The sequence below is a fragment of the Mycobacterium sp. 20KCMC460 genome (assembly GCF_022179425.1).
Lineage (GTDB): Bacteria > Actinomycetota > Actinomycetes > Mycobacteriales > Mycobacteriaceae > Mycobacterium > Mycobacterium kiyosense.
Genome location: NZ_AP025524.1, coordinates 2797172 through 2912514 on the forward strand (window position 1 = coordinate 2797172; position 115343 = coordinate 2912514).

81 protein-coding genes, 3 pseudogenes and 1 riboswitch (2 of these 85 running past the window's edge) are annotated in these 115343 nt (G+C 66.2%); of the genes and pseudogenes, 42 read left to right on the plus strand and 42 right to left on the minus strand.

All coding sequences use genetic code 11. From position 1 onward, the window contains the following. The 8 genes and pseudogenes from scpA to MKCMC460_RS13215 form a co-directional block, all read left to right on the plus strand. Positions 1-770: the 3' portion of a methylmalonyl-CoA mutase gene (gene scpA / locus MKCMC460_RS13180; RefSeq protein WP_236975678.1), read on the plus strand. It extends 1483 nt beyond the left edge of the window; 770 of the gene's 2253 nt are visible here — the last part of the coding sequence; its start codon lies off the left edge, out of view; it ends in the stop codon at positions 768-770. A gap of 111 nt (positions 771-881) precedes the next feature. Beyond that, positions 882-1864 (plus strand): annotated as a pseudogene (gene meaB, locus MKCMC460_RS13185) (methylmalonyl Co-A mutase-associated GTPase MeaB). A 52-nt stretch (positions 1865-1916) separates the two neighbouring features. Continuing rightward, positions 1917-3203, plus strand: a complete 1287-nt coding sequence (locus MKCMC460_RS13190) for a serine hydrolase domain-containing protein (protein ID WP_236975671.1) — start codon at positions 1917-1919, stop codon at positions 3201-3203. Between the two features lie 317 nt (positions 3204-3520). After that, positions 3521-5191, plus strand: coding sequence for a hypothetical protein (locus MKCMC460_RS13195; protein WP_236975668.1), 1671 nt, complete (start codon positions 3521-3523; stop codon positions 5189-5191). Between the two features lie 56 nt (positions 5192-5247). Next, a complete protein-coding gene (locus MKCMC460_RS13200; RefSeq protein WP_238305832.1) occupies positions 5248-6714 on the plus strand; it encodes a DUF2029 domain-containing protein in 1467 nt (488 codons plus the stop codon). 207 nt (positions 6715-6921) lie between these two features. Then, a complete protein-coding gene (locus tag MKCMC460_RS13205) occupies positions 6922-8844 on the plus strand; it encodes a hypothetical protein (RefSeq protein ID WP_238305834.1) in 1923 nt (640 codons plus the stop codon). A 183-nt stretch (positions 8845-9027) separates the two neighbouring features. Next, the gene (locus tag MKCMC460_RS13210) at positions 9028-9807 is read left to right on the plus strand and encodes an SDR family oxidoreductase (protein WP_236975658.1); all 780 of its coding nucleotides are present in this window, start codon (positions 9028-9030) and stop codon (positions 9805-9807) included. Positions 9808-9815: 8 nt separating this feature from the next. Further along, positions 9816-10568 (plus strand): SDR family NAD(P)-dependent oxidoreductase, encoded by a 753-nt coding sequence (locus tag MKCMC460_RS13215; protein ID WP_238305836.1) that lies wholly within the window; start codon positions 9816-9818, stop codon positions 10566-10568. 30 nt (positions 10569-10598) lie between these two features. Here MKCMC460_RS13215 and MKCMC460_RS13220 read toward each other — a convergent pair whose 3' ends face one another. From MKCMC460_RS13220 to rfbH, 4 genes are all read right to left on the minus strand, one after another. After that, positions 10599-12047, minus strand: coding sequence for a hypothetical protein (locus tag MKCMC460_RS13220; RefSeq protein ID WP_238305837.1), 1449 nt, complete (start codon positions 12045-12047; stop codon positions 10599-10601). A gap of 19 nt (positions 12048-12066) precedes the next feature. Next, a complete protein-coding gene (locus tag MKCMC460_RS13225; RefSeq protein ID WP_236975644.1) occupies positions 12067-12474 on the minus strand; it encodes a GtrA family protein in 408 nt (135 codons plus the stop codon). Positions 12475-12554: 80 nt separating this feature from the next. Continuing rightward, entirely contained in the window at positions 12555-13571 is a 1017-nt protein-coding gene (gene rfbG / locus MKCMC460_RS13230; protein ID WP_238305839.1) for a CDP-glucose 4,6-dehydratase, read from the minus strand. Between the two features lie 2 nt (positions 13572-13573). Further along, positions 13574-14941: a lipopolysaccharide biosynthesis protein RfbH gene (gene rfbH, locus MKCMC460_RS13235; protein ID WP_255731307.1), complete on the minus strand. Its 1368-nt coding sequence runs from the start codon at positions 14939-14941 to the stop codon at positions 13574-13576. 153 nt (positions 14942-15094) lie between these two features. On the opposite strand from rfbH, the gene rfbF reads away from it, so the two are divergent. The 5 genes from rfbF to MKCMC460_RS13260 all read left to right on the plus strand — a co-directional run bounded on the left by rfbF (position 15095) and on the right by MKCMC460_RS13260 (position 20835). Further along, positions 15095-15871 carry a glucose-1-phosphate cytidylyltransferase gene (gene rfbF, locus MKCMC460_RS13240; protein WP_236975640.1) on the plus strand — a complete coding sequence of 259 codons (777 nt, stop codon included), beginning with the start codon at positions 15095-15097 and terminating at the stop codon, positions 15869-15871. Between the two features lie 8 nt (positions 15872-15879). Next, positions 15880-16812 carry a glycosyltransferase family 2 protein gene (locus MKCMC460_RS13245; RefSeq protein ID WP_236975637.1) on the plus strand — a complete coding sequence of 311 codons (933 nt, stop codon included), beginning with the start codon at positions 15880-15882 and terminating at the stop codon, positions 16810-16812. Next, positions 16809-18644: a thiamine pyrophosphate-binding protein gene (locus MKCMC460_RS13250; protein WP_238305841.1), complete on the plus strand. Its 1836-nt coding sequence runs from the start codon at positions 16809-16811 to the stop codon at positions 18642-18644. Before MKCMC460_RS13245 ends, MKCMC460_RS13250 begins: the two co-directional genes overlap by 4 nt. A 102-nt stretch (positions 18645-18746) precedes the next feature. Then, positions 18747-19856, plus strand: a complete 1110-nt coding sequence (locus MKCMC460_RS13255) for an N-acetylneuraminate synthase family protein (RefSeq protein ID WP_238305843.1) — start codon at positions 18747-18749, stop codon at positions 19854-19856. Positions 19857-20169: 313 nt separating this feature from the next. Beyond that, positions 20170-20835, plus strand: a complete 666-nt coding sequence (locus tag MKCMC460_RS13260) for a methyltransferase domain-containing protein (RefSeq protein ID WP_236975622.1) — start codon at positions 20170-20172, stop codon at positions 20833-20835. An 18-nt stretch (positions 20836-20853) separates the two neighbouring features. On the opposite strand, the gene MKCMC460_RS13265 is transcribed toward MKCMC460_RS13260, so the two are convergent. The 8 genes from MKCMC460_RS13265 to MKCMC460_RS13300 all read right to left on the minus strand — a co-directional run bounded on the left by MKCMC460_RS13265 (position 20854) and on the right by MKCMC460_RS13300 (position 28693). Next, complete coding sequence (locus MKCMC460_RS13265) at positions 20854-21777, minus strand: NAD(P)-dependent oxidoreductase (RefSeq protein WP_236975620.1); 924 nt, start codon at positions 21775-21777, stop codon at positions 20854-20856. Positions 21778-21798: 21 nt separating this feature from the next. Further along, positions 21799-22533 carry a glycosyltransferase family 2 protein gene (locus MKCMC460_RS13270; protein ID WP_255735912.1) on the minus strand — a complete coding sequence of 245 codons (735 nt, stop codon included), beginning with the start codon at positions 22531-22533 and terminating at the stop codon, positions 21799-21801. Beyond that, positions 22533-23234 (minus strand): FkbM family methyltransferase, encoded by a 702-nt coding sequence (locus MKCMC460_RS13275; protein ID WP_236984193.1) that lies wholly within the window; start codon positions 23232-23234, stop codon positions 22533-22535. The genes MKCMC460_RS13270 and MKCMC460_RS13275 overlap by 1 nt, the downstream gene beginning before the upstream one ends. A 53-nt stretch (positions 23235-23287) precedes the next feature. Continuing rightward, a complete protein-coding gene (locus MKCMC460_RS13280; protein WP_236975617.1) occupies positions 23288-24256 on the minus strand; it encodes a GDP-L-fucose synthase in 969 nt (322 codons plus the stop codon). After that, the gene (gmd, locus tag MKCMC460_RS13285) at positions 24253-25275 is read right to left on the minus strand and encodes a GDP-mannose 4,6-dehydratase (protein WP_236975615.1); all 1023 of its coding nucleotides are present in this window, start codon (positions 25273-25275) and stop codon (positions 24253-24255) included. The genes MKCMC460_RS13280 and gmd overlap by 4 nt, the downstream gene beginning before the upstream one ends. A 196-nt stretch (positions 25276-25471) precedes the next feature. Next, a complete protein-coding gene (locus MKCMC460_RS13290; RefSeq protein ID WP_236975605.1) occupies positions 25472-26026 on the minus strand; it encodes a hypothetical protein in 555 nt (184 codons plus the stop codon). A gap of 812 nt (positions 26027-26838) precedes the next feature. Next, positions 26839-27804, minus strand: a complete 966-nt coding sequence (locus MKCMC460_RS13295; RefSeq protein WP_255730605.1) for a glycosyltransferase family 2 protein — start codon at positions 27802-27804, stop codon at positions 26839-26841. A gap of 127 nt (positions 27805-27931) precedes the next feature. Then, entirely contained in the window at positions 27932-28693 is a 762-nt protein-coding gene (locus MKCMC460_RS13300; RefSeq protein ID WP_236975603.1) for a GAP family protein, read from the minus strand. Positions 28694-28944: 251 nt separating this feature from the next. On the opposite strand from MKCMC460_RS13300, the gene MKCMC460_RS13305 reads away from it, so the two are divergent. Further along, the gene (locus MKCMC460_RS13305; RefSeq protein WP_236975601.1) at positions 28945-30702 is read left to right on the plus strand and encodes an AMP-binding protein; all 1758 of its coding nucleotides are present in this window, start codon (positions 28945-28947) and stop codon (positions 30700-30702) included. 19 nt (positions 30703-30721) lie between these two features. On the opposite strand, the gene MKCMC460_RS13310 is transcribed toward MKCMC460_RS13305, so the two are convergent. Further along, the gene (locus MKCMC460_RS13310; protein WP_236975599.1) at positions 30722-33007 is read right to left on the minus strand and encodes an acyltransferase family protein; all 2286 of its coding nucleotides are present in this window, start codon (positions 33005-33007) and stop codon (positions 30722-30724) included. Positions 33008-33095: 88 nt separating this feature from the next. Further along, the gene (locus MKCMC460_RS13315; protein ID WP_238305845.1) at positions 33096-36626 is read right to left on the minus strand and encodes an RND family transporter; all 3531 of its coding nucleotides are present in this window, start codon (positions 36624-36626) and stop codon (positions 33096-33098) included. Between the two features lie 293 nt (positions 36627-36919). Between MKCMC460_RS13315 and MKCMC460_RS13320 the strand changes: the two genes are divergently transcribed. After that, positions 36920-37705, plus strand: coding sequence for a phthiotriol/phenolphthiotriol dimycocerosates methyltransferase (locus MKCMC460_RS13320; protein ID WP_370653124.1), 786 nt, complete (start codon positions 36920-36922; stop codon positions 37703-37705). A gap of 27 nt (positions 37706-37732) precedes the next feature. Here the strand turns inward: MKCMC460_RS13320 and MKCMC460_RS13325 are convergent, their stop codons facing one another. From MKCMC460_RS13325 to MKCMC460_RS13345, 5 genes are all read right to left on the minus strand, one after another. Beyond that, positions 37733-38977, minus strand: a complete 1245-nt coding sequence (locus tag MKCMC460_RS13325; RefSeq protein WP_238305847.1) for a glycosyltransferase — start codon at positions 38975-38977, stop codon at positions 37733-37735. A 6-nt stretch (positions 38978-38983) separates the two neighbouring features. Then, on the minus strand, positions 38984-45262 hold the full coding sequence (pks2, locus tag MKCMC460_RS13330; RefSeq protein WP_264892337.1) for a sulfolipid-1 biosynthesis phthioceranic/hydroxyphthioceranic acid synthase: 6279 nt from the start codon (positions 45260-45262) through the stop codon (positions 38984-38986). A gap of 609 nt (positions 45263-45871) precedes the next feature. Continuing rightward, positions 45872-47278 carry a condensation domain-containing protein gene (locus tag MKCMC460_RS13335; protein WP_236975557.1) on the minus strand — a complete coding sequence of 469 codons (1407 nt, stop codon included), beginning with the start codon at positions 47276-47278 and terminating at the stop codon, positions 45872-45874. A gap of 94 nt (positions 47279-47372) precedes the next feature. Further along, the gene (pks2, locus tag MKCMC460_RS13340) at positions 47373-53660 is read right to left on the minus strand and encodes a type I polyketide synthase (protein WP_255735915.1); all 6288 of its coding nucleotides are present in this window, start codon (positions 53658-53660) and stop codon (positions 47373-47375) included. A 610-nt stretch (positions 53661-54270) separates the two neighbouring features. Further along, positions 54271-54501 carry a hypothetical protein gene (locus tag MKCMC460_RS13345; RefSeq protein ID WP_236975553.1) on the minus strand — a complete coding sequence of 77 codons (231 nt, stop codon included), beginning with the start codon at positions 54499-54501 and terminating at the stop codon, positions 54271-54273. A gap of 180 nt (positions 54502-54681) precedes the next feature. On the opposite strand from MKCMC460_RS13345, the gene MKCMC460_RS13350 reads away from it, so the two are divergent. Further along, entirely contained in the window at positions 54682-56436 is a 1755-nt protein-coding gene (locus tag MKCMC460_RS13350; protein WP_238305851.1) for an AMP-binding protein, read from the plus strand. Between the two features lie 4 nt (positions 56437-56440). Here the strand turns inward: MKCMC460_RS13350 and MKCMC460_RS13355 are convergent, their stop codons facing one another. Beyond that, complete coding sequence (locus MKCMC460_RS13355; RefSeq protein ID WP_236975551.1) at positions 56441-56809, minus strand: STAS/SEC14 domain-containing protein; 369 nt, start codon at positions 56807-56809, stop codon at positions 56441-56443. A gap of 72 nt (positions 56810-56881) precedes the next feature. Here MKCMC460_RS13355 and MKCMC460_RS13360 point away from each other — a divergent pair, with 72 nt between their 5' ends. The 5 genes from MKCMC460_RS13360 to MKCMC460_RS13380 all read left to right on the plus strand — a co-directional run bounded on the left by MKCMC460_RS13360 (position 56882) and on the right by MKCMC460_RS13380 (position 64419). Further along, complete coding sequence (locus MKCMC460_RS13360) at positions 56882-57478, plus strand: carboxymuconolactone decarboxylase family protein (protein ID WP_236975549.1); 597 nt, start codon at positions 56882-56884, stop codon at positions 57476-57478. 238 nt (positions 57479-57716) lie between these two features. Continuing rightward, the gene (locus MKCMC460_RS13365; RefSeq protein ID WP_236975547.1) at positions 57717-58835 is read left to right on the plus strand and encodes a nitronate monooxygenase family protein; all 1119 of its coding nucleotides are present in this window, start codon (positions 57717-57719) and stop codon (positions 58833-58835) included. 164 nt (positions 58836-58999) lie between these two features. Beyond that, positions 59000-59170, plus strand: a riboswitch (M-box (ykoK) riboswitch). Between the two features lie 279 nt (positions 59171-59449). Further along, entirely contained in the window at positions 59450-59683 is a 234-nt protein-coding gene (locus tag MKCMC460_RS13370) for an Rv1535 family protein (RefSeq protein ID WP_236975544.1), read from the plus strand. Between the two features lie 304 nt (positions 59684-59987). Beyond that, positions 59988-63134, plus strand: a complete 3147-nt coding sequence (gene ileS / locus MKCMC460_RS13375) for an isoleucine--tRNA ligase (protein WP_236975542.1) — start codon at positions 59988-59990, stop codon at positions 63132-63134. Positions 63135-63204: 70 nt separating this feature from the next. Further along, complete coding sequence (locus tag MKCMC460_RS13380) at positions 63205-64419, plus strand: peptidoglycan DD-metalloendopeptidase family protein (protein WP_370653125.1); 1215 nt, start codon at positions 63205-63207, stop codon at positions 64417-64419. Here MKCMC460_RS13380 and MKCMC460_RS13385 read toward each other — a convergent pair. Continuing rightward, on the minus strand, positions 64409-65374 hold the full coding sequence (locus MKCMC460_RS13385) for a hypothetical protein (RefSeq protein WP_236975530.1): 966 nt from the start codon (positions 65372-65374) through the stop codon (positions 64409-64411). The two genes, MKCMC460_RS13380 and MKCMC460_RS13385, sit on opposite strands and share 11 nt — an antisense overlap. A gap of 123 nt (positions 65375-65497) precedes the next feature. On the opposite strand from MKCMC460_RS13385, the gene MKCMC460_RS13390 reads away from it, so the two are divergent. Together MKCMC460_RS13390 and MKCMC460_RS13395 are read left to right on the plus strand one after the other, a co-directional pair. Beyond that, the gene (locus tag MKCMC460_RS13390) at positions 65498-66451 is read left to right on the plus strand and encodes a dTDP-glucose 4,6-dehydratase (protein WP_236975528.1); all 954 of its coding nucleotides are present in this window, start codon (positions 65498-65500) and stop codon (positions 66449-66451) included. Between the two features lie 54 nt (positions 66452-66505). After that, on the plus strand, positions 66506-67903 hold the full coding sequence (locus MKCMC460_RS13395; protein WP_236984190.1) for a DNA polymerase IV: 1398 nt from the start codon (positions 66506-66508) through the stop codon (positions 67901-67903). On the opposite strand, the gene MKCMC460_RS13400 is transcribed toward MKCMC460_RS13395, so the two are convergent. Further along, positions 67868-68806, minus strand: a complete 939-nt coding sequence (locus MKCMC460_RS13400) for an asparaginase (RefSeq protein ID WP_236975526.1) — start codon at positions 68804-68806, stop codon at positions 67868-67870. The genes MKCMC460_RS13395 and MKCMC460_RS13400 overlap by 36 nt on opposite strands. A gap of 59 nt (positions 68807-68865) precedes the next feature. On the opposite strand from MKCMC460_RS13400, the gene lspA reads away from it, so the two are divergent. Together lspA and MKCMC460_RS13410 are read left to right on the plus strand one after the other, a co-directional pair. After that, positions 68866-69525: a signal peptidase II gene (gene lspA, locus MKCMC460_RS13405; RefSeq protein WP_236975524.1), complete on the plus strand. Its 660-nt coding sequence runs from the start codon at positions 68866-68868 to the stop codon at positions 69523-69525. Beyond that, complete coding sequence (locus MKCMC460_RS13410; RefSeq protein ID WP_236975522.1) at positions 69525-70451, plus strand: RluA family pseudouridine synthase; 927 nt, start codon at positions 69525-69527, stop codon at positions 70449-70451. Before lspA ends, MKCMC460_RS13410 begins: the two co-directional genes overlap by 1 nt. Here the strand turns inward: MKCMC460_RS13410 and MKCMC460_RS13415 are convergent. The 3 genes from MKCMC460_RS13415 to MKCMC460_RS13425 form a co-directional block, all read right to left on the minus strand. Then, entirely contained in the window at positions 70434-71207 is a 774-nt protein-coding gene (locus MKCMC460_RS13415) for a class I SAM-dependent methyltransferase (protein ID WP_238305853.1), read from the minus strand. The two genes, MKCMC460_RS13410 and MKCMC460_RS13415, sit on opposite strands and share 18 nt — an antisense overlap. Then, positions 71204-71962 (minus strand): class I SAM-dependent methyltransferase, encoded by a 759-nt coding sequence (locus MKCMC460_RS13420; protein WP_236975520.1) that lies wholly within the window; start codon positions 71960-71962, stop codon positions 71204-71206. The genes MKCMC460_RS13415 and MKCMC460_RS13420 overlap by 4 nt, the downstream gene beginning before the upstream one ends. Positions 71963-72163: 201 nt before the next feature. Beyond that, entirely contained in the window at positions 72164-72799 is a 636-nt protein-coding gene (locus tag MKCMC460_RS13425; RefSeq protein WP_236975518.1) for an MliC family protein, read from the minus strand. 181 nt (positions 72800-72980) lie between these two features. Between MKCMC460_RS13425 and MKCMC460_RS13430 the strand changes: the two genes are divergently transcribed. Both MKCMC460_RS13430 and MKCMC460_RS13435 read left to right on the plus strand, forming a co-directional pair. Next, on the plus strand, positions 72981-73997 hold the full coding sequence (locus MKCMC460_RS13430; protein ID WP_238305855.1) for an SDR family NAD(P)-dependent oxidoreductase: 1017 nt from the start codon (positions 72981-72983) through the stop codon (positions 73995-73997). A 4-nt stretch (positions 73998-74001) separates the two neighbouring features. Next, positions 74002-74805: an SDR family oxidoreductase gene (locus tag MKCMC460_RS13435; RefSeq protein ID WP_236975509.1), complete on the plus strand. Its 804-nt coding sequence runs from the start codon at positions 74002-74004 to the stop codon at positions 74803-74805. 54 nt (positions 74806-74859) lie between these two features. Here MKCMC460_RS13435 and MKCMC460_RS13440 read toward each other — a convergent pair whose 3' ends face one another. From MKCMC460_RS13440 to MKCMC460_RS13460, 5 genes are read right to left on the minus strand one after another with little or no spacing between them, the layout of a single operon-like run. After that, positions 74860-76608 (minus strand): hypothetical protein, encoded by a 1749-nt coding sequence (locus tag MKCMC460_RS13440; protein ID WP_238305857.1) that lies wholly within the window; start codon positions 76606-76608, stop codon positions 74860-74862. Continuing rightward, positions 76605-77342 (minus strand): hypothetical protein, encoded by a 738-nt coding sequence (locus MKCMC460_RS13445; protein ID WP_236975499.1) that lies wholly within the window; start codon positions 77340-77342, stop codon positions 76605-76607. The genes MKCMC460_RS13440 and MKCMC460_RS13445 overlap by 4 nt, the downstream gene beginning before the upstream one ends. 57 nt (positions 77343-77399) lie before the next feature. Continuing rightward, positions 77400-79079 carry a hypothetical protein gene (locus MKCMC460_RS13450; RefSeq protein ID WP_236975497.1) on the minus strand — a complete coding sequence of 560 codons (1680 nt, stop codon included), beginning with the start codon at positions 79077-79079 and terminating at the stop codon, positions 77400-77402. Then, positions 79079-80941 carry a serine/threonine-protein kinase gene (locus MKCMC460_RS31545; RefSeq protein ID WP_289624887.1) on the minus strand — a complete coding sequence of 621 codons (1863 nt, stop codon included), beginning with the start codon at positions 80939-80941 and terminating at the stop codon, positions 79079-79081. The genes MKCMC460_RS13450 and MKCMC460_RS31545 overlap by 1 nt, the downstream gene beginning before the upstream one ends. Beyond that, positions 80938-82785, minus strand: a complete 1848-nt coding sequence (locus MKCMC460_RS13460) for a serine/threonine-protein kinase (RefSeq protein WP_238305859.1) — start codon at positions 82783-82785, stop codon at positions 80938-80940. Before MKCMC460_RS13460 ends, MKCMC460_RS31545 begins: the two co-directional genes overlap by 4 nt. Before the next feature lie 58 nt (positions 82786-82843). Between MKCMC460_RS13460 and MKCMC460_RS13465 the strand changes: the two genes are divergently transcribed. Then, on the plus strand, positions 82844-83275 hold the full coding sequence (locus MKCMC460_RS13465; RefSeq protein ID WP_236975493.1) for an SRPBCC family protein: 432 nt from the start codon (positions 82844-82846) through the stop codon (positions 83273-83275). Between the two features lie 223 nt (positions 83276-83498). After that, positions 83499-87038, plus strand: coding sequence for a DNA polymerase III subunit alpha (gene dnaE / locus MKCMC460_RS13470; protein ID WP_236975491.1), 3540 nt, complete (start codon positions 83499-83501; stop codon positions 87036-87038). A gap of 409 nt (positions 87039-87447) precedes the next feature. Here the strand turns inward: dnaE and MKCMC460_RS13475 are convergent, their stop codons facing one another. Then, positions 87448-88281 carry a class I SAM-dependent methyltransferase gene (locus MKCMC460_RS13475; RefSeq protein ID WP_236975489.1) on the minus strand — a complete coding sequence of 278 codons (834 nt, stop codon included), beginning with the start codon at positions 88279-88281 and terminating at the stop codon, positions 87448-87450. Between the two features lie 157 nt (positions 88282-88438). Between MKCMC460_RS13475 and MKCMC460_RS13480 the strand changes: the two genes are divergently transcribed. The 4 genes from MKCMC460_RS13480 to ilvA all read left to right on the plus strand — a co-directional run bounded on the left by MKCMC460_RS13480 (position 88439) and on the right by ilvA (position 92435). Beyond that, positions 88439-90313: a lysophospholipid acyltransferase gene (locus MKCMC460_RS13480; RefSeq protein ID WP_236975487.1), complete on the plus strand. Its 1875-nt coding sequence runs from the start codon at positions 88439-88441 to the stop codon at positions 90311-90313. 27 nt (positions 90314-90340) lie between these two features. Next, positions 90341-90778: a nitroreductase family deazaflavin-dependent oxidoreductase gene (locus MKCMC460_RS13485; protein ID WP_236975485.1), complete on the plus strand. Its 438-nt coding sequence runs from the start codon at positions 90341-90343 to the stop codon at positions 90776-90778. A gap of 77 nt (positions 90779-90855) precedes the next feature. Continuing rightward, positions 90856-91116: a hypothetical protein gene (locus MKCMC460_RS13490; RefSeq protein WP_236975483.1), complete on the plus strand. Its 261-nt coding sequence runs from the start codon at positions 90856-90858 to the stop codon at positions 91114-91116. Positions 91117-91151: 35 nt separating this feature from the next. After that, entirely contained in the window at positions 91152-92435 is a 1284-nt protein-coding gene (gene ilvA, locus MKCMC460_RS13495) for a threonine ammonia-lyase (RefSeq protein ID WP_238305861.1), read from the plus strand. A gap of 16 nt (positions 92436-92451) precedes the next feature. Here ilvA and MKCMC460_RS13500 read toward each other — a convergent pair whose 3' ends face one another. After that, positions 92452-93087 (minus strand): pyridoxamine 5'-phosphate oxidase family protein, encoded by a 636-nt coding sequence (locus tag MKCMC460_RS13500; protein ID WP_236975480.1) that lies wholly within the window; start codon positions 93085-93087, stop codon positions 92452-92454. Between the two features lie 40 nt (positions 93088-93127). Between MKCMC460_RS13500 and MKCMC460_RS13505 the strand changes: the two genes are divergently transcribed. Then, positions 93128-94453: an aminotransferase class I/II-fold pyridoxal phosphate-dependent enzyme gene (locus MKCMC460_RS13505; protein ID WP_236975478.1), complete on the plus strand. Its 1326-nt coding sequence runs from the start codon at positions 93128-93130 to the stop codon at positions 94451-94453. A 1-nt stretch (position 94454) separates the two neighbouring features. Here the strand turns inward: MKCMC460_RS13505 and MKCMC460_RS13510 are convergent, their stop codons facing one another. Beyond that, positions 94455-94748, minus strand: a complete 294-nt coding sequence (locus MKCMC460_RS13510; RefSeq protein ID WP_238305863.1) for a hypothetical protein — start codon at positions 94746-94748, stop codon at positions 94455-94457. Positions 94749-94806: 58 nt separating this feature from the next. On the opposite strand from MKCMC460_RS13510, the gene yaaA reads away from it, so the two are divergent. The 4 genes from yaaA (at position 94807) to MKCMC460_RS13530 (ending at position 96935) form a co-directional block, all read left to right on the plus strand. Then, a complete protein-coding gene (gene yaaA / locus MKCMC460_RS13515; protein ID WP_236975468.1) occupies positions 94807-95556 on the plus strand; it encodes a peroxide stress protein YaaA in 750 nt (249 codons plus the stop codon). A gap of 29 nt (positions 95557-95585) precedes the next feature. Further along, positions 95586-95798, plus strand: a complete 213-nt coding sequence (locus MKCMC460_RS13520; RefSeq protein WP_236975466.1) for a type II toxin-antitoxin system VapB family antitoxin — start codon at positions 95586-95588, stop codon at positions 95796-95798. Next, positions 95795-96199, plus strand: a complete 405-nt coding sequence (locus tag MKCMC460_RS13525; RefSeq protein ID WP_236975464.1) for a PIN domain nuclease — start codon at positions 95795-95797, stop codon at positions 96197-96199. The genes MKCMC460_RS13520 and MKCMC460_RS13525 overlap by 4 nt, the downstream gene beginning before the upstream one ends. Positions 96200-96347: 148 nt before the next feature. Then, a complete protein-coding gene (locus MKCMC460_RS13530) occupies positions 96348-96935 on the plus strand; it encodes a hypothetical protein (protein WP_236975462.1) in 588 nt (195 codons plus the stop codon). Between the two features lie 107 nt (positions 96936-97042). Here MKCMC460_RS13530 and treZ read toward each other — a convergent pair whose 3' ends face one another. The 6 genes and pseudogenes from treZ to MKCMC460_RS13560 form a co-directional block, all read right to left on the minus strand. Continuing rightward, positions 97043-98767, minus strand: a complete 1725-nt coding sequence (gene treZ, locus MKCMC460_RS13535) for a malto-oligosyltrehalose trehalohydrolase (protein WP_236975460.1) — start codon at positions 98765-98767, stop codon at positions 97043-97045. Further along, positions 98760-101060 (minus strand): malto-oligosyltrehalose synthase, encoded by a 2301-nt coding sequence (gene treY / locus MKCMC460_RS13540; protein WP_236975451.1) that lies wholly within the window; start codon positions 101058-101060, stop codon positions 98760-98762. Before treY ends, treZ begins: the two co-directional genes overlap by 8 nt. A gap of 3 nt (positions 101061-101063) precedes the next feature. Beyond that, a complete protein-coding gene (gene glgX / locus MKCMC460_RS13545) occupies positions 101064-103256 on the minus strand; it encodes a glycogen debranching protein GlgX (RefSeq protein ID WP_238305864.1) in 2193 nt (730 codons plus the stop codon). Positions 103257-103380: 124 nt separating this feature from the next. Further along, a complete protein-coding gene (locus MKCMC460_RS13550) occupies positions 103381-105537 on the minus strand; it encodes an acyltransferase family protein (RefSeq protein WP_236984188.1) in 2157 nt (718 codons plus the stop codon). 348 nt (positions 105538-105885) lie between these two features. Beyond that, a pseudogene (gene ripD, locus MKCMC460_RS13555) lies at positions 105886-106566 on the minus strand (NlpC/P60 family peptidoglycan-binding protein RipD); the annotation flags it as partial. Positions 106567-106887: 321 nt separating this feature from the next. After that, positions 106888-107346, minus strand: a complete 459-nt coding sequence (locus tag MKCMC460_RS13560) for a hypothetical protein (RefSeq protein ID WP_236975436.1) — start codon at positions 107344-107346, stop codon at positions 106888-106890. Positions 107347-107542: 196 nt separating this feature from the next. On the opposite strand from MKCMC460_RS13560, the gene MKCMC460_RS13565 reads away from it, so the two are divergent. Genes MKCMC460_RS13565 through MKCMC460_RS13580 form a run of 4 tightly spaced genes read left to right on the plus strand, consistent with a single transcriptional unit; the run spans position 107543 to position 111179 of the window. Then, positions 107543-108844 (plus strand): adenosylmethionine--8-amino-7-oxononanoate transaminase, encoded by a 1302-nt coding sequence (locus MKCMC460_RS13565; RefSeq protein ID WP_238305865.1) that lies wholly within the window; start codon positions 107543-107545, stop codon positions 108842-108844. 6 nt (positions 108845-108850) lie between these two features. Continuing rightward, positions 108851-109993, plus strand: a complete 1143-nt coding sequence (locus MKCMC460_RS13570; RefSeq protein WP_236975434.1) for an 8-amino-7-oxononanoate synthase — start codon at positions 108851-108853, stop codon at positions 109991-109993. After that, positions 109990-110664, plus strand: a complete 675-nt coding sequence (gene bioD / locus MKCMC460_RS13575) for a dethiobiotin synthase (RefSeq protein WP_238305866.1) — start codon at positions 109990-109992, stop codon at positions 110662-110664. The genes MKCMC460_RS13570 and bioD overlap by 4 nt, the downstream gene beginning before the upstream one ends. Further along, entirely contained in the window at positions 110664-111179 is a 516-nt protein-coding gene (locus MKCMC460_RS13580; RefSeq protein ID WP_236975432.1) for a 2'-5' RNA ligase family protein, read from the plus strand. Before bioD ends, MKCMC460_RS13580 begins: the two co-directional genes overlap by 1 nt. A 131-nt stretch (positions 111180-111310) precedes the next feature. Here MKCMC460_RS13580 and MKCMC460_RS13585 read toward each other — a convergent pair whose 3' ends face one another. The 3 genes and pseudogenes from MKCMC460_RS13585 to MKCMC460_RS13595 form a co-directional block, all read right to left on the minus strand. Next, positions 111311-112705, minus strand: coding sequence for a mechanosensitive ion channel domain-containing protein (locus MKCMC460_RS13585; RefSeq protein WP_238305867.1), 1395 nt, complete (start codon positions 112703-112705; stop codon positions 111311-111313). Beyond that, complete coding sequence (locus MKCMC460_RS13590; RefSeq protein ID WP_370653126.1) at positions 112702-114873, minus strand: adenylate/guanylate cyclase domain-containing protein; 2172 nt, start codon at positions 114871-114873, stop codon at positions 112702-112704. The genes MKCMC460_RS13585 and MKCMC460_RS13590 overlap by 4 nt, the downstream gene beginning before the upstream one ends. Before the next feature lie 30 nt (positions 114874-114903). Next, a pseudogene (locus MKCMC460_RS13595) lies at positions 114904-115343 on the minus strand (hypothetical protein); it runs 873 nt beyond the window's last position.

A 115343-nucleotide genomic window follows, 5' to 3' on the forward strand; every position in this document is an offset into this window, starting at 1 on the left:
AGGTGCTCAAGGTCGAGAACAGCCGGGTGCGTGCCGAGCAGCTCGCCAAGCTCAAAGAGCTGCGGGCGAATCGGGACACCAAGGCGGTCGAGGCCGCGCTGGCTGAGCTCACCCGCGCCGCTGCCGCACAGGGTCCGGCCGGTGAGGACGGGCTGGGCAATAACCTGATGGCGCTGGCCATCAACGCCGCCCGGCACAAGGCCACCGTCGGCGAGATCTCCGATGCGCTGGAGAAGGTCTACGGACGCCACCAGGCCGAGATCCGCACCATCGCCGGCGTCTACCGCGACGAAGTTGGAAAGGCCCCCAACATCGCTGAAGCCACTGCACTCGTAGAGAAGTTCGCCGAGGCCGACGGCCGCCGGCCCAGGATCCTGATCGCCAAGATGGGCCAGGACGGTCACGACCGCGGCCAGAAGGTGATCGCGACCGCGTTCGCCGACATCGGGTTCGACGTCGACGTCGGGTCGCTGTTCTCCACGCCCGAAGAGGTGGCCCGGCAAGCCGCTGACAACGACGTGCACGTGGTCGGGGTGTCGTCGCTGGCGGCCGGGCATCTGACGCTGGTGCCGGCGCTGCGCGACGCGCTGGCCGAGGTGGGCCGGCCCGACATCATGATCGTGGTCGGCGGGGTGATCCCGCCGGGCGACTTCGACGAGCTGTACCAGGCCGGCGCGGCGGCCATCTATCCGCCGGGGACGGTGATCGCGGACTCGGCGATCGGCTTGCTGCACAAGCTGGCCGAGCGGCTGGGCTACGACCTGGATTAGCGTGCTGGGCCGTACTTGTTGCCCCTTGAGCGTTGACTCTGCGCTGAGGGCGCGCCTTACTCGAACAACTGCGCCGCCGGCGCAGAGTCGATTCCTGGGCAGTGAGTCGGCATGAAGGTCCAGGACCTGGCCGACGCCATCCGCAGCGGCGACCGCGCCGCGCTGCCGCGGGCCATCACCCTGCTCGAGTCCACCCGCGCCGACCACCGGGAGCAGGCGCAACAGCTGCTGTTGGAGCTGCTGCCCGATGCGGGGGGCGCTCACCGGGTGGGCATCACCGGGGTGCCGGGGGTGGGCAAGTCCACCACCATCGAAGCCCTGGGTATACACGTGATCGAGCAGGGGCACAAGCTGGCCGTGCTGGCGGTCGACCCGTCCTCGACGCGTACCGGTGGCTCGATCCTGGGCGACAAGACCCGGATGGCGAAGCTGGCCACGCACCCCGACGCCTACATCCGGCCGTCCCCCACGTCGGGGACCTTGGGGGGTGTAGCAAAGGCCACTCGGGAGACCGTTGTGCTGTTGGAGGCCGCGGGCTTCGACGTGATCCTGATCGAAACGGTGGGGGTGGGGCAGTCCGAGGTGTCGGTGGCCAACATGGTCGACACGTTCGTGCTGCTGACCCTGGCGCGCACCGGGGATCAGTTGCAGGGCATCAAGAAGGGCGTGCTGGAGCTGGCCGACATCGTGGTGGTCAATAAGGCCGACGGGGCGCACCTCAAGGACGCCAAGCTGGCCGCCCGCGAGCTGTCCGGGGCGTTGCGGCTGATCTATCCACGCGAAACACTTTGGCGGCCACCGGTTTTGACGATGAGCGCGGTCGAGGGGACCGGCTTGACCGAACTGTGGGAGACGATCGAGAAGCACCGCAAGGTGCTCACCGAGGCCGGGCAGTTCGAGGCGCGCCGCCACGATCAGCAGGTCGACTGGACCTGGCAGATGGTGCGTGACGCGGTGCTGGACCGGTTGATGTCCAACCCGCAGGTCCGCAAGGCCCGCCGGGACGTCGAGCGTCAGGTGCGTGAGGGCGAGCTGACCCCGGCCCTAGCCGCCCAGCAAATACTTGAGATCGCGACGACTTAACAGATCGGTAAATATGTCGGGGTTTGCCGGTGAGCGCTTAGACCGTTGAAGTAAATTCGATCTGTGACGGTAGACATCGGAGTCGATCGCCGCGCTGTTCCTCCTCACGATGCCCCCGACGCAGGGCATGGTGTGTTCGGCGCCGCGGACTCGCAATTCAGTTGCGTCGTTCGTTTTTTCTCCAGCATGTTCCCCTACCACCGCTTCGGCGGCGGGGCTTTGTCGGTCTATCTGGACGGACAGCCGGTCGTGGACGTCTGGAAGGGCTGGGCGGACCGGGACGGGCAGGTGCCGTGGACGGAGAACACCGCCCCGATGGTGTTCTCGGCGACCAAAGGCATGGCCGCCACGGTGATCCACCGGCTGGCCGACCGCGGTCTGATCGACTACGACGCCCCGGTCGCCGAGTACTGGCACGCCTTCGGCGCCAACGGCAAGGCGAACATGACCGTCCGCGAGGTGATGAAGCACACCGCGGGCCTGTCCGGGCTGCGCGGCGCCGACCAGGTGACCGTGCTCAACCACGTCGCGATGGAAGAGCGGCTGGCGGCAGCCTCCCCGGGTCGTCTACTCGGCAAGCCCGCCTATCATGCGCTGACGTTCGGCTGGCTGATGTCGGGACTGGCCCGGGCGGTCACCGGCAAGGACATGCGGGTGCTGTTCCGCGAGGAACTCGCCGAACCGCTGAACTCCGACGGCTTCCACCTGGGCCGGCCGCCGGCCGAGTCGCCCACCAAGGTGGCCGAGATCATCATGCCGCAGGACATCGCGGCCAATCCGCTGTTCACCTATGCGGTGCAGAAAGTCGCCAACAATTTCTCCGGTGGGTATCGCTCCATGTACTTCCCGGGAGTCATTGCCGCGGTGCAGGGTGACAACGCCATGCTGGACGCCGAGATCCCGGCGGCCAACGGCGTGGTGACGGCCCGCGCGCTGGCCCGGATGTACGGCGCGATCGCCAACGGGGGAGAGGTCGACGGCACCCGGTTCCTGTCCCGACGATTGGTCGCGGGCCTGACCGGTGAACGCGTCATGGCGCGTGACCACAACATCTTCATGCCGATGGCGTTCCACCTGGGCTATCACGCGCTGCCGTTCGGCAATGTGATGCCCGGGTTCGGCCACGTGGGCCTGGGCGGTTCGGTCGGCTGGAGTGACCCGGAGACTGGGTTGGCGATCGGGGTGGTGCACAACCGCCTGCTCACGCCGCTGGTGCTGACCGATCACGCCGCCTTCGTCGGGCTCTACAAGCTGGCGCGCCAGGCTGCGGCCAAGGCGCGTAAGCGTGGGTACCGGCCGGTGCACGGACTTGGGGCGCCGTATTTTGAGCCGGGGGCCGCTGCGGGATAAGTCCCGCGGACTACCAATCTTCTCGGCGGAAGCCAACTTTGATGGTGACCTGGTAGTGGGCGACGACGCCCGCTACCAGCTTCCACGAATGGGCGCGCCTCGGGCCAGTCTCGGTTGCGCATGGTGTTGGTCGCGCGGGCGATCCTTCGACCAGGCGAGTGATTTGCCGCCAACGGCGAGACGAATCTCGTACGCTTGGTCGCGGCACCCGGATGGATGTGGGCGACTAATCTCGCCTCGACTGATTGAGAAGCGCTGTGCTGCACAGAAGAAGCAACCGGGTGTAAGGCAGGTGGTGGCTAAGGGGGCATAGCGCGGTGGAGCGTGAGAGTTCGACGCCGGATGCTGCAGAGGAGCTTTCGGAAGTGCAGCAAGTCGCGCCGACTTCATTCGGCGATGAGCACCACGCCGGAGCGGAATCGGCGGATGCGGCGGACCCGCGTCCAACCCGGTTCGGATTACTGGCCGCGCTTGCATGCTTCGTCCTGGGCGCAAAATTAATCGTTATCTCATCTCTCGGTTCGCCCGTGCCTATAGTCGACCAGTGGGATGGCGAAGCAGCGATTATCTACGCGCCCTATCTAAGGGGCACGCTTTCGTTTGCTGACTTGATTGCTCCGCACAACGAGCACCGAATCTTTTTAACCCGGCTGCTTGTGCTCGCGCATTTGGAATTAGCCGGAGAGTGGAATCCGCGCCTCGAAATGATTCTAGATGCAGTTCTTCATACTGCCGCAATCACCTTGCTCGCAGCACTGCTAATACCACTCGTCGCGGTGCGGCGCAGAATTTTGTTTGTTGGCTTCGTTGCCGTTGTGTTTGCGAGCATGGGAGGCTACGAAAACGTCCTTTGGGGCTTCCAGTCCCAGATATATTTTGTGGTGCTATTTGGGATACTGGCCTTATGGGCGTTCGCTAGTGCGAGAGCCTTCTCGCTGCGTTGGTATTGCGGTCTGGCTGCCGCACTTCTCGGGTTCCTGTCCTTCGCGGCAAGCGTGAGCGGCATTGTCGCTGCTGGTGCCGTAGTGGGAGTGCAGTTGTCCGTAGGTGCTCGAAAGCGCGGTGGGCGCGAGTACGCAGGGCTCGCCGCTATCCTGCTGGTGTGCGCTGCGATGGCTCTCTCAACAGCGACCTATTCCCATGCGCTTAGCACGCCAAAGACTTTCTTTCTGGGATTATTGCTCCTCGTAGCGGAACTGATCATGGGATTGATCCCAGCGGTATGGTTCTGCCGGTACGTGGCCGCACGCCGCCTAGCAATGACGGACCGAGCATGGCTCGTATTGGGAATAACCGTGTGGGTAACGGTTCAGGCTGTGCTGCTCGCTTATGGCCGCGGGATAAATATCGCGCCACGTTACATGGACATTCTGCTACTTATTTATCCGGCGGCACTGATTGCGGTCTTTTGTTTCGCAGAGCGGGGCCGTGTAGGGAAGTTCGGCGCAAATGCGGTAAGATATGCTACGGCGTGGGTGTTCAGCCTTGTATTCATCTTCGCAGTGGGCGGCTACCTATTCGAGCTCGGCGCTATCGACTGGAGCCGGGCTGCCGCCCAACAGGTCACAAATATTAAGTCGTTCTTCGCCACAGGGAACGTGGCCGACCTAACGAAACGGCGCCCAGGACATTCATTCGATCTCATCCATCCCAACCCAGGATTGGTCGCCGATCAGCTTCGGGATCCTGATATCAGGGCGATTCTGCCACCCGAACTGCGCCCATCCGACGCAGACAATGCGGCTGAGTACAAGCGGATGTGGCTTCGCGGTAAGTTCGCCGGCGTGACGACCTCCGGGGTACGCGTCATGCTCCTGATCGGTCCTGTGTTGCTGGGATTGGGGCTCGGATTGTTCTTCGCCGCTGGGGCACGTGGGACTTTCACGGGATCGAAATCTGCGGCCCCCTCGCCAACACCGTCCGCTGAGCTGGCGAACCGGCAGTGTGAGCGCGTGGGGACAGCCCAGAGCGGGGGAGTACGCGGGTGACTCGGCCCTTAGAGCTTCTTCGGATTTGGAAGTCCAAAGCAAAACATTATGCGGCGGTGATCGTCGGCCAACCGGCGCGGACTCTTCTGCTCGGCACCGTGCTCGTCGTGACGGCGGTTTCGGCTGTGTTCGGATTCGTTCTAACTCAGTACTTTTCGGTCGACGTCATGTCGTCGTTGGTTTTCGTGCCGGACGATTGCTACCTCGACTGGAGCACAAAAGTTGGACGGCATTGCTTCAGCGACTACACGATGGTGGTGGACCTAGGGCTGCAGGCCAATCCGTGGGACCGCTATCCCGTGCACCTCCGGTCGGGCCTGACGTACGCGTACAACAACTATCCCGCGGCTGGAATGCTGCCGCAGCTAATCTTCGGAATTCTGGGTAAATGGCTGGGCGCAGAACGGCTTTCGTTGATCGGTTACCAGCTCGCCCTGACGATCGCCACTCTGTGCCCGGCGGTGTGGGCGGCGCGGGGCGCACGAGGTCTTGAGCGGATCGTGGTTTTCCTCGCATGCAGTGTTGCCGCTATTCCGGTTTGGATGGTGATCGACCGAGGCAATTCGGCGGGGTTCGCAGTGCCGGCCATGTTGGTCTACTTAGTGGCGCTGTGTCGGCGACGATGGGGTCTGGTTGCGGTGATGGTCATCGTGGCTGCGCTGGTGAAGCCCCAGTTCGCGATGTTATGCGTTGCGCTGTTCGCGGCCCGTCAATGGCGGTGGGGGACCATCGGGGCGGGTGGTGTCGTGCTGTCCAACCTGGCCGCTTACCTACTGTGGTCGCGCAACTTCCCACAAACAATCCCGCAATCGATCCACAACAGCTTCGCCTACGGTAACGGCTCCTATAAGGCACTTCTTGCGACGTCGAACGTGTCATTTGGCAAGGCGCTGCTCCTTGTGCCCGACGGTCTCAAGACGCTTCAGACGGGCTTGATGCCGCCGGACGGCTACCTGGCAGGCCCACGATCAGTTCTGGGCTACGCCGTGCTGGCAGCCGTGGTCGTTTCGGTTCTGTTTCTGGGGCGGCGAATTCCCCCGGTGATGGCAGGTGTTTTGCTATTGGCCGCGGCGAGTCTCGCCCCAGCGTTGAGCCAGCCCTACTACCTTGTCTTCGTACTGCCGGTCGCCGCGGTGATGCTGCGGGCTCCCGACGGACTGCCCTCAACCGGAATCTTTGAGCAGTTCGCGGCCGCCGGTGATCCGCGCCGGGCGCTCGGTGCTTGTGTGAGCCTCGCCGTCGCACTGTGTATAGCGCAAATCCCACTGCCCGGCCCGCCAGTCCAGGCCGGTGACATAACGGGACAATTCGGGGTGACCGGAACGACAGGCAGGTCCATTGTTTCCACGACCGTATCTCTTGGACCGCTCCTGTGGCTGGGCATCTGTGTAGTGGTGATTGTCTCCTACGCGCGACGGCCGACCTCGTTGACAGGTGTCGCCACGCGACGACTAGGTGACGCGATCGAAGCCAGGGATGCGTTCCAAGCTAATAAGTCAGTTTTCCTCCCAACCGCCAACTAATCTGGAAAGCTTTCCTGCGATAGGAAGACCAAGCACGCAGGCCCGTCGTTCGCGGATGGTGCGCGTCGGGCCTGAAGTTGCCGAATTGCCGTCGTCGTCGGAGCTGATCAGAGCCTCGTGGGCAAAGTCGGCACTGGGCTGACGGATAGGCGGCTAGCTGGGCTGCGCCGGCCCGGCAGTGGCGTTGTCGGGTAAGGGGGAAAGGCGTTGAAACAGCGGGTAGAGGCATTAGAAGAGCCGATTTCGGCCGTCGAAGATCCGTTCGAGAACGCAGTCCGCGTGGAAGAGGATGTTCTCGCGACAGAGGACGTCCCCGCAATCAAGCAACAGCCTGATCGGATTGCTAACCAGAGCAACCTATATCAAAATATTTCCTTCGCCTTCTGCGTCTTGTTCGGGCTCGCCATGATCGCGAACACTCACGCCGCTAGCGACGGAGTTTGGTATTGGTACAGCGTTTTTTTTGCCGCCGGCAAACACCTCTATTCCGATATGCATCTGGTGTTGCAGCCGGTCTACGTACTCGAAACCAGCGCCTTCATGGCCGTGCTCGGCAAGGGATGGCTGGTCTCGAAGATCCCGGCGGTACTTCATTTGGTGGCGTACTGCCTGGCGCTTCGCTTGCTGATGCGGCGAACGAGCCTTTCAGACGCCGGCAAGGGGATCGTGCTCGCCTGCGCTTTCTTTGTCACCGTTTCCTTCGAGGCATACCGCTTCGACGACTACCACGTCCTTGCCGACTGCTTTGTCCTGTATTCCCTGCTAGCGCTGCTGGCCTTGCAAAAAGCGTCGAGCGCCGTCCGTGCCCAGGGTATGGTGGCGTTACTTGGCGCGCTATCCGGCCTGGCGCTGACCACCCGGCCCAACGACGGTGCTGCGCTGATCGTTGCTGTGGTACTTGGCATCATGTGCCTGGCACCCGCGAGGAAACTCTTGTCCTTACTCGCCTACGGCGTCGCGACGGGCTTGACCGTCCAGATCGTCGTGGCCCTTACCGGGGATTCCTTGCATGACTACGTCACGTCGACGCTTCTGAATGCTGCCGGCAATAAAGGCGGCACGTTGGACATTTTGTTGCACCCTCTGCGGCTTCCCTGGAGCAGGGTTGTATGGCTGTGTCATGGATTTCAGAGCTCAGTAGCGGCGGGGTGCGCCTTTTTTGCGCTAATCTGGGTTTTTGCGCTGCGCCCGCTGGGCCGCAAACATGGCTGGAAGCGGATCGTTTTCGCCGCGGTTGGCCTCGCAATGATGATCGACTGGGCTTACGCACTGTATGTGACTTTAATTAGAGACAATGTTGCATTGGTAATTATCTACAGCCCGCTCGTAATTTTGGCATACGGGCTGTGCTTATGGGTGGGTTGGAAGTTTATCCTGTGGCTACTGGGCTCGCCCCGCGTCCGCGATTGGGATACCCGCGAGATCCTCATTTTCATACCGCTCGGACAATTGGCTTCGGCATCGATGTCCTCAGGTGAATCACATTTTGACCTTTATTCGCCGGTGGCGGTGTTGATTGTAGTGTTGGCTATTTGCTCGCCCATCCACGTCAAGAAGCAATGGATAAGAGAATTTCTGTACGCTTCCGCTGTTCTGCTGATTTGTTCCACAGTTGTCTACCGATTTCATGATCCCTGCCACTGGCATACGTATTCGGAAAAGCCCATGTTCAGCGGTCGAACTGTGTATCACCACCCCGACTATGGCCCAATGGTAATCAGCACCGAGCTATTGCATATGATTAAGCCAGTCTGTGAGACGATCGAAGAAAAGGGCCCGGACAATGATCTGTTGTCCATTCCGTTGCCTTATGCAAACTATTTCTGCGCCATACCGCCGTGGAATAATGCGGTCCAGACATTTTTCGACATATCCTGTGAGCAAACCATTCAAAATTTGATTACTGAGCTGCGAAATTCGCCGCCGAAGTGGATCTTCCTCCAGCGGGAGCTCAAAATCCTTCGCTTGCACGAGGTGGTATACAACCATGGCAACCCACTGCCGCATCGGTTGCTAAACGACATGATCGAGCAGAAGATCAACGATGGTGCGTGGAAAGTCGTTTATACGAGCGACTTTGGCAACAGCGTTAAGTGGGACAATAAATGGTTGCTGATCCAAACCCGGTAGTCCGTCGGAAGCACCACCGTTTTCCCGCCCCCGAGCTTGCTGGCCTCGTCCGGTGGCGCGCCGGACGAGCCGGATTGGTCTGACCGGGGCGTCGACCCGAATCCGCGGCGGGGTAGTGTTCTGCCAGAATATGCAGGCGCCGCGCTGAAATCCAGGCCTGCCACCCACTACAGGAAGCGCTGCATGGAGAACTACCTGACTAACCTGTTTAACCTAGAGGATAAAGTCGCTGCGCTGACCGGAGCCGGCGGGCATCTGATTGGCGAGATCAGCAGAGGGCTCGCAAAAGCGGGTGTCAAGGTGGCTATCTTGGATTCGCGAATCGAGAAATCCGAAGCGGTCGCGGCGGAAATCCGCGACTTCGGCGGGCAAGCCCTCCCGCTGCGTGTCGATGTCCGGAGCAAAAGCGATTTCGAGGCCGCGCTGGATGAAATTCTGGAAAAGTGGGGTGACCTTCATATCGCTGTCAACGGTGCGGGTATAAATTCGCCGACGCCATTTCTCGATATTAGCGTCGAGGAATGGGATGAAGTGCTCGCTACTCAACTCACCGGTACCCTCCTGGGTTGCCAAGTCCTGGGTGGTTACATGGTGAATCGCGGATACGGCGCGATCATGAACATATCTTCTGCGTCTGCCGGTCCACCCCTATCGAAGGCCTACGCCTATTCGGTTGCGAAGGCTGGGATTGTCAATCTGACTAAAAACTTGGCGCGGGAATGGGCTCCAGCGAGAGTGCGGGTAAACGCCTTACGCCCCGGATTCTTTCCCACCGACTGGAATCGCAAGAATTTCATTACTCCCGAACGGGAAGCAGCGATCTTGGGCCATACTCCAATGAACCGCTACGGAGAAGTGAGCGAATTGGTCGGAGCGTCTCTGTGGATGCTGTCGGATGCCGCCAGCTTCGTCACCGGCGCAGAGATCGCAGTTGACGGCGGTTTTAGCGCCATGTCAATTTGAGGGGACTCGTGACTAACCCACGAACAGTAGTCATTACCGGCGGTAACAAAGGCATCGGTCAGGATATCGCCCGCGCTTTCCACCACCACGGCGACGACGTCATCGTCGCCTCACGCAGCGACAACGGCTTCGCTGATGAATTTTCTGAGCGCATGCGCTTCATCGCCTGCGACGTACGCGATCCCGAAGATCTGCAGGCTGTGGTAAATGCCGCGGCGAAATCCGGCAGCATCGACGTGTTTGTCAACAACGCCGGCTACTCGGAATGGCGGTCACTCGAGAACATTGATGAGGCTTTTTGGGACAACATGATCGCCACTAACCTGAAGGGTTGCCTATTTGGTTGCCAAGCCGCTGCGGGTGCCATGCCTTCTGGCGGGGTCATTATTAACGTCTCCAGCATCGCCAGCAAGCGCGGAACTCCGAACAACACTGTTTACTGCGCGTCGAAGTTCGGCATGAACGGCATCACTCAGGCTCTTGCCAAGGAGTTGGGGCCCAAGGGAATTCGTGTCAACGGTGTCTGCCCGGTGCTGGTAGCCACGGATGGATTGATGGAGGGTTTGCGGCGGCCCGAAGCTCCGCCCGGTGGCGACAGCGTTGAGGATTGGCTGGCCAATTTTGCTGCAACGCAATCCGCCTTGCGCCGCTTGCCAACGGGCGGCGAAGTCGCCGATCTCTGTCTCTATCTCGCATCACCGGCAGCGTCGGCCATTACCGGCCAGAACATAAATGTCGATTGCGGCGTGTTGCCGCAATAGTGATCCGACTAGCACCCGTTAAGCTTAACTTTAGGATGCGTTCGCCGTAACAGGTTGACTTGACACTGGTATAGAGACGTCTTCACGGCTTTTTGACCACGGTTTACGGGCGTAAGAGACGACGATTGCCGCGCATGCGAGCAGCCACAAGAGGGGAGCCAACGCCGCAGTGGTTTCCACGAGATCCAGGCGGCCAGTCCATGCGCTGATGATTGGCGAGAAAGGCAGTGGTGTCTGGGCGATGCTAAGTGCGGCGGCGAGACTGACGCAGATCCCGACTGCGCGACGACCGTCCTCAATTGTTGCGAGTCGGTCAAAGATTCCCGATCCCGGAGGGCCGTCCGGGTCGCGTATCAGCAGCGCTGCGACTGGTAACACGAAAACGAGGTAGTAGTGGTAAACCAACGGCGGGGAAAGCGAGGCGGTAGCTAGCAGGGCGATTCCGACCATCACCGGGGGGACGCGTCTTCCGAGGGCGAACAAGCAACCGACAATCAGGACAAGTACGCCATATCCGATCAATGAGCGCGCACCGCTGAGGTAGCCAACATGCAAGTCGCCCGCCCCGTTCTTGATGGCATCGGGGATCAATAGGAGTCCCCTGCCGAAGGACACGTTATAGGAGACGAGCAGCAAACTCTGATTAAGGTTTCCCGAATTATGACCGCGCATATTGTCGACTGTCTGCACGATGGTTCGCGGAAAGTCATGCGGCGTCAGCAGCAAGTACGCCGCGAGGTTGGATAGTATGCCCCCGACGGCCGCGATGCCGCCCAATCTCCATTGACGAGCCGCGAGTAACGCAACTCCCAACAAGGCGAACTGTGGTTTGACCAGCGCAGCCAAGATCACCATCACTGCGACCACCCCCCACCGTTGTCTGCACAATGCAATCAAAAACACCAGCATGATCGGCACTACAAACCCGGTCGAGTTACCTCGATCGACATCGACCAATGCCGGAATGGCGGCCGCGCCGCAAGCCACGAAAATCACGAGCCTTTCCAGACCACGTGCGCCCCGAGCGGCCCAGAAGGCGGGAGTAAGGACCGCCATGGTCAGAGCGATCAGGTATCCGAACAAGACCAGTTGCGGCACACCCAACCAGCTACCTAAGAGCGCAAAAAGCCGAAACGGCATGAGCGCTGCTGCCGAGTACACACCGGTGCTAGAGACGAAGTAGTGATGCCAGGGGTCCGGCTGCTGCATCAAAGCCACCAGATCCGCATAATCGGTGAAGCAGTGGCGCCCGACGCCTTTGACCATGTCGTCCCGGCAATCGTCGCGTAGATAGAACAGAGATGTGATTACGTCTTTGGAGAAGTATTGGGTGAGTACGAAGCTCGTGGCCGCCGCCACCGCTGACATCAGAAGGATGGTGCCGATTAGTAGCGTGCGCTCGGACTGTTGAAGGACGCCTGAAAGCTGCTCACGGATCGAGATAGCGACCTTTCGAGGCGTGTCGGCCGATAGCCTCACATTTATCCCCTCGGTGGCACTAGGGGCTCGGCGTCTCATCTTCAGCGTCGTCCCCGCTGCGCCGGAACGAGAAGTGCCGGTGGCCGAAGTAGCTCAGAAATGTGGTGGATGCGACGATGATCCCTTGTCCCGCAATGCGGTTCAGGCCCATCTGGACCAGCAGAGGTAACACTACAATGTTCACTGCGAGCCCGGTGAGGTAGACGCTCCAGAATCGCACCAGGTCGCGAAAAACGTGTCCGCGAACGTGGAACACGAACCGTCGATGCAACACGAAAGCTGATAACACAGCAAGTACGTGCGCGACGCCGACGGTCACCAGTGATCCGGCGACCTTGCCGAATCGATGGTCAACGAGGTGGCCCACGGTCACCGAGCAGGCAATGAATATCGCGAACCCTACGACGGTGTTGATCACCCCGACCATCAGGAACGCTACCCGCTGATCGTGAACCAGTCGGATCAGCGGCCCAGGGGGCGCAGCTTGTGGTGGCAGGTCAAATTCGGTCATCCGAGGCTCTCGAACGCGGCGATCTGTTCTTGAGTCACCGCCAGCGGGTCGGCGCCTTCGTGCACGCGCCGAGCCCAGTCGATTGTCCACGTGACGGCATCCCGAAAGCCGAGCCGATTGCGCCAGCCCAGTTCACGTTCCGCCTTGCCGGCGTCGAGGGCCAGCAGGTTCGCCTCGTGGGGGTGGTCGCCAGGCTGCGGTTGCCAATGAGCACCGCCGCCCCATAATTCGGCGGCCAGCGTCGCGACCTCGCCGACCTGAACGAAACTGTCGCGGCCCGGCCCGAAGTTCCACTGACCCAAACCGGAACCAGTTAGCAGCGCGTCGGCAAGGACGAGATACCCGTTAAGGCAATCCAGTACGTGCTGCCACGGTCGCACCGCGCGCGGAAACCGCAATTGGGGCGCCCTGCCATCGGCATAGGCGGCCACCAGATCTGGTAGCAGCCGATCGTGACTGACGTCGCCACCGCCAATGACGTTGCCGCCCCGCGCAATTGCGGTGGGCACACCTGGAAAGCTGCGAATCCAGGACTGGGCCAACAGATCAGCCATCGCCTTGGAAGCGCTGTAGGGATCATCACCGCCGAGGGGGTCGGTTTCGACGTATCCGGCCTCCTGATCGACGTTGCGGTAGACCTTGTCGGTCGTAATGACCACGTGTGCGCGCACCGAGGGGGTGGCGCCGACCGCTTCCAGCACGTTGAGGGTCCCGATCGCGTTGGTCTCGTAGGTGTACCGCGGGTTGCGATACGACTCGCGGACCAGCGACTGGGCGGCCATATGCACCACGACGTCGGGGGCGGCCGCCTTGACCGCCGCGGCGGTGGCTTCTGCGTCGCGGATGTCCACCCGGAAGTCGCTCACCAGGTGTTCGGTCAGCCCGGCCCGTTGGAACAGGCTGCCGTCATCGGGATTCAGGGCCAGACCGGACACCTGGTGGCCGCGGCTCAGCAGCAGTAGCACCAGCCACGGCCCCTTGAACCCGGTGTGCCCGGTGATGAGGTAATGCACGGTTATCGCGCGGCTTCGGCCATGTACTCGCGGATCGAGTCCGCGACGAAGTCCAGCATCGGTGTGGTCAGACCGGGATAGGTGCCGACCCAGAACGTGCGGTTCATGACGATGTCGGTGTTGGTCAGGTCTCCGACGAACCGGAAGTCGACGTTGCGATAGGCCGGCTGCTTGACGAGGTTGCCGGCGAACAGCTGCCGGAAGCCGATCTTGCGTTCGTCGAGGAAGCGCATGAACTTGGTGCGCTCCACGGGGTGCTCGGGATCCAGAGTGATCGGGTAGCCGAACCAGGAGGGTTCCGACTTGGGGGTGGCGACCGGCAGGATCAGTCCCTCGGTGCCGGTCAACTTCGAGGTCAGGTAGTCGAAGTTCTCTTTTCGTGCCTGGACGAACCCGTCGATCTTGGCCAGCTGCGACAGCCCCAGAGCGGCCTGCATGTCGGTCGCTTTCAGGTTGTAACCGATGTGGCTGTAGATGTACTTGTGGTCATAGCCCTTCGGCAGGTCGCCGAGTTGCCATTCGAACCGCTTCTCACACGTGTTGTCGTTCCCGGGGGCGCAGTAGCAGTCCCGGCCCCAGTCGCGGAACGACTCGACCTGCTTGCGTACCAGTGCCGACTTGACGAATACGGCGCCACCTTCACCGGTGGTGATGTGGTGGGCGGGGTAGAAGCTGACGGTCGCGGTGTCGCCGAAACTGCCGGTGCGTTGGCCGTCGTAGGTCGATCCGAGTGCGTCGCAGGAGTCCTCGATCAGCCACAGGCCGTGCTTGTCGCACAGCTCCCGCACGGTGTCGAGGTCGAACGGATTGCCCAGGGTGTGTGCCATCATGATGGCCCGTGTCTTGGGCCCGACGGCCTCACGCAGCCGCTCCGGGATGGCGTCGTAGGTGCCCAACTCGATGTCGACCACCACCGGCCGCATGCCGTTTTGGATGATCGGGTTGACGGTCGTGGGGAAGCCGGCGGCCACGGTGAGCACTTCGTCGCCGGGCTGAAGTGGCCCCTTGCCGAAACGCTTTTTGTTGCCGGCGAGCTTGGGGCTGGTCAGGGCGCTGAGAGCACACAGGTTGGCGCTGGACCCGCTGTTGACGAAAACGGCGCCGCGGGCTCCCACGTAGCGGTACAGAGCGCGCTCGAACAGCGGATGGAACCGGCCGGCGGTCAGCCAGCCGTCCAGAGATGCGTCGACGAGTGCGGCGAAATCCTCCGGATCCAGGACCTTGCCTGAGACTGGGACGGGCGTCTCGCCAGCGACGAATTCCGATGTCACGAGCTTGCGCTTGGCGTATCCGCGAACCGCCGCGAGGATGTCCTCGCGATCCTGCTCGAGCCCGCCCTCCCCAAACTCATCGGTATCGAGTCTTGAAATGACATCTCCTCAAAGCTGTGTATGTGGAACATTATGCGGCGGCCTCAAAACCCCTCCGGCCGCGTCGCTGCGTTGCTAGTGTGTCATCTGCGCGACGCCACGTCAGCGAAACCGCGCTTGGGGGACAAACTACTTGAGATTGGAACAATGGTAATGAAAGCCGTGCTCCTCGCGGGCGGCCTCGGCACCCGTATGCGTGAGGAGACCGAGTTCCGCCCGAAGCCGATGGTGGAGGTGGGCGGTCGCCCTGTGCTTTGGCACATCATGAAAATCCTTGGCCACCACGGCATTTCGGAGTTCGTGGTGTGCACGGGTTACAAGAGCGAATACATCAAGGGCTACTTCTCCAACTATGGGGTGTCCAACCTGGACTTCACCATCACACTTGGCGACCAGTCCAGCATCAAGTACCACGGGTCTCACGATGAATTCAATTGGCAGGTGACGGTTGCCGATACAGGTCTGGACACGATGACCGGAGGTCGGATCAAGCGCATTCGGAAGTACGTGGGCGACGAGACCTTTCTGTGCACCTACGGCGACGGGATCGCGGACGTGGACATTCCCGCGCTGATCGAGTTTCACCGCGCGCACGGCAAGATCGCGACCGTGACAGCGACCCAGCCGATGAGCCGGTTCGGAGTCATTGACCTCGAACAAGACGGAGCCGTTGCCAAATTTCGAGAGAAGCCCAAAACCGAGGACTGGATCAACATCGGCTACTTCATTTTTGAGCCGGGAGTGTTCGATTATCTAGAAGGCGACGAAACGGTCCTCGAGGATAAGCCCTTGCTGCGGCTTGCCGAGGATCGTCAAATCGCCGCATTCCCGCACCACGGATTCTGGCAGCCGATGGATACTTTCCGGGAATCGCAATTACTGAACAACCTCTGGAGCGGTGGTAACCCACCCTGGAAAGTGTGGAGTTAGGTGCGGCAGTGAAGAAGAAAATCGCAGTGATCTCGCCCGCTTTCAATGAAAGTGAGTGCGTCGAAGAATTAGCCCGGCAGCTCGCAAAGGTGTTCGACTCCGAGCCGGAATACGACTTCGAGGCGATCATCATCGAGAACGGTTCGACCGATGACACGATGGACAAACTGCTTGCAATTCATGAGGCGGACCCGCGTTTCAAGATCTTGCAACTGGCCCGCAACTTCCGGATGGATGGCGGGCTGACCGCCGGTCTCAACGTGGTGGATGCCGATGCCGTCGTACTAATGACCGCCGACCTGCAGGACCCGCCCGAGTTCATCCACGACATGATTCGCGCGTGGGAACAGGGATACGAAAACGTTTACGGAGTTGTCACCGAACGGGGTGGCGTCGGTCCCATCCGCAGGATGAACTCACAATTGTTCTACTGGCTCGCCGGTTACCTCACCGACGATCGGATCACCAAGAACGCTAGCGACTTTCGTTTGGTGGACCGCAAAGTTTACGAGGCGGTGCGCGCGATGGATGAACGCAATAGGTTCGTTCGGGGCCTGTTCTCCTGGGTCGGTTTCAAATCGATCGGCCTGCCGATGAAGCGGGCACCTCGTTTCGCAGGGGAATCCAAGGCTTACACGTTTGGCGTAATCGACCTGGCAGGCAAGGGTATCCTTGCCCATTCCTACATGCCGCTGCGGCTTATCACGCTCACCGGCTTTGCCTTGAGTGGTCTCGCAGCCGTCTCCGTGGTTCTGCTCGCTGTGCGCTTCTTCCTAATGGGGGTGCCATTTCCCGGGTACGGCTCTTTGATCTGCATCATGCTGATCGGTTTCGGTGTTGTCACATTGCTCCTCGGGGTCGTCGGCGAATACTTGGCGCTCATTTACGAGGAAGTCAAACAACGCCCCAATTTCGTTGTGACCAGGAAAGTCGGGTTATGACAGCGCCAACTAAATACGGTGACCAGCTGATCGACTGGTTGGTCGGCGCCGGTTACACCCATTGCTTCTTCGTCGCCGGCGGCAACATCATGCACCTTCTCGATTCAGTCCGAACCCGGATGGTGTGTGTGCCCTTTGTTCACGAGGTAGGTGCCGCGATCGCGGTGGAACACTTCAATGCTTCACGCGATGACGGTGCCGGTCGTGCGATGGCCCTGGTCACCGCCGGGCCCGGCATTACGAATGCGCTAACGGGCATTGCCGGAGCTTGGCAGGAAAGCCGTGAATTGTTGGTCATCGGCGGACAGGTCAAGAGCAGCGATCTGAGCCGCGGTTCGGTACGTCAGCGTGGCATCCAGGAGATCGACGGCGTCGAGCTGGTGAGCAGTATTACCAAGCGGGCGTTACGCATTGAACGACCGGTCGAACGCGACATCGTCCTAGACGCAGTCCTCGATGGTCGCACGCCACGGCAGGGACCGGTATTTCTCGAGGTCTGCCTCGATGCCCAGGCGGCACCCACGATCCCGGCGCCGGAGAGCCCGGCGGTCCCCGAGGCGGCCGCTCTGGATGACGTGCCCGCGGCCGAGGTCGAACGGGTTGCCGCGTGGATGCGCGAGTCGGAGCGCCCAATCATCCTCATCGGTGGTGGGGTGAGCCGTCGCGCCGTTCGAGCGCTGGGGGAGCGGACCGCAGCAGCCGGCATCCCCCTCATGACGACCTGGAACGGCATCGACCGGGTTCCGACCGAGCACCCGCTTTACGCGGGGCGCCCCAACGGCGCTGGACCCCGGGCGGCCAACATCCTTATTCAGCAGTCAGACCTGGTGGTCGCAATCGGCACCCGGTTGGGTTTGCAGCAAACCGGCTTTGCCTGGGAGGAGTTCGTGCCGGTAGGGCGCGTCGTCCAGGTCGATATCGACGCCGCGGAGTTGGAAAAAGGACACCCACGCGTCGATTTGCCACTGTGTGGGGAAGCCAACCGATTCCTGGCCGCTCTGTACGCCGCCGATCTCGGCGATCCGGCGCGGTGGGAAACGTGGCGGGAGTTCATCGCTTCTGTACGGGCCGAGTTGCCCCTCAACGACCCGCAAAACGTTACCTCTCCCGGCTTTGTCAAACCGTATGAGTTCGCGATGCAGCTGTGTGACATCGCCGAACCAGACGCGGTCGTCCTGCCGTGTAGCAGCGGCAACGCGGAGGTCGTAGCTATGCAGGCCCTCCAGCTGCGGGCTGACCAGAAGGTCGTCGGCGACAAGTCGTTGGCGAGCATGGGCTATGGGCTCTCCGGCGCCATCGGCGCTGCGCTGGCTAACCCCGGTCGGCAAGTTCTGCTCAACGAGGGAGACGGCGGGTTCGCGCAGAATCTGCAAGAACTCGGCACGCTCGCGGTCACTGGAGTAAAGCTCAAGGTTTTCTTGATGGTGAATAACGGCTACGCGTCGATCCGGATGACGCAGCGCAACTACTTCAACGGAGCCTGGATCGGCTGCGATGCCACGACTGGCCTGGGCCTGCCGAACTGGCAGGATTTGGCCAAGGCGTACGGCATTCCGTATGCACGAATCGAAGTCAAAGCCGGCACGGACGGTGGTGACTTGCGTTCGTTGTTCGATGCTTCCGGTGTGACTGAGCTGCTTCAAGCAGACGGTCCTGCACTGATCGAGGTCCCAGTAGACCCCGAGCAGACCTACTACCCGAAAATCAGCTCGGCGGTGCAGCCAGACGGTTCGATGAAGTCCAACCCGTTGCACCGGATGAGTCCGCCGCTGCCAACCGCGGTGGAGGAACGCGTTCTCGTCCACCTCAAGTCGGCAGTACCCCAAGCCTGAGCACATGATCCAGCTAATAACGCCGTTACGCCACGAAATTGGTACGCATGTCGCAGAATGGAGCGCGTTAAGGCGTCGACGTGACGAGGGAGGCACGATCGTATGAACAAGCCAAGCCAGCGAGACCGTGAAATTTTTGAGAACCTCTTTGTACTGGAGGCGGCCAACAATCACTGGGGCGACTTGGAGCGTGGCAAGAAGATTGTGAGCGACTACGGTCGGGTGGTCCGCTACAACTCGGTCAAGGCCGCGATCAAATTCCAGTTCCGCGACGTCGAGAACTTTATCCATGACGACTTCAAGGGCAATAAGGAGATTCGCTACATCAGCAAGACTGAGGCGACCCGACTGTCCAAGGCGAACTTCAAAGTGCTGGCCGAAGAGACCAGGCGCGTCGGCTGCATTCCGATGGCCACTCCGTTCGACGAAACGTCCGTCGATCTGTGCGTTGAACTCGACTTTCCGATCATCAAAGTGGCGAGTTCCGATTGCAACGACTGGCCTTTGCTAGAGAAGATCGCCTCCACGCGGCGCCCGACGATTATCTCGTCCGGCGGTGCGAATGAGAAGTCGCTTGACGATGTCGTGACGTTCTTTGAGCATCGCGCCATTCCACTGGCGATCAACCACTGTGTGAGTCTCTACCCTTCCGAGGACTACCAGCTCGAACTCAACCAAATCGACTATCTACGTTCGCGATACGACGACCATGTAATCGGTCTGTCGACCCATGAGTATCACGACTGGCACTCAAGCATGCTGATTTCTTACGCGAAGGGGGCGCGGACCTGGGAGCGACACGTCGACATCGACTACGACGACGTACCCGTCTCGTCCTATTGCTCACTTCCCGAGCAAATCGACACATGGTTCAAGGCTTTCCGGAAAGCCGAAGAGATGTGCGGTGGTTCATCAGACCGCCGCCGGGTGCTTCCGAAAGAGGAGATCCAGTACCTGGATGCATTGGTCCGCGGTGCTTACGCCAAGCGTGACCTAGAGCCGGGCTACGAATTCCACAGCGCTACCTTCAACGACGATTTTTACCTAGCCATTCCTCTTCGTAAAGGCCAGCTTTCCTGTCGAGAGATCCTGAACGGTCAAAAGCTCACCGAGCCGATCAAAGTGGATGAGCCACTGACGATCGAACACGTCGACGGTCCCTATGCCGAGTCGGACTACCTGCGTCAGTTCATCCTCGACCGCGGGTTCTGACGAGGTCATGGCGAAGTCCGCTCAGCTGCCCGCCCCCGACGGGAAGCAAGCCGGTGCACCCACACTGTGTCCGATCTGCGGTGCTGCCGCGACTGTCCAAGCCCATGGCAGGATCGCGCCATTCATTTTGGAGCTCCAAGGTGACCCAGCGGACGCCGAGCGGCGCACGGCGTTGTGTTGTTGCGTCACTTGCGATTTGGTCTACTTCTCGCATCGATTCGACGAGAAGGCTCTCGATGCAATGTATTCGGGGTACCGGAACGGCCGGTATCTATCAATACGGCGACGTTGGGAGCCTTGGTATTCACGCAACGTGAATTCGGCGACGGAGCCTGGATCGGAGGGTGCTGCCGAACGCGTCGGGTTCCTGACCGGGATCGTTGCGTCCTATACCAACATCAATGAGTTGCGCAACATCGTCGACTACGGCGGCGATGAAGGTCAGTTCTTTCCCGTAGGCTACGCGGGCCCGAAGTACGTTATTGAGGTTTCGGGCAAGAAACTGGTGGACGGTGTACGGGCGGCGGCATCGCTGGTGGAGCTACCAGAACAACCCCATCTGGTCATCGCGGCTCATTTGCTCGAGCACCTCGTGGACCCTGCGGCGCTGGTCAAGGAAGTTCGGGCCGCTATCGGTGAGGATGGGCTGTTCTACGTTGAGGTTCCATTGGACCGGCCGAAGGTCCGCCCTTGGCATGGGGGAGAGCGCTACCGTCGCTTTCTCGACTGGGTGTCAGCCACCCATGGCAGTTGGGTTGCTGCAGATTTCGCTGCCGGCGTTGCGCGGAACCTGGGTCGCACCGTACCGCGACTTGGGGCCGTCAAGCAGAGCGAGCACATCAACTATTTCTCGACGAAATCGTTGCGGGCGTTGCTTGCCGCGGGAAATTTCCGAGTAGTCTGCACGCAGGCCGACCCAACCGCGAGTGTCGGGGGTTTGCGGATGGGCCGCTTGGGAGTGCTCGCCATTCCAGTTTGACCGCAGCGTGACGCCGAATTAGTTGCGGCCCAGCACTCCGCGGGCCGTGATCTCAATCTGGCGATCAAGGGGCAGGCTCGCCAAATCCCATTTCCGGCAGCGCATTTCCCAATCCTGGCCGTCGGAATGGTAGCGATCTGGATTACCGGGCTTGACTTCGCCGCGGCTGATCACTGTGTCGGGACGGATCACTGACGCAACCCGTGCAGCTAGCTCAGCCATCTCGACCAGCTCGCCGCCACTGTCAACCGTGGCGGGTCCCACGCCTCCCTCGGCCAGACCTATTGCCAGTAACTCTTCAGCGAGCACGAAGCGACGAAATACCGGTCGGCGCGCCATGATTCGGATGGACCCCGCCGCAGCATCGCGGATCATGGAGCCGAGCGCGTAACCCTCGGGTTTTTGCACATGGGCGCCGGAAATGCTCCACGCCCGCACCACGACGGGAACCGCATCAGTCTCGGCGGCGGCTTCGTTCATGCGGATTTCTGCCTCACGCTTGAGGTAGCCGTACGGGTTGTCCTCAATCGGAGCTGTGAGAGCGTCTTTCGGGTAAACAGCCGCTCCGCTGGAAACCGTAAGTACAAGACGTACGCCTGGCAGTCGTGTGGCGTGCAGCAGGCGATCCGTCAGTGTCCGATTAGCCGAAATGTACTCATCGAGCGACAACTCGGCGACTCGGTCGCGGGTGAGAAACGCGCAGTCCAGCACGACGGTCGGGGCAAAATCGGCCACCTCCCGCTCGTCCCACACGCGGCACTCGATATCGCGACCATCAACTTGGATAGTCCGGGCTCGACTGGCCAGCGCTAGGGTGGGCAGATCCAAGGGGGCCAACAGGTCCAGAGCAGTCCTTCCAAGCCAACCTGATGCGCCGGTGACAAGTATTCGGTCGTCGCCGATCGCCTTTGTCGCAAGTGCGCGCGCGCCGGCACTCACCATTTCGTCAATTTCGTTGATCAGTCACGAACCCCTTTCCGGTTTCCGTAGCTTTCGGCGCAGCACCTCCAGACACCCCGCGCCGATGAACACAGGCAATCGCTTCTTGAATTCTTTGTCCTCTTTTTTGCTCAGACCGCTAATATCGTTGTAGTCAGCAACAACGATATCCACGTACCGAGTCACGAGTGCCGGGTTGGAAAAACAGCGAATATTGAAGTCCCAGTCGGCCCATAACCGATAACGCAGGTTGTAGGGGCCGATATTGCTGAAAAGTTCGCGGCGGTAAAAAATCGCCTGATGGCATATGTTCCGCTCGAATACCAGACGGTCAAGGTCGAATATTCCGGCGTACCGGGTTCCCTTCGAGCGCATGATCACGTCGCCATATATAAGATCCGCGTTCTCCTGCTCGCTGGCGAAATTGGCTATTTTAGCCAGGGTATCCGACTCGTAGAGTGCATCATCGGCTCCAAGGAAAAACAGCCATGCACCGCTGGCCATGCCTACGCCGCGGTTCATGGCATCGTAAGGGCCTTTGTCCGGGCCGGAATGGAGGATAAGACGCTGGCCGAAGCTGGCGCGGTAGTTTTCGACGACGTCCATAGTTCCGTCCGTGGACCCGCCGTCGACCAGGACGACCTCGAAGCTGCGGAACGTTTGAACGGCAATGCTGTTCAGGCAGGCCCGCAGGGTCGACATCACATTAAAGGTCGGAATGATGATCGAGAACTCGGGTGCTCTCCCGGGATCGTCCACTAATCATCCTCACGGAAGAACGTGCCGTCGGCTTGCAACATTCGACCGTTGCGTAAATCCGTGAAACAAGGTTGTAGCCCGGTCAACGTGAAGCCCAGCGAATGCGCGAGATCGAGTGCCTCGCGTATGAGCATGCCGCCTTCGTAGAGGGGCACGAACGACAGTTCGAGTTGCATACCGACGCAATGCTCGCTTACCGTCGACGTGCTTCCTGCCAGCACTTGCTTCTCGAAGCCTTGAACATCAATTTTGAGAAATGCGACGTCGGTTGGTCGCAAGATTTCCGCGGCTATAGAGTCGAGTCGGTGTATCGGTACTTCTTCGACCCCGACATAATTAGCTGGGGGATAGGCTTCCCGATGAGTTTCTAGCATAGGCAATACTGAGCTGCTTTCGCCCGAGTTGCCCGCTATATGTATCGATGTAACGCCGTCATAGTCACCCAGCGCACAATGTCGGCACTCCCATCTCAAATCGCCGGAGGCCTCGCGCCGCAATTTCTTGAATGGTCCCGACAGCGGTTCGAACGAGACTATTTGCCCTTTGAATCCCGCTGCACGCAGACCGGCGCCGTACTGCCCGGAGTTGGCGCCGACATCGAGAACTACGTTGACTTGGTGCGATTCCAGTTGACGCAAGAAATTGCGCTTGAAGTCCAGATCAGGACGGTACCGGGACACTTCGATGCCGCCACGCTGCATGATTGCGCGGGCACGATGAAAGAAACTCACCTTGTCACACTCACGTCGTCCATCTATTGCCTCACCCCGGCGGCGTTCTCCCGATACCACGCGACGGTTGACGCGATGCCGTCAGCGAGCGCGATGCTGGGCTGCCACCCTGCCTCCCGTAGCAACGAAACGTCCAGCACCTTTCGGGGCGTGCCATCCGGTTTGGTTGCATCCCAACGAGTTTCGCCTCGGTAGCCGACCGCTTTGGCTACCATTTCGGCGATTTCGCGGATCGTGTGGTCGACGCCGGTACCGACGTTGACCTGATTCGGCCCGTCAAAGTGTTCAAGCAAGTGCAAGCACGCACTTGCAAGATCATCGACGTGCAACAGCTCACGCCGAGGTGTCCCGCTGCCCCAGTTCGTAACCGCCGGTGCGCCCGTAGCTCTCGCTTCGTCATACCGACGAATGAGTGCCGGCAGCAGATGCGAGTCGGACGGGGAGAAATTATCTCCCGGCCCATACAAATTCGTGGGCATCGCGGAAATCCACGGCAACTCGTATTGACGCCTCACCGATTGCACGTGAAGAATCCCGGCAATCTTGGCGATAGCGTACGCGTCGTTGGTCGGCTCGAGCGGCCCGGTAAGCAGCGCGTTCTCTCGGATCGGCTGCGGACTGAACTTCGGGTAAATGCACGACGAGCCCAGAAACAGTAACCGCGGTACCCGCATCGCCACCGCTGCGTCGAGCAGATTGACCTGGATCTGCAGGTTTTCCGAGAGAAAGTCGGCCGGGTAGGTGCTGTTTGCCATGATGCCACCCACCCGGGCCGCCGCGTCGATGACCACCTGAGGCCTGGATGTGGCCATGAAGTCGAACGTCGCGGCGCGATCGGTCAAATCGAGTTGGTCCCGCGACCGCAGAACGAGATTGGTGAATCCTTCACCGAGGAACTTCCGCACCAAGGCAGAGCCGACTAGTCCGCGATGCCCGGCGATGTAGATCGGAGCCGCGCGGTCAAGGGCTCCGATTGGATAGGCAGCGGTCATTTCTCTCCGGCGAATATCGGTTCGTCGACCCAGGGTGTGCCTTCGCACTCTAGGGCGGCAATGTCCGCATCCACCATGATTCGGGCTAATTCGGCAGTGTGGATTGACGCCTTCCACCCGAGCGTTTGAGCGGCCTTGGTTGCATCGCCGATCAGCGAATCGACCTCGGTGGGCCGTAGATAGCGTTCGTCGAATCTCACGTGCTTGCGCCAATCCAGGCCGGCGTGATCGAAGGCAGTCTGGGCGAATTCCTGGACGGTGTAGCCGCGCCCCGTCGCCAGAACGAAGTCGTCGGGCTCAGGTGCCTGCAGCATTCGCCACATACCTTCGACGTACTCCGGCGCATACCCCCAGTCGCGAACCGCATCGAGGTTGCCCATAAAGACCTCGGACTGCAGGCCGGCCTTGATGCGTGCCACGGCACGCGTAATCTTGCGCGTTACGAACGTCTCACCGCGCCTTGGTGATTCGTGATTGAACAAGATGCCGTTCACTGCGAACAGTCCGTAGGCTTCGCGATAGTTACGGGTCGCCCAGTACGAGTACACTTTGGCCGCGCCATACGGCGACCGAGGATAAAACGGCGTCGACTCGTTCTGTGGCGGCGGGGATGCGCCGAACATCTCCGAAGACGATGCCTGGTAGAAGCGACATTGCACCCGGGACAGGCGGACGGCTTCCAGTAGTCGAATCGAACCCATACCAGTGGTGTCGCCGGTGTGCACGGGTTCGTCGAAGCTCACTCGCACATGCGACTGGGCCGCGAGGTTATATACCTCGTCAGGTTCGATGGTGCTCAGCAACGTCACCAACCGAGTACCGTCGATCAGGTCACCATAGTGCAGGAACAGGCGCGCACCGGGGTCGTGAGGATCAACATAGAGGTGGTCGATCCGCGAGGTATTGAACGTCGACGCTCGACGGATCAGCCCGTGAACCTCATATCCTTTGCTGAGGAGGAGTTCCGCGAGATACGAGCCGTCCTGCCCGGTGATGCCGGTTATCAGCGCTCGCTTCACTCGGTTTCCATTCCTGTCGTCGACCCCGCCGCTGTCATCAGCCCGACGTTGCGCTTAGGTCCGTTAGACCGCCTCTCCGCCCGGATTTTAAGGTACAGGACTCGGCAATCGGCCTGAATTTGCGTACTCGCGATGAAGTCGCTTCTGGGCTGCCATGAAAGATCGTTCTCCGTCTGATGCGTTCTCGGGCGCGGACTCACTCGATCTTCGGCGCCAGATCGAATTCGGCGAATGTACGAGATACGAGCTCGCGCAACTCCGTTCGGGAGTTTGGCCCCCCCGGTCGGTAGGCAACGACGGTGAGGAAGACCTTTCCGAGGATCCGACCCGAGGCCACAAAGAGCTGACCGCCGATGCGTTCGAGAGTGCCCGTCGTAATGCCCGGTTCGATCAACCGCCCAGACGCATAGTCGGCATCTGTTCCATCCGGCCGTGCCGCCGCGGGATGTAGCGAGCCGAGATTGGAGCAACCGATGGGCAGAACGGATGTGCCCAGCCCGGCCCCGATCAGTCGTCGTGCTATCCATCTCGGTGTCATCGATGCCAGCGGCAGGACGGCCAACATCTCGTTGGGTTTCTCCGCAAGCTCACTGAGAGCCTGCTTGAGCTTGAGCCTGATTTCTCGAAGGTCTGACGTCACGTGCGCTGGGTCAACCGTCACCGTGGTGAATGTCAATGCGTTTCCGCGCGTGTCGCTTTCGGACCGTGCACCGACCGGGAAGGCCAGAGTGACTGAACCGTCGTTTCCCACGCGCCCCATTTTGACCCCCAGCCTGGAAGCAACGCCCGCGAACAGCGAGTTACTCGTCCCGTTAAGCTCCCTGGCGCGTGCATCCCAACGCTCGAGATCGACATATGCGGTCAGAGTGGGGACCACTGTTGCGTGATCACGGCTAGTCTGCCGCGGTGCAGGAGGTGCCGTCGCGATCGATGAGGCAAGTTCGGGACGGCCGCGCCGAGCGAGCCGCACGATCGCGGTCAACGCCCGTGCCAGCTCCGGTGCCGAGGCAAGAGTCTGTCGGCCATCCTGCAGCAGGGCTTGGCGGCGTGTACGCGAGCCTGGAAGCGGATAACCGAAGTCATGCGTTATGCCCGTGGCTGCGTCAGCTACCACCTGGCCAAGTGCAAGGCCGTCCACGACGGTGTGGGAAGCCACCAGGGTGATAGCGGTTCCTCCGTCCTCAAGCGGCAGAACTCCGAGATGCCAGCTGGGCCCGAACTCGGGGTCGACGGGGAGGCAAGCCCGCTCGTACGTCCAGGCATTCAGATCCGTCCGTGGCCGGGGTGCTTCGGCGACGTCGATGTCCTCTGGACCCCGAGCGAGCACCCACCGATCCCTCGCAAAGGGCAACGGAGACCGCTCGATTCGGCGCCCTAACAGACTGTGGCCGAGATTTCGATGAAAGCGACGTAGACCGTCGAGATTGGCGGGTCGGTCGTAGATCCACGTGACTTGCACGAGCGTTGCGTACCCAAGCGTGCGCAGCCCAAGATAGGACGTCTGATCAATGTGCGCGAGGCGGTTATCCACGGTACGGGTGGTTACGAGGGGACGGCCGCGGTTCAAATGGCCGAGGTGGCAAGTAGGCCCCCATCCCTCAATTGCTCAGCGTGAGCGAACTCGCGGACAGGCGCCTGCGCAATCAGCTTCAATCGAGACTCGCGTTGCGGTCCAAACACCAACACCCGCACGTGCACGCCCAGCCAAGTGAGTACCCACCACGCCCTGGCCATGCGACGAATCGCCCTGGGTGCAGCCGGATCCACAATCAGCCACGTGAGGATCCGCAGGCGGTCGAGCCAACTGCGTTGCGATCGGAAATTGCGCACTGATTCTGTGCCGGCCGAGTTAGTGCGGACCGACAACTTCTTCGGTACAAAGCAGACCGCCGACCGCAACATCAGGCGATACCAGAAGTCCAAGTCGACAAGTTGATAGATGTCAGTTCGAAAGCCCCCGACATCGAGGGCCAGCTGGCGCCGAAACATCACGCAGGTCGGTTCGCCGATGAAGTTACCGGACCCACCGAACAGGAGCATCTGCGCAACCAGCGACGGGCCTTCGTTGAATTCACGTAGCCGCAAGAAATAGATGTGCCGGGGACCTATACGCATCGTGAAGGGGATATTTTCGTACACCATCTGACGGGGTGCGAAAGCTAAACCGATCCTCGAATCATCGAAACACCGCGCCAGCGTTTGTAGAGCACCCGGCAATAACCAGTCGTCTCCGTGGACGAATTGGATAAGGTCACCGCGCGCGACTTCCATGCACTTGTTGTGGTTGCCGTTGAGCCCGAGTCGTACCTCGTTGCGAATCAGTCGGTCTCCGGGCCGGAGCATCGCTGCGGCGATATCAGCACAACCGTCCGGCGAGTCGTCGTCGACGACCACGATCTCAAACTCCACGCCCTCTTGATCCAGGATGCTTTGTAGGCACCGTGCGATGGTGGCGCTGTTGTTGTACATCGGAATGCACACCGAGACCAGCGGTGCCGGTGATCCTTGGCCGTCCTCATGTGGCTTCACGAAGGCCACGCTAGTTGCATCGCGGACTTACCAGTTCTCCGCCGCTGACCCGGCGGGTTAGCAGTCGCAAACCGAATGTGGGCATGCGGCAGGCGGGAAGCTAGCAAGTAGAGCATCGAGAGTTGGCTTAGAGATGGCCGATGCCCTGAGACATGAAAATTATCGCCGCCAGCGCAAGCGTGCCCTGGATGATCTGCCGACGATAAGTCCTCAGCAAAGTGTTCACCCGTAGCATCGCCGCCTGGGTCTGCCGTGGTGCCACCAGGTAACAAATAAGTGGAATCTCGACAAACACCAGTACCAAGAGGATGAACACGAGGAAGGCGCTGAATTGCGTGCTGGTACCCGCACCCGAGGCCATAATGACCGTCAACGCCATCGGTCCTTCGATGGGCGGCACCGACGCTCCGAGGCCCACCAAGAAAGCAGGCCAGGCAAGTCCACCTTCCAGCATGCTCTGGGTGCGTGCCGCGATTCGCGACATGGGGGTTTGGATTCGCGGCGGCCCCATCTCGCTGGCCATGATCTCTCCGTCCGGCCCTACGAGTGCCGGCGCAGTTTTCCGCGCCCGTTCCCGGGCCACCATTGCGGCTAGACAGAGCATCGCGATCAAACCAAGCGTGATCTGAAGGCGCCCGCCGGACAAAATTATGACTTCAGACCTTATCTCGTTAATTGTGGACATCGCGGATTGAATCGCGCCGAGCGCAATATCGTGCAGCAGAACGAGTACTGCAATTCCAACTCCGACGCCTGCGATGATGCCGCCGAACCAGTACGCGACCAGAGTCCGCAAGGCCTGCCGTCGAGATGTCAGGATTGCCGCGATTCCGATTCGCGCGGGGTCGATTAGCACCCCGAATCCTAGGCACAGCACGTAGGTCCACATCAGGAGGAACGCTACTAGGTTGGCGCGTATCTCGTGGCGTAACTGACGAATTAGTTGCACGAGTTGTCGCCACTCGGGCATCACGAGCAGCGCCTGTAGCCAGCGCGAGATATGACGGGCGGTACTGCGCCCGTGTGGCACCGCGAATCGTGGGTCTGCCAGGTGCGCAAGGGCTAGAAGCCTACGCCCGTCGTACCGGGTCTTACGGATTATGGGTTTTGCAGAGAGGGGTCCTCGGCGACTGTAGTGTGTTGCCCGTGGTCGAATCCTCACTTCCCAAGGTGGTGCGCGAGCGTGCGAGTTTGCAGCCCAACGATATTGCGCTGACCTTCTACGACTACGAGCAATCCTGGGATGGCGTCGAGCTCACCCTGACCTGGTCGCAGCTGTACCGCCGGATGCTCAACCTGGCCGCTCAGATCGCCCAACACGGCTCTACCGGCGATCGGGTGCTGCTGCTGGCGCCGCAAGGCCTGGACTACATCGTCGGGTTCCTGGCCTCGTTGCACGCCGGGCGCGTCGCGGTTCCGCTTTCGGTGCCGCAGGGCGGCGCCCATGACGAGCGCACCACGTCGGTGATGGCCGACACGTCGCCGGCCGTGGTGCTCACGTCGTCATCGGTGGTGGACAACGTCCGGCCGTACGTGACGCCGCGTCCCGGACAGGACGACACCGCCGTCCTGGAAGTCGATCAACTGGACCTCGACGCACGGCCGGGCCCGGCCGCACGGGCCACCTATGAGCAGCACCTCGACCCGCTCTACCTGCAGTACACCTCCGGGTCCACCCGGACACCGGCCGGGGTGATGTTGTCGAACGACAACTTATTCACCAATTTCGAGCAGATCATGAGCGCCTTCTACGGCATGCACGGCAAGGTGGCCCCGCCGGGTTCCACCATCGTGTCGTGGCTGCCGTTCTACCACGACCTGGGCTTCGTGCTGGGCATCATTCTGCCGATCCTGGGTGGTATTCCGGCCAAGCTGACCAGCCCGATGGGGTTTCTGCAGCGGCCCGCCCGGTGGATACAGCTGCTGGGTAGCAACACCCAGGCCTTCACCGCCGCACCGAATTTTGCCTTCGACTTGGCGGCCCGCAAGACCAAGGACGAGGACCTGGAAGGTTTGGACCTGACCACCATCCACGGCATCGTCAGCGGCGCCGAACGGGTCCAGCCGGTCACTGTCAAGCGCTTCATCGACAGGTTCAGCCCGTTCGGTCTGGATCCCAAGGTGATTCGCCCGTCCTACGGTATGGCCGAAGCCACGGTGTTCATGGCCTCACGCAGGGTGGCCGAGCCGCCCAAAGTCGTTCATTTCGACGCCACGAAGTTGCCCGAGGGCAAAGCGGTGCCGGTCGACGCCGCAAGTGACAGCACCGCACCGCTTGTCAGCTACGGCGTGGTCGACACGCAGCTGGTGCGCATCGTCGACCCGGACACCGGACGGGAATGCCCCGATGGCGTGGTCGGTGAAATCTGGGGACTGGGCGACAATGTCTCGCGCGGCTACTGGGAGAAGCCCGATGTGAGTGCCCGCACCTTCGGCGCCACCATCGTCAACCCCTCGGAGGGCACACCGGAGGGTCCCTGGCTGCGAACGGGCGATTCCGGATTCCTTTCCGACGGTGAGCTCTACATCGTCGGCCGCATCAAAGACCTGCTGATTGTCTACGGGCGCAACCATTCTCCCGACGACATCGAGGCGACGATCCAGACGATCAGCCCGGATCGATGCGCGGCCATCGCGGTTCCGATGGACGGCATCGAGAAGCTGGTCGCGATCCTCGAGATCAGGAAGAAGTTCGACAATCCCGAAGAGAAGACCGAACGCCTCGACTACGTCAAACGCGAAGTCACTTCGGCTATTTCGAACTCGCACGGGCTGGCGGTCGCCGATCTGGTGCTGGCGCCACAAGGTTCGATCCCGGTGACCACCAGCGGCAAAGTGCGCCGGGCCCTGTGCGTCGAGCTCTATCGTCAGGGAAAATTCGCCCGCCTGGATGCGTGACCAAAACGCCCCGACTGTTCTAGTTCTGGGCGAGCGCGCGGTCGGCCAGGGCCGCGATCGCCGGTGAGATGAGCCGGGAGTATTCGAGGGTCAGGTGACCCGCATCGACGTAGACCAGCGTGTTGCCGATGATCACGGGGCAGCGGTTCTTGGTGCAGAAGAGCTCCTCGAGTTCGGCGTACTGTCCACCGCCGGCCTTCACGGCCGCGGCCTCGGCGGCGATACCGGCCCGGTCGAAGGCGAACGACATGGGGGGCGAGCAGGCCGTCGCGTCAGTAAGGTGCTCGGACAGGCAAGCGGGCACCGCCGCAGTCAATCGTGGCAGCGGTCCCAGCACCAGCACCTTGGCGCCGATGCCTCGCAACTGTTGCACGAGGCCCTTCAACCCTCCGATCCACGCCGGGTCGTACGAGGTGAAACCCGACAGGAAACCATTACTGTTCTTGGCCATATACCCACGGAACACGCTCAGCACCACCAACTTCGGGTGCTCGGCGCGTAGTCGGGCCATGACCTGACCACGCCATTGCTCGCAGTGCTGCAAGTACTCGAGCAGGGGGGCAGCGAAGCGGTTGGCGATCGGCAAGTCCATCATGGGACAGGCCGCCTTGGCCATGGTCTCGATCCGCCACGGCCGCTGTGTGCCGATCTGCTGAAACGCCGGAATCCACATCGAGGCATGCGAGTCGCCGATCACGGCCACCGTGGTCTTGGCGGCGACATCGCCCGTTGCGCATTCGGGTGTCCCGGCTTGGACCGGCAGACGCAGGCAGCCGTCGAACATCATCGCGCCGAGTTCTCCAGACGCACCGGCGAGTGAGGGGTCGAGGTTCGACGGCACGTCTCGCAGGTCTGCCGATGCCGCGACCCCCGCTTGCACCTGCGCGAACACGTTCTGCACTGCCGCGTCGTAGGCAGCGACGTCGTCGCCCGTCGGTGTCGGCGGTGCGGTGATGGTCAACGCCTTTGCCTGCGCACCGTGCGCGACGGCCACCGGCATTGGGATCGAGGACACCCACATCAGCAGCGCCACGCCCACGCAGGCGGCAAGGGCGGTGGCGAGCCCGCCGGCCGCCAGGCTCTTGCCCGGCGACTTGCGCAGCGGCGCGGCATAACGCAGTGGGTTCTCGATGAAACGCAGCGTGAGCCAACCCAGCCCACCGGAAACGACAACGGCCGCCATGAACTTGCCGAACAGCCCCAGCGGGTGTCCGATGATGATCGGCGCGAACACCAGCACCGGCCAGTGCCAGAGGTACCAGGAGTAGGACAACCGGCCGACCACCCGCATCGGTGACCAACCCAGGATCCGGCCGGCGCCGCGCGTCGATATCGAACAACCGGCGCCGAGCAGCAAGGCCGTGCCCAAGACGGGAAGCAGCGCGGCAGTACCCGGATAGGGGATGTCCGGGGTGTAGGTGACGCAGGCCCACAGCACCATCGCCAGCCCGAGCCATCCGATGAGAACCGCGGCCCGTTCGGGGAGCCGGCTCCAGTACTCGGCGGTCAGCGCCACCAACGCGCCCAAGGCCAACTGCCAGGCCCTGGTGAACAGCGAGAAGTACGCCGCCAGCGGCATGACGTAGGTGACGAGCAGCGACAGCGCGAAAGAGATGAGCGCGATCAGCGTCACCAGCACCAGGTACGGCGTCTTGGACGGCTTGTTTGCTGGCGGCGCATCAGTTTTCCTGCGTCGATGCAGACGCCGGATCAGCCATGCCGTGCCAACGATCATGGGCGGCCACAGCAGGTAGAACTGTTCCTCCACGCCCAAAGTCCAGTAGTGCTGGAACGGCGAGGGCGTGCCGCCGGAGAAATAGTCGACCTGCTGGACGATGAACCAGAAGTTGGGGACGTACAGCGCGCAGGCGATGGCGTCCTTCAACGCCCCTTGGGCCGCCACCGCCGGCAGCAGCAGCGCCGCGGCGATCGCGGTGATGACACCCACCGTGGCAGATACCGGCAGCAGTCGGCGGGACCGCGCCCCATAGAACTTGCGCAGCCCGACGGTGCCGGTGTTGCTCACCTGCTTCCAGAGCTGCCCGGTGATGACGAAGCCGGAGATTTCGAAGAAGATGTCCGGCCCGACGAAGCCGCCGCTGACCCCGGGCATGGAAATGTGCCAGCCGACAATGGCCAACAGGGTGAAGCCGCGCAAACCCTCGATATCGTCGCGGAAGTCCGTCTTCTTCGGCGGTGGGCCAACCAGCGCTTCGACCGCTCGGTCGCTGTCAGTGTGGCCGGCGCTGTCGGTGTCGGTACGGCTGGCGCTGTCGGTGGGACTGACGCTCTCAGGCTGGCGCACGATCACTCACTATAGAGACGGGGACGCGAATGCTGCCGTGTAACCGGCATTTTCGTCACGATTACCGCGCTGGGGATGCATGCGAAAGTCAGGTGATCGCCGGAGTGCCCGGCGTTGGCTTCATTGCCGCGCCGTTGTTGTCGCCATTCGATTCACGTTCCAGCAGTTCGTATCCGAGACCGAACAGCGGTAGCGAATGGGTGAGCAGGTGGTCGACGGGTTCCTTACCGCTGCGTCTGCTGCGCGTCTTGCGGTTGCTCTTCGACGCGCACTTCGACAAGTCGTATGCCGGCAGGGTGGTGACACCGAACAGCGGCAGTGCGTGTCCCGGGAGCAGGTCGATGGTGCTGGCGGAGCTGGCTGGCGCCTTGCGGCGCACCGGCTTTGGCTCCGGTTGCGGGGCCACCGCCCCGGGAGCTTTACCGGTGAGGAAATACTTTGTCCGATCCAGCCAGAGCTGAGCCGTGGCAGATCGCTTGGCTTGCTTGGCTTTTGCCCTGTTGCTCTGACCCAGCTTCGAGGGCCACCAGTTCTTTTGGCCAAGCATCGCAGCGACCGCGGGCACCGTGATGGTGCGCACCAGGAAGGTGTCGATCACGATCCCGATGCCGATGGTGAATCCGGCCTGCGCCATGGTGGTGATGCTGGCTGCGATCAGTCCGAACATCGACGCGGCAAAGATCAACCCCGCCGAGGTGATCACACCACCCGTTGATCCCACGGTTCGGATGACACCGACGCGCACGCCGTGCGGTGACTCATCTCGAATCCGAGAAATCAACAACATGTTGTAGTCGGCGCCGACTGCAACCAACAGGATGAACGACAGCCCGGGCAAGCTCCAGTGCAGTGGCTCATCGAGTAGTACTTGGAAGACGAGGACCGCGAGGCCCAGGGCCGAACAGAATGAGATCAGTACGGAGGCAATGAGATACAACGGCGCTACGATCGCGCGCAGCAGGATGACCAGAATGAAGAAAACGATGATGATGGTCGCGATGACGATGAATTTGATGTCACTGTTGTAGAACTCGCGGGTGTCCCGAAGTCCGGTCGGTACTCCCACCAGTTGGACCTTCGCGTCGGCCAGTTCGGTATTGGGTTGCGCCGATCGGGCCGCTTCGAGGATCTGGCTGACCTGATCCATACCCTCTTTAGAGGTGGGGCTGAGCGCGCTCTGGACAAAGTACCGGGCCGCGTGCCCGTCGGGCGACAGGAAGAACTGCGCACCCTTTTTGAACTCGTCCCTCGTCATGATCTGCGGCGGGATGTTGAAGCCGGCCATGTTCGGTCGTTCTGCGTCACGCTTCATTCCGAGCAGGAAGTCGGAAGCCTCGTTGAGGCCACCGCCCATCTGCTTGACCTGAGTCACCAGTGCCTGCACGCCGTCCGCTACCGCGTTACTGCCGTCGGCGAGAGCGCCGGCACCCGCCTGCAGCTGCGACAACGTGTTCGGCAGCCCGTCGATCATCTTGAGGGTGGCGACGATCTGCTTGAGTTGGTCGTCGAGCTCGCCGACCGTCTTGGCCAAATTCTGGTATCCCTCGGTCTGCTGCAGGGTGGCGGCCATCCTGCCCATCACCTTCAACAGCCCGCTGTTGTTGGCCTCGACCATTGCCGACAATTGCGAGCGTGAACGCACGCATGAGGGGTCGGCGTTGCAGCTCGGGCTGGAATTCAGCGCCGCCACCATGGGGCCGGCCCAAACGGCCATGGTCTGGCCGTCCGAGACTGTCCCGCTGAGATCGTTTCCGAGTGCCTTCATGCGCGACACGTAGTGGGAGGCGTTGTCGAGTTCCTGGATGGTTTTGTTTCCACCCATGAGCTTCAACATGTTCTGCAACGCGGCGACCAGTCCGGCGGAGCTGGCCACCGCTCCGTTGACCTGTGCTCGAATCTCGGCCAGGGCGTCGGCGAGTTGGCGAGAGCCGCCGACCAGATGATCAAGGTCGCCGCCGTGCTCGGTGATCGCGGTCGATGCTTCGTTGAGTTTGCCCCCGACCTCACCCGCCTGGAACGAGACCTTGGTTTCTTTCAATGGTTCGCCGTTGGGCCGGGTCAGGCCACGCACCATCACGATGTTGGGCAGGTCGGTGATCCGCCGCGACATCATCTCCAGGTCGCCCAGGGCGGCCGGGGTGCGTAGGTCACGCGGCGACTTGACGAACAGAAACATCGGGGTCATCGAGTTCATCGGGAAGTGCTTGTTCAGCGCATTGAGACCCCGCACGCTGTCCATGTCCTGCGGCATCGTCTTGAGGTCGTCGTAATTGAACCGGATGAAGGCCGCACTGGTGGCCAGGACGGTCAGCACCATCAGGCTGCCGGCCAGGTGCACCTTGGGACGCCGCACGATGCGGGTTCCCGAGATCCGCCAGAAGCGGGTGGTCAAGTCGCGTCGCGGCTTGATCCAGCCGCGACGCCCGGTGAGCACGAGGATCGCCGGCAGCAGCGTGGTGGCCGTCAGCAGCGAGACGATGATCGAGACGGTGATGGCCGGCCCGACGGCGGAGAACACTTCGAGCTTGGTGAAAACCATGGCCAGGAAGGTGACGGCGACGGTCGCCGCCGATGCGGCGATGACCTTGCCGATCGACATCAGTGCTTTCTTCACCGCGCGATCGGAAGTTTCTCCGTGCCGAACGTAGTCGTGATACCGGCTGATCAGGAACACGGCGTAGTCGGTACCGGCGCCGATCATGACCGCACTCATGAACACGATGCACTGCATGTTCACCGTCAGGCCGAGTTCGGACAGCGCCGACAAGACGCCCTGCGCACCTCCGATCGAGACGCCGATCGTGGCAAGGGGTAGCAGCATGGTGACGAGGTTGCGATAGACGATGATCAGAATGACCAGCACACTGACGATCGTTCCGACCTCGATGATCTGCACGTCGGACTCGCCGAGTTTCTGGACATCGGACGCGGTGGCCACCCCACCGCTCAAACTCGCTGAGAGGGTCGTGCCTTTGACTGTCTTTTCGATGATGGCCCTGATATTTGCCAGCGCCGCCTGTGTCTCGGGCGCCGCCTCAGCGCCGGGCAAGGTAATTGGCAGGTTCCAGGCTTTCTTGTCCTTGCTCTCCAGCATCTGCCGCAATTCCGGCGTGCCCATGAAGTCCTGCACCGACATCTTGTCCTGGGTGTCCTGCCGCAGGTTGTCGAGCAGCCTGCGGTAGGTGTCCTCGTCGGCGGGGCTCAGGCCCTTTTCATTGGTCAACACGACCAGCAGCAGGGCGCCGGTCGGCTTCTCGTCAGCGGGTTTGCCCCCGCCGCCACCGGACCCTTCCGGCCCGCCAGGCCCTGCCGACCCGCCAGGCCCTGCGGACCCGCTGGAGCCGGCCGGCCCGCCGGATCCTTCCGACCCGCCGGGCCGCGCCGCGAAGGCAGCGTTCATCTCCGCCTGCGCGATCATCGTCGGCGCGTTGTCAGGTAGCGGTTTCTGCTCGTGCTTGGCGGCTTGCACCTGAAGCGGGGGAAACGTCAGAGCCAGGAAAGCCACCACGGCGATCCAGCCGCCGACGGCCAGCCATGGCCACTTGATGACGAAGTCGCCGACGCGGTCGAAGACGCCACCAATTTTCGCCTCGTCGTGCGATCTCGCCTGCCCAGCCACCTCACAAACGTACAAGGAGAGTGCTGATCAGGTGGGGGAATGGAAATTTCCTTAGTAACCGCGCAGGCGAGCGTCCCAGCGATCGAGGCGCCCCCTATCGGAAGGCAAATGCGCAGATCAAGGAGTTTTTAGTCCGTCACCGGTTTGCTCGTCGAGCATTTTGGAGCAGTGCCTCCACCGCTGCGCGCGGGTAACTCGTGGCCAGCAAAGTTGCACGCGCGTGCTGATATCTCGCTCATCGGGGTTGGCGCTTTTGGCATCTTCGACGGGTCACGCATGCGACACTCTTCCGCGTGGCTCTGAAATACCGCCTGCAGTCGAACCCGTTGGTCGGCAAGATCACCACCAAATACCTGCTACCGCTGGGTACCCGCCAGGTCGGCGACGACGTGGTGTTCTTCAACTTCGGTTACGAAGAAGACCCGCCGCTGGGCTTGCAGCTGGATCCCGCTGACGAACCGAACCGGTACTGCATCCAGCTCTACCACCAGACCGCCAGCCAAGTGGACCTCACCGGCAAGAAGGTGCTGGAGGTCAGCTGCGGCGCCGGCGGTGGGGCGTCGTACATTGCCCGCAAGCTCGGTCCGGCGTCTTACACGGGTCTGGACCTGAACCCCGCCAGCATCGACCTCTGCAAGAGGATGCACACAGTGCGGGGCCTGGACTTCGTGCAGGGCGACGCCCAGCACCTGCCGTTTCCGGACGAATCTTTCGACGCTGTTGTCAACGTGGAAGCCTCGCACCAGTACCCGGATTTCGCCGGCTTCCTGGACGAAGTGACGCGCGTGCTGCGCCCTGGCGGGCATTTCCTCTACACCGACTCTCGCCGCAATCCCGTTGTCGGGGAATGGGAAACGGATCTGGCCGGCATCAAACTGCGCAAACTGGCTCAGCGAGACATCGGCAGAGAGGCCAAGCGTGGGCTCGACGCCAATACGCGGCGATCGCAAGAGAAGATAGCCAGCCGTGCGCCGGCATTTCTGTCGAGTCTGACCCGTTACGCGGTCAGCATGCTTGACCGCGACCTCGAGCGCGGCGGTGGATTCACTTATCGCATCTACCTTTTCGAAAAGGACTGAACTAGTTCCGCTCGCCAGCACCAGTAGCTAAGCGCGCACCAGCGCCGACTCTTCCAACAGATCCGCGGCCCTCGCGACGGCGTCCATCGGATCGGCCATCTGCGTGGAAATCTCGCGCGCTCGCGCGGCACAGTCGGGCGCCAGGATGCCGCGGATCGCCTTGGCCAGCGACTTGCGGTTGATCCTGCTGAGACGGCGGGTCGCACCGACTCCCAACCGTTGCACCGCGGCGCCCCAGATCGGCTGATCCGCCACGTCCCAGAGCACCAACGTCGGCATCCCGGCCCGCAGGCCGGCCGCCGTGGTGCCCGCCCCGCCGTGGTGCACGACCGCGCGGCACTGCGGCAGGATCACCGAATAGTCGATCAGCCCAACCAGTTTCACGTGCTCGGCCGGCGCGGAGACGTCGTCACCGCCGGGGGAGTAGACCAACGCGCGTTCACCGAGTTCGGCACACACCTCGGCGATCATCGCGACCGTCTCGCTGGTGGACTGCACGGGCGTGCTGCCGAAACCGAAGTAAATCGGCGGAGTTCCCGCCGCGATCCACGACTCGAGCTCCTCGTTGGGCTCGGTATGCAGCCGCATCGACAGCGCACCCACGAAGGGCCGCCGGCCATCCCACTCCTCGACCAGCCCGGGAAACAGCGCCGGGTCGTAGGCCTGGATCTCCGGCGCGCCGCCGGCCACGATCCGGTCCAGGGCCGCGGCCGAGACCGGGGGTAGCCCCAACTCCTGACGCTGGGCGCGGTCGGCGTCCCTGGTCACGTACGAGTACAACCGCCAGGACGCCCCCATCACGGTCCGGATCAGCGGTCGCGGAATCGGCGCCGGAACCGCGACCTGTCCGTTGACATGCATCGGGAAGTGATGCAGCGCCGCGACCGGAACGCGGTGATACTCGGCGACATTGGCGACCACCCCGTGGTAGGTCTGGCCCGTCGTCAACAGATCGGCGCCGTCGGCCAGCTCGGCCAGCGTCCTGCCCATCTCGGCCCACCCCTCGACGAACAGTTCCTTGCCCGCCTTGGCGAGATTGAACGGATTCTGCGCCTTGGTCAAATTGTGGGCGAACGCCGCAACCTGGTTGATCTGGACCCCGGAGTCCGGTCCGTATGCCACGCCGGTCAGGCCCGCCGACTCGACGAAGCCGATCAGGTTGGGCGGCAACGCCATCCGCACGCCATGCCCGCGCCGCAGCAGCTCCATGCCGACCGCTGCGCACGGTTCGACGTCACCCCGGGTGCCATGCACCGCCAAGACGAATTTCATCGGACGTCAGGCGGAGGTCAGCTCGTCGTACAGCAGATCGGCCAGGCTACGCACCGTCGTGTTGATGTTGGTCGCGGTGATGCGCACCCCCGTCTCGGCCTCCAGCCGGGTGCGCAATTCCTGGCTGCTGAGCGAATCCAGCCCATACTCGGTCAGCATCCGGTCGACGTCGATGGTCCGGCGCAGGATCAGACCGATCTGCTCGGACACCATGCGGCGCAACCGAGCCGGCCACTCGTCCTGCGGCAGCCGGTCCAGCTCAGTGAGGAACTTGCTGTTGCCGGCGTGCTTGGCGGTGCTGCGGAACGCCTCGGCGAACGGGCTCTGCTGGGCGAAGGCGTTGAGCCACGGGGAACCGATGATCGGGGCGTAGCCGGTGTAGGCGCGGTTGTGCCGCAGCAACGCCTCGAACGCGTAGGCGCCCTCCTCGGGATGGATGGCGTCGCCGGCGGTCTCGGCGAAATCGGTGCCCCGCCCGATCTCCGCCCACGGGCCCCAGGCGATCGAGGTGGCCGGCAGGCCCTGCGCACGGCGCCAGTGGGTGAACGCGTCCAGCCAGCTGTTGGCCGCCGCATACGCCCCTTGTCCCGGCGAACCTACCAGGGCCGCCGCCGAGGAGAACGAGCAGAACCAGTCCAGCTCTTGGTCTTTGGTCGCCTCGTGCAGATTCCACGCCCCGTACACCTTGGGCGCCCAGTCCCGCGCGATGAGCTCGTCGGTGATGTTGGGCAAGGTGGCGTCTTCCACCACGGCGGCCGCGTGCAGCACCCCGCGCAGCGGCAGGCCGGTGGCCGTCGCGGCCGCCACCAGCCGGTCGGCGGTGCCCGCCTCGGCGATGTCACCGCACGCCACCACCACGTCAGCTCCCATAGAGCGGACCAATTCGATTGTCTCCAAAGCCTTTTGATTCGGCTGGGAGCGCGAGGACAACACGATGCGGCCGGCGCCGGCACCGGCCATCTTCTCGGCCAGGAACAAACCGAGACCACCCAGACCGCCGGTGATGAGGTAGGAGCCGTCGCCCCGGAACGCCGGCGCATACTCGGGTGGCATCACCACGCTGCTGCGCCCGACGTGCGGCACGTCGAGGATCAGCTTGCCGGTGTGCTCGGCCGCGCCCATCACCCGGATCGCGGTGGCCGCGTCGGCCATCGGATAATGCGTGGTCTGCGGCGGCGGCAGTGCGCCGGTGGCGATCTGCCGATACACCGTGTCCAGCAACTCGTGCACCTGCGCGGGATGGCTGTCGGCCATCAGCGCCAGGTCCACGCCGTAGAACGCGAGGTTCTGCCGGAACGGGAACAACTCCAGGCGAGTGTTGGAGTAGATGTCGCGCTTGCCGATCTCGACGAAGCGACCGCCCAGCGCCAACAGCCGGATCCCGGCCTGCTGCGCCGCGCCGGTCAGCGAGTTGAGCACGATGTCCACACCGTAGCCGTCGGTGTCGCTGCGGATCTGCTCGGCGAACTCGGTGCTGCGGGAGTCGTAGACATGCTCGATCCCCATGGCGTGCAACATCTCTCGACGCTGCGGGCTGCCGGCCGTGCAGAACACCTGGGCGCCGGCGGCCCGCGCGATGGCAATCGCCGCCTGGCCCACCCCGCCGGTCGCCGAATGAATCAGCACCTTGTCCCCGGACCGGATCCGGGCCAGCTCGTGCAGGCCGTACCACGCGGTCGCATAGGCGGTGGTGGCCGCTGCCGCCTGGGCATCGGTCAACCCCTCGGGCACGTCCGTGGCCAGCCGGGCATCGCAGGTCAAGAAAGTGGCCCAGCAGCCGTTGGTGGACAGCCCGGCCACCCGGTCGCCGACCTTGCGGCCGGTGACGTCGGGGCCCACGGCGGTCACCACGCCGGCGAAGTCCATGCCGAGCTCGGGCAGCTTTCCGTCGAACGTCTGGTAGCGGCCGAAGGTGGCCAGCACGTCGGCGAAGTTGACGCTGGACGCGCTGACCGCCACCTCGATCTCACCGGGGCCCGGAGCCGTCCGGTCGAACGCGGCGAACTCGAGGGTCTCCAGGTCTCCCGGTGTCCGGATCTGCAGCCGCATCCCGACCCCACTGCCCTGCGGGTTGTGGTTGACGATCGTGGTCAGCCGTTCCTCGGGTTGCAGCGGCGTGGGCCGCATCCGGGCGGTGTACCACTGGTCGTCGCGCCACGCCGTCTCGTCCTCGTCGGTGGCCAGCAACAGCTGACGCGCCACCTGCTCGACGCCGGTCTGTTCGTCGAGGTCGACGTAGCTGACCTTCAACTGTGGATTCTCCGAGCCGATCACCCGCAGCAGACCGCGCAGACCGCCCTGCTCCAGGTTGGCGTGGTCGCCGGACAACACCGTCTGCGCATTGCGGGTCAGCGCGTACACCCGTGGCGGCGAACCCAGCAGCTCGGGCAGCTGCCGGGTGATCCGCACCACCTGCTCGACGTACTGCTCGCCGCGCTGCCCCGACTCCCGCTCCGGGCCCTGCTGGGTGGCGGTCAGCAGCACCACGCCCGCGAACGAGCCGGACTCCAGCTGGCCGCGCAGCCGCTGCGCGCACGTCGCGTGGTCGTCGGTGAACGACCAGGACAGCGTGGTGCACTGTGCGTCAAGCACTTTCAGCGCGTCGGTGAGCTGGGTGGCCAGCATGTCGGCGGCTTCGGAAGTGCGGATCAGCAGCCAGTTGCCGGGGTCGGTGACCGCCTTCTCGGGCAACTCGGCCGGCTGCCACTCGATGGTCAGCAACCGCTCGCTCAGCACCCGGTCGCGCTCGCTGTCCGGGGAGGCGCCAGTGCCCAACCGCAGGCCGCGGACCTCCAGCAGCACGGTGCCGTTGTCGTCGACGATGTCCAGATCGGCGTCCACGCCGGCGGCGACACAGCTGGTCACCGTCGCGTAGCAGTACCGGGCATGGCGGGCCGAGCCGTACGCGCGCAGCCGGCGAATGCGCAACGGCAACAACAGGCCACCGTCGACGGCGGCGGCGACGCTGGGATGGGCGGCGACCGCCTGGAAGCAGGCGTCCAGCAGCGCCGGGTGCACCACACCGTAGGCGCCCTGCTGGGGCCGCAGCGGGCCCGGCAGCGAAACCTCGGCCAGCACGGTGTTGCCCGCGGCCTCGGCCAGGTATGCCGCACCCAGGCCGCCGAACGCCGCGCCGAGCCGGTGGCCGCGCTTGTCCATCCATTTGCGGATCTCGTCGCTGTCCACCTTGCGCGGGTGCGTGGCCAGCAGCCCGCCCAGGTCGTGCGCCGGCGGCTGGTCTGCTGGGTCGGCTGCGTGCAGGACGGCGGTCGCCTGCCGCTCGTAGCGGCCCTCCTGGTTGGTTTCCACCGTGAGCGCGACGACGTCGGGAGCTTCGAAGGTCGCGGTGATGCCCACCGGGGTCGCCTCGTCGAGCAGCAGCGTGCACTCGAAGCTCAAGTCGCGCACTTCGACCTGATCGCCGAGCACCGTGCGGGCCGCGACCAGCGCCATCTCGCAGTACACAGCACCCGGAAGTGTTGCGGCGCTTCGGATTTGGTAGTCAGCCAGCCAGGGCACCGCTGCGGTGCCGACCTCGCCCTGCCACACGTGCCGCTCGGGCTCCTCGGGCAGTCGCACGTGCACACCCATCAAGGGGTGGGCCGGCACCAGAGCGCTGCGGCGGGCGACCGAGTCCAGGCCGCTGGTGGTCAGGAACAGCGAACGCTGACTCCAGCAGGGCAACGGCGCGTCCAGCAGCCGGCCGCTCGGGTAGAGCACCGAGAAGTCCAGCGCGGCCCCGGCCGCGTACAGCTCGCCCACCAGGCCGCGCAGCCCGTGCGGCAGCGGTTGCTCGCGGCGCATGGCCGCCAGGGCGGTCGCCGTTTTGTCCAGGGCGCGCGCGGTCTGGTCGACGGCGTTGGTCAGCAGCGGGTGCGGGGACAACTCGGTGAAGACCTTGAACCCGTCCTCCAGCGCAGCCTGCACCGCGGCGGCGAAACGCACCGTGTGCCGCAGATTGTCGGCCCAGTAGCCGGCGTCGCAGTACGGCTCCTCGCGCGGGTCGAACGAGGTGGCCGAGTAGTAGGGCACCTCCGGCTGCAGCGGCTCGATGTCGGCCAGCACCTCGTAGAGTTCGTCGAGGATCGGGTCGACCTGCGGCGAATGCGACGCCACGTCGACGGCCACCTCGCGGGCCATCACATCGCGCTCTTCCCACGCCGCGACCAGGTCGCGAACCGACTGGGTGGCGCCGCCGATCACCGTGGACTGCGGGGAGGCGACCACCGCCACCACGACGTCGGTGACGCCACGCGACACCAACTGGGTGATCACCTCCTCGGCGGGCAGTTCCACCGCAGCCATGGCGCCGGCGCCGGAGATGCGGGTCATCAGCTTGGACCGGCGGCAGATCACCTTGACGCCGTCCTCGAGCGACAACGCGCCGGCGACGACGGCAGCGGCCGACTCACCCAGCGAGTGCCCGACGACCGCGCCCGGGTTGGCGCCGTAGGCCTTCATGGTCGCGGCCAGCGCGACCTGCATGGCGAACAGCGTCGGCTGCACCCGGTCGATGCCGGTCACCTTCTCCGGCGCGGTCATCGCCTCGGTGACCGAGAAGCCGGACTCGGCGGCGATCAGCGGCTCGATCTCGGCGATTTTGGCCGCGAACACCGGCTCGTAGGCCAGCAGATCCTTGCCCATCTCGGCCCACTGCGAGCCCTGCCCGGAGAACACCCACACCGGACCCTTGTCGTCCAGACCGATCGCCGGCGGATAGGGCACCTCACCGGTGGTGATCTCCCGCAGGGCTGCGGTCAGTTGCGCGCGGTCCGCGGCGATGACGGTGGCCCGGACCGGTCGCGGGTTGCGCCGCCGGGCCAGGGTGTAGGCCAGGTCGCGGATGTCGAGGTCGTCTTGGGTGTCGATCCAGTCGGCGAGCCGAGCCGCCGTGTTGCGCAGGCCGTCCTCCGAGGACGACGACACCGCGAAGATCAGGGCGCCCTGCAACCCTTCGGAGTCTTGTGCCTCAACGATTTTGGCCGCCGGGGCGGGAGCCTGTTCCAGCACCGCGTGCACATTGGTGCCGGAGAATCCGTACGACGACACCGCCGCCCGTCGCGGAGTGCCCGGGTCTTGGCTGGGCCAGGGCGTGTTCTCTTGCGGCACAAACAGATTGGTCTTTATCTCGGCGAACTTCTCCGGCATTTGGGTGAAATGCAGATTCTGCGGTATCACGCCGTGCTGTACGGCCAGCACCGCTTTCATCAGCCCGAGCGCGCCGGCGGCCGACTGGGTGTGCCCGAAGTTGGTCTTGACCGACGCGAGCGCGCACGGGCCGCTGGTGCCGTAAACCTCTGCGAGACTGGCGTATTCGATGGGGTCACCGGTCGGGGTGCCGGTGCCGTGCGCCTCCACCATGCCGACCGTGGTCGGGTCGACGTCAGCGGCGGCCAGCGCGGCCCGGTACGCGGACACCTGCGCGGGCAGCGACGGTGTCACGATGTTCACGGTGCGGCCGTCCTGGTTGGCGGCGGTGCCGCGCACCACGGCCAGAATTCGGTCGCCGTCGCGCTGCGCATCCTCGAGCCGCTTGAGCAGGATCATCACCGCGCCCTCGCCGGAGACGAAGCCGTCGGCGTTGACGTCGAACGCATGGCAGTGTCCGGTGGCCGACAACATCCCGATCGCAGAACCGGATGCCGCCTTGCGCGGTTCCAGCGTCACCGACGCACCGCCGGCCAGCGCGAGGTCGCTCTCACCGTCCTGCAGGCTCTGGCAGGCGAGGTGGATCGCCGACAGCCCTGACGAGCAGGCGGTGTCGACCGTCATCGCCGGCCCGCTGAGCCCCATGGCGTAGGAGACCCGACCGGATCCCATGGCGAAGCTGTTACCCATATAGCCGTAGGGGCCGCTCAAGGTGTCGGCGTCGGCGTGCATGAACAGGTAGTCGTCGTGCATCAAGCCGACGAACACCCCGGTCCGGACCGCGGCGAGCGCTGCGCGGGTCAAGCCGGCGTGTTCCATGGCCTCCCACGAGGTCTGCAGTAGCAGTCGGTGCTGCGGGTCCATCTCGGTGGCTTCACGTTCGCTGATCCCGAAGAACTCGGGATCGAAGTCGGCGACGTCATCCAGGAACGAACCCCATTTGCAGACCGTCCGGCCGGGCACGCCGGGTTCGGGGTCGTAGAACTCCTCGACGTCCCAGCGGTGCGCGGGCACCTCGGTGACGAGGTCGTCGCCGCGCAGCAGTGCTTCCCACAGGGCGTCGGGGGAGTCGATGCCTCCCGGCAGTCGGCACGCCATACCGATGACGGCTACTGGGACGACACCAGTCCTGTCCACGGTCGTTCACCTCTACTTCCCGTTTCCTGCCCGTTCCCGCCACCCATTTCCCGTTCGCGCCTGGGGTTTTTCGTTCGTGGCTTCGGGGCTTGCACGCGCCGCTGAGCACCAGTGCCAGGCTCGATTCGGCCGGAAGCAACGAGGCGCGGCGCGCCCGCGACACCCCCCGCGTCGAAGCTCGATTGCAGTTCGTGACTCGCTCAGCAGCGTAGTCGTTCAGCACTGCGGATGTAGCCGAAATCGGTGCGGACGTACTAAAAAACCAGTCCCAAGATCCGCCGTGAGCAGCGGCTACCCGCGCGGCCGGTGCCGTGGGGCGGGGCGGGCCGAACGTGTCGCGCTGTTAGGTGGCGCACGATTTTTCCAAACCGCCCATGCGGGCCACCGCCCCGACCTATACTTCAATCTCTCCGAGGCAGGCACACGATCCCAGCGCCAGATCCTCGTCGGATATCGCCGACCAGATTTGCTGTCGGCTCGCTGTTTTTGCGGCGACGCAATTCCTGTTTCAAACTTTTGGTATGAATCGAATTCGATGAACTAACCATTTCCCTGTCGTGCGCCCCGCCGTTTATGTGACGGGGCTCACAACAAGTGTCGCGCGAATGGTTATTGGGCCACCTGAACCGCGGCATTTGCGTACTGGCCCTCGGCCGCCCGTGCGAACACCGACTTGAGGACTTCGAGGTAACGAGTCACCGATTCCCTGGCCACGGGGTTATTCGGGAAGTTCACCATGATGGAAACCTCGTCGAATAGCCGGATCACCGAGAAATACAGGTAAGCGGGGTTACGGCCGTCGTTGTAAGCCGTCGCATTCGCACCTTTCAATGCCGTCGCGACAACTGCGGAAAGCGGCGGCAGGCCGGCGTCCATGTAGTTCGTCATGAAGAACTGCGACGAATTTCGCTTCAGCCAGGGCGCCAATTCCAGAACGCGGTCGTAAGGCACATTGGCCATGTCCAGGTTGTCGTCGAACGACGCCTGCGTGGAGCGGGCGGTCTCCTCGAACGAATTCGGGTCGATGGAGACGGTGTAGGGCACGCCGCCGGTGAACCAGCCCATCGACAGGTATTCCTCGGGGGAGGTCCGCTTGTCGACCGGGGTCATGCCGTGGTAGGTCTCCTGGCCGGTCAGTTCGTGGTGGGCCAGTGCGACGCAACCGAACAGGCCACCGCTGAACCGCGCTTGTGCGGCCATGCAGCGAGCCTCAAACTTCGCCGTTTGCTCCGGCGTCAGCAGCTTCTCGATCAGAATGTCGCCGCCGCAGGTCAGCGTCTGCTCACCCAGCGGCAATGGGAACTCCGGCAGACCGCCCCCGTTGCTCTCGGCGAAGTCGATCCATTTGCGGACCTCGGGAGAATCCAGGGTGACCTCGGCGGCGGTCTTCGCCTCCCGAATGCAGAAGTTCTCGTGGCTGCCGGGCTCCGGCATCACCAGCGGCGGCTTGCCCTCGAGCAGCTGGCGGTAGTTCGTCAGGATCTCCACGTACAGCGAGGACACCACGGCCGGGTCGCAGTGCAGGTGGTCGACGATCGCGAAGAGCGTGCAGTGGTTCTCGTGCTGGATCAGTCCGAACCGGAAGCAGTCCCATTCCACCGGCGGGGGGGTGGACACGACCAGGTCGCGCCATTCCGGCTGCGTCAATTCGCCGTGCTGAACCGGAGCGAGTTGAATGTCGCGGGGATTTTGAATTTTGTGCCGAATAATGTCTTTCGGGCCATTGTATTCAAACCAGCTGCGGTAGGTTTCGTGACGGCGTACGTGCGCATTAATGACGTGCGTCATGGTGCGGATGTCGCAACGGCCCGGAATTTCCCAGGAACCCATTACCAGCCGGGAATAGTCGAGCCCACGCTCGCCGAATTCCACATAACCGCGCAAATGGCCGGTCTGCATAGAGCTGGGCGGAACGTCGACAATCGGCGCTTGCTTGGCTTTCGCGCGCGATGCCGGTGTCGGCTGCCAGGTTACGATCGAACCGCGACCAGGGTCCCAGTCGTAGACGATTCCCACGCCGAGAGTGACGTCTGCTGATCCCCCACCTATGATCACGCTTCCTCCTCGATATATGCCGGCTGCCCAGCAGCGGCGCTTGGTCCTTTTTACCTCATAGGTGTGTTGCTGCGTCGCCTTTTGATGTCAATTGGTTGTAAAGGTGATCGGCCAAGCCTCGGATGGTCGTGATGTCGGTTGTCGTGACGCGGATCTTGAGCTCCGATTCGATATGAGTGCGCAGTTCCAGGTTCCCCAGCGAATCCAGACCGAACTCGGAAAGCGGACGGTCCACGTCGACGGCGCGCCGCAACAGCAGGCCGACCTGTTCGGAGATCATCCGGCGCAACCGCGTCGGCCATTCGTCCTGTTCCAGGTCGGCGAGCTCGGCGAGGAACTTGCTGCCTCCCGAGCGGCCCTTGCCGGCGGATTTGAATGCCTCGGCGAACGGACTGCGCTGGGCGAACGCGGTCAGCCAGGCCGAACCGATCACCGGCGCGTAGCCGGTGTAGGCCCGGTTGTGCCGCAGCAGTGCCTCGAACGCGTAGGCGCCTTCCTCGGGTTCGATTGCATCGCCGGAATTTTCGGCGAAGTCCGTGCCCCGCCCGATCTCCGCCCAGGCGCCCCAGGCGATCGACGTGGCCGGCAGTCCTTCGGCGCGCCGCCACAAGGTGAAGGCGTCCATCCAGCTGTTGGCCGCGGCATACGCGCCCTGACCGGGCGAGCCGGCCATGGCCGCCGCCGAGGAGAACGAGCAGAACCAATCCAGGTCGGTGTCCTTGGTCGCCTCGTGCAGATGCCAGAGACCGTGCACCTTGGGCGCCCAGTCCCGCTCGATGAGCTCGTCGGTGATGTTGGGCAAGGTGGCGTCCTCGACCACCGCGGCCCCGTGCAGCACCCCGCGCAACGGCAGCCCGGTGGCGGTTGCGGCGCTGACCAGCCGCTGCGCGGTGCCGGCCGCGGCGATGTCGCCGCACTCCACCACCACGTCGGCTCCCATCGAGCGGATCAGCTCGATGGTTTCCAGGGCTTTGCGGTTGGGCTGCGAACGCGAGCTCAATACGATCCGGCCCGCACCGGCGCTGGCCATCTTCTCGGCGAGGAACAAACCGAGACCGCCCAGACCACCGGTGATGATGTAAGAGCCATCGCCGCGGAATGCCTGGGCCTGCTCCGGCGGCAGGATGACGCTGCTGCGACCCGACTGCGGGACGTCGAGGATCAACTTGCCGGTGTGCTCGGCCGCACCCATCACGCGGATCGCGGTGGCTGCCTCGGCGAGCGGGTAGTGAGTGGCTTCCGGTACCGGCAGCACACCCTTGGCGGTCTGCTCGTACACCGTGTTCAGCAGGCCACGGACCTGCGCCGGGTGCGTCCGCGACATCAACGCCAGGTCCACGCCGAAGAACGCGAGGTTCTGCCGGAATGGGAACAGACCCACCTTGGTGTCCTGGTAGATGTCCAGCTTGCCGATCTCCACGAACCGTCCGCCCATGGCGAGCAGCTTGATCCCGGCCAGCTGGGCGGCGCCGGTCACCGAGTTGAGCACGATGTCCACGCCGTAGCCGTCGGTGTCGCGGCGGATCTGGTCGGCGAACTCCGTGCTGCGCGAGTCGTAGACATGCTCGATGCCCATGTCGCGCAGGATCTGCCGGCGCTTCTCGCTACCGGCGGTGGCGTAGATCTCGGCGTCCACCGACCGCGCGATCGCAATGGCCGCCTGGCCCACCCCACCCGTCCCGGAGTGAATCAGCACCTTGTCGCCGGCCCTGATCCGGGCCAGCTCCACCAAGCCGTACCAGGCGGTGGCCGACGCGGTGGTGACCGCGGCGGCCTGCGCGTCGGTCAGTCCAGCCGGCAGCGTCGTCGCCAAACCTGCGTCACACGTGACGAAAGTGGACCAGCACCCGTCCGGGGACAAACCGCCCACGTGGTCGCCGACTTTGTGGTCGGTGACATCGGGTCCGACCGCGGTCACCACGCCGGCGAAATCCAGGCCGAGCGGTGGCTGCTTGCCGTCGAAGGTCGGGCAGCGGCCGTACGCCGCCAGCACGTCGGCGAAGTTGATGCTCGACGCACTGACCGCAACCTCGATCTCATTGGGTCCCGGCGGCACCCGGTCGAAGGCGGTGAACTCCAAGGTCTGCAGATCGCCCGGCGTGCGGACGTGCAACCGCATGCCCTGCTCGCGGTGCTCGACCACGGTGGTGTGGCGCTCCTCCGGCCGCAGCGGGCTGGGGTACAGGCGTGCGGTGTACCACTGGTCGTCGCGCCACGCGGTCTCGTCTTCGTCGGTGGCCAGCAGCAGTTGGCGCGCTACCTGCTCGGCGCCGGTCGTGTCGTCGACGTCGATGTAGCTGACCTTCAGGTGCGGGTGCTCGGCGCCGATCACCCGCAGCAGCCCGCGCAGCCCGCCTTGCTCGAGGTTCGGGCGGTCCCCGGCCAGCACCGTCTGGGCGTTGCGGGTCATCACGTAGAGCCGGGGCGACTGGCCGACGATCTCCGGCAGTTCCCGAGCGATGCGAACCGCGAGCTTGACGTAGTCGGCGCCGCGGACGATCGACTCCTCATCCGTGCCGCTTTGCCGTTCGGTGAGCACGACCAAACCCGAGAAGGCGGCGGAATTGAACTGTTCACGCAACCGTTGCGCCTCGGCCTCGTGGTCGCCGTGCAGCGGCCAGGACATTGTCGTGCTTAGTGCGTCGTGCATCTTCAGCGCGTCGGTGAGCTGGGTGGCCATCATGTCGGCGGCCTCGGAAGTGCTGATCAGCAGCCAGTTGCCGGGATCGGTGACGGTCTCGTCGGGCAGCTCACGACCCTGCCATTCGATGGCCAGCAGCCGGTCGCTGAGCAGGCGGTCGCGCTCGTCGCCCTGGGAGAACCCGGTGCCCATCAGCAACCCGCGCACCGCCACCAGCACGGTGCCGTTGTCGTCGAGGACGTCGATGTCGGCGACCAGTTCGTTGGCGCCGGAGCCGGAACTGGTGACGGTGGTGTGGCAGTAGTGGGCGTTGCGCGCCGGGCCGAAGGACCGGATCCGGTCTACACCGAGCGGCAGCAACAGACCGCCATTGGCGACGTTGCGCGCGCCGGGGTGCGCGGCCACCGACTGGAAGCACGCGTCCAGCAGCGCCGGGTGGATCGCGTAATCGCCCTGCTGGGATCGGATCGAACTGGGCAGCCCGACCTCGGCCAGCAGCACGGGTTCGGCCTCCGAGGTGTGCGCTGTGGCCAGCCCGCAGAACGCGGGCCCGAATTGGATGCCGCGCAGGTCGGCTTCCAGCCGCAGGTCGTCGCCGTCAATCGGGTTCGGCAGCCGGGCCAGCAGGGCTTCGATGTCGTAGGCCGCCGGCTGGTCGGCTTCGAGTTCGGCCTCCGACAGCGCGTGCAACACCGCCGACGCCCGCCGCGAGCGTTCCCCGGCCTGCGAGGTCTCCACCGTGAACTCGGCCGTCCCGGGGGATTCCACGGTCGCGGCGGCGCCGATCGGCGTCTCCTCGTCGAGCAGCAGCAACTGCTCGAACCTGACGTCGCGGACCTCGGCAGCCTCACCCAGCACGGTGCGGGCCGCGGTCAGCGCCATCTCGCAGTACGCGGCACCGGGCAGCGCCGCCGCTCCGCGCACCTGGTGATCGGCCAGCCAGGGCAGTGCTCCGGTGCCGATGTCGCTCTGCCAGACGTGGCGCTCCGGCTCCTCGGGCAGCCGCACGTGCGAGCCCAGCAACGGGTGCACGGCGACGGCGTGGGTGTGCGCGAGGCGGTCGGTGCTTTCCAGCAGCATCAGGCGGCGGTGATTCCAGGCCGGCAGTGTGGCGTCGACCAGGTTGCCCTCGGGGTAGAGCACCGCGAAATCCACTGCGGCGCCGGCGGAGTACAGGTCACCCACCAGCCCGCGCAGCCCGTGCGGCAGCGGCTGTTCGCGACGCATGGCGGCCAGCGCGGTGGCCGCCATCTCGATGTTGCGGGCGGTCTGATCGACCGCGTGGGTGAGCAGCGGGTGCGGCGCCAGCTCGGTGAAGACGCGGAAACCGTCCTCGAGGGCCGCGTGTACCGCGGCGGCGAAACGCACCGTGTGCCGCAGGTTGTCCGCCCAGTAGTAGGCGTCGCAGTACGGCTCCTCGCGCGGGTCGAACGAGGTGGCCGAGTAGTAGGGCACCTCGGGTTCCAGCGGCGTGATGTCGGCCAATGCCTCGGTCAGGTCGTCGAGGATGGGGTCGACCTGCGGGGAGTGCGAGGCCACGTCGACGGCCACCTCACGCGCCATCACGTCGCGCTCTTCCCACGCCGCGACCAGGTCGCGCACCGTCTGGGTGGCGCCGCCGATCACGGTGGACTGCGGGGAGGCCACCACGGCCACCACGGTGTCGGTGATGCCGTTGGCCATCAGCTCCGAAAGTACTTGCTGCGCAGGCAGTTCCACCGAAGCCATGGCGCCGGCGCCGGAGATGCGGGTCATCAGCTTGGACCGGCGGCAGATCACCTTGACGCCGTCCTCCAGCGACAACGCGCCGGCGACGACGGCGGCGGCCGACTCACCCAGCGAGTGGCCGATCACCGCGCCGGGGCTGACCCCGTAAGCCTTCATGGTGGCCGCCAGGGCGACCTGCATGGCGAACAGCGTCGGCTGCACCCGGTCGATGCCGGTCACCTTCTCCGGTGCGGTCATCGCCTCGGTGATCGAGAAGCCGGACTCGGCGGCGATCAGCGGCTCGATCTCGGCGATTTTGGCCGCGAACACCGGCTCGTGGGCCAGCAGATCCTTGCCCATCTCGGCCCACTGCGAGCCCTGCCCGGAGAACACCCACACCGGACCCTTATCGTCCAGGCCGACGGCGGGCGGGTACGGCACCTCGCCGGTGGCGACCTCACGCAACGCCGCCGCGAGCTCGTCGCGCGTCTCGGCCAGCACGGCGGTCCGGACCGCCCGGTGCCCGCGGCGCCGGGCCAGCGTGTAGGCGAGGTCCTTGATCGACAGGTCGTCTCCCTGGGCGTCGACCCAGTCGGCGAGTCGCCCGGCCGTCTTGCGCAGCGCCTCTTCGGAACTGGCCGAGAGCGGGAAGATCAGGGCGCCGTCCGCGACGGGTGCCTGCGCTTGCGTGTCCACCGGTGCCGGCGCCGGTGCCTCTTCCAAGATGGCGTGCACGTTGGTGCCCGACATGCCGTACGAGGACACCGCTGCCCGACGGGGAGCGCCTTCACTCGGCCACGGCGTAACATCCTGTGGCACAAAGAGATTCGACGATATCTCGGCGATGTTCGCGGGCATCTCGTTGAAGTGCAGGTTCTTGGGAACCACGCCGTGCTGGACCGCCAGCACGGCCTTCATCAGCCCCAGCGCACCGGCCGCGGACTGCAGGTGCCCGAAGTTCGTCTTCACCGACCCCAACGCGCAGGGGGCGTCGGTGCCGTACACGGCGGCCAGGCTGGCGAACTCGATCGGGTCGCCGACCGGAGTGCCCGTCCCGTGCGCCTCGACCATCCCGATGGTGGTGGGGTCAACCTCCGCGGCGGCCAGGGCGGCGCGGTACACAATCTCCTGCGCGTCGGCGGACGGGGTGACGATGTTGACGGTGTGGCCGTCCTGGTTGGCGGCGGTGCCCCGCATCACCGCCAGCACCCGGTCGCCGTCGCGCAGCGCGTCGGGCAGACGCTTGAGCAGCAGCACGACCGCGCCCTCGCCGGAGACGAAGCCGTCGGCCTCGACGTCGAAGGCGTGGCAGCGCCCGCTGCGCGACAGCATGCCGTTGGCCGAGCCCGAGGCGAAGCGGCGGGGTTCGAGCATCGCGTAGACGCCGCCGGCGAACGCCAGATCACTCTCGCCGTCGTTGAGGCTGCGGAAGGCCATGTGCGCAGCAAACAGACCGGAGGAGCACGCGGTGTCCACGGTGACCGACGGCCCACGCAAGCCCAGGGCGTAGGAGACCCGACCCGAGGCCATGCAGGAGTTGGTGCCGGTGTTGCCGTAAGGGCCTTCCAGGACGCCGGTTTCGGCCTGCACGAACTGGTAGTCGCCGTGGTTGAGGCCGATGAAAACCCCGGTGGCCGAGTCGACCATCTGCCGTGGGGTCAGGCCGGCGTGCTCCATCGCCTCCCAGGAAGTCTCCAGCAGCATCCGGTGCTGCGGGTCCATGGCGGTCGCTTCTTTTTCGGAGACGCCGAAGAACTCCGGGTCGAAGTCGCCGATGTTGTCCAGGAAGGACCCCCACTTGCAGTGCGAGCGGCCGGGAACCCCGGGTTCGGGGTCGTAGTACTGGTCGATGTCCCAGCGGTCCAGCGGAACTTCGGTGACGAAATCGTCACCCCGCAACAACGCTTCCCACAGCTGATCAGGTGATTCGATGCCCCCCGGCAGTCGGCATGCCATCCCAATAACAGCAACCGGCGTCACGCGTGTTCCATCCACGTTCGTCCTTCATCTCCTCAGCCGCACTTCAGAGCCCACTTCGACGGGTTCTTCGAACTCCCGGGCCCGCGCCGCGACATCCCGCAGCAGCGGAAGCACCCACCGACCCCCACACTTCGACGCCAACGTCATAGTTGTACGTGATTCAGCAGCGTAGCCGGTCGGTTCGTCGCATGTAGAAAAATCGTGCGTACGTACAAAAAAATCTTCACGCGGCCACGCTGATACCACATCGGCTCTCCATTGCGGCCGTGCGGGCGGGTCAACGGCAAAACACCAGCGTATGACGCTGGTACGGCGATGTGGAGGGTCGTACCGGAGGTGTTGAATTCCTCGCGGTGTTAAATCCTCCTCGCCCGCTCTCCATCGGGTTGTGATGGTGAGCGGCGATCTGGGCCGCGCCGAAAAAAGTAGCTGGGCGGCCTCCGCAGGACGGAAATCTTTGGTTCTCGAGGGTGGTGGAGAAGGTTTGCCGAAGTGTGGGAAAGCGCACCGAACTCCGTTATCAAGGCTATGCGTTTACGGCGTCGGAAACGGCGGAATGCGAAATATCGCACGAGGTTTTACGCGTTCGTGACGAACCCCAACCGAAAGCGCCTGACCTGGGGGTTTACCGCCGAAGCGGGACCGGCATCCGGGGGATGGTGACCGGGCGGCCATCGGCCACCCGGACAAATACCGATCTCATCGTCTCCCGATACCAGGCGATCGACTCGTAGGCGATCGGATTCCTCGGGTACGACGCGGTGACCGTCGTTTGCTCGTGGAACTTGTTGACCCACATGCAGACTCGGTTAGCCACCCGGCCGTCGCTGAAAGCGCGGACCGGGCTGTGGTCCACGGGCGTTCACCTCGTACTCGCCCCGCGCGGGCGCCGCGCTTCGAGGCCATCTTCCCGGCTCAGCCTGCCTCGACGGCGGATCAATGCGCCGACGTTTCACGGCTGCCGCGACGCCGGGGCCACCACACTTGCACCAAACGGACCTCAGCGACCACACGTCGACAGGTAGTGTTTCCAGCCGTGGTTGGCTCTTCGATACCCGCGGTACTGCGTGAGCGCGCAAGTCTGAACCCCAACGGTCCGGCACTCACCTACATCGACTACGACCAGGATTGGGAAGGCGTCGAAGACACGCTGAGCTGGGCGAAGTTGTATCGCCGCACCCTCAATATCGCCGAGCAGCTCAAGCAGGCCGGCTCGCCCGGTGACCGTGCCCTGATCCTGGCGCCGCAAGGACTCGAATACATCGCCGGCTTCCTCGGCGCACTGCAGGCGGGTTTCATCGCGGTGCCGCTGACGGTTCCCTACGGCGGCGCCCACGACGAACGCACCATCTCGGTGCTGGCCGACACCTCACCCTCCGTACTGCTCACGACGTCGGCGGTGGTCGACAACGTCCGGCAATGCGCCGAGCCGCACGTCGGTGAAAAGGCGCCGGCCATCATCGAAGTCGACCTGCTGGACCTCGACGCGCGGCCGCCGTCGTCGCGGCCGGCGCGCGACACCGGCGATCAGGGGGCGAAGACGGCCTACCTGCAGTACACGTCCGGGTCCACCCGGACGCCAGCCGGTGTCACGGTGTCCAACGACAACGTCATCGCCAATTTCGGTATGGCCATGGGGGACTTCTTCGTCAACGAGGGGGCGGTGCCCTCCGACCTGACGGTGATCTCGTGGCTGCCGCTCTACCACGACCTGGGCCTACTGCTGGGAACGATCATGCCCACCCTCGCCGGGCGGCCCACCGTGCTGTTCAGTCCCGCCGGGTTCCTGCAGCGGCCGGCCCGCTGGCCTCAGCTGCTGGCGCGCTACGGGAACACCATCTCGGCGGGACCGAACTTCGCGTTCGACATCGCGGCCCGCAAAACCTCCGACGAGGACATGGCCGGGCTCGACATGAGCCGGGTGCACACCATCCTCAACGGCAGCGAGCGGGTTCAGCCCGCGACCCTGAAGCGGTTCGCAGACCGATTCGCGCAGTTCCGCTTTCAGCCCAAGGCGCTGCGACCGGCGTATGGCATGGCCGAAACCGTCGTCTACATCGCCACCCGCCGGGTTGGTGATCCGCCGGAGATCGTGGAATTCGACTCCGAGAAGCTGCCCGACGGCCAGGCGGTGCGCGTCGAAAAAGGAACCGGCACAGCACTTGTCAGCTACGGCAGGTGCGAGTCGCAGGAACAGGTCCGCATCGTCGACGGCGACACGCGCATGGAGTGCCCGGAAGGGACCGTCGGCGAGATCTGGGTGCACGGCCCCAATGTGGCCGCGGGCTACTGGGAGAAGCCCGAGACGACGGCCCGCACCTTCGGCGCGAAGATCGTCAACCCCACCGAGGGCACCGTCGAAGGGCCCTGGTTGCGCACCGGAGACTCCGGATTCTTCTCCGGCGGTGAGCTTTTCATCATGGGCCGGATCAAGGACCTGCTGATCGTCTACGGCCGCAACCATTCTCCCGACGACATCGAGGCCACCATCCAGGACATCAACCCGGGCCGCTGCGCCGCGATCGCGGTGCCCCAGGACGGCGTCGAGAAGCTCGCCGCCATCGTCGAGATCAAGAAGAAGAACGGCGAGTCCGACGACGACCTGGCCGAGCGGCTGGGCGTGCTCAAACGCGATATCAGCGCCGCGATCTACGACTCACACGGGCTCAGCGTGACGGATCTGGTGTTGGTGTCGCCCGGGTCGATCCCGATCACCACCAGCGGCAAGATCCGCCGGCAGCAGTCGGTGCAGATGTATCAGGACAAGGCGTTCGCCCGGCTGGACGCCTGAGCGCTCAGCCGCTCACCCAGGTCTTGGCGCTGTCCAGCTCGTCGAGGCCGAACACCTTGAGCTCGCCCGGCACCATCCAGGCCAGCGCGTGCAGCGTGTGGGTCACCCAGTCCTTGTCGGTAACGATCGCGATGCGCTTGAACGCAGAGTGGTGCGGGAAGACCAGGCCCAGGCCCAGCTTGACGTCCTCGGCGAACCCGCCGGGCCCGAACCCCTCGTAGTCGGAGTCGATGATCTCCAGGATCCGGATGTCACCGGTTTTCAGCCGCTCCTCCATCAGGGGCCGGACGTCGCGCAGCTCGGCACCACTGAGCCGGCCCGACACGCGCACACCGGTCACGCCTTCCGGCAAGTCCGTGAGCAATTCGATCATCGAAGTCACCTTCCCTTCGCTGGCTACCATTGCGGTGAAAACGACGGCGTCGTCAATCGGGAGTCTTCCACCATGACCGAGTTCAGCAAGGCCCGGATACCGCTGCTTCCGTTGGAGGAGGCCAAGGCCGCCGCCGACGAAGCCGGCGTCCCCGACTATATGGCCGAACTCAGCATCTTCCAGACGCTGCTGAATCATCCGCGGCTGGCGCGGGTGCTCAACGACCTGCTGGCGATGATGCTGTGGCACGGCGACCTGGACCGCCGGCTGCGCGAGCTGATCATCATGCGGATCGCTTGGCTCACCGAATGCGACTACGAGTGGACCCAGCACTGGCGCGTCGCATCGCGGCTGGGGGTGTCGGCCGAAGACTTGGTGGGGGTGCGGGACTGGCCGGCCCACGACGGGTTCGGTGCCGCCGAGCGTGCGGTGCTCGCCGCCACCGACGACGTAGTGCGCGACGGTGTGCTCAGCGATGCGAGCTGGGCGGCGTGCGAGCGCGAATTAGGCAGTGGTGAATTAGGCAGTGACAGAACGGTTTTGATTGAACTGGTGACCGCGATCGGGGCATGGCGGATGGTGGCGTCGATGCTGCGCAGCCTGCGGGTGCCGCTGGAGGACGGGGTGGACAGCTGGCCGCCCGACGGGGTGGGGCCCTCAGTGGTCTGATCGCGTTTCTTCCGCCGAGCGTTTTTTCTTCGCCGAGCGTTTTCTTTCGCCGAGCGTTTTTCTTTCGCCGAGCGTCACGCTGGCGCAGCGTTGGGCGTCGGGCGTCACTCCAACGTGACGCTCGGCGCAAAGGGGAGGGGTGACGCTCGGCGCAAAGGGAAGGGGTGACGCTCGGCGCAAAGGGGAGGGGTGACGCTCGGCGCAAGGGGGCCGGGTGTGAGGGCGTAGCGTCGCCGATATGCGAACCAGAGTTGCCGAAATGCTCGGCGTCGAGTTTCCCATCTGCGCCTTCTCGCACTGCCGCGACGTGGTCGCCGCGGTGACCAACGCCGGCGGGTTCGGGGTGCTCGGCGCTGTCGCCCACAGCCCCAAACGCTTGGAGAGCGAACTGTCCTGGATCGAGCAGGAGACCGGCGGCAAGCCCTACGGCGTCGATCTGCTGTTGCCGCCCAAGTACGTTGGCGCCGACACCGGCGGCATCAACGCGCGGCAAGCCCAGGAACTGCTGCCCGAAGAGCATCGCGCGTTCCTCGACGAGCTGATGAGCCGCTACGGCGTCGCGCCCCACGCCGAGGACGAAGAGGCCATCCGCGGCGGCCTCAACATTTCGCCCAAAGGCTACGAACCGTTGCTGGAAGTGGCCTTCGGCCACAACATCCGGCTGATCGCCAGCGCGCTGGGCCCGCCGCCGCACGATCTGGTGGAGCGCGCGCACAGCCACGACGTGCTGGTGGCCGCCCTGGCCGGGACCACCAAGCATGCGCAGCGGCACGCCGCGGCCGGGGTGGACCTCATCGTCGCCCAGGGCACCGAGGCCGGCGGGCACACTGGCGAGGTGTCCACCATGGTGCTGGTCCCGGAGGTGGTCGACGCGGTGGCGCCGACGCCGGTGCTGGCCGCCGGCGGGATCGCCCGGGGCCGGCAGATCGCGGCTGCGCTGGCGCTGGGTGCCGAAGGCGTGTGGTGCGGGTCGGTGTGGCTGACCACCGAGGAAGCCGAGACGGTGCCGGTGGTCAGGGACAAGTTCCTGGCCGCCACGTCGTCGGACACCGTGCGGTCGCGATCGCTGACCGGCAAGCCGGCGCGCATGCTGCGCACCGCCTGGACCGACGAATGGGCGCGGCCCGACACCCCCGACCCGCTGGGCATGCCGCTGCAGACCGCCCTGGTCACCGACTCGCAACAGCGGATCAACCAGGCCGCCAACCAGCCCGGCGCCAAAGCCCGGGAGCTGGCGACCTATTTCGTCGGGCAGGTGGTCGGGTCGCTGGACCGGGTGCGGCCGACGCGGGCAGTCGTGCTCGACATGGTCGAGGAGTACATCGACACCATCGGGCGACTCGACGGCCTGACATAGCGAACTCACATCAAATTGTGACATCGAACACATCCGCATTTCCGCAGGTCACAGCCCCGGAAGTGGGGCGAGCGCCGGCTGTGTGCGTAGCGGAACCATAAAGATCCCAAAACAGGGGTACGGCGCGTTGACCCAGCCCGCTCCGTGGTGCATCATCGGTCAGGCAAGCACCTCGTTAGGTGAGGCGGCTACACCGAACACAGGCCACTGACCCCGAACGTCGAAAGACGCCCCGGGTCAGGACAGCTCCTCCCGGCTTAAGGGTTGAGCCCAGGTGGCTTCCGGATTACCGGACACGTCGGGTAGTGCCAAAGCTCTGACGAGAGGGGTGCGGATTTCCGGCAGTCGCCGGATTCTGTCCTCCTGTGTGCGCGCAGATTACGCGTTACCCGCGTGCGCGGCGACCGAGAGGAGGTGAGGGACGAATGAGTTCCAGTGGTAGTCCGGGCCGATATCCGGGCTCTGTTTCGTCCCTGACCGGTCTCCGGCAAAACGCTCTGACTTAAGAGCTCTCGGTTAAGCCAGCCGAATCGGAACCGTTGCGGGACGGGACTTCCCAAGAAAGTTTCAAGCTCCCCCTGTCAACGTGTGATTTCCCACCCGAGGAGGCGATCATGACCGCTGCGCTGTACGACGAAGTCGTTACCTTCCCCAGTGCTCCCAAGCTGCGCGTCGTGCGCGACGTTCCCGCGGCCCCGGCCACCAAGACGGCGCGCCGCGCCGAGGCGGTCGCTGCCGCCGCCGGCAGCGACCCGCTGATCGACGGTGCCGCCCGGCTGCTCAGCATCCCGCTGCGGCACATGTACGCCGCGCTGTGGCGCATCGGCGTGCTCGAGGTCCAGGCGTAACGCCATGGACAGTGCGCTACCCGGGACTCCAAGGGGTTAACCGACTGCAGGCCTGGTCCTGCGGCGGGTTAGCCCCTTGGAGTCCTTTAGACTTAGACAATTGGCGCAGATCCGGCCATCACCGGGGAGCCTTCGGAAGAACAGCCGATCCGGCCCAGTAGAACCGAACGGGTAGGCCCGTCACAGCCGTCACGAGCGGTCACGCGGTTTGCGTGGCAAGCGGGGTGGTACCGCGGCGTTCGCGCACCAGCGCATCCGTCGTCCCCGTGCCTGAAGCAACAGGGCACCACGGGAGCGACGCACGATGACCGAGAACTACCCGAAGCTGGCCGCCGGATCGCCCGACTTTCCGGCGCTCGAGCTCGAGGTCCTCGACTACTGGTTCCACGACGACACCTTCCGCGCCAGCATCGCCAACCGCGACGGCGCCCCCGAGTACGTCTTCTACGACGGGCCCCCGTTCGCCAACGGCCTGCCGCACTACGGGCATCTGCTGACCGGCTACGTCAAGGACATCGTGCCGCGGTATCGCACCATGCGCGGCAACAAGGTGGAACGCCGATTCGGTTGGGACACCCACGGTTTGCCCGCCGAACTGGAGGTGGAGCGCCAACTCGGCATCACCGACAAGTCTCAGATCGACTCGATGGGAATCGCCGCGTTCAACGACGCCTGCCGCGCCTCGGTGCTGCGTTACACCGACGAGTGGCAGCAGTACGTCACCCGGCAGGCGCGCTGGGTCGACTTCGACAACGACTACAAGACACTCGACCTGCCCTACATGGAGTCGGTGATCTGGGCGTTCAAGCAGCTGTGGGACAAGGGTCTGGCCTACGAGGGCTACCGGGTGTTGCCGTACTGCTGGCGCGACGAAACCCCGTTGTCCAACCACGAACTGCGCATGGACGACGACGTCTACCAGAGCCGCCAGGACCCGGCCCTGACGGTCGGGTTCAAGGTGAGCGGTGGTGATCTGGACGGCGCTTACCTGTTGATCTGGACGACCACCCCGTGGACGCTGCCGTCCAACCTGGCTGTAGCCGTGCACCCGGACGTGACGTATGTGCATGTCGCGGTGGGGGATCGGCGCTTCGTGCTGGCCGAGGCGCGCCTGGGCGCCTACGCCCGCGAACTCGGCGAAGATCCCTCGGTGCTGGGCACCTACCGGGGCGCGGAACTGGTGGGCGCCCGGTACCTGCCGCCGTTCCCGTATTTCATGGACGCGCCCAACGCTTTTCGGGTCCTGCCGGCCGACTTCGTCACCACCGAGGACGGCACCGGGCTGGTGCATCTGGCGCCGGCCTACGGCGAGGACGACATGGCGGCGGGCGACGCGGCCGGAATCATCGCGGTCACCCCGGTGGACGCCAAGGGCCGCTTCGACGCGTCGGTGCCCGACTACCAGGGGCAGCACGTCTTCGACGCCAACCCGCACATCATCCGGGACCTGAAGAACGGCAGCGGCCCGGTCGCGGTGAACGGCGCGGTGCTGCTGTGCCACGAAACCTACGAGCACCCCTACCCGCACTGCTGGCGCTGCCGAAACCCGCTGATCTACCGGGCGGTGTCGTCCTGGTTCGTGCGGGTGACCCAGTTCCGCGACCGGATGGTGGAGCTCAACCAGCAGATCACCTGGTATCCCGAGCACGTCAAGGACGGCCAGTTCGGCAAGTGGCTGCAAGGGGCCCGCGACTGGTCGATCTCGCGAAACCGGTACTGGGGCACTCCGATTCCGGTCTGGAAGTCCGACGACCCGGCCTACCCGCGGGTCGACGTGTACGGCAGCCTCGACGAACTCGAACGCGATTTCGGGGTGCGGCCTTCGAACCTGCACCGGCCCTTCATCGACGAGCTCACCCGGCCCAATCCCGACGACCCGACCGGCCTGTCGACGATGCGCCGCATCCCCGATGTGCTCGACGTGTGGTTCGACTCCGGTTCGATGCCGTACGCGCAGGTGCACTACCCGTTCGAAAACAAGGACTGGTTCGACGGTGTCCACACCGGCGACCCCGACAAGCAGGTCGACGGCCATTACCCCGGCGACTTCATCGTCGAGTACATCGGGCAGACGCGCGGCTGGTTCTACACCCTGCACGTGCTGGCCACCGCGCTGTTCGACCGTCCGTCGTTCAAAACCTGTGTGGCACATGGCATCGTGCTGGGTTCCGACGGCCAGAAGATGAGCAAGTCGCTGCGCAACTACCCCGACGTCACCGAGGTGTTCGACCGCGACGGGTCCGATGCCATGCGGTGGTTCCTGATGGCCTCGCCGATCCTGCGTGGCGGCAACCTGATCGTCACCGAGCAGGGCATCCGCGACGGGGTGCGCCAGGTGCTGCTGCCGTTCTGGAACGCCTACAGTTTCCTGGCGCTGTACGCCCCGAAAGTCGGGACCTGGCGGGTGGATTCGGCCAACGTGCTGGACCGCTACATCCTGGCCAAGCTGGCGGTGCTGCGCGACGAGCTGACCGCCTCGCTGGACGTGTGCGACATCTCCGGGGCCTGCGAGCAGTTGCGCCAGTTCACCGAAGCGTTGACGAATTGGTATGTGCGGCGGTCGCGTTCCCGGTTCTGGGTCGAGGACACCGAAGCGATCGACACCCTGCACACGGTGCTGGAGATCACCGCGCGGCTGGCCGCCCCGCTGCTGCCACTGATCACGGAGCTGATCTGGCGGGGGCTGACCGGCGGGCGCTCGGTGCATCTGACCGACTGGCCGCAGGCCGGCGAGCTGCCCGCGGACCCCGACCTGGTGGCCGCGATGGACCAGGTTCGCGAGGTGTGCTCGGCCGGGTCGTCGCTGCGCAAGGCCAAGAAGTTGCGGGTGCGGCTGCCGCTGCCGAAACTGACTGTGGCAGTGGAGCATCCGGAGCGGCTCGAGCAGTTCACCGGTTTGATCGCCGACGAGCTCAACGTCAAGGCGGTCGAGCTGACCGACGCGATCGACACCTACGGCCGCTTCGAGCTCACGGTCAACGCCCGGGTGGCCGGGCCGCGGCTGGGCAAGGACGTGCAGGCCGCGATCAAGGCCGTCAAGGCCGGGGAAGGCGTGGTCAACCCCGACGGCACCCTGACCGCGGGCCCGGCGGTGTTGCTGCCCGAGGAGTACAGCTCGCGACTGGTCGCCGCCGACCCCGAGTTCACCGCGGCGCTGCCCGGCGGGGCCGGGCTGGTGGTGCTCGACGGCACGGTGACACCCGAACTGGAGGCCGAGGGCTGGGCCAAGGACCGCATTCGCGAACTGCAGGAGCTGCGCAAGTCCAGCGGGCTGGAGGTGTCCGACCGGATCAGCGTGGTGATCGCGGTGCCCGCCGAGCGGGCGGAATGGGCGCGGACGCACCGCGATCTGATCGCCGGCGAAATCCTGGCCACCAGTTTCGAATTCGGCGAACCCGCCGACGGCGCGGAGATCGGCGACGGGGTACGGGTGTCCATCGCGCGAGTGTGACCAGGCGGTGCGAATGCGGGCCGGCAATGCCGGCCCGGTTACGCTCGCAGTCCAAGGGAACGGAGGCACGGTGCGAATCCTCGGCATGTTCCGGGTGCACAACGGCGCGGACAACCTGCCCCGCGTCCTGGACGCCCTGGCCGGTTGGTGCGACGACATCTACGTGATCGACGACCGCAGCACCGACAACACCCCGCACATCCTGGCCGGCCACCCGGCCGTGACCAATCTGGTGCGCGCCCGCCACGACCTGCCCGCCACCCCGTGGCTGATCCCCGAGCCCCCCGGGCTCGAATTGCTCTACCGCATGGCCGATTTCTGCCGCCCCGACTGGATCGCGATGATCGACTCCGACCAGGTGGTGCAATCCGACGTCGACATCCGCACGGTGCTCGCCGACACTCCTCCCGACGTCGCGGCGCTGATGTGCCCGATGCTGCCCACCTGGGACGACCCCCATTACCCGGACATGATCCCGGTGATGGGGCCCGCGGAGTCGGTGCGCGGGCCGTTCTGGCGCTGGCGGCCGGGTCTGCGCGCCGGGACCAGGATGATCCACAACCCGCATTGGCCGGCCAACATCACCGACCACGGCCGCATCGGTCTGGTCAACGAGATTCAGTTGGTGCACCACGGTTGGTCGACGCTGGCCGAGCGCATCGGTAAGGTCGACCACTACCGCAAGATCGACCCGGACTGCCGGCTGAACTACGGCGTCCCCTACGACCGGGCGCTGCTGTTCGGCTACGCACGCGACGAGGTCGACCTGCTCGAAGCGGACTACCGCAGGCGGGTGCGCGGTGACTTTGACCCGGCCGAGCCCGGCGCCCGGCTGCCCATCGACCGCGAGCACCTCGCCGTCGGCGCCGGCTACGGACCCCGGGCAGGCGCTTTTCACCCCGGTGTCGACTTCGCCGCCCTGCCGGGCACCCCCGTCTACGCCGTCAACTCCGGAACCATCAGTCGCACAGAGGTTCTCGATCACAACGGGCTGCGTTCGGTGACGATCTCCAACGCGCACGCCGACCTCGTCTACGTACTGCGGTCCGGCGAAGACCACGCCCCCGGTGCGCAGATCGCCGCGGGCACTCAGATCGGCACGGTCGGACGCGAAGCCGAATCAGCGGACGGCTACCTGCATTTCGAAGTCCAGCGGGACGGCGCCCACACCAGCCCGGTGCGCTACCTGGCCAACATGGGCCTGCACCCATGGCCTCCGCGCGGGCGTCCGCGACCGGTGTCGGGGACCTACCCGGCGGCCACGCCGTGCACCATCACGGTGTGACCAGAGCACGGGCCGACCGGATCGCCGAGCGCACCTCCTGCAGAACCTTGGCCGGATGCTGCTCGTCGAACGGGCCCAGCCGGTTGTAGCGCTCGACACCGAACCCGGCCGACTCCAAGCGAATCCCGAACGGCACCGCCAACATTCGCAGTGCTTCGAAGTGCAGGTAGGGCAGCACCGGCTGGCCGGCCACCAGCAGGCACGTCGAGTGCTGCATGCCCACCGTGCGCGCGGCGAAGGTGTAGGTGTCCGCGGAGTTGGCGCGCCGGTGCTCGGGGTCCGGGGACGCCGTTTCCAGCAGCGTGATCGGCACACCGAGGTTGTTGCTGCCCGGCGAGAACCGCCACACCGCCTCGTCGCGCGGCGGCTGGTAACCGCGGCGGTGCATGTGCTCCCGCACGCCCGCGACGTCGACTCCGAACGATTCGGCGGCCGCGGCAACCAGCAGGTCGAACTCGGTGCGGGCCCCGGGCGCGCACACCTCGACGGCGTCGCGTTCGGAATCCATCACGCCCCGCGACGCCGCCGCCAGCACCACCTGCCCGATGCGCCGCGTAGCCGCCAGCTCTCGCGCGTACCCGACCCGCAGCCGATTGGTGTAGCGGCCACCGCCGATCACCAGCAGAAAGTCGAAATCCGTTCCGGTGGGCGCGGATTCGTAGACCAGACCCAGCTCTGCGGTCAGCGCCTCGATGTGCTGCAGCTCCGCCTGCGGTCGATCCAGGCGGGGGATCAGCCACCGGACGGCGCCGGCAGCGTCCTGGCTGTCCACCCGGGCGGAGGCGCGGGCCCGGCCACGGTAATCCCACACGCTGCTGAACTCGTCGAGCCACGCCAGTCGCGCGTCCAGATCGAGGTCCGCCGCAACGCTGCCACCGAACATCGTCACCAACTCGGTCAGGGCCGGATGCGTGCACCAGGATTCCACCTCGCGGCGAACATCTGTGGCAAGCAAACCGCAATCCTCCTCTTGGTACACGCGCAACGCCGTCGGCTAACCGGAATCGTCGCCGATTGACAGTAAGGTGTTGGCCGGGTATCCAGCCGACAACGACACGACGCGCGGGAGCATTTTGCGGTGAGAATTCTGGTGACCGGTGGGGCGGGCTTCCAGGGCAGCCATCTGGTCGAGGCCCTGCTCGCCGCGGGTCATCAAGTGACTGTGCTGAATACGTTGTCGACCGCGGCCAAGCGGAACCTCCGCAACATCGAGACGCACCCGCGCGCCGACGTCGTATTCGGCTCGGTCACCGATCCCGAACTCGCCGTCAAAACGGTGCCCGAACACGACGTCATCTTCCACCTGGCGGCAAACGTCAACGTCGACAAATCGCTGAGCGATCCGAAAAGCTTTCTGGACACCAACGTCATGGGCACCTACAACATCCTCGAAGCGGCGCGGAGGTGCCATGCGCGCGTCATCTATGCCTCGACGTGTGAGGTCTACGGCGACGGGCAGAGCCTCGGTGCGCACGAATTGCTGCACGAGAGCGCCGAATTGATGCCCAACAGTCCCTACGGCGCCTCCAAGGCTGCCGCCGACCGGCTCTGCTACTCCTACTACCGGTCCTACGACATGGACGTCACCATCGTGCGCCCGTTCAACATCTTCGGCGAACGCCAGAAAAGCGGCGCTTTCGGGGCACTGATCCCGATCCTGGTCCGCCATGCGCTGTCCGGACGAAATCTCACGATCTTCGGCAAAGGCACCGCAACCCGGGACTACCTGCACGTCAGCGACGTGGTCCGGGCATACCAATTGGTCTTGGACACCCTCACCCTGCAGGGCCGCGCGATCAACTTCGCCAGCGGCACCAACACCAGCGTCCGCGACATCGCCAACTACATCGCCGACAGATTCGGTGTCCGGGTATTCGAAGGCCCGGCGCGACCGGGCGAAGTCTCTCGCTACCCGGCCGACATCACCTTGGCCCGCGACATCGGATTCGCGCCACACGTCGATATCTGGACCGGAATAGACCGCTACATCGATTGGGCAAAAGGGCAGCCGGACAACGATATTCAGCCCTGAATCCCCGGCCCGGCGTGCTGGGCCATAGCATCAAGACCCGTGGATTCCCGTTGGGTGCTGCACCTGGACATGGATGCGTTCTTCGCCTCCGTCGAGCAGCTCACCCGCCCGACGCTGCGGGGGCGCCCAGTGCTGGTCGGCGGCCTGGGCGGCCGCGGAGTGGTGGCGGGGGCCAGCTACGAGGCGCGCGTTTTCGGCGCCCGTTCGGCGATGCCGATGCATCAGGCGCGCCGACTCGTGGGCGTGGCGGCGGTGGTGCTGCCACCGCGCGGCGTGGTGTACGGGGTGGCCAGCCGGCGCGTCTTCGAAACCGTGCGCAGCCTGGTGCCGGTGCTCGAGCAGCTGTCCTTCGACGAGGCGTTCGGCGAACCCGCCGAACTGGCCGGAGCGTCCGCCGAGGACGTCGAGATGTTCTGCCGCCAGCTGCGCCGGCGGGTGCGCGGCGAGACCGGCCTGACCGCCTCGGTGGGTGCCGGCTCGGGCAAGCAGATCGCCAAGATCGCCTCCGGCCTGGCCAAACCCGACGGAATCCGGGTGGTGCGGCGCGACGAGGAAAAGCTGATGCTGGCCGGTCTGCCGGTGCGGCGCCTGTGGGGGATCGGACCGGTCGCCGAAGACAAACTGCACCGCCTCGGCATCGACACGATCGGCCAGCTGGCAGCGCTCACCGACGCCGAAGTGGCCGACATCCTGGGCGCCACCGTGGGACCCGCGCTGCACCGGCTGGCCCGCGGCATCGACGACCGTCCCGTCGCCGAACGCGCCGAAGCCAAACAGATCAGCGCCGAATCCACCTTCGCCGCCGACCTGACCACCCTGGAGCAGCTGCGCGAGGCGATCGAGCCGATCGCCGAACATGCTCACCGGCGGCTGCTCAAAGACGGTCGCGGCGCCCGCACCGTCACAGTCAAACTGAAGAAATCCGACATGAGCACGCTGACCCGCTCGGCGACGCTGCCCTATGCGACCGCCGAGCTGGGCGCACTGGCGGCGGTGGCCCGCAGACTGCTGCTGGACCCGCTGCAGATCGCGCCGATTCGCCTTCTGGGCGTTGGGTTTTCGGGCTTGAGCGACGTGCGTCAGGAATCGTTGTTCCCCGACCTGGACCTGGGACCGGAGACGGCCGAGGAAGCGCATCAGGATTTCGAGACGCTGCGAGCGGCGCTGGTCACCGGACAGGACGGCACCTCGTGGCGGATCGGCGACGACGTCGCGCACGACGATCTCGGGCACGGCTGGGTGCAAGGCTCCGGGCACGGGGTAGTCACCGTGCGCTTCGAGACCCGCGGCTCCGGCCCGGGCCAGGCCAGGACGTTCCCGATCGAGACGGCCGAGCTTCGCCCCGCCAACCCGGTGGACAGCCTGGACTGGCCGGACTACGTCGGCGACCTGCGGGTGCAGGAGAACCAGCAGAATTCAGCCCCAGCGGTTGAGGACGTCGGCGACCGGTAACCCCGCCGCCAGCGCCGCCATCAACAGCACCCGGGCCTGCGACGGCGCCAGCCGCGGCACCAGCACCGCGCCGGCCTGCACCAGATCGTGGCCCGGGCCGTAGCCCGCGCTGACCCGGCCGCTGGGCACCCGGGTGGACACCGCGACCACCACCCCGGCGCGGCACCAGCGGCGGACCCCGTCGACCACCGCGACACCGGCGTTGCCCGACCCCAGCGCTTCCAGCACCAGCCCACGAGCACCGGCCGCGGCGAACGCGTCCATCGCCACCGCGTCACTGCCCAGATACGCGGCCACGATGTCGACCCGGGGCGCGTCGGCCGCGCTGAGCTCGCCGAGGAACGGGCGCACCTTGGGTCCCGTCAGCGTCAGGCCGCCGTGCATCGTCCCCAGCAGCTGGCCGGCGAAGCCGCTCAGGTCCTGGGTGGCCACCTTGCGCAGGCCCAGCGGTTGCAGCACCCGGCCGGCGAAGCACACCAGCACCCCCAGGTCGCGGGCCGCCGGGTTGGACGCCACCCGCAGCGCGTCCCGCAGGTTGGCCGGACCGTCGGCGTCGGGGGCGTCGGCGCTGCGCATCGCGCCGGTCAGCACGATCGGGGGACTGCCCGCATACGTCAGGTCCAGCCACAGCGCGCTTTCTTCCATCGTGTCGGTGCCGTGCGCGACCACGATCCCGTCGGCGCCGTCATCCAGCGCCGCGCGCACCGCCGCGCTGATCTTGTCCCAGTCGGCGGGCACCAGTTCGGAGCTGTCCACCGCCAGCACGTCCACCACGTCGACGTCGACTTCCACGTCCAGGCCGGCCGTCAGTTGCGCGCCACTATGGGCGGGCCGGCGTACCCCGTCGGGGCCGGCGCTAGTCGAGATCGTTCCCCCGGTGGTGATGACGGTGACGCGGCCCATGGGGGAATCATCGCGCACGCGCCGCCGGTCGGGGTGCCCGCTTAGTGGATGATGGGGGGGTGCCCGACGAACCCACCGGATCCGCCGAGCCGCTGACATCGGCCGGTGACGCGGACGCGTCCCCCGAAGACGGAGGTCCCGCTCCCAAGCCGCCGGCCAAGCGGCTGCGCCTGCTGCTGTCGATCGCGGCGGTGGTGCTCGCGCTGGATGTGATCACCAAGGTGCTGGCGGTCAAGCTGCTGCCGCCCGGGCAGCCGGTGTCGATCATCGGGGACACGGTGACCTGGACCCTGGTCCGCAACTCCGGCGCTGCGTTCTCGATGGCGACCGGTTCCACCTGGGTGCTGACGCTGATCGCGACCGGCGTGGTGGTCGGCATCTTCTGGATGGGCCGGCGGCTGGTCTCACCCTGGTGGGCGCTGGGACTGGGGATGATCCTGGGCGGCGCGATGGGAAACCTGGTCGACCGGTTCTTCCGGTCCCCGGGACCGCTGCGCGGGCACGTCGTGGACTTCCTGTCGGTGGGCTGGTGGCCGGTATTCAACGTCGCCGACCCGTCGGTGGTGGGTGGTGCCATCCTGCTGGTCGTGCTGTCGATCTTCGGCTACGACTTCGACACTGTGGGTCGGCGTACCGCCGACGGGGACACTGTGGGTCGGCGTACCGCCGACGGGGACTCCGGGGCTCGGTCTCAAGGCGACGACGGCGACCGGACCTGATGACCGAACGATCGATGCCGGTCCCGGAAGGACTGGCGGGCATGCGCGTCGACGCCGGACTGGCGCGGCTGCTGGGGCTGTCCCGCAGCGCGGCGGCGGCCATCGCCGAGGACGGCGGCGTGGAACTGGACGGGGCGACGGCCGGCAAATCGGACAAGCTGCACGCCGGCGCCTGGCTGCAGGTGCGGCTGCCCGAACCGCCGAGACCGCCCGAGAACACACCCGTCGACATCGAGGGCATGACGATCCTGTACGCCGACGACGACATCGTCGCCGTCGACAAACCCGCCGCGGTGGCCGCGCACGCCTCGGTGGGCTGGACCGGGCCGACCGTGCTCGGCGGACTGGCCGCCGCCGGCTACCGCATCACCACCTCCGGGGTGCACGAGCGGCAGGGGATCGTGCACCGCCTGGACGTCGGCACCTCCGGGGTGATGGTGGTGGCGCGCTCCGAACGGGCCTATACCGCGCTCAAGCGGGCCTTCAAGCAACGCACCGTCGACAAGCGTTATCACGCGCTGGTGCAAGGACATCCGGATCCCTCCAGCGGAACCATCGACGCCCCGATCGGCCGCCACCACGGCCCGGAATGGAAGTTCGCCGTCACCTCCGACGGCCGCCACAGCCTCACCCACTACGACACCGTGGAGGCGTTCGTCGCGGCCAGCCTGCTCGACGTGCACCTGGAAACCGGCCGGACCCACCAGATCCGGGTGCACTTCTCCGCGCTGCATCATCCGTGCTGCGGCGACCTGGTCTACGGCGCCGACCCTGTGCTGGCGAAAAAGCTTGGTCTGCAACGTCAATGGCTGCACGCGCGGTCGCTGGCGTTCGCGCATCCGGCCGACGGCCGCCGCATCGAGATCGTCAGCCCCTATCCGGCAGACCTGCAGCACGCCCTGGACGTGCTACGCGCCGAGCACTGACGGCTTGCGGGCCTCGACCAGCACCCGGGTGGGGTGGGTGACGAACCGCCCGTCGGCCTCGATCCGTTCGTGCAGCGCGCGCAGCCGGCTCAGATAGGGCTCGGCGGTGAAGTCGGGCACCGTCCAGATCAGCTTGCGCAGGAAGTACACCACCGCGCCGATGTCGAAAAATTCCGCGCGCAGCTGCTCCGCACGAAGCTCTACGACCTGCAGCCCGGCGGCTTCGGCCTGGGCCCGCTGGGTGTGCGGCTCCCACTGCGCCCACAACTGCGGCTGCGGCCCGACGACGTGGGTCACCAGTTCTGCCACCGTCGCCGGCCCGGGGTGCTGCGCCAAGTAGGCGCCGCCGGGGCGCAGCACCCGGGCGATCTCGTTCCACCACACCGCAGTCGGGTGCCGACTGACCACCAGGTCGAAGGCCTCACCGGCGAACGGCAGCGACGGCTCCGCGCCGGTGGTGACCACTACGACGCCCCGCGGGTGCAGCCGGGCGGTGGCCAGCGCCGCATTCGGCGGCCAGGACTCGGTGGCCGCCATGGTCGGCGGGAACTTACCGACTCCGGCCAGCACCTCCCCGCCGCCGGTCTGAATGTCCAGGGCCGCCGACACCGTCGCCAGCCGCTGTCCGATCAGCCGCTGATACCCCCACGACGGCCGCTGCTCGGTAGCCCGGCCGTCCAGCCAGGAAAAGTCCCAGCCGTCGATTTGAGCCGAAACCGCTTCTGCAACAAGATCTTCGAAGGATCGGAGTGTCATGCGGGTTTGCGCGCCTCGATGAGGACCCGCGCCGCGTGCGCCACGAAAGGCCCGTCGGTTTCGATGCGGTCATGCAGTTCGCGCAGTTGCGGGCGGTAACGGTCGACGGTGAAGTCGGGCACCGCCCAGATCACCTTGCGCAGGAAGTAGACCACCGCGCCGATGTCGAAGAATTCCTGACGCAGCCGCTCGTGGCGCAGCTCCACGACCTGCAGGCCGGCTTTGTGCGCCTGGTCGCGTTCGTTGTCCGGATGGCGCCGTGCCCACGCCTCGGGCTGCGGCCCGATGAAGTGCTCGACCAACTCCGACGCCGTCCCCGGGCCGATGTGCTGAGCCAGATAGGTGCCGCCGGGTCGCAATACCCGGGCAATCTCGTTCCACCACACCGTATTCGGGTGCCGGCTGGTCACCAGGTCGAACGCCTCGTCGGCGAATGGCAGCGGCGACTCCGGCGGCGTGACCACCACGACCACTCCGCGCGGATGTAAGCGCTGGGTGGCCAGCGCCGCGTTCGGCGGCCAGGACTCGACAGCGGCCATGGTCGGCGGGAACTTCGGTGCACCGGCCAGCACCTCACCGCCGCCGGTCTGCAGGTCGACCGCGGCCGTGGCCGCGGCCAACCGCGCGCTGATCAACCGCTGATACCCCCAGGACGCCCGCTGCTCGGTGGCGCGGCCGTCGAACCAGGAGAAGTCCCAGCCGTCCAGCGGTGCTGATTCGGCCTCGGCTACCAGTGCTGCGAAACTGCGGCGCATGTGGGCATTCTGGTATGTCCTCGGCCGAGGACGTCACTCAGATGCGGGATCCACGCGACGAGCGTCCCCAAAATGCCGTAGAAATCGGCCTGCGAGCGTACATATGGGGACGCTGGCGGGGGGCGAAAGGGTCGCCGGCGACGCCGGCGGGGGCGACGGTCAGGCGGGCCCGGTCGCACGCCGCGTTCGGACATGCGCGAATCACCTTGTGCGGCAGACGAACTTGGTGCCGCCCAGATCGAGGGTCACCTCACCCTGATGCTCCCAGTACTCCGAGCCCTGACGGCCATACCTGGCGCCGCTGCCGGACTGCTGCAGGAACAGGATCACGCGATTGCCCTTCCAGTCCAGGACAGCCGTCTTGGGGTCGAAGTCGTTGTAGAACTGTGCGCTCAACGTGCCGGCGTCGGCGGGGCAGTCGTAGTTGACGACCGGCGGGGCCGCCGTGGCGGGGTCCGCGAGGGCTAATTCGACCAACCGCGTCTGGTAGGTCTCCGTCACGCAGGTCCGAAGGTCGGCGGCATCAGCGCAGCCGTCTCGGGTTGTCGCGAACGCGCTCTGCGCAGTGGTCAGCGCGGGCTGGTCGGCGCTCGGGCGAGTCAATGCCTGCTGATACGCGGACTGCACGCGCCGGTCCAGATCGGCCAATTGCGGGTCGCCGCAAACCAATTGCTGCGCCCTGTTCGCCGGTTTGGCGCAGTCGAACGTGCCCAGCGGCTTGCTGGACGTGGTGGTGGGGGCGGGGCTGGAAGCGGTGGTGGTGCCAGGTGCCGGCGGTGCGGACTTGTCGCAGGCGCCGATCAGCAGCACGGCCAGCAGGGCCGCCATCAGTCTCATACCTGCTGACTACCGGTTGCGGGCCGGACCCGCCCGCGCGACACGCCATGGCGGCCGGACAAAACTCGAAACACCGGTGGTGACCGTGCTCGCCCGGCGATCGTTACCCAATCGCCGTGGCGATGTCCTAGGTTAACTTTATGACCTACGTCACAACGTCTGCCCTCAGGAGCCACTGTCAATGAACCTCGGTGACCTCACCAACCTGGTTGAAAAACCGTTGGCGGCCGTGTCTAACATCCTCAACACGCCGAACTCGGCCGGGCGCTACCGGCCGTTCTACATTCGGAACCTGCTCGACGCGGTACAGGGTCGCAAGCTCAGCGACGCAGTGGACGGCCGGACCGTCCTGATCACCGGCGGTTCATCGGGCATCGGCGAGGCAGTCGCGCACAAGATCGCCGAGGCGGGCGGCACCGTGGTGCTGGTTGCCCGCACGCTGGAAAACCTGGAGAAGGTCGCCGACGACATCCGCGCCAATGGCGGCATCGCGCACGTGTACTCGTGCGACCTCTCGGACATGGACGCCATCGCCGCCATGGCCGACCAGGTACTCGAGGACCTGGGCGGCGTCGACATCCTGATCAACAACGCGGGCCGCTCGATCCGGCGGTCGCTGGCGCTGTCCTACGACCGCATTCACGACTACCAGCGGACCATGCAGCTCAACTATCTGGGCGCGGTGCAGCTGATCCTGAAGTTCATCCCCGGCATGCGCGAGCGCGGGTACGGGCACATCGTCAACGTCTCCTCGGTAGGGGTGCAGACCCGCGCGCCGCGGTTCGGCGCCTACATCGCCAGCAAGGCCGCGTTGGACAGCCTGTGCGACGCGCTGCAGGCCGAGACGGTGAGCGACAACGTCCGGTTCACCACCGTGCACATGGCGCTGGTGCGCACGCCGATGATCAGCCCGACCACCATGTACGACAACTTCCCGACCCTGACTCCGGACCAGGCCGCCGGTGTCCTCACCGACGCGTTGATCCACCGGCCACGCCGGGCCAGTTCGCCGTTCGGGCAGTTCGCCGCGGTCGCCGACGCCCTCAACCCGGCCGTCATGGACCGGGTGCGGAACCGGGCGTTCACCATGTTCGACGACTCCTCCGCCGCCAAGGGCGACGAAAAGTCAACGGAAGCAAAAGATTTCGACCGAAGAAGCGAGACCTTCCTGCAGGCGACCCGAGGGATACATTGGTGACGACATGAGTCTTCCGAAACCGAGCAAGACCGCAACCGTCGTCATCACCGGCGCTTCGTCGGGCATCGGAACCGAGTTGGCCAACGGCCTGGCCCGGCGTGGCTTCCCGCTGATGCTGGTAGCCCGGCGCCGCGAGCGCCTCGACGAGCTGGCCGCCAAGCTGCGCGCCGAACATCAGGTCGACGTCGAGGTGTTCCCACTTGACTTGGCGGACAAAGATTCTCGCGCCAAGCTGGCCGAGCGATTACGCAACGAGCCGATCGCGGGCTTGTGCAACAGCGCCGGGTTCGGCACCAGCGGGCGGTTCTACGAGCTGCCGGAGGAGCGCGAAAGCGAGGAGGTCACCCTCAACGCGCTGGCACTGATGGAGCTGACCCGCGCGGTGCTGCCCGGCATGGTCGAGCGGGGCGCGGGCGCGGTGCTCAACATCGCCTCCATCGCGGGTTTCCAGCCGCTGCCCTTCATGGCGGTGTACTCGGCGAGCAAAGCATTCGTGCTGACCTTCTCCGAGGCGGTGCAAGAGGAACTGCACGGCACCGGGGTGTCGGTGACCGCGCTGTGCCCGGGGCCGGTGCCCACCGAGTGGGCCGAGATCGCCAGCGCGGAACGATTCAGCATTCCGATCGCGCAGGTTTCGCCGCACGAGGTCGCCGAGCAGGCGATCGGGGGCATGCTGTCCGGCAAGCGCGGGGTGGTGCCCGGCCTGGTACCCAAGATCGTCAGCCAGGGCGGTCGGCTGCTACCGCGCAGCGTACTGCTGCCGGGAATCCGGATCGGCAACAAGCTGCGCGGCGGGCCCAGCCACTAATTTCCCCGGCCACCGGCCACCGGCCACCGGCGGCCGGTGACAAGGGGCGGGGCGTTAAGCGCGACGCCAGGGATGGTCGTCGAGCATCGCGGCCACCGCCGCGATGGCTTCGGCGTTGGTCTCCGAGTCGTAACGCCGCAACTGCTCGAGCACCGCTGAAACCCGTTGCAGCAGAGCGCCATACGTGGCAGCCGCCGCGGCTGCGTAGTCGTTGGCGGCGTCGACCTGCCACTGCTCGGAGTAGTGGGACGGCAGGTTGTGCAACAACTCGGCCAGATTGCGCGCTTCCTCGGCCGCCGTGTCCACCAGGTTGCGCACCGTCTCGAGGTCGACCGGCCGCCGGGCCGGACCGCCGTCACTTGCGCCGGCCTCCAAGATGCGATCGAGTTCGCGCACGGTGGACACCGCCAGTTCGATGGGCCCGGTGTGCGCCGACAAACCCAGCGGGGGGATGGGCAGCGTCAGCAGGTGCGGCGATGCGTCGGCGGATAGCGCCGACAGACTCGACTGGGCTTCCAGCGCCGCTTGAGCGGCTTCGGCCGCTTCGGCCCGCGCGGCCGCAACCTCCGCCTGCGCCGCCTCGTGCGCCGCAGCCACCTGGGCTTCAGCCTGTTCGCGAGCCTGTTCGCGCGCGTTGGCCACTTCCGAGGCCAACTCGGCGGCCGCAGCGGCACGGAGCTGCTCGATCTCGGCGCGCAGCCGCTCGATCTCGCCGCGGGCTGAAACGACGGCAGCCGCCGCTTCCTCGGCTTGGCTGCGGGCGTGCTTCACCTCGGCTTCGGCGGCTTTGCGAACGGCGGTCAGCTGGTTATCGGCCTGCTCGCGCGCCGCGGCGAGCTCGGCGGCCGAAGCGGCACGCAGCTGCTCGATCTCGGCCCGGACCCGGGTCACCTCGGCCTCGGCCGCACGATGCGCGGACGTGATCTGGGCGGTGGCCTGCCCGCGTGCCGAGGCCACCTCGGCGGCGGCGTCGGCACGGATGCGTTCGAGTTCGGCGCGCACCTGCTCCAGCGCCCGCTGCGCGGTCTCCTTGGCGGCCGCCCGCTCGGCGATGCGTTGTTCGGCACGGGCTTCGGCGGCGCTGACCCTTTCCTTGGCCGCGGCGAGCTCGGCTTGCGTGTCGGCGCGAACCTTCTCCAGTTCGGCGCGCACCTGTTCGAAAGCCTCACGCGCGGTTGCTCGTTCGGTCGCGCGCTCACCCATGCGCTGTTCGGCGCGGGCTTCGGCGGCGTTGAGTTGCTCTTTGGCCGCGGCGAGTTCGGCCTTCGCGTCGGCGCGGACCTTCACCAGTTCGGCGCGCAGCTGCTCCAGCGCCCGCTGGGCGGCCGCGCGCTCGGCCGCGCGCTCGGTTTCCCGCTGCTCGGCGGCCTTGGCCGCCGCCTCCCGCTCGGCCGCCCAGTCGGCCTCCTTCTGAGCCGACTCGGCCTGCACCTCGCGCACCCGCTCCCGCGCCGCCGAGGCCGCCCGCGCGGACTGCTCCGCCTCGGCCCGAGCCATCGCGGCGGCAGCTTCGGCGTCCTTGCGGTGCTGTTGCGCCTCACGGGTCTGCTGCTCGGCCAAGACCCGCATATGGTCCGCCTCGACCAGGCGCATCGCCGGCGACAGCCGCTTGCGGGCCGGCCCGTAGCGGTTGCGGTGCTCGACGAGATCGCGTTCGCTCATCGCCGCCAGCGCCACCAGCTCAGCCGGGGGACGCTGCCCGAGCCGCTGGGCGGCCGCGACCGAATCGGCCGCGGCGCTCTTGACCAGCGCCGCCCACGTCGCGGGGTCCTGGTCGTCGATGTGTTGCCGTGTGGTGCTCACCGGCGACGACGCCGTCCTTCGGCGGCGGGCTCTGCGGCGACGGTCTCGGTCGGCTGCTCGTCAGCGGACGCGGGTTGGGTGGCGGCAGTGGGCTGCTCGTGCCGTGGTTCCCGGGTTTGTGGAGCGTCCCGACCGGGCGGAGATTCCCGGGTGGGCTGAGCGTCCCGACCCGGCTGAGATTCCCGATTCGGCGGAGATTGCCTGCCTGCCGGCGCCTCTCGGGGGGCTTCTTTGCGCTGCGCCGACGCGAATTGCGACAGCGGACCCGCCTGCTGGGCCAGCACCAACGAGAACTGGTTGAGGTAGACCGACACCGACTTGGCTAGCGTTTCGTCCCCCAGTTGCTCGGCGTCGCGCAGCAGTCCGCGCAGCAGCTCCAAAGCCAGCTCCGGACCCAGACCCAGCGTGGCGTGCTCGTTGGCCGCCGGCTCCAGCCCCGCCGTCTCCACCACCCAGACCAGCCGCTGCCAGCACCGGTCGATCGCCGCGGCGCGTTGCTCGTCTTCGCGGCGCTCCTGGCGGTGGCGTTCCTGCAGCTCGATCTGCAGCTCGTCGCGCTTTGCCGTCCGGCGCGCCACGACATAGGCGACCAGCGCCAGGATGACCGCGGCAATCACGGCGGCCACACCGCCGAAGCCCGCGGACGTCAGGAATTCACGCGCCGTCGGCAACGTCGGCATGCTCTGCGGGGAGGGCCCTTCCGCCCCGAGAGCGGATAGCACATGCAAGCTCATGGATCGGACGCTACCAAACCGCCGAGCTGGAAAACCTCGCCAAACTGGGCGTGAACCCTAACCGTCAGGTGCGAACTTGAGCACCCGTCCCGGGGTCACGAACCGGCCCGACCGGTCAGTCAGGGCCGAGGTGAGAACGTAGAGCGTGTCCCCGGCACCGACTGCCAAACCGTCGGTGTTGGCGCCCAGCGGCACCTTGACCGGGGCGCCGCCGCCGGCGGGCAACTGAAAGAATCCTCTGGCGAATCCGTCGCCGATGAAGACATCCCCGCGACTGTCCCGCACAATCCGGTTCGGGTCGATGAGCCCCGGGATTTTGAGCGGTTCGGCTTCCGTCGCACCCGGCGCGAGTTTGAGAACGTAGCCCCTGCCGGCGTCTTTAACAGTGGTGGAGACATAGACGCTGCCGGCGGAGTCGACACCGATTCCGTGCGGTACGTACAGATTCTTGAACGGCAGATCGGTCGGCCCGTTCTCGCCCAACGGCAGCTTCTTCACCCCGTAGTCGCTGCCCGACGATTTGCGCGCCAGGCCGCCGACCGCATAGGTGTTGGTTGCCTGGTCAGTTGTGACGGCCGTGATCAACGTGAAGCCCCGGAACGGCAACCGGATCGGGTTTGATTTGCCCGGCTCCAACAGATAGACGTGTGCGCCGCTGCTGTAGTACAGAGCGCCGGACGAGTCGGTGGTCAGGTCGGACGCCATCTGCAGATCCATGTCCGCAATGTCGAGCACCGTGGCATCGGTTGCGCCCGGAGCGAGCTTGTACAGCTTCAGCGGTGCCGAGTCGAACGGACCGGCGTCGGCGAACGGCATCGGGCCGGCCAGTGCGTAGACGTTGCCGGCCAGATCCACCGCCAAGCCTTTGGTCGTTTGGAGGGGTGGGAACGGCAGCTGGACCGGGTTCGTGGTGTACCTGCGGGGGGCCGGAACGGTGGTCGTAGCGGTAGGGCCGGACCCGGAGTGACCGACCAGTCGCGGGATGGCGATGGCGCCCGCGACGACCACGACCACGATCGCGACGGCAGCCAGGACGGGAGCGAGCCGCCGCCGACGTCGTACCCGCGCCGGCGGCGCCGTCCAGGGCTGCGGCGGATAAGGCCCGGGCGCGGACACGCCCGCCGGCGGCGGGCCCGGTGCACGGGGTCCGGCTGCTTCCGCCCGCGGGGGCAGCTGGAATGTTCGGGTCGCCGCCTCGGACGGGGCGCTGGGCGCGGCCACCTGGATGGTGGATCTGCCGCTCGGTGTTTCGAGCAGCGCGCGTTGAGCGGCGGCGGCCAACTCGGTGGCGCTGCGAAAGCATTCAGCGGGGTCGGCGGCCAACCCTCGGGCCACCACGTCGTCCAGCGCGGCGGGCAGGTCGGCGCACCGTTCGCTGGGGCGTGGCACCGTTGCGCCGGGCGGCACCGGACTCGGCGGATGCCCGGTGAGGCATTCGTAAAGCACGGCGGCCAGCGCGCGGATGTCGGCCCGGTAGGTGGCCGCGGTGTTGACGACGAGCGCGCGAGTGTGATCGGTCGAGGGCGTGGGGCCGCCGGCGTCGGCCAGATAGACCGACCCGTCGCCGGCAAGCAGGATGGTGGCCGTGGAGACGTTGCGGTGCACGCCGTGTCGGGCGTGCGCGTCGTCGACGGCCGCCGCCACGGCGCGCACCACGTCGACGGCGCGCCTGGGATCCAGCCGGCCGTGCTGCGCCAGTACGGTTTTCAGGTCGCTGGTCTGCCCGCCCGCCGTCATCAACCGGCTCCGAGCCTGAGCAGCCGGTTGTATTCGGTCAGATAGACGAAGTTCGCCTTGTCGATCGCGATGCCGCCGAACGACTGGGTCTCCGGAGCGGCCACCAGGCTTGGTGACGTGGCGCCGGCCGGAAGCTTGAGCAGGCGTCCCATGTTGGCGGCGTTGTCGATGACAAAGACGGTCCCCTGGCTGTCCACCGCGATGCCCTGTCCACGGCCGATCTGCCCGAACGGCAGTTGGGCCGGGCTGGTCGCATCGGGGGCGAGTTTGAGTACCCTGCCCAGCTGCTGGGCGTAGACATTCCCGGAGTTGTCCACCGCGACGCCCTCGAACGGCCCCGGGCCGAACGGAAGCACGACGGGAGCCGTCGCCCCGGCCGCGAGCTTGTAGACCTGGTCTACCGAGGTCACATAGAGGTTTCCGGCGCTGTCCACGGTCACCCCCGTCGGAATCATGCGCCCGAACGGCAGCTCCGTGGCGGTGGTGGCGCCCCGGTCCAATTTCACGACTCTGCCGTTGCCCGCGCTCAACAGATCAGAAACGTACACTGCGCCGGCCGCATCCACGCCTACGTATTGCGGCCTGGTGAGTCCGCGGAGGGGCAGCTCCACCGGTGCGGCGGCGTTGGGGGCGAGTTGGTAGATGCGGGCGGCGCTGCTGTCGGCAAAATACACCGCCCCGTCTCCACCGATGGCCACGCCGACCAGTTCGCCCATGCCGATCACCGGCAGCCGAACAGCGTTCAACGCCGGCGCGGTGCTGCTCGGCGGGGCGGGGGCGGTGCTGGTCTGCGCCGCCGGTGCGGTGCTGCGCTCGGAGGCCCGGTCACCCATCAGCACCACCGAGGTGACCACGGCTGCGGCGACGACGGTGAGCGCGGCAAGGACGAGCAGGGTGCGGCGACGGGACTTCGCGGGGCGCGGCTGTGGCCGCTCGATCGGTTGCTCCACCGTCGGCGCCGCAGCGGTTTGGGCGGCCCAGTCGGAGTTGGGCGGGGCAGTCTGCAGGGCACGCTGGGCGGCGGCGCCCAGTTCGCCCGCGCTGTGGTAGCGGGCCGACGGCTCCTTGGCCATCCCGCGGGCGATGACGTCATCGAACCCGGATGGAATGCCCGGCCGCATCTGGCTGGGCCGCGGCGGCGGGGTGTTCAGGTGTGCCGCGATGATGGCCGGGATCTCGGTGCGGCCCGCGTAGGGCGCCGAGCCGGTCAGGCATTCGTAGAGCACGCACGCCAGTGCGTAGATGTCGGCGCCGGGCGTGACCTGGCCGGAGACGAGCCGTTCGGGGGCGAGGTAGGCGAAGGAACCGATGGTGGTGCCTTCGCTGGTGAGCTTGTTGTCGGTGGCGGCGTTGGCCAGGCCGAAATCGACCAGGCAGGCGAAGTCGTTGCGGCCCAGCAGAATATTGCCCGGTTTGACGTCGCGGTGGATCACCGTCTCGGCGTGCGCAGCGTCCAGCGCCGAGGCGATCTGCCGGATGATGTGGACCGCCCGCGCGGGGGGCATGGCGCCGCCGCGGTCCAGCACGGTTTGCAGATCGGTGCCGTCGATGAGCCGCATGTCGATGTAGAGCTGACCGTCGATCTCACCGCAGCCGTGGATGGGCACCACGTGCGGATCGTGCAGCCGCCCTGCGGTGTGGGCCTCCCGGAACAGCCGTTCCCGGAACGCCGGGTTGCGTGAGTAGGTGGGGGAGAGCAGCTTCAAGGCGACCGTGCGGTGCATCACCGTGTCTTCGGCGGCGTAGACCTCACCGAAGCCGCCGCTGCCCAGCAGCCGGTGCAACACGTACGGTCCGAATCGCGAACCCGCACGTGACCAGGCCGGACTCGGGGTGCCGGCGTCCCCGGCCGGACCCGTCACGGGGTGGTCCCCAGTTGCAGAACCTTGCCGTTGGCGCAGTCGTCGCTGCGGTGGCAGTCCACGACGTACAGGTCACCGTTCTTGTCGACCGCGACGCCGAAGGGGTAGTTCAGCGCGGCGACGTTGACCGGCGTGGCCAGTGCGGTCCCGGCGGCCAGCTTGAGCACCTTGCGGCCCTCCATGTCGGTGACGTACACGTTCCCCCTGCTGTCGACCGCGACACCGTACGGCGCCTGCAGCCCGGGGAAGGGCAGCTCCACCGGGGTGTCCGAGCCCGGCGGCAGCTTCAGCACCCGACGGTCGCCGCTGTCGGTGAAGTAGAGGTTGCCGTCGCCGTCCACCGCGATTCCCACCGGGGCGTTGAGCGGTGTGGTCGGCATCAGCGCCGTGGGACTGCTCGCCCCGGCGGGCAGCTTGAGCACTTGCCGCGAACCCGGGTCGGTGACGTAGACGCTGCCGTCCTTGGCTACCGCCACCCCGACCGGGCCGCTGAGGTGCCCGAACGGCACCCGCGTCGGACCGCGCGCGCCGGGTTGCAGTTTCCACACCGCGGGTCCGTTCAAGTCCGCGATGTAGACGTTGCCCGCCGCATCCACCGCGACCCCCTCGGCATAGATTTCCCCGAACGTCAGCTCGGCGGGCGCGCTTCGACCGGGCGCCAGCTTGAGCACGCGGCCCTCGGGGGCGTGCTTGCCCAGTTCGGTGGCGTATACGTTGCCGGCGCCGTCGACGGCGACCCCCCGGGCCCGCGGCATCGCGGGAAACTGCAGGGTGGTCGGCACCGTCGACGAGGGGCGGGGCGTGGCGGCCGCGGAGTTGCTGGGAGCGGACCGGTGCACGACTGCGAACACCGCGGCTGCGACGGCGGCGGCGACGAAAGCGGCCGCGGCCAGGGCGATCACGGTGCGGCGGCGTGGTTTTCGGCCGGCGGGCCGGGCGGGACCCGGGAGTTGCCCGGCCGGGGTGCTCCACGGCTGGGTCGTCGGAGCCGGTGGGGGGGTCGACGGCGTCTGCCCCAGCGCGAGCCGGGCGGCGGAGGCCAGCTCTCCGGCGCTGGGGTACCGCGCGGCGGGATCCTTGGCCATGCCGCGGGCGATGACGTCGTCCAGCTCGGGCGGCAGGCCGGCCCGCCGCTCGCTGGCGCGGGGGATCGGAGCGCTCAGCTGCGCATTCATCAGCGCCGGCAGATCCTGGTAGTCGGCGTACGGCGTCGTGCCGGTGACCAACTCATACAGGACGCAGGCCAGCGCGTAGACGTCGCAGCGGTGGTCGACCGCGGAGCCGTTGAGCCGTTCGGGGGCAACGTAATCGAAGGTGCCGACCGCCTTGCCGGGCCGGGTCAGGCGGGCGTCGCCGGCGGCGTTGGCCAGACCGAAGTCGACCAGGCTGGCGAAGTCGTTGCCGGAGAGCAGGATGTTGGCCGGTTTGACGTCGCGGTGGATCACCGATTCGGCGTGTGCCGCATCGAGCGCGCCGGCCACCTGTTCGACGATGGCGACCGCGCGCGCCGGGTCCAGCGGGCCTTCTCGTTGCAAGAGGGTGTCGAGATCCACGCCGCGCACCAGTCGCATATCGAGGTAGACCTGGCCGTCGATCTCCCCACAACTGTGGATCGGCAGCACGTGCGGCTCGCGCAGCCGCCCGGCGGTGCGGGCCTCGCGGAACAGCCGTTCGCGGAACACCGGGTTCTGCGAATAGGTGCTGCTCAACAGTTTCAGCGCCACCACGCGGTGCATCGCGGTGTCCTCGGCTTCGTACACCTCGCCGTATCCGCCGCTGCCGAGCAGCCGGATCAGCCGGTAGGGGCCGAATTGCGTGCCCGCCCGATCCTGGTCCACTACCACCCCTCCACTTTGCCGCAGAGCGTATCGGGGTTCACATCGGCGCGGTTAGGGTGATCCGATGGCCTCCGTTGAGTTGAGTTCCGACGTCCCGATGAGCCCCCAGGACATGTGGTTGCACGTGTCGGACCTGTCCAAGCTGAACGAGTGGCTCATCATGCACGAGGGGTGGCGCAGCGACGTGCCCGAGGAGATCGGGGAGGGCACCCAGGTCGTCGGCGTGGCGAAATCCAAGGGTCTGCGCAACAGGGTGACCTGGACGGTGACCAAGTGGGATCCGCCGCACGAGGTCGCGATGTCCGGAGACGGCAAGGGCGGAGCGAAGTACGGCGTGCGCGTCACGGTCACCCCGCGCGACGAGGGGTCGACCATGGGACTGCGTCTGGATCTGGGCGGGCGTGCGCTGTTCGGCCCGGTCGGCTCCGCGGCGGCGCGCGCCGTCAGAGGCGACGTGGAGAAGTCGCTGCGCAACTTCGTCGAGAAGTACGCGTAGACGCGGCTTGCCGCCGCTGCGGCGGTGTTGACTCTGCGCACCGGGCGCGTGCCACTCGATCTTTTGCGCCGTGGACGCAGAGTCAACCGCCGATGCGTATCGGCCACCGAGGTGCTCCATCCGACGCTGTTGTGGCCACTGTTTCTGGTGTGAACAAAGGGTCGGGACACGCTCTGCGACACGCCCGGAGCGTGTCGGCGGACCGTCCTAGACTTGCGTCCCTATGAGCGAGTCATCCTTCGTGCACCTGCACAACCACACCGAGTACTCCATGCTCGACGGTGCCGCGAAGATCAGCCCCATGCTGGCCGAGGCGCAGCGGCTGGAAATGCCCGCGATCGGCATGACCGACCACGGAAACATGTTCGGCGCCAGCGAGTTCTACAACTCGGCCACCAAAGTCGGGATCAAGCCGATCATCGGCGTCGAGGCCTACATCGCGCCCGGTTCGCGCTTCGACACCCGCCGCATCACCTGGGGTGACCCCAGCCAGAAATCCGACGACGTGTCCGGCAGCGGCTCCTACACGCACATGACGATGATGGCCGAGAACGCCACCGGTCTGCGCAACCTGTTCAAGTTGTCGTCGCTGGCCTCCTTCGAAGGTCAGCTGGGCAAGTGGTCGCGCATGGACGCCGAACTGATCGCCGAACACGCCGAAGGCATCATCGCCACCACCGGATGCCCGTCCGGTGAAGTGCAGACCCGGCTGCGGCTGGGCCATGAGCGCGAAGCGCTCGAGTCGGCCGCCAAGTGGCGCGAGATCTTCGGCGCCCAGAACTTCTTCCTCGAGCTGATGGACCACGGCCTGTCCATCGAGCAGCGGGTCCGGGAGGGCCTGCTCGACATCGGGCGCAAGCTCGGCATCCCGCCGCTGGCCACCAACGACTGTCACTACGTCACCCGCGACGCCTCGCACAACCACGAAGCGCTGCTGTGTGTGCAGACCGGCAAGACGCTCTCGGACCCCAACCGGTTCAAGTTCGACGGCGACGGCTACTACCTCAAGTCCGCCGCCGAGATGCGCCAACTCTGGGACGACGAGGTGCCCGGCGCCTGCGACTCGACCCTGCTGATCGCCGAGCGGGTGCAGTCCTACGCCGACGTGTGGACGCCACGCGACCGGATGCCGATCTTCCCGGTGCCCGAGGGCCACGACCAGGCGTCGTGGCTGCGCCACGAGGTGATGGCCGGCCTGGCGCGCCGCTTCCCCGACGGCGTCGCCCAGGAGTACCTCGACCGGGCCGACTACGAGATCAAAGTCATCTGCGACAAGGGTTTTCCGGCCTACTTCCTGATCGTCGCCGACCTGATCAACTACGCGAAGTCCGTCGACATCCGGGTCGGGCCGGGCCGCGGTTCGGCGGCCGGTTCGCTGGTGGCCTACGCGATGGGCATCACCAACATCGACCCCATCCCGCACGGTCTGCTGTTCGAGCGGTTCCTCAACCCGGAGCGTCCGTCGGCTCCCGATATCGACATCGACTTCGACGACCGTCGGCGCGGCGAGATGGTGCGCTACGCCGCCGACAAGTGGGGATCGGACCGGGTGGCCCAGGTCATCACCTTCGGCACCATCAAAACCAAAGCGGCGCTGAAGGATTCGGCGCGAATTCACTACGGGCAGCCCGGTTTTGCGATCGCCGACCGGATCACCAAGGCACTGCCGCCGCCGATCATGGCCAAGGACATCCCGTTGTCGGGCATCACCGACCCGAGCCACGAACGCTACAAGGAAGCCGCCGAGGTGCGCGGCCTGATCGAGACCGACCCCGACGTGCGCACCATCTACCAGACCGCGCGTGGCCTAGAGGGGTTGATCCGCAACGCCGGCGTGCACGCGTGTGCGGTGATCATGAGCAGCGAGCCGCTGACCGAGGCGATCCCGCTGTGGAAACGGCCGCAGGACGGCGCCATCATCACCGGCTGGGACTACCCGTCGTGTGAGGCCATCGGCCTGCTGAAAATGGACTTCCTCGGTCTGCGGAACCTGACGATCATCGGCGACGCCATCGAGAACATCAGGGCCAATCGGGGGATCGACCTCGACCTGGAATCGCTGCCGCTGGACGACAAGCCCACCTACGAGCTGCTGGGCCGCGGCGACACCCTGGGCGTGTTCCAGCTCGACGGTGGACCGATGCGCGACCTGCTGCGCCGCATGCAACCCACCGAGTTCAACGACATCGTCGCCGTGCTGGCACTCTACCGGCCGGGCCCGATGGGGATGAATGCGCACAACGACTACGCCGACCGCAAGAACGGCCGTCAGGCGATCAAGCCCATCCATCCCGAACTCGAGGAGCCGCTGCGCGAAATCCTCTCCGAGACTTACGGTTTGATCGTCTACCAAGAGCAGATCATGTTCATCGCGCAGAAAGTCGCCTCCTACACCATGGGTAAGGCCGACGCGCTGCGCAAGGCGATGGGTAAGAAGAAGCTCGAGGTGCTCGAGGCGGAGTACAAGGGTTTCTACGAAGGCATGACCAACAACGGTTTCTCCGAGAAAGCGGTGAAAGCGTTGTGGGACACCATCCTTCCGTTCGCCGGGTATGCGTTCAACAAGTCGCACGCCGCGGGCTACGGGCTGGTGTCCTACTGGACGGCCTACCTGAAGGCCAACTATCCCGGCGAGTACATGGCGGGCCTGCTGACTTCCGTGGGCGACGACAAGGACAAGGCCGCCGTCTACCTCGCGGACTGCCGTCGGCTGGGCATCACGGTGTTGCCGCCCGACGTCAACGAGTCGGTGCAGAACTTCGCCTCGGTGGGCAACGACATCCGGTTCGGCCTCGGCGCGGTGCGCAACGTCGGCGCCAACGTGGTTTCCTCGCTGATCGGCACCCGCAACGACAAGGGCAAGTTCACCGACTTCTCGGACTATCTGAACAAGATCGACATCTCGGCCTGCAACAAGAAGGTCACCGAGTCGCTGATCAAAGCCGGGGCGTTCGACTCGCTCGGGCACGCCCGCAAGGGGCTGTTTCTGGTGCACACCGATGCCGTGGATTCGGTGCTGGGCACCAAGAAGGCCGAGGCGATGGGGCAGTTCGACCTGTTCGGCGGCTCGGACGGGGAAGGCGGCGGCGACTCCGTCTTCACCATCAAGGTTCCCGAGGACGAGTGGGAGGATAAGCACAAGCTCGCGCTGGAGCGAGAGATGCTGGGCCTGTACGTATCCGGCCACCCGCTCAACGGGGTGGCCCACCTGCTGGCCACCCAGGTCGACACCGCCATCCCGGCGATCCTGGACGGGGACGTGCCCAACGACGCGCAGGTACGCGTCGGCGGCATTCTGGCGTCGGTGAACCGCCGGGTCAATAAGAATGGAATGCCTTGGGCGTCAGCGCAATTGGAGGACCTGACCGGCGGTATCGAGGTGATGTTCTTCCCGCACACCTACTCCACCTTCGGCGGTGACATCGCCGACGACGCGGTGGTGCTGGTCAGCGCCAAGGTGGCGATCCGCGACGACCGCATCAGCCTGATCGCCAACGAGCTTGTGGTGCCGGACTTTTCCAACGCACAGCCGAATCGGCCGCTGGCGGTGAGCCTGCCGACACGGCAGTGCACCGTGGACAAGGTCAGCGCCCTCAAGCAGGTGCTGGCGCGGCACCCCGGCACCTCGCAGGTGCATCTGCGGCTGATCAGCGGAGAGAAGATCACCACGCTGGAGCTGGATCAGTCTTTGCGGGTGACGCCGTCGCCGGCCCTGATGGGGGACCTCAAGGAGCTGCTCGGTCCGGGGTGCCTGGGCAGCTAGGGTCGGCGCGCCTCGCCTTCACCCGTCGTGCGGGCTACGCGCGCGGGCACTGCCCGCGCCCTCGCGCCGAGCGTGCGGTTTCGCGCCCTCGCGTCCCCGTTCGCAAGCCACTTTCTGCAGACATTCCAGGCCGGCCGGCCGCAGCGCGCGCAGCGCGCCGGCCACTTCCCGCCGAGTGTGCATCCTGCGACGAAATTCGCCGCTCGGCCCCGAGCCGTTGCGCTGGCGTGACGGTCGGCCCCGAGCGCTGCGCTGGCGTGACGTGCGGTGCGGCGTCGGTAACTCGCACGGTGACGTCGGCCCCGAGCCGTTGCGCTGGCGTGACGGTCGGCCCCGAGCGCTGCGCTGGCGTGACGCTCGGCCCCGAGCGCGGGCGCGGGACGCCGAGCCGTCACGCCGCCGCGAACCGTCAGAACCGGTAGCGCAGTATCCGCGCCTTCCGTGCGCTGGCCGGAAACTTGCCGGATGCCTTGGTGGCCAACCGAATCCAGCGCGGGAACAGCTCCACCTCGGGCTCGTGGGTGAGGCTGGCCTCCTCCACCAACGTCAACCGCGGATTCCACGATTCGGGCACGCGGGCGTCCTTGAAACCCGCATAGCCCCATTGGGCACCGACGCTCTTGAACATCTGCTGCGGCAACACTTTCACGGCGAGCCGGCTGACCCAGCCGATCCGGCCGTAGTCGTTGAACGCCAACTCGCCGCAGGCGAAGTGCTCGGTGATGCGGCGGAAGACGCTCACCAGCACCGACTCGGACAGGAACGCGAAAAGGCCGTCGGCGATCACCATGGTCGGCCGGCCACTCGGAATGCTCAATGGCCAGTCGGGATCGGCGACCGATGCGGCGATCGAATGCCACCGTTCGCCCGTCGGCAACACCGCTTCGCGCAAGGCGATCACATTCGGCAGGTCGACGCTGTACCAGTCCACCGTCGCGGGCGGCAGTACCCGCGAAGGGCCGGAATCGATCCCGGCGCCAAGGTCCACCACGACGGCGTCCGGATGCTCGGCGGTGAACGCACGCACCCTGTCGTCCAGCATCTTGGCCCGCAGCGCCGACTGGCATACCACACTCGTGCTGACCCCCAGTCCGGCGAAGTCGTAGTCGATTTCGCCGACCACCCGATCGGCCAGGCTGTCGCCGAGAATCGGTCGAACCCACCGGCTGTCCAGTGCGCGGGCGTATTCGGTGAGCAGTGCCGTCTGTTCCAGCGGCGAAAGGCCGCTAACATTTTGCCCCATCGTCGCCAACCTACGCCGGTGTACTGTTCCGCGGCCTGTCGCCGCAGACGTAGGCTCACGAAATGACTCGGCGTCCGGCTCCCATGGGTGAGGCTTTCCAGCGCACTGGCGCACTTTCAGGGGCCCGACGCCACGCCGGCCTGAACAGGAGACAACGATGACTGCAGGCGAAGCCGGTCGAGCCGGAGTGCGAAAACTGTTGCAGCGCACGGGGATTGTCGAAGAATCCACCACGCCGCTGGCGACCGATTCGGAGGCGGTCACCCGGCTGCTCAAAGCGCAATGGTTCACCCAGCGCCTCGATGCCCTGGCCGACGAACTGGGCCGCGATCCCGAGAGCGTGCGGGTGGAGGCGGCCGGTTACCTGCGTGAGGTGGCGGCCTCGCTGGACGATCGCGCCGTCCACGCCTGGCGCCGGTTCAGCCGCTGGCTGATGCGGGCCTACGACGTGCTGGTCGACGAGGACCAGATCGCCGGCCTGCGCAAACTGGATCGCAAGGCCACGCTGGCGTTCGCGTTCTCGCACCGCTCGTATCTGGACGGCATGCTGCTGCCCGAGGAGATCGCCGCCAACCGGCTCTCGGCGGCGTTCACCTTCGGCGGGGCGAACCTGAACTTCTTCCCGATGGGCCCCTTCGCCAAGCGCACCGGGACGATCTTCATCCGCCGCCAGACCAAGGACATCCCGATCTACCGGTTCGTGCTGCGCGCCTACACCGCCCAACTCGTCCAGGACCACACCAACCTGACCTGGTCGATCGAGGGCGGTCGCACCCGCACCGGCAAGCTGCGTCCCCCGGTGTTCGGCATCCTGCGCTATCTCACCGACGCCGTCGACGAAATCGACGGTCCCGAAGTGTATTTGGTGCCGACCTCCATTGTGTACGACCAGCTGCACGAGGTGGAGGCGATGACCACCGAGGCCTACGGCGCCACCAAGCGCCCGGAGGACCTGCGGTTTCTGGTCCGGCTGTCCCGCCAGCAGGGCGAGCGGCTGGGCCGCGCCTATCTGGACTTCGGCGAGCCATTGCCACTGCGCAAGCGGCTCGAGGAACTGCGGGCCGACCCGTCGGGCACCGAGACCGTCGTGGAACGCATCGCGCTGGACGTCGAACACCGGATCAACCGCGCCACCCCCGTCACGCCCACCGCCGTGGTGAGCCTGGCGCTGCTCGGTGCCGACCGGTCGCTGTCCATCAGCGAGGTGCTGGCCACGGTGCGGCCGCTGGCCAGCTACATCGCCGCCCGCGACTGGGCGGTGGCCGGGGCAGCGGACCTGACGAACAAGTCGCTGATCCGCTGGACCCTGCACCAGATGGTGGCCTCCGGCGTAGTGAGCGTGTACGACGCCGGCACCGAGGCGGTGTGGGGGATTGGCGCCGACCAGCATCTGGTGGCGGCGTTCTACCGCAACACCGCGATCCACATCCTGGTCGACCGCGCCATCGCCGAGCTGGCGCTGTTGGCGGCCTCAGAGGATGCGGCTGACGGCCTGGTGGCACCTTCGGCGGTACGAGACGAGGCACTGCGGTTGCGGGAGTTGCTGAAGTTCGAATTCCTGTTCTCCGGGCGTGCGCAATTCGAGCGGGAGCTCGCCGACGAGGTGCGGTTGATCGGGCCGGTGGACACCAGCAAGGAGGTGAGCGCGGCCGAGGTGGGTCGGTTGCTGGAGTCTGCTGATCTGCTGCTGGCGCATCTGGTGCTGCGGCCGTTCCTGGACGCCTACCACATCGTCGCCGACCGGCTGGCCGCGCTCGAGGACGAGCCGCTGGAGGAGGACAGGTTCCTGACCGAGTGCCTCGAGGTGGGCAAGCAGTGGGAGCTGCAACGGCGCATCGCCAACGCCGAATCCCGGTCGATGGAGTTGTTCAAGACCGCGCTGCGGCTGGCCCGGCACCGCGAACTCATCGATGGTGCCGATCAAGCCGACCTGGCCAAGCGCCGGCAGGAGTTCGCCGACGAGATCGCCACCGCGGCCCGACGCGTCAACGTGATCGCCGAGATCGCCAGGCGCCAGACCTTCGGGGTGTAACACCGGCGCGCGCATAAAGTGGTCGGCATGCCATTAAAAGGGGAGTACGAGCCCAGCCCGTGGGAATTCGCCAGAGAACAAGCCGAGAAATACATCGAGTCCGGCGGCGCGCAGGCCGCCGACATGAAGGGCATGCCGATCATCGTGTTGACCACCGTCGGCGCGAAATCGGGCAAGCTCCGCAAGACCCCGCTGATGCGGGTCGAACACGACGGCGAGTACGCGGTGGTCGCCTCGCTCGGCGGTGCCCCGAAAAACCCGGTCTGGTACTACAACATCAAGAAGAATCCCCGGGTCGAGTTGCAGGACGGCTCGGTCACCCGCGACTACGACGCCCGCGAGGTGTTCGGCGACGAAAAGGCCACCTGGTGGGAGCGTGCCGTGCAGGCGTTTCCGGACTACGCCGACTACCAGGAGAAGACGGACCGCCAGATCCCGGTGTTCGTACTCACACCGGTAAATTGACTTTCGGGCAAATTCGGCGGTCAAGTCCGGCGGCGACTGGGTAGGGTCTGCGGCAAGGTAGCCCCAAGGAGGTCCCGATGAAGAAAATGCTGGGTGCACTGTTGACCGTCGGAGCCCTTGCTCTGGCGCCGCTGGCAGCCACGCCGGCCGCTCGCGCCGACATCTGTGCCGGCGCCGACGGCCGCCACGTCGCCGTCGGTGGCTGTACCAACATCGCCGGCGACGTCGCCGCAGGCGCCGCGATCGCCGCGTCGGACCACCCGTACGTCCTGGGCGAGCAACCCTGCTACACCGTCGAAGGTGTTCCGTACTTCACTCCTCCTGGCGATCCCTGCTGAGCGACTGAGCCCACCACGCGTGGCACCATTGACCGGTGTCCGCCGAACTGAGCACCAGCCCGTCGCTGCCGCCGCTGTCCGCGGCCGACATCGAGGCGGCGGCGAAGCGGATAGCGCCGGTGGTGACGCCCACGCCGCTGCAGCACAGCGACCGGTTGTCGGAGATCACCGGCGCCGAGGTCTTCCTCAAACGCGAAGACCTGCAGATCGTGCGGTCCTACAAGCTGCGCGGCGCCTACAACCTGCTGGTACAGCTGTCCGACGAGGAGCTGGCCGCCGGCGTGGTGTGTTCCTCGGCCGGTAATCACGCGCAGGGCTTCGCCTACGCCTGCCGGTCGCTCGGCGTGCACGGCCGCGTGTATGTGCCGGCCAAGACGCCGAAGCAGAAGCGGGACCGGATCCGCTATCACGGCGGGGAATTCATCGAGCTGATCGTCGGCGGGTCCACCTACGACCGGGCCGCCGAGGCTGCGCGCGACGACGTGGCGCGCACCGGCGCGACGCTGGTGCCGCCCTACGACGACCTGCGCACCATGGCCGGTCAGGGCACCATCGCCCTGGAGATCCTGGATGCGCTGGACGTCGAGCCCGATCTGGTCGTGGTCCCGGTCGGCGGGGGCGGTTGCATCGCCGGCATCACCACCTATCTGGCCGAACGGACCACCGGCACTTCGGTTCTGGGGATCGAGCCGGCCGGGGCCGCCGCGATGATGGCCGCGCTGGCGGCGGGTGAGCCGGTGACGCTGGATCACGTCGACCAGTTCGTCGACGGCGCCGCGGTGGCCCGCGCGGGCACGCTGCCGTACGCCGCACTGGCCGCCGCCGGCGACATGGTGTCGATTACGACGGTCGACGAGGGTGCGGTGTGCACCGCGATGCTCGACCTGTATCAGAACGAAGGCATCATCGCCGAGCCGGCCGGCGCGCTGTCGGTGGCCGGGCTGCTGGAAGCGCAGGTCGAGCCCGGGTCCACGGTGGTGTGCCTGATCTCGGGCGGCAACAACGATGTCTCCCGCTACGGCGAGGTGCAGGAGCGGTCACTGGTGCACCTGGGCCTCAAGCATTACTTCCTGGTGGATTTCCCGCAGGAACCCGGTGCGCTGCGGCGGTTCCTCGCCGAGGTGCTCGGCCCCAACGACGACATCACGCTGTTCGAGTACGTCAAGCGCAACAACCGCGAGACCGGCGAGGCGCTGGTCGGCATTCAGCTTGGTTCGGCGGCGGACCTCGACGGGCTGCTGAACCGGATGCGGACCACCGACATGCACGTCGAAACGCTGCTGCCGGGTTCGCCGGCCTACCGGTATCTGCTGCTGTAGCCGATTGGCTCGCGGGTCAACGCAAATAAGCGGGCAGCGGGAGGTCGCAGTCGCCGTCGGGGACCGGTGTCCCGGCCGTCAGCGCCAGCGGCACCACCCCGGCCCAATGCGGAAGGGCCAGGTCCTCCGGGTCGTCGGCGACGCCGCCGTCGCGCACCTTGGCCGAGACCTCGACCAGGTCGAGGGCGAGCACCGCAGTGGCCGCCAGCTCGCGGGCGTTCGGTGGCCGGCAGTCCGCGGCGCGGCCGGGCCGGATGTGGTCGAGCAGCGCACCAAGCGCCCGGGCCTTCTCGGCCGGGTCGGCGACGATGCGGGCGGTGCCCAGCGCCACCACCGAGCGGTAGTTCAGCGAGTGGTGCATCGCCGAGCGGGCCAGCACCAACGCGTCGACGAGCGTGACGGTCACACAGATCCGCAACCCGGACAGGCGGGCAGCCAGCATCGGGCCGCTGCCCGAGGAGCCGTGCAGGTAGAGGGTCTCGTCGAGGCGGGCGTGGGTGGTTGGCAACACCACCGGTCGGCCGTCCCGGACATAACCGAGGTGGCAGATCAGCGACTCGTCCAGGATGCGGTGGACGGTGTCGCGGTCGTAGCGCGCACGCTCCCGGTAGCGGGTCGGCGTCGTAGCAGGGGTGGGTAGATACCCGGTCATGCACTTGCCTTTTCATTTGTACTAGTACATAATGATCGATGTGCCAGTACAATACAGCATATCCGGGACGGGTGCGGAGTCGATAGCCGCCAGCGTCGAAGAGGGCATCTCGCAAGGTGCCCTGGCGCCCGGTGACGCGCTGCCGTCGATCCGCGAGGTCGCCACCGAACTCGGGGTGAACGCCAACACCGTGGCCAACGCCTACCGGCTGCTGCGCGATCGCGGCGCGATCGAAACCGCGGGACGCCGCGGCACCCGGGTCCGGCATCGGCCGGCAACCACATCCAGGTCGCTGCTCGGTATCGAGGTGCCGGAGGGGGCGCGCGACCTGTCCAGCGGCAACCCCGACCCCAAGCTGCTGCCGATCGGCGCCGCGCAGGTGGCCCCGCCCCCCGGAGCTCCGGTGCTGTACGGGAAGCCGGCGATGTCGACCGAATTGGTCGACCACGCCCGGGCCGTGCTGACCGCGGACGGCGTCCCCGCCGATCACCTGGCGGTGACCAGCGGCGCACTGGACGGAATCGAACGCGTGCTCACCGCCCACCTGCGCCCGGGGGACCGCGTCGCCGTCGAAGATCCCGGCTGGGCGAATCTGCTGGATCTCATTGCCGCCCTTGGCCTTTCCGCCGAACCGGTGCAGGTCGACGACGACGGGCCGGTGGTCCTGAGCATGGCACGCGCCCTGCGCCGCGGGGTGCGGGCGGTCATCGTCACCAGCCGCGCCCAGAACCCGACCGGAGCCGCGCTGTCCAAGGACCGCGCCCGCGCATTGCGCAGCCTGTTGGCCAGCAAGAACGACGACGTGCTGGTGATCGAGGACGACCATTGCGCCGGGATCGCCGGCGTTGCGCTGCACCCGCTGGCCGGTGCGACACGACGCTGGGCGTTCGTGCGCTCGACGTCGAAGGCGTACGGACCCGATCTGCGGCTGGCCGTGGTGGCCGGGGATCGTCGCACCATCGACCGGGTGCACGGACGGCTGCGGCTGGGGCCGGGGTGGGTGAGTCACCTGCTGCAGGACCTTGCGGTGCGGCTGTGGTTGGACCCCGAGGTGACCCGACTGGTGGTCGCGGCGGGAGATCGGTACGCCAACCGTCGCCACGCCCTGCGCGACGCGCTGGCCGAGCGTGACGTGGCCGCGCACGGCCGGTCCGGCCTCAACGTGTGGATACCGGTCGCCGACGAAACCGCCACCATCACCCGACTGCTGCAGGCGGGCTGGGCCGCGGCGGCGGGAACCCGGTTCCGCATCGACGCGCCGCCGGGGGTTCGCGTCACCATCGCGGATCTGAGCCTCGACGAGATCGAACCGCTGGCCGACGCCATCGCCGCCGCCGTGCACGGCACCGGGCGCCCCAGCGTGTGACTCACCGGGTGGTGAGCAGCCACACGAATACGAACGCGTAAAGGGCGAAGTGGGTGAGCGAGAGCGTCAGGCCGGCGATCGCGACCCGGCGTCCCGCGTCGTTGCGCGTCTGGTGCACGGCGTTGATCGCCACCGGGACGGTGACCAGCCAGCAGGGAATGAACAGGACGAAATACTGCAGGATGCCGCAGACCAGACTGACGACGGCGAGGCCGTTGATCTTCGGGCGCTCGATCGAGTAGCCGGGCGCTGCCAGTTGCGGTGCGATCATCGTCATGCCGGTAGCGTCGTGCACCGCGCTTGGCAGATCCTTGGCGCAGTCTCCCGGCTCCGACGGGCTAGCCTCGGCATCCGTGATCGTGCTGCTACCGCCGTCGGAAACCAAGCGGGGCGGGGGCGACGGCCCGGCTCTGAGCCTGGAGCAGCTCGGCAATCCCTCGTTGGGCTCGCTGCGGTCTGCGCTGATCGGCGAACTCGTCGCTCTCGCGTCCGATCCAGCGGCGTGCCGGACAGCGCTGGGCATCTCTGCCTCGCAGGTCGCCGAGATCGAGCGCAACGCCGCGCTCCGCACCGCGCCGACGCTGCCGGCCATCCGCCGCTACACCGGCGTGCTCTACGACGCGCTGGACATCGATTCGCTGCGCGGCGCCGAGGCAACGCGTGCCGGCGCCCGGCTGATGATCGGTTCGGCTTTGTTCGGGTTGCTGCGCGCCGACGACCTGGTGCCGGCGTATCGGCTTTCCGCCACGTCGAAACTGCCGGGGAAACCCACGTTGGCCGCCCGGTGGCGGCCGCTGTTGGAACCGTTGCTCGCTGAGTTGGCCGCCGAGGATTTGATCGTCGATCTCCGCTCGGGCTCGTATGCGGCGTTGGGGGGCGTACCCAGCGCGGTCCGGGTGAACGTGGTGGCCGAGCAACCCGATGGCCGACGGAGTGTGATCACTCACTTCAACAAGGCGCACAAGGGCCGGCTGGCCCGCGTGCTGGCCGGCACCCGGGCCGAGCCCGACAGCGCGGCCGGTGTCGCCGCCCTCGCCCGTCGGGCTGGAATGTGTGTGGAGCGCAAGGGAAATGAGTTAACCGTCGTCGTTGCGACGGGATAACCCAGGGGCGACTGGTGTATGTTAGGTGTATGTCGCGCACCAATATCGACATCGACGACGAACTCGCCGCCGAGGTGATGCGTCGGTTCGGCCTGCGCACCAAGAGGGCCGCCGTCGATCTCGCGCTGCGTCGACTGGTGGGTTCGCCGTTGAATCGCGAGTTCCTGCTCGAGCTCGAAGGTGTCGGCTGGGAAGGCGACCTCGACGATCTCCGCGACGATCGGCCAGACCAGCTCCGGTGATCCTCATCGACACCTCCGCGTGGGTCGAGTACTTTCGGGCCAGCGGATCAGCCGCTGCTCACGAGGTGCGCCGGCTGATCTCTGACCACGCCGACCAGCTCGCGATGTGCGAGCCGGTGGCTATGGAAATCCTTTGCGGCGCAACCGATGACAACGCACAGGCAAAACTCGAGCGGTTGGTCAACGGCCTACCCTCACTGCCCGTCGACAACGCCATCGATTTCCGAGCCGCGGCGGAGGTCTATCGCTCCGCCCGGCGAGTCGGCGCAACGATTCGCAGCATCACCGACTGCCTGATCGCCGCGGTGGCTATCCGCCATGGCGCTACGGTAATGCACCGCGACGCGGACTTCGACGTCATCGCACGCATCACCCGCCTCGACGCGCAATCGCTGCGCTGAGACTGCGCTCCGCAATCTGCGGGGACTGGGTGCACCGATTTTCGCCCGTGGCGCAACACCGTTGACCCATATCAAGACACTTGATATCAAGGTACTTGATGCCTAGGTGTGCAGATCGCAGGCCGGTTGGCACGAAGGAGAGTGCGAAATGAACTTTGGTGGATTTTCCGGCGGCCCCGACTGGGGTGGCGCAGGTTTCGGCTTCGGATCCGGCCCCGGCGGACACGGCGGGTGCGGCGGGCACGGACACGGTTCCGGCTTCGGTGAGCACGGTTTCGGGGGTGGCCGACTCAAGCGGGCCGCGTTCGGCACTGCCACCCTGCTTCTCGACGGGCCGGCCGACGCCGCCCAGGTGGTACAGCGCGTCACCGAAGCCACCGATGGTGCCTTCAGCCCACCCCAGGAAGTGGCCGAGATTGCGATCGGACTGCTGGCGGCCCGCGGCTTCGTAACCGTCGACAACGGTGTCGCCACTTTGACCGACCTCGGCAAGAACATCTTGGCCTGGCGTGGCGTCACCAGCGAGACCGCGCATGCGATGTTCAGGCGGATGGGCAAGTTCGCCGAAGTCATCAAAATCCGCGCCGGCATGAAAGAAATCGCCGGCATGGCACGAACCATCATGATGACGGGCACCGAGGAGCAGAAGTCGACCCTCGCGGAGGTACGGGCCAACCTCAGCGCCGCAGTCGCCGAAGCCAAGCGGACGTTGCACAGGACGCTCGGCGAAAGCTGACCTGCATGTGGTGGGGAGCGAAAGACCAAGTCTTTCCGCTCCTCACCACACCCGAGTCAGGACGTGGTGATCGTTGGGGTCCGGGCGCCGATCACTGCGACAGTCGCCTATCCACGGCGCAGGATCGCCACCGAATGCCCGGGTAACCGGGTGGCCGCGGCGCCGATGTCGGGTGTATCCCAGGCCAGCACCAGCTCGCCGGTTACCGGTACAGCCACCGCGTCGGCCCCGAGATTGCAGGCGATCGCCAGCGTGTTGCGCCGCAACATAATCCAGCGCTGCGCTTCGTCATAGTCGACGACGAGGTGCCCAAGCCAGGGGTCGGCCAGGTCTGGTTCGTTGTGCCGCAACGCGATCAGATCACGGTAGAACTGCAACAGCCGCGCGTGCTCGCCGGCCTCGAGCTCGGACCAGTCCAGTTTGGAACGCTGGAAGGTCTGCGGGTCCTGCGGGTCGGGAATGTCCTCGGCATCCCAGCCGTGTTCGGCGAACTCCGCCCGGCGGCCGTCGCGGGTGGCCTGGGCCAACTCGGGCTCGGGATGGGAACTGAAGAACTGGAACGGGGTCGAGGCCCCCCACTCCTCACCCATGAAAAGCATTGTGGTGTAAGGGGAGCCGAGTACCAGCGCCGCTTTGACGGCGAGTTGTCCGGCGTCCAGGTTCTGCGACGGGCGATCGCCCAGGGCGCGATTGCCGACCTGGTCGTGGGTGCAGGTGTAGGCCAGCAGCCTGGTCGCCGGCACCCGGGTGGTGTCCAACGGCCGGCCATGCCGGCGGCGCCGGAACGACGAATACGTGCCTGCGTGGAAGAAGCCGTGGCGCAACGTCTGATCCAGTGCGGCGAGCGATCCGAAGTCGCGGTAATAGCCCTGCCGCTCGCCGGACACGGCGGTGTGGACGGCATGGTGAATGTCGTCGTCCCACTGGGCGGTCAAGCCGTAGCCGCCGGCGTCGCGCGGCAGGATCAGCCGCTGATCGTTCAGGTCGCTTTCGGCGACCAATGCCAGCGGACGGCCCAATTGCTGTGCCAGCCGGTCGGTCTCGGTGGCCATCTCCTCGAGGATGTGCACGGCGGTGGTGTCCACCAGCGCATGCACCGCGTCCAGTCGCAGGCCGTCGGCGTGGAAGTCTCGCATCCAGCGCAACGCGCAGCCGATGATGTAGCGGCGCACCTCGTCGGAGTCGGCGTCGGCGATGTTGATGCCCTCACCCCAGGGGTTGCTGCCCGAGGACAGATACGGGCCGAACCGGGGCAGATAGTTGCCCGACGGCCCGAGGTGGTTGAACACCGCGTCGATCAACACGCCCAAACCCTTTGCGTGGCAGGCGTCGACGAGCCGTACCAGTCCGTCCGGGCCGCCGTAGGGCTCGTGCACGCTGTACCACAGCACCCCGTCGTAGCCCCAGCCGTGGGTGCCGGCGAAGGAGTTCACCGGCATCAGCTCGACGAAGTCGACACCGAGATCGACCAGGTAGTCCAGTTTTTCGGTAGCGGAGTCGAAGGTGCCGGCGGCGGTGAAGGTGCCGATGTGCAGTTCGTAGATGACCGCGCCCTCGACGGATCGTCCAGCCCAGTCCCCGTCGGTCCAGGCGGCCGCAGCGGGATCCCACAACTGTGACCGTTCGTGCACGCCGTCGGGCTGGCGCGCCGAGCGCGGGTCGGGCAGTACGGTGGGATCGTCGTCGAGCAGGAAGCCGTAGCGGGCGTCGGCGGGCGCGTCGGCGGTCGTGTGCCACCAGCCGTCGTCGGAGCGGGTCATGGCGTGCACCGCGCCCTCGACATCCAGGCGCACCAACTCGGGTTTGGGCGCCCACACCCGAAATTCAGCCACGATCGCGCTCCAGCAGTACCACCGGCAGATCGGAGAACAGTTGTGCGGCCGAAGTAGGTCCGCTGGCCATGGCGCCGGTCAGCCGATCGGTCCAGGACCCCTCGGGCAGCGGCAGTACCGTGTCACCCCAGCCCGTCTCGGCAAGGCGCACCGTCCAGCGGGTGACCGCAACCAGGATGTCGGGACCGCGCCGAAACGCCAGCACATGATCGGCGGCCTGCCCGGCGGCCGGCACCGGCACGTAGTCGCCGTGCAAGAAGTCGTCCGGCCGGGCCCGCCGCAGCCGCAGCGCGGTGGTGACGACCCGAATCTTGGGATGCTGCAACTCTTTCAAAGCCGACCGGCGGGCGGCGTAGTCGACTTCGCGGCGGTTGTCCGGGTCCACCAGGCTGTCGTCCCATACCTCGGTGCCCTGATAGACGTCGGGGATGCCGGGCACCGTCAGCGCCAGCAGCTTCTGGCCCAGCGCATCGCTGGCGGCGTGCGGGTTGAGCTGTCCGACCAGCTGAGTCAGCTCGCCGGCCACCGGGCCGTCCAGCACGGTGTCGATCCAGCGGTGCACGGCGTCCTCGAACTCGGTGTCCGGGTCGTTCCAGGTGGTGTGCCACGCGGCCTCGCGGATGGCCTTCTCGGCGTAGCCGTGCAGCCGCTGTCGTAGCGAATCGTCGACCTGGCCGCTGACCGGCCAGACGCCGAAGATGTTCTGCCAGAGGAACTGTCCGGTAGCGGGGTCGGGCGAGGGTGCGTGGGTCTCCCAGCGCGAGACGAACTCGGCCCACAACGACGGAACCTGTGACAGCACCCCGATGCGGGCCCGCACGTCCTCGCCGCGCTTGGTGTCGTGGGTGGTCAGCGTCGTCATGGCGGCCGGCCACAACCGGGCGCGGGTGGCCGCGCTCTGATGGAACTCCGCGGCGCCGACACCGAAGCGGTGCGGCTCGCCGCCGACCTCGTTGAGCGACACCAGCCGCGCGTCGCGGTAGAACAGGCAGTCCTCCACCGCCTTGGCGGTCACCGCCCCACACAGTTGCTGCAGCCGGGTGGCCGGCTCGCCGCCGCGAGCCAGCGCGGTCGCCAGCACCTGCAGGGCGGGTCCGTATTCCGGTTGCGCCGCTTCGGTTTCGGCCAGAGCGGTGGGCAGGATCGCGGCCAGGCCGCGGTAGTCGCTGCGGTAGACATCGATGTGGGTCAACAGGGCCGCGACCGCCTCCGGCAGCGACGGGTCGTCGGCGCCCGCGGCGGCCACGATGCTGCGGTGCAGCCGAGCCAGCTCACTGGCCAGCGTTTCGGTCGCGGCCCGGATTTTCAGCTCGGACAACATGTTCGGCATCGCCGCATAGTCGAGGCCGACGGATTGGACCAGAGCGGTGAGCGCCGGTGCGCCCGAGGGGTCGACGAACAGGCCGCCCACTTCCCGCAGCACGTCGTAGCCGGTGGTCCCGGCGACCGGCAGGGTCGGTTCCAGGGCCTCGTCGACGGCCAGGATCTTCTCGATCACGATCCACGCCTGTGGTCCCACCAGCTCCCGCAGCCACTCCAAATAGCCTGCCGGATCGGACAATCCGTCTGGGTGATCGATCCGCACACCGTCGACCAGGCCGTCGCGCACCCAGCGGCCCACCTCGGCGTGGCTGGCGTCGAACACCGCGCGGTCCTCCTGGCGAAGTCCCGCCAGCGAGGTGATGGAGAAGAAGCGGCGGTAACCACACACCCCGTTGCGCCAGCCGACCAACCGGTAATGCTGGCGGTCGTGCACCTCGGGTCCGCTGCCGGCTCCGGTGCCGGGCGCGATCGGCAGCGCCAGATCACCCAGTCGCAGCAGGTCGACGTCGGCGCTCAGATCGGCGACATCGTCGTCGGACCCCAACAGCGGCAACACGATTCGCCCGGCATCGTCCAGCGACCAGTCGATGTCGAAGAAGTCCGCGTACCGGGAGTCCCGCCCGTGCCGCAGCACATCCCACCACCAGGCGTTCTGCTCGGGCTTGTCGATGCCCACGTGATTGGGCACCACGTCGACAACCAGGCCCATGCCCCGCTCCCGCGCCGCGGCCGCCAACCCGGCCAGCGCCTCGGGGCCGCCGAGTTCGCTCGACACCGTGGTGGGGTCGGTGACGTCGTAGCCGTGCGAGGATCCCTCCACCGCGGTCAGGATGGGGGACAGGTACAGGTGCGACACCCCGAGGTCGTCGAGATAGTCCAGCAGGCCCTCGGCGTCGGCAAGAGTGAACGCAAAACCACTGGACGCGCCACGAAGCTGCAACCGGTAGGTTGACGTTATCGGAAAAGCCATGCGTCACAAAGTCTTACGAAGGATGAAGACGGAACGTCCGGGCACGGCCAGTTCTTCGCCGCGCTTGACGAAGCGTTCCGCGCCACCGGTCGGGTGATTCGTGTCGAGTTCTACGATCCACTCCTTCGCGTAGTCGTCGCCGGGCATGACGAAGGTGACCTCCTCGTCATGGGCGTTGAAGCACAACAGGAACGAGTCGTCGACCACCCGTTCGCCGCGGCGATTGGGTTCGGCCAGTGCCTGACCGTCCAAAAAGACCGCGATCGATTTGCCGAAGTAGTTGTCCCAGTCCTGGGCGGTCATCTCCGCGCCCGTCGGGGTCAGCCAGGCGACGTCGTGCAGGCCGGTGCCACCCGGACCCGGTTTGCCCTTCAGGAAACGTCGGCGCCGAAACACCGGGTGTTTCTTCCGCAATGCTGTCACCTTGCGGGCGAACGTCAGCTGGTCGGCGTTGGTGCCGAGCAAAGACCAGTCCATCCAGGACAATTCGGAGTCCTGGCAGTACACATTGTTGTTGCCCAGCTGGGTGCGCCCGATCTCGTCGCCGTGCGAGATCATCGGGGTACCCTGGCTGACCATCAGCGTCGCCCAGAAGTTGCGCATCTGCCGGCAGCGCAGCTCGTTGATGTCGGGGTCGTCGGTGGGGCCTTCCACGCCGCAGTTCCAGGACCGGTTGTGACTTTCGCCGTCGCGGTTGTCCTCACCGTTGGCCGCGTTGTGTTTCTCGTTGTAGGACACCAGGTCCTGCATGGTGAAGCCGTCGTGGGCGGTGACGAAATTGATGCTGGCACTGGGCCGCCGGCCGGTCGCCGCATACAGGTCCGACGACCCGGTCAACCGGGAAGCGAACTCGCCAAGGGTCGCGGGCTCGCCCCGCCAGTAGTCGCGCACAGTGTCGCGGTATTTCCCGTTCCACTCGGTCCACAAACCTGGGAAGTTGCCGACCTGGTAGCCGCCTTCGCCGACGTCCCACGGCTCGGCGATCAGCTTGACCTGGCTGACCACCGGGTCTTGCTGCACCAGGTCGAAAAACGCCGACAACCGGTCGACGTCATAGAACTCGCGGGCCAGAGTGGCGGCCAAATCGAAGCGGAACCCGTCGACGTGCATCTCGAGCACCCAGTAGCGCAGCGAGTCCATGATCAGTTGCAGGGTGTGCGGGTGGCGGACGTTGAGGCTGTTGCCGGTGCCGGTGAAGTCCTTGTAGTGCCGCAGGTCTCCGTCGACCAACCGGTAATAGGCGGCGTTGTCGATGCCGCGGAAGTTGATGGTCGGGCCCAGGTGGTTTCCCTCGGCGGTGTGGTTGTAGACCACGTCCAGGATCACTTCGATGCCGGCCTCGTGGAAGGAGCGCACCATCGCCTTGAACTCGGCCACCGCACCGCCGGGTTTACGGGTCGCCGCGTACTGGTAGTGCGGTGCCAGGAAGCCGAAAGTGTTGTAGCCCCAGTAGTTTCGCAGTCCCAGGTCGACCAGCCGATGGTCGTGCATGAACTGATGCACCGGCATCAGTTCGATGGCGGTGACGTTCAGCGACTTGAGGTGGTCGATGATGACCGGGTGCGCCAGCCCCGCGTAGGTGCCGCGCAGTTCGGGCGGGATGCCGGGGTGCGTCTGGGTCATGCCCTTGACGTGGGCCTCGTAGATGATGGTCTCGTGGTACGGCGTGCACGGCGCGCGGTCGGACGCCCAGTCGAAGAACGGGTTGATCACCACGCTGGTCATGGTGTGGCCCAGGGAGTCGATCATCGGCGGGACACCGGTCTGCGTTGGATCCTCGGCCGCGACCTCCAGGTCGTAGGAGAACAGCGCCTGGGTGAACTTGAAGTCGCCGACGAAGGACTTACCGTACGGGTCGAGCAGCAGCTTGCTCGGATCACAGCGGTGCCCGGAGGCGGGATCGAAGGGGCCGTGCACCCGAAACCCGTACCGCTGCCCCGGGGTAACCGCGGGCAGATAGCAATGCCAGAGGAAGCCGTCGACCTCCTCGAGATTGATCCGGGTCTCGGAGCCGTCCCGGGCGATCAGGCACAACTCCACCTTGTCGGCAACCTCGGAGAACAGCGAAAAGTTGGTACCGGCACCGTCATACGTGGCCCCCATCGGGAACGGCGCGCCGGGCCAGACCGCCGCCACCGAGGGGGAGTCCTCGGCGCCGTCGAATGCCTTGTCGGTCCCTTGCACGGTCCCAGCCATCACTCGACCTTAACGGTGCGCCCGCTGCGCCGTCGCTGCGCGCGACGGCACCGCGAAAATGGAGCCCGATCTCACAGTCCGGTGACACCGGCGGCACCACTTACGCCGGCGCCACACCAGGCCGCTACCACCAGCTGGTGGCCACCGAGATCTGCCGGCCCAGTTCGGGCGCCAGCGTGCGCATGTAGGTCGGGGTCAGATGGTGTGGGTCCCGGTAGATCAACACGTTGCCCTCGGCCGCCTGGCAGATGTCGGGCCGGCAGATGGCGTCGGACAGGTCCAGAGGCTTGAGCAGGGGGAACTGCCCGACGAAATCCAAGGTGGTGTTGTGCTCGGAGAGCAGTTCGGACCGCTTGATCCCACAGGACGCCGGGGTGCCGTCCTTGGCCAGGCAGTCCGCGGCGTTGAACGGCTGGCCGTCCTTGACCAACCAGGGCGTGTCCCGGACGCCCAGGATCGGGATATTGTTGTCGGACAACGTTTTCCAAATCCCGATGTAGGTGGCCGGCATCACGTCGCCGGGCTTGATGTTCCACGGTCGGGTGGTAGTGGTGAACACATAGTCCGGGCGATCGGCGACCAGTTTGGCCATCGTCGTCTCCACCCACTGCCGGCACTGTGGGTACGGCGCGTTGTTGCCCATGATCAGCGGGACCTGTTCGGTGGACAGCGCGCAACCCATCTTCAGGTAGGTCACCACCCGGAAGTGGTGCAGACGGCCCAGCAGATCCAGGGCGGTCAGCCAGTGCTCGGCGTGTGAACCGCCGGCCAGCGCGATGGTGCGCGGTGCGTCGGTATCGCCGTAGGTGCAGTTCACCACCGCCGGGTTGACGAAGTCGCTGATGCAGCCGTCCCGGGTGGAGGCAGGCAGGTCCTCCTTGACTTCCAGCACGGTCGGCCGCATCCGCAGGTTGGGCACCCGCACGTGCTGGGTGAGCGCGCGGGCACCCGGGTAGTCGACCGCGCTCAGCCCGCTGAGTTCCTTGCCCGAGGCACGTTCGACGATCAGGTGCTCACGCCAGGTGAACGAAGTCGCGGTCAAGGTGACGGCCAGCAACGCCACCACCGAGCCCAAGGCGATCGTCGGCCGGCGCAACCGCTGTCGCCAGGGGGTCATCGTCGCCGGCTGGGCGGAGGCGCGGTAGCGCAGCGGGTCCTCGACCTGACGCAGGGTCAGGTACGCCAGCAATCCCGACACCAGCAGCACACCCGCGCCCTCGACGAAATTGACGTGCTTGTGGCCGGTGTAGGACAGCCAGAAGATCAGCAGCGGCCAATGCCACAGGTACAGCGAGTAAGCCATCGCCCCCAGGGTGAACAGCGGCCCGACCGCGAGCATCCGGTTGGGCAGCGGCATCCGGTCGCGGGTGTCGGCGCGGGCCGCCATGTTGGCTCCGGCCAGGATCATCAGCACGGTGGCGCCCACCGGCACCAGCGCCCACGGGCCGGGGAACTCCTTGACGCCGTCGATCAGCGCGCCGCAGGACAAAATCGCCGCCAGCGCCACCGTGGCGACGACCGTCCGCAGCCACATCGGCCAGCGGATGTAGGGCACCAGCGCCCCCACCAGCGCGCCCAGCAGCAATTCCCACCCCCGGGCGAAGGTGTTGTAGTACGCGGTCGGTTGATAGTTCTGGTGAGCGACGATCGCGTAGCAGAACGACGCTACCGTCAGCACGCTCAGCAGCACCACGAACAGCGTCCGCAGGTGTCTGCCCAGGACGTCCCGGAACAGGTAGACGCAGCCGGCGACCACGATCAGGAACGCGACGTAGAACTGGCCCTGCACCGACATCGACCAGATGTGCTGCAGCGGGCTGACAGCTTCGCCGGCGCGCAGGTAGTCCGACGCCGAGTTGGCCAGTTCCCAGTTCTGGTAGTAACCCAGACTGGCCAGGCTCTGGTCGGCGAACGTCTCCCACCGGGTCTCGGGCTGCACCAGCACGGTCAGCAGGGCGCACCCGGCGAGCACCACGACCAGGGCGGGCAGCAACCGGCGGACCAGCCGGACGAATTCGGTCGGACCCGACAGCGTCCCCCCGAGCCCGGCGCGCAGGATCTTGCCGCCATAGAAGAAGCCGGACAGGGCCAAAAAGACGTCGACGCCGCCGGAAACCCGGCCGAACCAAATGTGGAAGACGGCCACGAGCAGGATCGCGATGCCGCGCAGGCCGTCGAGATCGTGCCGGTAGAAGCCCGACGTCCGGGTGCCCATGCCACCCGGATCCGGCGGCGCGGACCCGGTCTCGGCGGCTGGTGGGGGCGGTGTCGCGGTCGTCATGGTCACCGCCAACTTACCGAAAACCGCCACCTGCTCTGCGCCGTCGGCGCGGGAGCAAATGGCGGTCGGGGTGGTACCGGGCGGCGATTACCTGCCCGTACCGGCCGCGGGGGCCGGCTGGACCGGAACCAACTGCAGGGGCGCCTGCGGTGCGGGCACCGCCTGCGCCGGCGCCTGAGGTGCGGGGACCGCCTGGGCCGGCGCCTGCGGTGCGGGCACCGCCTGCAGTGGCGCCTGCTGGGTGGTGACGGTCTGCAACGGGGCCTGCGGGGTGGGCAGCGTCTGCAGCGGGGCCTGCTGCAGCGGGGCTTGCTGGCCCGGGACCTGCTGGGCCGGCGCCTGCTGGCCCGGCAACTGCTGAACCGGTGCCTGCTGCGCGGGCGCCTGCTGGCCGGGCACCTGCTGGGCCGGGGCCTGCTGACCCGGGACCTGTTGGGCCGGCGTCTGCTGACCGGGGACCTGCTGGGCCGGGGTTTGCTGGCCGGGGACCTGCTGGGCCGGGGTTTGCTGCGCCGGCGCGGCCGGAGTGTTCTGCGTCCCCAGGATCCGGACCAGGTAAGGCGCCATGTTGGTGCTGCGCACCGGTGAGACCTGGACCACGTCGCCGACCTCGATCATCTGGCCGTTTCCGAGGTACATCGCCACCGACTGGGTGCCCTCGGGGCCGTAGAAGATCAGGTCGCCCTTTCGTGCCTGCGCCGGCAACACCCGTTGGCCGACCTTGTACATCTGACCGGACGAGCGGGGCAGCTTGAGCCCGGCGCCGGCGTAGGCGTACTGCATGAGGCCCGAGGCGTCGAACCCGACGGTGTTGATGCCGCTGCCGGTGCCGCGGGTGGGTCCGGTGACGCCGCCGCCGGCCCAGGAGAACGGCACGCCGCGCTGCGACAGAGCGCGGGCGACGACCACATCGGTGGCTTGGGCATAGTCCATCGGCTTGGTGGCCGGATCCGCGGCCGCTATGCCCGTGGCGGCGATCGGCGCCACCATCATGACCAGACCGATCGCGAGGGCGTAGACGCGCTTCATGTGATTCCTCACCTTCCGGGGCCGTTCGGCCCTTCTGTGCCGGGCGCGGTGACTGCGCGCTTCGGCCGCCGTTCCAGGCGGGCGAGGGCCGCATCGTCGTGGCCTCGCGCCGCTGGATGACTCGTGGTAGGTGAACCAGTCGGTTAGGCCAACTTATTCACACCAGTCACTACAGACACTTTGGCAACATAGAGTAGCGCGCGCCAGCGCCGCCAAACATTATTTGTAGGAACGTGACCGGACGGTGATTGGCGACGCCAATTCCGTGATGGCAGTTGCGATTTCGGTCTTACGAACGTTGCCGCCGCGTGACCTTCCGGCTCAGTGCCAGTACTGTGCGCTGAATGCCGTCAGAGCATGCGCCACGAACGACGTGACCACCAGAATCAGCACGGCGATCGCCGGCCAGAAGGACATGAACCAGCCCTTGAGCAGCGACACGAACGGCCCGACGCCGCACGCGGCCAGCGCCGCACCGATGCCGCCCCACATCACCGGATAGATGTAGTAGTTCACTCCGAAGGGCACCGGCTCGCACGTGTCCTGCGGACAGATGTCACTGGTGAAGCCGTAGAGCTTGGCGGGCCAACTGGTTGCCGTCGCGAGCACTACCAGCGCGCCGATCAGCACCACGGTGCAGATTATGTCCAGCGGGGACAGCCGCAGCCGCAACACCGGCGGCGGGCCTTCGTCGAGGTGTTCGCCGGGTTCGGCGGGGAAGTCGACCGTGTCGGGGACGTCGGTCGCGGTGGGGGCGTCCGGCTCGTGGGGTGCAGCCATAGCTGCCAATGCTTCCCGATGACCGCTCGTTTGGCGACTTGTGCTGACTTGCCAGGCGCGCGCCTTGCGTGAAATGAGGGCGAAGAGCGACCCGGAGACCGCCCAGTGTTCACGCGAGACGCGCCCACGGTGCGCGAGAGTTTGGGAAGACAGCGGCCAAGGGCGGAATCAAGCGACTGGGATACTGTCGAACCCCGTGACGGCAGGGCGGCCCGGGTTGACCCCCGAGCAGATCAGCGCGATCGACGCCGCCCATCTGTGGCATCCCTACAGCACCATCGGCGGCGAGGCGATCCCCCCGGTGGTCGCGGTCGCCGCCCGCGGCGCTGGACTGACCCTGATCCGCGACGGTCGGCCGATCGAGGTGCTCGACGCGATGAGCTCGTGGTGGACCGCGATCCACGGCCACGGCCACCCGGTCCTGGATGCGGCGATGACCGCCCAGCTGGCGACCATGAACCACGTCATGTTCGGCGGTCTGACCCACGAACCGGCGGCCCGGTTGGCGCAACTGCTGGTGGAGATCACCCCGCCGGGCCTGGAAACGGTCTTCTTCAGCGACTCCGGGTCCGTATCGGTGGAGGTCGCGGTCAAGATGGCGCTGCAGTACTGGCGCAGCCTGGACCGGCCCGCCAAGCACCGCCTGATGACCTGGCGCGGCGGCTACCACGGCGACACTTTCACCCCGATGAGCGTCTGCGACCCCGACGGCGGCATGCATTCGCTGTGGACCGACATCCTGGCCGCCCAGGTGTTCGCCCCGCAGGTGCCGCGCGACTACGACCCCGCCTACAGCGCCGCCTTCGAAACCCAGCTCGCCGTTCACGCCGCCGAACTCGCGGCGGTGATAGTCGAACCCGTTGTGCAGGGCGCCGGCGGGATGCGGTTCCACGACCCCCGCTACCTGGCCGACCTGCGCGACATCTGCAGCCGCCACCAGGTGCTGCTCATCTTCGACGAGATCGCCACCGGCTTCGGCCGCACCGGCGAACTGTTCGCCGCCGACCTTGCCGGCGTCAGCCCCGACATCATGTGTGTCGGCAAGGCGCTCACCGGCGGCTACCTCAGCCTGGCCGCCACGCTGTGCACCCGCGACATCGCACACACCATCAGCACCGGCCACGGCGCCCTGATGCACGGTCCGACGTTTATGGCCAACCCGCTGGCCTGCGCGGTGTCGGTGGCCAGCGTGGAACTGCTGCTGTCCCAGGACTGGCGCTCCCGCGTCGCCGAAATCGGTGCGCAGCTGACCGCCGGGCTGGAACCCGCCCGCCAGCTGCCGCAGGTGATCGACGTGCGGGTATGCGGCGGCATCGGCGTCATCGAGTGCGATCGCACCGTCGACCTGGCCGTCGCCACTCCCGCGGCGCTGGACTGCGGGGTGTGGCTGAGGCCGTTCCGCAACCTGGTGTACGCCATGCCGCCTTATATCTGCGGGCCGGCCGAGATCGCACAGATCACCTCGGCGATGGTGCAGGTTGCCGGCCTCGTAGGCTGAGCGTCGATGAAAGCACCGATCGAGACCTCGCCGCTGGCCTGGCTGGAGGTGGTCGAGGCCCAGCGCCGCGAGGCCGGGCTGCGGCGTTCGCTGCGGCCGCGGCCACCGGTGAGCACCGAACTCGACCTCGCTTCCAACGACTACCTGGGGCTCTCGCAGCACCCCGACGTCATCGACGGCGGCGTGCAGGCATTGCGGGTATGGGGCGCCGGGTCCACCGGATCGCGGCTGGTCACCGGGGACACCGAGCTACACGCCCAGTTCGAGACCGAGCTCGCCGAATACCTCGGCGCGGCCGCCGGGCTGGTGTTCTCCTCCGGCTACACCGCGAACCTGGGTGCCGTGGTGAGCCTGTCCGGGCCGGGTTCGCTGCTGGTGTCCGACGCCTACTCGCACGCCTCGCTGGTGGACGCCTGCCGGCTGTCCCGGGCCAGGGTCGTGGTGACGCCCAATCGCGACGTCGGTGCCGTGGCGGCGGCGCTGGGATCACGTCAGGAGGAGCGCGCCGTCGTGGTCACCGACTCGGTGTTCAGCGCCGACGGGTCGTTGGCGCCGCTGCGCGAGCTACACGACGTGTGCCGCCGGCACCGCGCGCTGCTGATCGTCGACGAGGCCCACGGCCTCGGGGTGCGCGGCGGCGGCCGCGGCTTGTTGCACGAGGTCGGGCTGGCCGGTTCCCCTGACGTGGTGGTGACGACGACGCTGTCCAAGGCGCTGGGCAGTCAGGGTGGTGTGGTGCTGGGCCCGGCCGAGGTGCGGGCTCACCTGATCGATGCGGCGCGGCCGTTCATCTTCGACACCGGGCTGGCGCCTGCAGCGGTCGGCGCGGCGCTCGCCGCGCTGCACGTGCTGCAGGACGAGCCGTGGCGCCCGGCCGCGGTGCTTGCGCATGCCGCCGAGCTGGCCCGGGTCTGCGATGTTCCGGAAACACCGGAATCTGCGGTGGTGTCGGTGATCCTGGGCGAGCCGGAGGTCGCGCTGGCCGCGGCGACGGCGTGCCTGCACGCCGGGGTCAAGGTCGGCTGCTTCCGCCCGCCCACGGTTCCGGCCGGGACGTCGCGCCTGCGGCTGACTGCCCGTGCCTCGCTGAGCGCCGAGGAACTCCAGCTGGCCGGCCGGGTGCTCGCCGACGTACTCTCCGGCACTTGACCGTCCTGGTCGTCACCGGGACCGATACCGGCGTCGGCAAGACCGTCGCCACCGCCGCGCTGGCGTCGCACGCACGGCAACTGGGCATCGGAGTGGCGGTGTGCAAGCCCGCGCAGACCGGCACCGCCGACGGCGACGACGATCTGGCCGAGATCGGCCGGCTGTCCGGGGTGACCGAACTGGCCGGCCTGGCGCGCTATCCACTGCCGATGTCGCCGACGGCCGCGGCCGCGCAGGCGGGTCTGCGGCTGCCGACCCGGGAACAGGTACTGGCGTTGATCCGCGGCGTGGACCGCCCGGGACGACTGACGCTGGTCGAGGGCGCCGGCGGCCTGCTGGTCGAGCTCGCCGAGGGGGGAGTCACGCTACGTGACCTGGCCGCCCAGCTGAGCGCGCCGGCGCTGGTGGTGGCCAGGGCGGGACTGGGCACCCTCAACCACACCGCTTTGACCCTGGAAGCGCTTGCTGCGCAAGGTGTTTCGTGCGCCGGACTGGTTATCGGGAGCTGGCCGGCCCAGCCCGGGCTGGTGGAGACCACCAACCGGACGGCACTGGAACGGCTGGCGCCGGTGCGCGCGGTGCTGCCCGACGGGGCGGCCGCAGCGGCCGACTTTACGGCCATGAGTCGTCAGGCGTTCGACTTCGACTGGGTCAGGACGCTGGTCGGCTGATGGTGCACTCGATCGAATTACTCTTCGACCCCGACACCGAAGCCGCGATCCGGCGCCTCTGGGATGAACTGGCCCACGCCGACATCGCGGCCCGGATTCCGCCCGGGCGTCCCCACGTGACGCTGGCCGTTGCCCAACGCATCGACACCGACGTCGACGAACTCTTGGCGCCGGTGGTGACCCGGTTGCCGCTGCGGTGTGTGGTCGGCGCGCCGGTGTTGTTCGGCCGCAACAATGTGGTGTTCGCCCGACTGGTGGTGCCGTCACGCGCGCTGCTGGACCTGCACGCCGAAGTCCACCGGATCTGCCAGCCGCACCTGCGACCCGGACCGATGCCCAACAGCCGGCCCGATCAGTGGACCGCGCATGCCACGCTGGCCCGCCGGATCGAGGCCGCCGACCTGGGGCGGGCGCTGGGCATCGCGGGCCGGCCGGCACAGATCGCGGGCGCGTTCACCGCGATGCGCCGTTGGGACGGTGACCAGCGGGTCGAGTCAATCCTGGGTCCAAGGTGACTCAAATAATTGGCGCCGGTGGTGGTGGGGCCGGCGGTGGCGCTGCTGCGGCCGCCGGGGGCGGGGGCGGGGCCGGTGGCGCTAACTCGGGCGCATGGTGGCTGTACCCGCTCGGCTTCCCGTTGCCGTAGCTAGCGGACGCGCTCGGGCGTGGTGGCCTGCTCGACTCGGGCGCGCCGTTCGTCGATGGCGCGGCCCAACTCCTGCTGCAGCAATGGCTTGCCCATCACGAACTGGGCGAGATGCTCACGATCGATCTGCAGCGCAGTCACTTCCCCGATCGCGCGTGCGTCGGTCAGATTGGGCTGACGGGTCAGCGCGGTCGCACCGATGAACGAGCCCTCGTCCATGATGCCGATCACCACCGGCGATCCGTCGTGTGCCACCGAGGTCAACCGCACGCTGCCGTCGATCAGGAACGTCATTTTCGCGGGCACCTGATCGGCGTGCTCAACGATCTCGTCCGCGGCGTACCGCACGATCCTGGCGTGCGATCCCAGGGTCTGCCGGTCGTCCGGGCTCAGCCGCAGCGCGGGCGCCACCACCGTCCGCAGCGCCTGCTCGACCCGCTCCGGCGTCGAATAGTCGTCGTCCTGTTCGTCGAGGTGCAAGCCCTCGCGGCGGGCCGCGTACCACAGCCAGCGCAGGAAGGTGGCCTGCGCGGCGGAGTCGTCGGCGGGTGACCGCAGCCCGACGGTGACCCGGTACTCGCCGCTCCCGACGGGTAAGGCGGTGCTGTCGAAGTCGCCCCGGCGCTGGGGCAATGCGTCGGCGGTCCGGATCAGCAGCGCGCACACCCGCTCGGGTGGGTCGGCTGCCGAGAACGTGGACGTGATCACCAGCTTGTGCTCCCCGCCCGGTCGGCTGAGATTGGTGAACGAGGTGGTGGCCAGTACCGAGTTGGGGGTGATCTGGACGCCGTGGCCGGTCTGGATGTGGACGGCCCGCCAGTTGGCCTCGATGATCCGGCCGCGAGCGGCCGGAGTGTCCAGCCAGTCGCCGATCCGGAACGGCTGCTCGAACAACACGAACAGACCGGACACGATCTGGCCGACCGAATTCTGCAGCATCAGACCGATGACCACCGACGTCACACCCAGCGCGGTGAAGATGCCCCCGACCCGCACCCCCCACACGTAGGACAAGATCACCGCCAGGCCCACGCCGATCAGCAGGAACCGGGTCACGTCCAGGAAGATGCCGGGCACCCGCTTGCGCCACGAGCCTTGCGGGGCACCCTCGAACACCGTCGCGCCGAGCCCGGACAGCAGCAGCACCAGCAGGGCGAAGCCGAATACGGTCGCGAGCAGTCGCACCGAGGTGACGTCCCGGGGCAGCTTCGCGACCTGCACCAGCAGCACCAACAGCGCGCCCAGCGGTACCAGATAGTTGCGCAGCAGCAGCACCGGCCGGGCCAGCGGGCTGGCGGCGCGGACCAGGTAGTGGTGCCACTCGGTGATGGCGATCAGCAACAGCGGCAGGCCGGTCACCAACGCGGCGGCCCACCAGAGGAATGAAATGCTCACCGTTCCTCCGCAAGTCGCCAGATCTGTTGTTCAGTGCCCGCGACGGTGACGGTGCCGGCCGGCGCGAACTGCCGGATGTCGCCCATCGCCTCGTAGACCGCAGTGGTCACGTAGATCCCCGCTTGCGAGGTGCTGCCACGCACGCTGTGGGCGAGGTTGACCGCCGCGCCCCACATGTCGTAGACGATGCTGGACCGTCCGACCAGCCCGCTGATCACATGGCCGGTGTTGATTCCGGCGCGCAACGCCAGGTGGTAGCCCGTCTTGCTGTTGAACCGTTCGATGATGTCCTGCATCTCCACGGCGAATTCGACGGTGCGGTGCACGCTGTCCAGGCGCGGGAAGTTCAGCCCGCAGCTGGCCAGGTAGCCGTTGTGCAGCGTTCGAATCGGTTCGACGCCAAGGGCTTCCGCGGCGGCGTCGAGTTCCTGGATCAGGTCGTCGACGATGCTCACCAATTCTTCGCCGGGCAGCTTGCTGGAGATCTCGTCAAGGCCGATGAAGTCGGCGAAGATGACGGTGACGTCCTGGTGTTCCTGGGCGATCGTCTGTTCGCCCTCGCGGTAACGTTGCGCGACCGGTTCGGGCATCAACGAGCCCAATAGTCGGTCGTTCTCTTTGCGCTGTTCGCTCAGCAGGTCTTCCTTGATCTGCAGATTGCGGCTCATGTCGTTGAAAGCGTCGGTGAGTTCCCCGATTTCATCGCGTGAGGTCACCGGTATCGCAACCTCGTAGTTGCCGGCGCTGATTTCGCGGGTGCCGTTCTGTAACCGCCGGATCGGCCGCACGAATATCTGAGCCACTAGCAACGCGCCGACGCAGATCACGAAAACCATTGCCGCGGTGGCAATTACCAGAGTCTGCGTGAGTGAGACGAAGCGGGCGTTGGCTTCCGAGGTCTCCCGGGACGCCAAGACCGACCAGTGCAGATCGGAGTTCGGCAGCGACAGCGGAGCGTAGGCCACCAGTTCCCGACGGCCCAGATAGTCGGTGTCGATCATGGTGCCGGTTTCGCCCCGCTGCGCGGCGCGAACCGCCTGGGTCGCGACCGGCTGCACGAGTGTCGTTCCGCGCCAACGGATCGCCTCGTCGACGATGTCCGCCCGGGTGCCTGCCGCTATGGCCTCGGTCCGATACCGCTGCGGGTCCTCCAGAAACAACCGCGAGTCAGAACGCATCAGGCTGTCCGGACCGGCAAGATAGGTTTCGCCTGTCTCGCCCATGCCGGCGGCTCGCCAGTTTCGATCGGCGGTCATGATGCGGTTCACCTTGGCGATCGGTAGGGGCAGCGCCAGCACCCCCGCGGCCTTTCCCGGCGGCCCGATCGGTGCCACCAGCCAGGCCAGTGGTTGGCCCAGTTGAGCCTGGTAGGGCTGAAAGTCGGTGATCCACACGAAATTCGCGGAGTTGGCGCCCATCGCCCGTTCGTAGGCGCCGCGCAGGTTGGACTGCCGGTAGGGGCCGGTGACGATATTGGTGCCCAGTGAGGCGTTCTTGCGCACGCTGTAGACGACGTTGCCGCGAGCGTCGAGCAGCAGGGCGTCGCGGTACTCGAACCGGGTGGCGATCAAGCGGAAGTATTCGTTGAAGCGGGCGTTGGCCGCCGACCAGGCGCTGCCGTCGCCGGCATCGTCGAGCTCCGATGCGTTCGGCTGCACCGAGTAGTGGGCCTGCAAATACCTTTGCGAGTTGTTGGTGGGCAGCAGCGCGTCGAGATCCAGCTTGGTGCCGGTGGCGCTCTCGACGGGCTGGATCAGCCTGTTGTTGTAGTAGTCGACGAGCGCCTGTTGCTGCGCGGGGTCGACGGGCGCGGTCGCGAGCTGATCGAATCCGGCGGTGAACGCCTGAACCGCTTCGAGCGCGGTCGACCCGCGGCTGTAGACCACCAGCGAGTTCGCCAGGTCGGTGAACAGCGTCTCGATACCCCGCTTCTGCAGCTCACGCAACTGGGTCATCCGCTCGGACGCCGACGGCAGCAACGCGTTGCGCGCGGCTACGTACCCGACCACTCCGATCACGCCCAGCGACGTCAGGCTGGCGATCAGCAGCATCGCCATCACCTTGGACTGCAGGCTGAACCACGGCCTGACCAGGGGACGCCGCCACCGCCGGCCCGGCCGGGGGGTGTCGCCCACGGGAATCTCGTCAGTCGAACTCGGCGAGGTCAATTAACGTCCTTTCGGTTGCCGTCCAGCCTCTCAACCCCCGAACAGCAAGTACAAACCGGTGAAGGTGTACCCGACCATCACCAGCATCATGGTGAGTTGCCCGGTGAGCTGATGGCCCGCCGGCAGCAACCGCAGCGCCTTGTCGTGAGCGGCGATCACCGCCACGATATGCCCGGTCACCACGCAGGCCACCTTGATGGTGGCCAGCACCGGCGGGTGGGTCGACAGCACGTAGCCCACCTGCCACCCGCGGGTCAGCGGATCGGCCAGGGCGATCACGGCCTGCTGCCCGCGCTCCACCAGATAGGTGAGGTAGTGCGCGAAGATGTAGCCCACCACGATCGGGATCAGCGAGTGCGCCATCTCGCCGGGCAACGCGCGGCGCCGCTGCGTGTCCAGGCCGCCCGTCGCCCGCGCGGCGAACGAAAACGTCACTGCCACAACGGAAATGAACAACAACAGGCCGACCG

Excerpts from the sequence above, each read along its gene's own strand:
- MKCMC460_RS13580 (WP_236975432.1), top strand. The coding sequence starts at position 110,664 with ATGGTGCACTCGATCGAATTACTCTTCGACCCCGACACCGAAGCCGCG.
- rfbF (WP_236975640.1), top strand. The coding sequence starts at position 15,095 with ATGAAAGCCGTGCTCCTCGCGGGCGGCCTCGGCACCCGTATGCGTGAG.
- MKCMC460_RS13360 (WP_236975549.1), top strand. The coding sequence starts at position 56,882 with ATGACCGAGTTCAGCAAGGCCCGGATACCGCTGCTTCCGTTGGAGGAG.
- MKCMC460_RS13560 (WP_236975436.1), bottom strand. The coding sequence starts at position 107,346 with ATGGCTGCACCCCACGAGCCGGACGCCCCCACCGCGACCGACGTCCCC.
- MKCMC460_RS13300 (WP_236975603.1), bottom strand. The coding sequence starts at position 28,693 with ATGTGGACCTACGTGCTGTGCCTAGGATTCGGGGTGCTAATCGACCCC.
- MKCMC460_RS13485 (WP_236975485.1), top strand. The coding sequence starts at position 90,341 with ATGCCATTAAAAGGGGAGTACGAGCCCAGCCCGTGGGAATTCGCCAGA.
- MKCMC460_RS13420 (WP_236975520.1), bottom strand. The coding sequence starts at position 71,962 with ATGCGCCGCAGTTTCGCAGCACTGGTAGCCGAGGCCGAATCAGCACCG.
- MKCMC460_RS13500 (WP_236975480.1), bottom strand. The coding sequence starts at position 93,087 with ATGACCGGGTATCTACCCACCCCTGCTACGACGCCGACCCGCTACCGG.
- MKCMC460_RS13255 (WP_238305843.1), top strand. The coding sequence starts at position 18,747 with ATGAACAAGCCAAGCCAGCGAGACCGTGAAATTTTTGAGAACCTCTTT.
- MKCMC460_RS13450 (WP_236975497.1), bottom strand. The coding sequence starts at position 79,079 with ATGACGGCGGGCGGGCAGACCAGCGACCTGAAAACCGTACTGGCGCAG.
- treY (WP_236975451.1), bottom strand. The coding sequence starts at position 101,060 with ATGGCTTTTCCGATAACGTCAACCTACCGGTTGCAGCTTCGTGGCGCG.
- MKCMC460_RS13570 (WP_236975434.1), top strand. The coding sequence starts at position 108,851 with ATGAAAGCACCGATCGAGACCTCGCCGCTGGCCTGGCTGGAGGTGGTC.
- MKCMC460_RS13210 (WP_236975658.1), top strand. The coding sequence starts at position 9,028 with ATGGAGAACTACCTGACTAACCTGTTTAACCTAGAGGATAAAGTCGCT.
- MKCMC460_RS13225 (WP_236975644.1), bottom strand. The coding sequence starts at position 12,474 with ATGGTCGGGGTGATCAACACCGTCGTAGGGTTCGCGATATTCATTGCC.
- MKCMC460_RS13490 (WP_236975483.1), top strand. The coding sequence starts at position 90,856 with ATGAAGAAAATGCTGGGTGCACTGTTGACCGTCGGAGCCCTTGCTCTG.
- MKCMC460_RS13325 (WP_238305847.1), bottom strand. The coding sequence starts at position 38,977 with ATGAAATTCGTCTTGGCGGTGCATGGCACCCGGGGTGACGTCGAACCG.
- ileS (WP_236975542.1), top strand. The coding sequence starts at position 59,988 with ATGACCGAGAACTACCCGAAGCTGGCCGCCGGATCGCCCGACTTTCCG.
- MKCMC460_RS13365 (WP_236975547.1), top strand. The coding sequence starts at position 57,717 with ATGCGAACCAGAGTTGCCGAAATGCTCGGCGTCGAGTTTCCCATCTGC.
- MKCMC460_RS13475 (WP_236975489.1), bottom strand. The coding sequence starts at position 88,281 with ATGGGGCAAAATGTTAGCGGCCTTTCGCCGCTGGAACAGACGGCACTG.
- dnaE (WP_236975491.1), top strand. The coding sequence starts at position 83,499 with ATGAGCGAGTCATCCTTCGTGCACCTGCACAACCACACCGAGTACTCC.
- MKCMC460_RS13280 (WP_236975617.1), bottom strand. The coding sequence starts at position 24,256 with ATGACCGCTGCCTATCCAATCGGAGCCCTTGACCGCGCGGCTCCGATC.
- MKCMC460_RS13445 (WP_236975499.1), bottom strand. The coding sequence starts at position 77,342 with ATGAGCTTGCATGTGCTATCCGCTCTCGGGGCGGAAGGGCCCTCCCCG.
- MKCMC460_RS13400 (WP_236975526.1), bottom strand. The coding sequence starts at position 68,806 with ATGGGCCGCGTCACCGTCATCACCACCGGGGGAACGATCTCGACTAGC.
- MKCMC460_RS13275 (WP_236984193.1), bottom strand. The coding sequence starts at position 23,234 with ATGCAGCGTGGCGGCATCGAAGTGTCCCGGTACCGTCCTGATCTGGAC.
- MKCMC460_RS13430 (WP_238305855.1), top strand. The coding sequence starts at position 72,981 with ATGAACCTCGGTGACCTCACCAACCTGGTTGAAAAACCGTTGGCGGCC.
- MKCMC460_RS13465 (WP_236975493.1), top strand. The coding sequence starts at position 82,844 with ATGGCCTCCGTTGAGTTGAGTTCCGACGTCCCGATGAGCCCCCAGGAC.
- MKCMC460_RS13370 (WP_236975544.1), top strand. The coding sequence starts at position 59,450 with ATGACCGCTGCGCTGTACGACGAAGTCGTTACCTTCCCCAGTGCTCCC.
- MKCMC460_RS13250 (WP_238305841.1), top strand. The coding sequence starts at position 16,809 with ATGACAGCGCCAACTAAATACGGTGACCAGCTGATCGACTGGTTGGTC.
- MKCMC460_RS13520 (WP_236975466.1), top strand. The coding sequence starts at position 95,586 with ATGTCGCGCACCAATATCGACATCGACGACGAACTCGCCGCCGAGGTG.
- MKCMC460_RS13355 (WP_236975551.1), bottom strand. The coding sequence starts at position 56,809 with ATGATCGAATTGCTCACGGACTTGCCGGAAGGCGTGACCGGTGTGCGC.
- MKCMC460_RS13480 (WP_236975487.1), top strand. The coding sequence starts at position 88,439 with ATGACTGCAGGCGAAGCCGGTCGAGCCGGAGTGCGAAAACTGTTGCAG.
- MKCMC460_RS13265 (WP_236975620.1), bottom strand. The coding sequence starts at position 21,777 with ATGGTGAGTGCCGGCGCGCGCGCACTTGCGACAAAGGCGATCGGCGAC.
- MKCMC460_RS13530 (WP_236975462.1), top strand. The coding sequence starts at position 96,348 with ATGAACTTTGGTGGATTTTCCGGCGGCCCCGACTGGGGTGGCGCAGGT.
- MKCMC460_RS13435 (WP_236975509.1), top strand. The coding sequence starts at position 74,002 with ATGAGTCTTCCGAAACCGAGCAAGACCGCAACCGTCGTCATCACCGGC.
- MKCMC460_RS13415 (WP_238305853.1), bottom strand. The coding sequence starts at position 71,207 with ATGACACTCCGATCCTTCGAAGATCTTGTTGCAGAAGCGGTTTCGGCT.
- glgX (WP_238305864.1), bottom strand. The coding sequence starts at position 103,256 with ATGGCTGGGACCGTGCAAGGGACCGACAAGGCATTCGACGGCGCCGAG.
- MKCMC460_RS13410 (WP_236975522.1), top strand. The coding sequence starts at position 69,525 with ATGACCGAACGATCGATGCCGGTCCCGGAAGGACTGGCGGGCATGCGC.
- MKCMC460_RS13425 (WP_236975518.1), bottom strand. The coding sequence starts at position 72,799 with ATGAGACTGATGGCGGCCCTGCTGGCCGTGCTGCTGATCGGCGCCTGC.
- MKCMC460_RS13550 (WP_236984188.1), bottom strand. The coding sequence starts at position 105,537 with ATGACGACCGCGACACCGCCCCCACCAGCCGCCGAGACCGGGTCCGCG.